Origin of the sequence: Gardnerella sp. DNF00109 (assembly GCF_049262845.1) — a bacterium.
Classification (GTDB): domain Bacteria; phylum Actinomycetota; class Actinomycetes; order Actinomycetales; family Bifidobacteriaceae; genus Bifidobacterium; species Bifidobacterium vaginale.
Window position 1 is genome coordinate 1,557,130 of record NZ_CP058406.1, and the last position, 115,343, is coordinate 1,672,472.

90 protein-coding genes, 3 tRNA genes and 3 pseudogenes (1 of these 96 running past the window's edge) are annotated in these 115,343 nt (G+C 41.6%); 26 read left to right on the forward strand and 70 right to left on the reverse strand.

Going from position 1 to position 115,343, the window contains the following annotated elements; genetic code table 11:
- Positions 1–213: 213 nt before the first annotated feature.
- On the reverse strand, positions 214–1,464 hold the full coding sequence (locus HXT20_RS06120; protein ID WP_174190921.1) for a Fic family protein: 1,251 nt from the start codon (positions 1,462–1,464) through the stop codon (positions 214–216).
- Between the two features lie 425 nt (positions 1,465–1,889).
- Between HXT20_RS06120 and HXT20_RS06125 the strand changes: the two are divergent.
- Positions 1,890–2,069 (forward strand): annotated as a pseudogene (locus tag HXT20_RS06125) (ATPase); the annotation flags it as partial.
- 255 nt (positions 2,070–2,324) lie between these two features.
- Here the strand turns inward: HXT20_RS06125 and HXT20_RS06130 are convergent.
- From HXT20_RS06130 to atpB, 9 genes are all read right to left on the reverse strand, one after another.
- Positions 2,325–3,095, reverse strand: a complete 771-nt coding sequence (locus HXT20_RS06130) for a hypothetical protein (protein WP_101891713.1) — start codon at positions 3,093–3,095, stop codon at positions 2,325–2,327.
- 621 nt (positions 3,096–3,716) lie between these two features.
- Complete coding sequence (locus HXT20_RS06135; RefSeq protein WP_004114210.1) at positions 3,717–4,031, reverse strand: F0F1 ATP synthase subunit epsilon; 315 nt, start codon at positions 4,029–4,031, stop codon at positions 3,717–3,719.
- A 2-nt stretch (positions 4,032–4,033) separates the two neighbouring features.
- A complete protein-coding gene (gene atpD / locus HXT20_RS06140; RefSeq protein WP_004120484.1) occupies positions 4,034–5,521 on the reverse strand; it encodes a F0F1 ATP synthase subunit beta in 1,488 nt (495 codons plus the stop codon).
- A 6-nt stretch (positions 5,522–5,527) separates the two neighbouring features.
- Entirely contained in the window at positions 5,528–6,532 is a 1,005-nt protein-coding gene (locus HXT20_RS06145; protein ID WP_004114205.1) for a F0F1 ATP synthase subunit gamma, read from the reverse strand.
- Between the two features lie 3 nt (positions 6,533–6,535).
- Positions 6,536–8,197 (reverse strand): F0F1 ATP synthase subunit alpha, encoded by a 1,662-nt coding sequence (gene atpA / locus HXT20_RS06150; RefSeq protein WP_014554306.1) that lies wholly within the window; start codon positions 8,195–8,197, stop codon positions 6,536–6,538.
- Positions 8,198–8,214: 17 nt separating this feature from the next.
- Positions 8,215–8,796, reverse strand: coding sequence for a F0F1 ATP synthase subunit delta (locus HXT20_RS06155; RefSeq protein WP_004114200.1), 582 nt, complete (start codon positions 8,794–8,796; stop codon positions 8,215–8,217).
- A gap of 75 nt (positions 8,797–8,871) precedes the next feature.
- Complete coding sequence (locus HXT20_RS06160) at positions 8,872–9,414, reverse strand: F0F1 ATP synthase subunit B (RefSeq protein ID WP_004120482.1); 543 nt, start codon at positions 9,412–9,414, stop codon at positions 8,872–8,874.
- Positions 9,415–9,478: 64 nt separating this feature from the next.
- Entirely contained in the window at positions 9,479–9,712 is a 234-nt protein-coding gene (gene atpE / locus HXT20_RS06165) for an ATP synthase F0 subunit C (protein WP_004114197.1), read from the reverse strand.
- Between the two features lie 75 nt (positions 9,713–9,787).
- A complete protein-coding gene (gene atpB, locus HXT20_RS06170; RefSeq protein ID WP_020760151.1) occupies positions 9,788–10,642 on the reverse strand; it encodes a F0F1 ATP synthase subunit A in 855 nt (284 codons plus the stop codon).
- A 430-nt stretch (positions 10,643–11,072) separates the two neighbouring features.
- Between atpB and HXT20_RS06175 the strand changes: the two genes are divergently transcribed.
- Positions 11,073–11,146, forward strand: a tRNA-Met gene (locus tag HXT20_RS06175).
- Between the two features lie 86 nt (positions 11,147–11,232).
- On the opposite strand, the gene HXT20_RS06180 is transcribed toward HXT20_RS06175, so the two are convergent.
- From HXT20_RS06180 to HXT20_RS06190, 3 genes are all read right to left on the reverse strand, one after another.
- Positions 11,233–12,264: a co-chaperone YbbN gene (locus HXT20_RS06180; protein WP_422114328.1), complete on the reverse strand. Its 1,032-nt coding sequence runs from the start codon at positions 12,262–12,264 to the stop codon at positions 11,233–11,235.
- Between the two features lie 66 nt (positions 12,265–12,330).
- Positions 12,331–13,356 carry a hypothetical protein gene (locus HXT20_RS06185; RefSeq protein ID WP_032834126.1) on the reverse strand — a complete coding sequence of 342 codons (1,026 nt, stop codon included), beginning with the start codon at positions 13,354–13,356 and terminating at the stop codon, positions 12,331–12,333.
- Positions 13,357–13,371: 15 nt separating this feature from the next.
- On the reverse strand, positions 13,372–15,177 hold the full coding sequence (locus HXT20_RS06190) for a hypothetical protein (protein ID WP_248898550.1): 1,806 nt from the start codon (positions 15,175–15,177) through the stop codon (positions 13,372–13,374).
- Positions 15,178–15,424: 247 nt separating this feature from the next.
- Between HXT20_RS06190 and HXT20_RS06195 the strand changes: the two genes are divergently transcribed.
- Positions 15,425–16,420: an FKBP-type peptidyl-prolyl cis-trans isomerase gene (locus HXT20_RS06195; RefSeq protein WP_004114189.1), complete on the forward strand. Its 996-nt coding sequence runs from the start codon at positions 15,425–15,427 to the stop codon at positions 16,418–16,420.
- A gap of 146 nt (positions 16,421–16,566) precedes the next feature.
- Here the strand turns inward: HXT20_RS06195 and nucS are convergent, their stop codons facing one another.
- The 31 genes from nucS to gatC form a co-directional block, all read right to left on the reverse strand.
- Positions 16,567–17,355 carry an endonuclease NucS gene (gene nucS / locus HXT20_RS06200; protein ID WP_004114187.1) on the reverse strand — a complete coding sequence of 263 codons (789 nt, stop codon included), beginning with the start codon at positions 17,353–17,355 and terminating at the stop codon, positions 16,567–16,569.
- Between the two features lie 42 nt (positions 17,356–17,397).
- Complete coding sequence (locus tag HXT20_RS06205) at positions 17,398–18,870, reverse strand: amino acid permease (RefSeq protein WP_004114185.1); 1,473 nt, start codon at positions 18,868–18,870, stop codon at positions 17,398–17,400.
- 78 nt (positions 18,871–18,948) lie between these two features.
- Complete coding sequence (locus tag HXT20_RS06210; protein WP_422114329.1) at positions 18,949–21,723, reverse strand: FtsX-like permease family protein; 2,775 nt, start codon at positions 21,721–21,723, stop codon at positions 18,949–18,951.
- Positions 21,724–21,744: 21 nt separating this feature from the next.
- Positions 21,745–22,446 carry an ABC transporter ATP-binding protein gene (locus tag HXT20_RS06215; protein WP_004114181.1) on the reverse strand — a complete coding sequence of 234 codons (702 nt, stop codon included), beginning with the start codon at positions 22,444–22,446 and terminating at the stop codon, positions 21,745–21,747.
- A gap of 79 nt (positions 22,447–22,525) precedes the next feature.
- Complete coding sequence (locus HXT20_RS06220) at positions 22,526–23,146, reverse strand: DUF5701 family protein (protein ID WP_004114180.1); 621 nt, start codon at positions 23,144–23,146, stop codon at positions 22,526–22,528.
- A gap of 51 nt (positions 23,147–23,197) precedes the next feature.
- Positions 23,198–24,265 carry an aspartate-semialdehyde dehydrogenase gene (locus HXT20_RS06225; RefSeq protein ID WP_422114330.1) on the reverse strand — a complete coding sequence of 356 codons (1,068 nt, stop codon included), beginning with the start codon at positions 24,263–24,265 and terminating at the stop codon, positions 23,198–23,200.
- A gap of 33 nt (positions 24,266–24,298) precedes the next feature.
- The gene (locus HXT20_RS06230; RefSeq protein WP_004114175.1) at positions 24,299–24,880 is read right to left on the reverse strand and encodes an ACT domain-containing protein; all 582 of its coding nucleotides are present in this window, start codon (positions 24,878–24,880) and stop codon (positions 24,299–24,301) included.
- 70 nt (positions 24,881–24,950) lie between these two features.
- Positions 24,951–25,715 carry an aspartate kinase gene (locus tag HXT20_RS06235; protein ID WP_004116323.1) on the reverse strand — a complete coding sequence of 255 codons (765 nt, stop codon included), beginning with the start codon at positions 25,713–25,715 and terminating at the stop codon, positions 24,951–24,953.
- 202 nt (positions 25,716–25,917) lie between these two features.
- Positions 25,918–26,526, reverse strand: a complete 609-nt coding sequence (gene recR / locus HXT20_RS06240; RefSeq protein ID WP_004573657.1) for a recombination mediator RecR — start codon at positions 26,524–26,526, stop codon at positions 25,918–25,920.
- A 6-nt stretch (positions 26,527–26,532) separates the two neighbouring features.
- Positions 26,533–28,848: a DNA polymerase III subunit gamma/tau gene (gene dnaX, locus HXT20_RS06245; RefSeq protein ID WP_422114331.1), complete on the reverse strand. Its 2,316-nt coding sequence runs from the start codon at positions 28,846–28,848 to the stop codon at positions 26,533–26,535.
- A 152-nt stretch (positions 28,849–29,000) separates the two neighbouring features.
- The gene (locus tag HXT20_RS06250; protein ID WP_102720856.1) at positions 29,001–29,411 is read right to left on the reverse strand and encodes an Rv3654c family TadE-like protein; all 411 of its coding nucleotides are present in this window, start codon (positions 29,409–29,411) and stop codon (positions 29,001–29,003) included.
- Positions 29,408–29,812 carry a TadE/TadG family type IV pilus assembly protein gene (locus HXT20_RS06255; RefSeq protein ID WP_004120449.1) on the reverse strand — a complete coding sequence of 135 codons (405 nt, stop codon included), beginning with the start codon at positions 29,810–29,812 and terminating at the stop codon, positions 29,408–29,410. Before HXT20_RS06255 ends, HXT20_RS06250 begins: the two co-directional genes overlap by 4 nt.
- 159 nt (positions 29,813–29,971) lie before the next feature.
- A complete protein-coding gene (locus HXT20_RS06260) occupies positions 29,972–30,247 on the reverse strand; it encodes a DUF4244 domain-containing protein (RefSeq protein WP_422114332.1) in 276 nt (91 codons plus the stop codon).
- A 99-nt stretch (positions 30,248–30,346) separates the two neighbouring features.
- Positions 30,347–30,964, reverse strand: coding sequence for a type II secretion system F family protein (locus HXT20_RS06265; RefSeq protein ID WP_102720857.1), 618 nt, complete (start codon positions 30,962–30,964; stop codon positions 30,347–30,349).
- A 30-nt stretch (positions 30,965–30,994) separates the two neighbouring features.
- Positions 30,995–31,633 carry a type II secretion system F family protein gene (locus tag HXT20_RS06270; protein WP_180964975.1) on the reverse strand — a complete coding sequence of 213 codons (639 nt, stop codon included), beginning with the start codon at positions 31,631–31,633 and terminating at the stop codon, positions 30,995–30,997.
- A gap of 30 nt (positions 31,634–31,663) precedes the next feature.
- Positions 31,664–32,722, reverse strand: a complete 1,059-nt coding sequence (locus HXT20_RS06275; RefSeq protein ID WP_180964976.1) for a CpaF family protein — start codon at positions 32,720–32,722, stop codon at positions 31,664–31,666.
- Positions 32,703–33,884, reverse strand: a complete 1,182-nt coding sequence (locus tag HXT20_RS06280) for a hypothetical protein (protein WP_102720860.1) — start codon at positions 33,882–33,884, stop codon at positions 32,703–32,705. Before HXT20_RS06280 ends, HXT20_RS06275 begins: the two co-directional genes overlap by 20 nt.
- 130 nt (positions 33,885–34,014) lie before the next feature.
- On the reverse strand, positions 34,015–35,373 hold the full coding sequence (locus tag HXT20_RS06285) for a ClC family H(+)/Cl(-) exchange transporter (RefSeq protein ID WP_102720861.1): 1,359 nt from the start codon (positions 35,371–35,373) through the stop codon (positions 34,015–34,017).
- Between the two features lie 132 nt (positions 35,374–35,505).
- On the reverse strand, positions 35,506–35,925 hold the full coding sequence (locus HXT20_RS06290) for a fluoride efflux transporter FluC (protein WP_285064516.1): 420 nt from the start codon (positions 35,923–35,925) through the stop codon (positions 35,506–35,508).
- Positions 35,922–36,479, reverse strand: coding sequence for a fluoride efflux transporter FluC (locus HXT20_RS06295; RefSeq protein ID WP_285064515.1), 558 nt, complete (start codon positions 36,477–36,479; stop codon positions 35,922–35,924). The genes HXT20_RS06290 and HXT20_RS06295 overlap by 4 nt, the downstream gene beginning before the upstream one ends.
- 37 nt (positions 36,480–36,516) lie before the next feature.
- Complete coding sequence (locus HXT20_RS06300; protein WP_285085043.1) at positions 36,517–37,818, reverse strand: adenylosuccinate synthase; 1,302 nt, start codon at positions 37,816–37,818, stop codon at positions 36,517–36,519.
- Positions 37,819–37,922: 104 nt separating this feature from the next.
- Positions 37,923–38,975, reverse strand: coding sequence for a class II fructose-bisphosphate aldolase (gene fbaA / locus HXT20_RS06305; RefSeq protein ID WP_004573641.1), 1,053 nt, complete (start codon positions 38,973–38,975; stop codon positions 37,923–37,925).
- Positions 38,976–39,073: 98 nt separating this feature from the next.
- Positions 39,074–39,433, reverse strand: coding sequence for a chorismate mutase (locus HXT20_RS06310; protein WP_004574836.1), 360 nt, complete (start codon positions 39,431–39,433; stop codon positions 39,074–39,076).
- 7 nt (positions 39,434–39,440) lie between these two features.
- Positions 39,441–39,938 carry an Lrp/AsnC family transcriptional regulator gene (locus HXT20_RS06315; protein WP_004114142.1) on the reverse strand — a complete coding sequence of 166 codons (498 nt, stop codon included), beginning with the start codon at positions 39,936–39,938 and terminating at the stop codon, positions 39,441–39,443.
- 432 nt (positions 39,939–40,370) lie between these two features.
- On the reverse strand, positions 40,371–42,365 hold the full coding sequence (gene rho / locus HXT20_RS06320) for a transcription termination factor Rho (protein WP_004116351.1): 1,995 nt from the start codon (positions 42,363–42,365) through the stop codon (positions 40,371–40,373).
- A gap of 179 nt (positions 42,366–42,544) precedes the next feature.
- Positions 42,545–44,161 carry an NAD(P)/FAD-dependent oxidoreductase gene (locus tag HXT20_RS06325; RefSeq protein ID WP_004114139.1) on the reverse strand — a complete coding sequence of 539 codons (1,617 nt, stop codon included), beginning with the start codon at positions 44,159–44,161 and terminating at the stop codon, positions 42,545–42,547.
- A gap of 103 nt (positions 44,162–44,264) precedes the next feature.
- Positions 44,265–44,579 carry a DUF2469 domain-containing protein gene (locus HXT20_RS06330; RefSeq protein WP_004105898.1) on the reverse strand — a complete coding sequence of 105 codons (315 nt, stop codon included), beginning with the start codon at positions 44,577–44,579 and terminating at the stop codon, positions 44,265–44,267.
- Complete coding sequence (locus HXT20_RS06335) at positions 44,576–45,499, reverse strand: GNAT family N-acetyltransferase (protein ID WP_004114137.1); 924 nt, start codon at positions 45,497–45,499, stop codon at positions 44,576–44,578. Before HXT20_RS06335 ends, HXT20_RS06330 begins: the two co-directional genes overlap by 4 nt.
- A gap of 221 nt (positions 45,500–45,720) precedes the next feature.
- Positions 45,721–47,220 (reverse strand): Asp-tRNA(Asn)/Glu-tRNA(Gln) amidotransferase subunit GatB, encoded by a 1,500-nt coding sequence (gene gatB, locus HXT20_RS06340; protein WP_004574822.1) that lies wholly within the window; start codon positions 47,218–47,220, stop codon positions 45,721–45,723.
- A gap of 32 nt (positions 47,221–47,252) precedes the next feature.
- Entirely contained in the window at positions 47,253–48,794 is a 1,542-nt protein-coding gene (gene gatA, locus HXT20_RS06345) for an Asp-tRNA(Asn)/Glu-tRNA(Gln) amidotransferase subunit GatA (RefSeq protein WP_004574820.1), read from the reverse strand.
- Positions 48,795–48,796: 2 nt separating this feature from the next.
- Positions 48,797–49,093, reverse strand: a complete 297-nt coding sequence (gatC, locus tag HXT20_RS06350) for an Asp-tRNA(Asn)/Glu-tRNA(Gln) amidotransferase subunit GatC (RefSeq protein ID WP_004114131.1) — start codon at positions 49,091–49,093, stop codon at positions 48,797–48,799.
- A 498-nt stretch (positions 49,094–49,591) separates the two neighbouring features.
- On the opposite strand from gatC, the gene vly reads away from it, so the two are divergent.
- On the forward strand, positions 49,592–51,142 hold the full coding sequence (gene vly / locus HXT20_RS06355) for a cholesterol-dependent cytolysin vaginolysin (RefSeq protein ID WP_004574832.1): 1,551 nt from the start codon (positions 49,592–49,594) through the stop codon (positions 51,140–51,142).
- A 142-nt stretch (positions 51,143–51,284) separates the two neighbouring features.
- Here the strand turns inward: vly and HXT20_RS06360 are convergent, their stop codons facing one another.
- From HXT20_RS06360 to clpB, 6 genes are all read right to left on the reverse strand, one after another.
- Positions 51,285–52,289 carry an ABC transporter permease subunit gene (locus tag HXT20_RS06360; RefSeq protein ID WP_004114129.1) on the reverse strand — a complete coding sequence of 335 codons (1,005 nt, stop codon included), beginning with the start codon at positions 52,287–52,289 and terminating at the stop codon, positions 51,285–51,287.
- Positions 52,286–53,290 carry an ATP-binding cassette domain-containing protein gene (locus HXT20_RS06365; RefSeq protein WP_004114128.1) on the reverse strand — a complete coding sequence of 335 codons (1,005 nt, stop codon included), beginning with the start codon at positions 53,288–53,290 and terminating at the stop codon, positions 52,286–52,288. Before HXT20_RS06365 ends, HXT20_RS06360 begins: the two co-directional genes overlap by 4 nt.
- Before the next feature lie 83 nt (positions 53,291–53,373).
- Positions 53,374–54,180: a TrmH family RNA methyltransferase gene (locus HXT20_RS06370; protein ID WP_004114127.1), complete on the reverse strand. Its 807-nt coding sequence runs from the start codon at positions 54,178–54,180 to the stop codon at positions 53,374–53,376.
- Between the two features lie 57 nt (positions 54,181–54,237).
- Entirely contained in the window at positions 54,238–55,086 is an 849-nt protein-coding gene (locus tag HXT20_RS06375) for a hypothetical protein (protein WP_004114126.1), read from the reverse strand.
- A gap of 58 nt (positions 55,087–55,144) precedes the next feature.
- Entirely contained in the window at positions 55,145–56,485 is a 1,341-nt protein-coding gene (locus HXT20_RS06380; RefSeq protein ID WP_004114125.1) for a DNA recombination protein RmuC, read from the reverse strand.
- 179 nt (positions 56,486–56,664) lie between these two features.
- Positions 56,665–59,262 (reverse strand): ATP-dependent chaperone ClpB, encoded by a 2,598-nt coding sequence (clpB, locus tag HXT20_RS06385; RefSeq protein WP_248902955.1) that lies wholly within the window; start codon positions 59,260–59,262, stop codon positions 56,665–56,667.
- Positions 59,263–59,480: 218 nt separating this feature from the next.
- Between clpB and HXT20_RS06390 the strand changes: the two genes are divergently transcribed.
- Entirely contained in the window at positions 59,481–60,296 is an 816-nt protein-coding gene (locus HXT20_RS06390; protein ID WP_004114123.1) for a fumarylacetoacetate hydrolase family protein, read from the forward strand.
- Between the two features lie 34 nt (positions 60,297–60,330).
- On the opposite strand, the gene HXT20_RS06395 is transcribed toward HXT20_RS06390, so the two are convergent.
- From HXT20_RS06395 to HXT20_RS06405, 3 genes are all read right to left on the reverse strand, one after another.
- On the reverse strand, positions 60,331–61,119 hold the full coding sequence (locus HXT20_RS06395; protein WP_004114122.1) for a YggS family pyridoxal phosphate-dependent enzyme: 789 nt from the start codon (positions 61,117–61,119) through the stop codon (positions 60,331–60,333).
- A gap of 34 nt (positions 61,120–61,153) precedes the next feature.
- The gene (locus HXT20_RS06400) at positions 61,154–62,203 is read right to left on the reverse strand and encodes a glutamyl-Q tRNA(Asp) synthetase (RefSeq protein WP_004114114.1); all 1,050 of its coding nucleotides are present in this window, start codon (positions 62,201–62,203) and stop codon (positions 61,154–61,156) included.
- 162 nt (positions 62,204–62,365) lie between these two features.
- Positions 62,366–63,097 carry an MIP/aquaporin family protein gene (locus HXT20_RS06405; protein WP_004114113.1) on the reverse strand — a complete coding sequence of 244 codons (732 nt, stop codon included), beginning with the start codon at positions 63,095–63,097 and terminating at the stop codon, positions 62,366–62,368.
- Between the two features lie 574 nt (positions 63,098–63,671).
- Here HXT20_RS06405 and HXT20_RS06410 point away from each other — a divergent pair.
- Positions 63,672–65,909 (forward strand): RNA degradosome polyphosphate kinase, encoded by a 2,238-nt coding sequence (locus HXT20_RS06410; RefSeq protein ID WP_004114108.1) that lies wholly within the window; start codon positions 63,672–63,674, stop codon positions 65,907–65,909.
- A gap of 89 nt (positions 65,910–65,998) precedes the next feature.
- Here HXT20_RS06410 and HXT20_RS06415 read toward each other — a convergent pair whose 3' ends face one another.
- A complete protein-coding gene (locus HXT20_RS06415) occupies positions 65,999–67,366 on the reverse strand; it encodes an ATP-binding protein (RefSeq protein ID WP_174190946.1) in 1,368 nt (455 codons plus the stop codon).
- Between the two features lie 375 nt (positions 67,367–67,741).
- Between HXT20_RS06415 and HXT20_RS06420 the strand changes: the two genes are divergently transcribed.
- From HXT20_RS06420 to upp, 5 genes are all read left to right on the forward strand, one after another.
- Positions 67,742–69,067, forward strand: a complete 1,326-nt coding sequence (locus HXT20_RS06420) for an AAA family ATPase (RefSeq protein ID WP_174190947.1) — start codon at positions 67,742–67,744, stop codon at positions 69,065–69,067.
- A gap of 55 nt (positions 69,068–69,122) precedes the next feature.
- Positions 69,123–69,845, forward strand: coding sequence for an RloB family protein (locus HXT20_RS06425; RefSeq protein ID WP_009994243.1), 723 nt, complete (start codon positions 69,123–69,125; stop codon positions 69,843–69,845).
- A 302-nt stretch (positions 69,846–70,147) separates the two neighbouring features.
- Positions 70,148–71,293: an NUDIX hydrolase gene (locus HXT20_RS06430; RefSeq protein ID WP_174190948.1), complete on the forward strand. Its 1,146-nt coding sequence runs from the start codon at positions 70,148–70,150 to the stop codon at positions 71,291–71,293.
- Between the two features lie 46 nt (positions 71,294–71,339).
- Positions 71,340–72,002 carry a thymidine phosphorylase gene (locus HXT20_RS06435; protein ID WP_101890214.1) on the forward strand — a complete coding sequence of 221 codons (663 nt, stop codon included), beginning with the start codon at positions 71,340–71,342 and terminating at the stop codon, positions 72,000–72,002.
- Positions 72,003–72,299: 297 nt separating this feature from the next.
- Positions 72,300–72,938: a uracil phosphoribosyltransferase gene (upp, locus tag HXT20_RS06440; protein WP_004120306.1), complete on the forward strand. Its 639-nt coding sequence runs from the start codon at positions 72,300–72,302 to the stop codon at positions 72,936–72,938.
- 146 nt (positions 72,939–73,084) lie between these two features.
- Here the strand turns inward: upp and HXT20_RS06445 are convergent, their stop codons facing one another.
- From HXT20_RS06445 to ftsY, 9 genes and pseudogenes are all read right to left on the reverse strand, one after another.
- Entirely contained in the window at positions 73,085–73,516 is a 432-nt protein-coding gene (locus HXT20_RS06445; RefSeq protein ID WP_230468323.1) for a hypothetical protein, read from the reverse strand.
- The gene (locus tag HXT20_RS06450) at positions 73,503–74,525 is read right to left on the reverse strand and encodes an amidase domain-containing protein (protein WP_101889973.1); all 1,023 of its coding nucleotides are present in this window, start codon (positions 74,523–74,525) and stop codon (positions 73,503–73,505) included. The genes HXT20_RS06445 and HXT20_RS06450 overlap by 14 nt, the downstream gene beginning before the upstream one ends.
- 201 nt (positions 74,526–74,726) lie before the next feature.
- Positions 74,727–75,145 (reverse strand): annotated as a pseudogene (locus tag HXT20_RS06455) (type II toxin-antitoxin system HicB family antitoxin).
- A 161-nt stretch (positions 75,146–75,306) separates the two neighbouring features.
- The gene (locus HXT20_RS06460) at positions 75,307–76,113 is read right to left on the reverse strand and encodes a type 1 glutamine amidotransferase (protein WP_020760014.1); all 807 of its coding nucleotides are present in this window, start codon (positions 76,111–76,113) and stop codon (positions 75,307–75,309) included.
- Between the two features lie 16 nt (positions 76,114–76,129).
- Complete coding sequence (locus tag HXT20_RS06465; protein WP_032841302.1) at positions 76,130–77,431, reverse strand: Mur ligase family protein; 1,302 nt, start codon at positions 77,429–77,431, stop codon at positions 76,130–76,132.
- Between the two features lie 92 nt (positions 77,432–77,523).
- Positions 77,524–78,999: a replicative DNA helicase gene (gene dnaB / locus HXT20_RS06470; protein ID WP_004116417.1), complete on the reverse strand. Its 1,476-nt coding sequence runs from the start codon at positions 78,997–78,999 to the stop codon at positions 77,524–77,526.
- Positions 79,000–79,110: 111 nt separating this feature from the next.
- Entirely contained in the window at positions 79,111–80,502 is a 1,392-nt protein-coding gene (locus HXT20_RS06475; protein WP_020760016.1) for an MATE family efflux transporter, read from the reverse strand.
- A 375-nt stretch (positions 80,503–80,877) separates the two neighbouring features.
- Complete coding sequence (locus HXT20_RS06480; protein ID WP_422114333.1) at positions 80,878–82,701, reverse strand: ammonium transporter; 1,824 nt, start codon at positions 82,699–82,701, stop codon at positions 80,878–80,880.
- Positions 82,702–82,815: 114 nt separating this feature from the next.
- Positions 82,816–83,937 (reverse strand): signal recognition particle-docking protein FtsY, encoded by a 1,122-nt coding sequence (ftsY, locus tag HXT20_RS06485; protein WP_020760895.1) that lies wholly within the window; start codon positions 83,935–83,937, stop codon positions 82,816–82,818.
- Between the two features lie 151 nt (positions 83,938–84,088).
- On the opposite strand from ftsY, the gene HXT20_RS06490 reads away from it, so the two are divergent.
- The gene (locus HXT20_RS06490) at positions 84,089–84,352 is read left to right on the forward strand and encodes a glutaredoxin domain-containing protein (RefSeq protein WP_004114090.1); all 264 of its coding nucleotides are present in this window, start codon (positions 84,089–84,091) and stop codon (positions 84,350–84,352) included.
- Positions 84,353–84,451: 99 nt separating this feature from the next.
- A tRNA-Lys gene (locus HXT20_RS06495) sits at positions 84,452–84,524 on the forward strand.
- A gap of 103 nt (positions 84,525–84,627) precedes the next feature.
- Here HXT20_RS06495 and HXT20_RS06500 read toward each other — a convergent pair.
- Positions 84,628–85,767: pseudogene (locus HXT20_RS06500) on the reverse strand (ROK family protein); the annotation flags it as partial.
- Between the two features lie 298 nt (positions 85,768–86,065).
- Between HXT20_RS06500 and HXT20_RS06505 the strand changes: the two are divergent.
- The 4 genes from HXT20_RS06505 (at position 86,066) to HXT20_RS06520 (ending at position 92,643) form a co-directional block, all read left to right on the forward strand.
- A complete protein-coding gene (locus HXT20_RS06505) occupies positions 86,066–87,385 on the forward strand; it encodes an ABC transporter substrate-binding protein (protein ID WP_004114086.1) in 1,320 nt (439 codons plus the stop codon).
- Positions 87,386–87,493: 108 nt separating this feature from the next.
- Positions 87,494–88,426 carry a carbohydrate ABC transporter permease gene (locus HXT20_RS06510; RefSeq protein WP_004120282.1) on the forward strand — a complete coding sequence of 311 codons (933 nt, stop codon included), beginning with the start codon at positions 87,494–87,496 and terminating at the stop codon, positions 88,424–88,426.
- A gap of 43 nt (positions 88,427–88,469) precedes the next feature.
- Complete coding sequence (locus tag HXT20_RS06515; protein ID WP_004114082.1) at positions 88,470–89,387, forward strand: carbohydrate ABC transporter permease; 918 nt, start codon at positions 88,470–88,472, stop codon at positions 89,385–89,387.
- A gap of 103 nt (positions 89,388–89,490) precedes the next feature.
- Positions 89,491–92,643 carry a glycoside hydrolase family 2 TIM barrel-domain containing protein gene (locus tag HXT20_RS06520; RefSeq protein ID WP_020759654.1) on the forward strand — a complete coding sequence of 1,051 codons (3,153 nt, stop codon included), beginning with the start codon at positions 89,491–89,493 and terminating at the stop codon, positions 92,641–92,643.
- 106 nt (positions 92,644–92,749) lie between these two features.
- Here the strand turns inward: HXT20_RS06520 and HXT20_RS06525 are convergent, their stop codons facing one another.
- The 5 genes from HXT20_RS06525 to HXT20_RS06545 all read right to left on the reverse strand — a co-directional run bounded on the left by HXT20_RS06525 (position 92,750) and on the right by HXT20_RS06545 (position 102,043).
- On the reverse strand, positions 92,750–94,177 hold the full coding sequence (locus tag HXT20_RS06525; RefSeq protein WP_020759655.1) for an alpha-L-fucosidase: 1,428 nt from the start codon (positions 94,175–94,177) through the stop codon (positions 92,750–92,752).
- Between the two features lie 230 nt (positions 94,178–94,407).
- Positions 94,408–98,289 carry a discoidin domain-containing protein gene (locus HXT20_RS06530; RefSeq protein ID WP_101886661.1) on the reverse strand — a complete coding sequence of 1,294 codons (3,882 nt, stop codon included), beginning with the start codon at positions 98,287–98,289 and terminating at the stop codon, positions 94,408–94,410.
- A gap of 412 nt (positions 98,290–98,701) precedes the next feature.
- Complete coding sequence (locus tag HXT20_RS06535; protein ID WP_004114069.1) at positions 98,702–99,148, reverse strand: RbsD/FucU family protein; 447 nt, start codon at positions 99,146–99,148, stop codon at positions 98,702–98,704.
- A 158-nt stretch (positions 99,149–99,306) separates the two neighbouring features.
- Positions 99,307–100,722: a DUF4032 domain-containing protein gene (locus HXT20_RS06540; protein WP_004114068.1), complete on the reverse strand. Its 1,416-nt coding sequence runs from the start codon at positions 100,720–100,722 to the stop codon at positions 99,307–99,309.
- A 193-nt stretch (positions 100,723–100,915) separates the two neighbouring features.
- Positions 100,916–102,043, reverse strand: a complete 1,128-nt coding sequence (locus HXT20_RS06545; protein WP_004114066.1) for an ABC transporter ATP-binding protein — start codon at positions 102,041–102,043, stop codon at positions 100,916–100,918.
- A 353-nt stretch (positions 102,044–102,396) separates the two neighbouring features.
- On the opposite strand from HXT20_RS06545, the gene HXT20_RS06550 reads away from it, so the two are divergent.
- The 6 genes from HXT20_RS06550 (at position 102,397) to HXT20_RS06575 (ending at position 108,949) form a co-directional block, all read left to right on the forward strand.
- The gene (locus tag HXT20_RS06550) at positions 102,397–104,118 is read left to right on the forward strand and encodes a serine/threonine-protein kinase (protein WP_421785969.1); all 1,722 of its coding nucleotides are present in this window, start codon (positions 102,397–102,399) and stop codon (positions 104,116–104,118) included.
- Positions 104,119–104,217: 99 nt separating this feature from the next.
- Complete coding sequence (locus HXT20_RS06555) at positions 104,218–105,159, forward strand: DsbA family protein (RefSeq protein WP_004114060.1); 942 nt, start codon at positions 104,218–104,220, stop codon at positions 105,157–105,159.
- A 106-nt stretch (positions 105,160–105,265) separates the two neighbouring features.
- Positions 105,266–105,339 (forward strand) — tRNA-Thr (locus tag HXT20_RS06560).
- Positions 105,340–105,763: 424 nt separating this feature from the next.
- Positions 105,764–107,290 (forward strand): G5 domain-containing protein, encoded by a 1,527-nt coding sequence (locus HXT20_RS06565; RefSeq protein WP_004114057.1) that lies wholly within the window; start codon positions 105,764–105,766, stop codon positions 107,288–107,290.
- 3 nt (positions 107,291–107,293) lie between these two features.
- Complete coding sequence (gene rsmA / locus HXT20_RS06570) at positions 107,294–108,184, forward strand: 16S rRNA (adenine(1518)-N(6)/adenine(1519)-N(6))-dimethyltransferase RsmA (RefSeq protein ID WP_422114334.1); 891 nt, start codon at positions 107,294–107,296, stop codon at positions 108,182–108,184.
- A gap of 141 nt (positions 108,185–108,325) precedes the next feature.
- On the forward strand, positions 108,326–108,949 hold the full coding sequence (locus HXT20_RS06575; RefSeq protein ID WP_162860814.1) for a LytR C-terminal domain-containing protein: 624 nt from the start codon (positions 108,326–108,328) through the stop codon (positions 108,947–108,949).
- 70 nt (positions 108,950–109,019) lie between these two features.
- Here HXT20_RS06575 and HXT20_RS06580 read toward each other — a convergent pair whose 3' ends face one another.
- Positions 109,020–110,489 (reverse strand): CCA tRNA nucleotidyltransferase, encoded by a 1,470-nt coding sequence (locus HXT20_RS06580; RefSeq protein WP_004114050.1) that lies wholly within the window; start codon positions 110,487–110,489, stop codon positions 109,020–109,022.
- Positions 110,490–110,531: 42 nt separating this feature from the next.
- Between HXT20_RS06580 and HXT20_RS06585 the strand changes: the two genes are divergently transcribed.
- The 3 genes in view from HXT20_RS06585 to murJ are tightly spaced (each overlapping or abutting the next) and all read left to right on the forward strand, a layout consistent with a single transcriptional unit that may run on beyond the window.
- Positions 110,532–111,296 carry an NUDIX domain-containing protein gene (locus HXT20_RS06585; protein WP_004114048.1) on the forward strand — a complete coding sequence of 255 codons (765 nt, stop codon included), beginning with the start codon at positions 110,532–110,534 and terminating at the stop codon, positions 111,294–111,296.
- The gene (locus HXT20_RS06590; RefSeq protein ID WP_004114046.1) at positions 111,289–113,712 is read left to right on the forward strand and encodes a DUF6049 family protein; all 2,424 of its coding nucleotides are present in this window, start codon (positions 111,289–111,291) and stop codon (positions 113,710–113,712) included. The genes HXT20_RS06585 and HXT20_RS06590 overlap by 8 nt, the downstream gene beginning before the upstream one ends.
- Positions 113,709–115,343, forward strand: partial view of a murein biosynthesis integral membrane protein MurJ gene (gene murJ / locus HXT20_RS06595; protein ID WP_020760296.1) — the 5' portion only. Its footprint extends 153 nt past the window's final position; only the first 1,635 of its 1,788 coding nucleotides appear in the window; its start codon is at positions 113,709–113,711; its stop codon lies beyond the right edge, outside the window. Before HXT20_RS06590 ends, murJ begins: the two co-directional genes overlap by 4 nt.

Below are 115,343 nucleotides of genomic sequence, written 5' to 3' on the forward strand. Positions count from 1 at the left end.
ACAATCCCAGACTTTTGGCTCAACCTTCAACGCGACTACGATATTCTGCGATTTGACGAATCCAGCATGGGTAACATCACGCCAATCGTTTCAGCGTAACATGATTTACGCGCTTTAATGCCAAGCAAATCTAATTTCGCAAAACAGAGCAAATCTAATTTCACAAATTTGAAAATTTTTTAATTTTGCGAAATGAAACAAACATCGCTTGCCTCACGCAAACATTTCATTCGCTTTTTTAGAAAGCTCATACCGAAGAGGGCGTTCGCCAATAGAATCAACCATTTCAAGCTCAATCAAACCGTTAAGCGCGCTCACAATCTTTCTCTCACCAATCTTCTCATCAATTGCATTACCAACGTATTCGCTTAGTTGCTTGCGAGTCATTGGAGTTGGATTATACGAAAAAAGCTTATTTTGCAACAAAATAGACAGAGCTTCACGCTGCACTTTAGAAATTTCTTCCTCTGGGAAAAGCTCACGCAGCTTACCCATACAGTAAATAATGTGCTTTAATTGCACACTAATATTCTCAAACACTTCGCTCTGTGCTTTTTTAATATATTCCAATATTGTGCAACAAAACATAGTTAAATCATTGCAATTAAACAGTTCTTGTGATTTAGAAAAAGCAGCATAGTATCCAAATTTTTCTGCGTAAATTATGGAGCTTAAGCTCAAAACCGTTGGCATTGAAAGCTGCTCATGCAATTGCAAAGCAAGCAAAAACCGCCCAGTTCTGCCGTTTCCATCATAAAATGGATGCACGCTCTCAAAAGCATAGTGGCACATGCACGCCTTGATAAGCGTTGGAACTTCGGCACTATTCATCAAATGCAATAACTCAGTTATATGCTTTTGAATTTCCGCTTCCGTTGCATCGCCATCGTGCACTACATTATTTGCACCATCACGAATACTTACTTTTCCACTCCTAAAAATCTCACCATCTGGAATATTATTTGCTTCTAATTCGCCCTGCATAATACTGTCGTAGATTTTTCGTATATCTTGCAAGGTTTGTGGAATCGAAGTGTCACATTCACTTGAATCCGCAAGCTCGAGAAAAAGCTTAGTAAATTCACTAAAACGAGTATGCTTATTCTGCTCGTTTGCGGCATCAAGTGCTTTGGAAAGCTCTTTTCTAGTGCTGTGAACACCTTCAATAATGTTGGTATTTTGCACTTCTTTTGCTATAAGTTGCATTAAATATTCGCGTTGAGCAAACCATGGCAAATCGTTCCACGCTTTTTCAATGATTTTTTCAGCGCGCATAATATCATCTATGTACGTTACAAGATCCGTTACACACATTGCAAAAATCTCATGGCCATCAAATACGATTCCAGAACGATACGTCACAGGATTATCAATGCGCAATCGATATTCTTCTTCCGCAATATCACAAGGTTTTGCATTACTTTTAGACATCGCAACTATTTTGCGTATTGTTTTGTAATCCATAATGCGACTCCATTTACGTTATTACGTTTACATTATTGCGTTTACTCTATTGAAGATTTTGTAGTAATGTCTTGCAATGTTTTGCTTGCGATATTTTTGTTTACAAGCAAATAATGCATTTATTACAAAATGATTGCATAGCTAACGTAAGAATCTATTCTATACCTACATTTTGCCAAAATGAAGGCATAGCGAGTAAAAAACATTCATTTATACCGACATTTTGGCAAAAACGCACTATAGAAACATCGACAGCGTCGGTAACATCAACATAACGCCACTCGTTTCGGCGCAGACAACACCAATGCTATGCACGCAAAAGTAAAGATTCGGGATTTTACGCAAACATACGCCCCCACTTTCAAAAGTGAAAAAATATTAAAGTGTTGAAAGTAAAAATACGTGTTTGCTTTCAAAAGTAAAAATACTACGAGCTTGAAGATAACATTAGCGACGACGCAACGTTAGAGCGCGAACTTTCGCCACTAAAAGCAATAAAAGACTCATACACTAAAATCCTACTTGCAAACACTCGCCACGATTCTTACGACATTGAAGGAATCCGCGTAATAGACATAGCACAATGGCTACTTGGCACAAAGTGAGTAAAACATAAAAAGGGTTTGTTAGAAGTAATCTAACAAACCCTTAAAACCAGAAGGAAGAATCCCGTCCCTAGCAGGAAACAACCAACCAGCAACAAGCATCAAGCACAATCAAACAGCAACCAAAACTCCACATGGTAAGAAAAGGAAATTTTCGGCAAACCACACGAAACCCAAGCCACTATTTGAAAGCTCGTGATACGCGTGAAGCAAAATCAACACGCGCATCACACGCTCAACGCAAGCCTTTTTAACTTAGTGACGCATCTTGCGAACAGCAGCACCCATGCCAGCAAGCATAGAAGCAGCCAAAGCAGTCAAAGCAACACCAACACCAGCATTACCAAGCTTCTCGCCAGACTTACCATTACCACCCTTAGCAGCAAGCTCACCCTTAGCAGCAGCCTTAGCCTTATCAGCAGCCTTCACATGAACGCCAGGAACAACAGGCTTTGCTTCAGGCTTGGATGGCTGTGAAGTTGTAGTCTTACCACCAACGAGTTTAGCAAGCTCTTCCTTCAAAGCCTTAAGATCAGCAACATCCTTAGTATAACCAGAATTATATGCCGCTACCTTTCCCTTGGCTTCATTAAACGCAGTCTTAGCCGTGTTATATGCAGTCTTCGCAGCCTCAAGTGCATCACTTAAGCCCTTACCGCTCTGATTCTTTTCAGTTCCGTAAGTCTTATCAGTATCATCTTTGTCGAAGTCGTCAGTCGTCTTATCCTTATTGACTTCCTTTGCTTTATACGCCTTAAATCCAGCGTCATAAGCAGCGTAAGCAGCAGTAAGAGCCTTATCAGTCTCTTCAAACTTAGTCTTAGCCTGATCATATTTGTTCAGAACTTCCTCAGATGGCTTAAGATTGTTATTCTTCATCTTTGCTTCAAGAAGAGCAATGGACGTCTTAAGATCTGCAATCTTAGCATCAGTATCAGCATCAGCCATTGCTGGGGTTGCCATTGCGAAGCCAGCAAGCAAAGTAGCGCCAGCAGCGAATGCGGCGATAGCCTTCTTATTCATCATTTTAATTTCCTTTCTTCTTCTCCTCTGCGTTAGGGGCGCAGAGAAAAATTTGCTCCACAATCCACAACATATGGATAGTGGTTTAAACACCAGCCAAAACTAGAAGCAGCTAGCGTTTGCTTATTAACATACCCCCCCCCCGTTTAAAAAAGTCAAGAGGCACCCACATAAAACAAACAGAAAAAAATAATGTTACACACAAACTAATCCACAATAAAAACTATTTTCACCATAATATTTGTGGATTAACACTAATAAAACCGTAAAAACACATTATTTCAAGGTTTTTAAAGAATTTTCCCAGACTTTTCTCAGGAAACTACTAAGCAAGAACACTAACACTATAAAACCATTGAAAAATCAACATTCCACACAACCCACACACGCAACACGCCGACACCACGCAGCGCCACACCAACGTCAAACCAACACCACACGAAATGCCACGCTACAATACAATCGCTCACAACTAGATTCCCGCATTTGTTCCCTTTTTAGCAAAATAGAAACAAACGCGGGCAAAAAGAAACAAAAAGCAGGAGCCGCGATAAATAATCGCAAACTCCTGCTTATCTAGCGTACCTTATTACAAAAGTCAGCCTTAGATTAACTTAGATCACATTAAATCACCTTAGCGTTAGGCAACACATTGCCGTCCTTATCAACGTTACAACTGTGCTCAACAGCAATAGTAATATTGTCTGAGTCAACAGAAAAGAATCCGTCAGTCACCTTAAAAACATGACGAACGCCATTCAAATCGTCAACCTTTACAAATCCGTGATCAATCAACGCAAGCACAGCCTCATGCCCAGGAAGAACACCCATTGCGCCATTCACAGAAGGAATAACCACAAACTTGGCATCGCCTTCCCAAACAGGATGTCTGGCTGCAACCACACTAACGTGCAGCGTTTTCACTTGCTTTTCTGCCATAATCACGCACCAAACTCTTGCTTCATATCGTGCCAACGACGCTCAAGATCGTCGATACCACCAATGCCAGAGAACGCCTGCTCAGGAATCTCATCGTAAGTACCATTGCAAATTCGCGTAAACGCCTCAATGGTCTCATCAGCTGGAACATAAGAACCTGGACGACCAGTGAACTTTTCAGCCACATAGAAGTTCTGACCAAGGAACTGCTCAATCTTACGAGCACGGCTCACAGTGGTCTTATCCTCCTCACCAAGCTCATCAATACCAATCAAAGCGATGATGTCCTGAAGCTCCTTATTACGCTGCAAAATAGCCTTCACACGATTAGCGCAATCGTAATGAGCCTGACCAACATAACGCGGATCAAGAATTCGCGAAGTAGAAGTCAAAGGATCCACAGCTGGATAAATACCCTTAGCCGCAATATCACGCGAAAGCTCAGTAGTAGCGTCCAAGTGCGTAAAGGTTGTTGCAGGTGCAGGATCGGTGTAATCATCTGCAGGCACGTAAATAGCCTGAAGCGACGTAATAGAATGACCGCGCGTAGAAGTAATGCGCTCCTGCAACGCACCCATTTCATCCGCCAAGTTTGGCTGATAACCAACTGCAGAAGGCATACGACCAAGCAACGTGGAAACCTCAGAACCTGCCTGAGTAAAGCGGAAGATGTTGTCGATAAACAGCAACACATCCTGATTCTGAACATCACGGAAATACTCAGCCATAGTCAAAGCAGTAAGAGGCACACGAAGACGAGTCCCAGGAGGCTCATCCATCTGACCAAAGACAAGCGCTGTTTTCTCCAAAACGCCAGCCTCAGCCATTTCGCCAATCAAATCGTTACCCTCACGAGTACGTTCGCCAACACCGGCAAACACAGACACACCACCGTGATTCTGTGCAACGCGCTGAATCATCTCCTGAATCAACACAGTTTTACCAACGCCTGCGCCGCCGAACAGACCAATCTTTCCGCCCTGAACGTAAGGCGTAAGCAAATCGATAACCTTAATGCCTGTTTCAAACATTTGAGTCTTAGACTCAAGCTGATCGAAAGCAGGTGGGTTGCGGTGGATTGGCCACCTTTCAGTAACCTCAATGTTCTCGCCTGGCTTAGCGTTCAAAATGTTACCAGTTACGTCAAAAACATGACCCTTAGTAATATCGCCAACAGGCACAGAAATTGGTCCACCAGTGTCTCTAACTAAAGCGCCACGGACCAAGCCATCCGTAGGCTTTAAAGCAACTGCACGCACAGTGGAATCACCAAGATGCTGCTCAACTTCCAATGTAATCTCGTGAACAGTATCTCCCTCCGTATTTCCAACGGTGTTGATATCCACTTTGAGAGCATTGTAAATATCTGGAAGATAGCCGACTGGGAATTCAACGTCAATCACGGAACCCTGAACACGGGTTACACGACCAGCCGTTGGATCGGCTTCCTTTGCATCTTCTGGAGGTGCTGTGGTCTGATCTTCAGCCATATGCTCCTATTCCTCCTCATTATTCAGCGCGTCAGCGCTGCCGATAATCTCGGTAAGTTCTTGTGTGATGGAAGCCTGGCGAGAAGCATTAAGCTTTCTTGTCAAATCCTCCACCAAATTGCGGGCGTTATCTGTAGCCGTATGCATAGCATTCTGTCTACTAGCTGTTTCGGAAGCAGCAGAAGTAAGCAAACATTCGTGTATACGCGATTGAATATACTTTGGCAAAACCGAATCCAACACTTCGTCTGGACTTGGCTCAAAGCAATATTCCACAGCGTCCGGATTACTGCGGCTAACAGCTTCTTCTCGAGCCGAAACCGCACCCGTAGACGAAAGCGAAGCCGAAGGGCCAGAAGCTGCCTCGTAATCTGGACGATGCATAGCAAACTCTTCGCCGTCCTTTAAAGGAACCAGCTCAACTGGAAGCATGCGCAGAGTACGAACCTTCTGCCTCACCATGTTTATAAACTCGGTGAATACAATGTAAAGCTCCGAAACTCCTCCATCTTCTTCTGGAGTCATATACGCATCCATTAAAGTATCGGAAATTCGCTCCGCAATAGTCACATCAGGATGATCAGTAGACCCTTCCCAAGTGCCTGCAACATCGCGATTACGATACTTGTAATAGGTTGCGCCACGGCGACCATACACGTACAGCTCAGCGTGCTTTCCTTCCGCATCCAACTTTGCGAGCAACGCCTCGGTTTCTCGAATAATCGAAGACGTAAACGCGCCAGCCATGCCACGGTCTGAAGTTAACGCCAACACGGCTACGCGATTACCCGAACGTTCTTTACCAAAAATAGGATGCTTAATATTCGCTTCATGATGAGCTACCAACGCCTGCACGGCATCGAAAATTGCGTCGCTATAAGGCTTAGCATTTAGAGCGATATCACGCGCTTTTGCTATATGAGAAGACGCAATCATTTCCTGAGCCTTAAAGATTTTACCTAAAGACTGTGTGGAAATAATTCTCGATTTCAATGCAAGTTGGGAGGACATACGCTACTTCCCCTCAGATTCACGATTATCCGACTTCGGCTTTGCAACAAGCTGCTCTTTTTCAACTGGAGCAGGGTTTTCAGCTGGAGGCAGAGAATCCTTAACAATCAAAGGCTTACCTGCAGAAGTCTTAAACATCCTACGGAAGTCGTCAATTGCAGCATCAAGCTTCGATTCTGTTTCTTTGGTGAAATCTTCAGTATCGCGAATCACTTGCAAAATGTCGGTTCCCTTATCGAGATAATCCAATAATTCGCTTTCAAAACGCAAAACATCTTTTACAGGAATGTCATCTAACTTTCCGTGTGTACCAGCCCACACAGAAACAACCTCTTGCTCCATGGAACGAGGCGAGAACTGCTTCTGCTTAAGCAACTCGGTTAAGCGAGCGCCACGAGTGAGCTGAGCCTTGGAAGCTGCATCCAAATCGGAAGCGAACATTGCAAAGGATTCCAAAGACTTGTATCGAGCCAAAGAAATCTTAAGCATGCCAGAGACCTTCTTCAAAGCCTTAGCCTGAGCAGCACCACCAACACGAGACACGGAAATACCAACATCGACTGCTGGACGCTGACCTGCGTTGAACAAATCGGACTGCAAGAAGATCTGACCATCAGTGATAGAAATCACGTTGGTTGGAATGTATGCAGAAACGTCATTTGCCTTGGTCTCAATAATTGGCAAGCCAGTCATTGAGCCGCCGCCCATATCGTCGGAAAGCTTTGCGCATCTTTCTAGCAGACGAGAGTGAAGATAGAACACATCGCCTGGATACGCTTCACGCCCAGGTGGGCGACGAAGAAGCAAAGAAATCGAACGATATGCTTCTGCTTGCTTAGACAAGTCGTCGAAAACAATCAAAACGTGCTTGCCGTTGTACATCCAATGCTGACCGATTGCAGAACCAGTGTATGGAGCAATGTACTTAAAACCTGCAGAATCCGAAGCTGGGCTTGCAACGATTGTTGTGTACTTCATAGCGCCTGCTTCTTCGAGGCTTTGACGTACAGATGCGATTGTTGAACCTTTTTGCCCGATTGCTACGTAAATGCAACGGACTTGCTTCTTTGGATCTCCACTTTCCCAGTTTGTGCGCTGGTTAATAATCGTATCGATTGCGATTGCTGTTTTACCAGTTTGACGGTCGCCAATAATCAACTGACGCTGACCGCGACCAATTGGCGTCATTGCGTCAATTGCCTTTAAACCAGTAGACAAAGGCTCGTCCACAGGGTGACGATGGATCACGTCTGGAGCCTGGGCTTCAAGAATACGACGCTCCTTGCACTCGATTGCACCTAGACCGTCGATTGGATTACCCAATGGGTCTACAGTACGACCAAGATAGGCGTCTCCCACTGGCACCGATAACACTTCGCCAGTGCGGTAAACTTCCTGCCCTTCTTCAATGCCCGTAAAATCGCCTAGAATAACCACGCCAATTTCGTGAGCATCAAGGTTAAACGCTAAGCCAAGGGTGTCGTTTTCGAAAGTGAGCAGCTCGTTTGCCATGCAGCCAGATAATCCAGCTACGTGCGCAATGCCGTCACCAGCCGTAACAACATAACCAACTTCTTGCGTTGGCATGTCTGCCGGCTTATACGAGTCAACGAACCCGTCAAGTGCCTTGCGTATAAGGGCGGGATCAATAGATAGTTCCGCCATAATTCTCCTTATTTAACTTATTTCACTGCCTGTGTCCAAGCACCATTTCGCGCAGAACGCTGCAACTGCTTAAGCTGCATCAACATTGTGCGGTCTGTTACTTGATCGCCAATACGTATACGCATTCCACCAAGCACGTTTGGATCCACAATTGGGTTTATGTAGGCACGATGACCCAACTTGTTGCTGTAAATCTCAATCAAACGCTTGATTTGCTTATCCGTAAGAGGCTGAGCGGTTGTAACCGTAACCAAAGTTTCGCCTGCTTCGCGCTCAAAACCAGACCATGCGCCTCCAAAGCTGCCCGTTTTACCGCTTTCGGCGCCGCCATGCCAAGTACCTACAAGATAGTGCATAATGCGCAGCACAACAGGATGCGCCTTACCTCCAATAAGCTCGTCAATCAGTCGTGACTTATCTTCCGAAGACCTATTTGGATCGGTAATAGCGTCAGAAAGCTCTGGATACTTTTCTAATGTATCCATCATTGTCGAAAGCTCATCAGATATGCGCTGAGCTTCGTCATGAGCATCTGAAATGGCTTGCGCAAGCGAAGAGCGTGATAAGTTTTCGCTTACTCGCGATGCCTTTTCTGGCATCCTTACCTCCTCATTCATGCAAAACTTAAGTAGTAATTAAGCAATACTAAAAAATCGTTTTAGCTACTCTTTTAACTACTTGTTTTGACCCGAACTCTTAACGTCTCCCACTTCATCAATAACATGATCAATGATTTTGGAGCCTACGGTATCGTCATCTAGCTTAGACGCAAGAATCTTTCCAGCTAATGCTGCAGCGAGTACCGATACCTCTCCTTGGAGGCTAGTCATGGCGTGCTTATGCTGAGCCTCAATGGAATGCTGAGCTTCGCTAATGATTTTCGCAGCGTCCTTTTCGGCACGCTGTCTTGCTTCATCAACAATCTTGGAAGCTTGTGCGCGAGCCTGTTCGCGAGTTTTTGCGGCATCTGCTTGAGCTTGTGCAAGTTCTTCTTCCATCTGGCTCTTTAACTCATCAGCTTCACGCTGCGCGTTTGCTGCTTTAGCCATTCCGCCTTCGATTTTTTCTGCACGCTCATCGAGAATTGCCTGGAATTTAGGCATAACGAACTTGTAGAAAAACGCTGCAAGAATTACCAAAACAACTAACGACCACACTACGTCGTAAGGCTCAGGCAAGAACAACGCCAAACCATTACTCTCAGATGAATGTGCCATGGCTTGTCCTTTCTATTCTTTCAACACTTTTATATTTGTGCTGGAACGAGTTGTTTCGTTCGGTTCATTTTCCCATAATGTAGGCAACGAATCCAAGCAAGCCCAGAACCTCGATGAATGCCAAGCCAACGAACATGAACAGCTGAATACGGTTTCCGACTTCTGGCTGACGGGCAGTGGACTCCATAGCTTTAGCAACAACGATTGCCATGCCAAGTGCAGGAGAGATTGTTGCCACAGCAAAGCCAAGAATGCTCAGGTTACCGATCAGTCCTGCTAGAGCGATGATGTTATTCATTGGTTTCCTTTCTGTTAAAACAGTAACCAGTATAAACCCATAAGATGTGTAAAATCTGAGAGTTAAGCTAATGCACTATGCAACAGCAACAGCAGATTTTTCTTCTTCCTCTGGGTAACTTTCCGAAATGTAGACGGATGCAAGCACGGTAAAGATAAATGCCTGCAATCCTGCTACCATAATTTCGAATAGGGTAAACAGAATGCCACCAAGCAGCCATAATGCACCGCCGAAGGCAAGGAGTTTATTGCTGGAATCCACCACAAAGAAGTTGGTGAATACTAAGCAAGTGGCCACCAGCAAATGGCCAGCAATCATATTCGCAAACAAACGGATTGTAAGCGAAAGTGGTCGCACAATTATTAATTCTATGAGCTGCAATGGCGAAAGAATAAAGTAAATCGGCCATGGCACGCCCGCTGGGAATAATGCTTCACGGAAGAATCGCAAAAAACCTTTTTCGCGTATGCCAGCAATAAGATATTGGCATACAACCCATAAAGCAAATACAAGCGGACCAGAAATGGTTGCGGTTGCAGCCATATTCAATCCTGGAATCACAGAACAAAGATTAAAGAAGAAAATTGTTATGAACAATGTAGACATCATTGGCACGTAGCGCTTGCCACGTTCTTCGCCAATCATCTCGTACACAATGTTGTATCGTACAAAGTCCATTAGGATTTCTAGCACGCTTTGGAATCTACCTGGAACAACCTTTGCGCGAGCAGCACCAATTCCAAAAACAATCATAACGATTACTGCCATAAGCACACGCACTAAAATAATGCGGTTCATTGCAAATGGTGTGCCTTGGAACAAAATCTCCGGAGGTAAAAACTCATCAATCTTAGGCAACTCTGGATTTTCTGAAGCTAGCAATACTGCCGAATTCACAGTGCCAGCTAAGACTCCGATAGCTCCACTCATCAGCTCCTCCTTATAAGGCGTCGTTTATATCGCTACTCACGTCTGGTTAATACCAATCCATCAAAAGCTAAGTTGTATAAACAGCAAATCCTGAAAATCTATTCGTTGGCGTGCGTACGAAACGAAAATACATCTCTAAAAAGCTGATTCTACTCTTGGTTCGTACATTTAAGTCATATCGTTGATTAATAACGAGTTTTGCACTTATAACAGAATTAGCAAGTCTATAGCCAATTGTTTATTGTACTCCACTTCTGTTTAGAATTAAACTATTTTTAGATTTATTTGTTGTATTTATTTTGCACAAAAATTACACAAATCTTCGGTTGCTGGCGACTAACAACACAAAAAAAAACAAATAGAAACACGCCGAGAACTTGACAAATAACAATTTGCACCTATCGTAGATAGAGCTGCTAAAAGTAGCCGACGCGGGGTGGAGCAGCTCGGTAGCTCGCTGGGCTCATAACCCAGAGGTCCATGGTTCAAATCCATGCCCCGCTACTAGAAAGCCAAGAATCGCATATTTCTCACGAATGCGAATCTTGGCTTTTCTTTTACTTTTATCCATCAGGTGCAATCATCCATAATCAATAAAGGAGAATTGCTAGGCGGCGACGCGCACGATTCAAACGCTCATCGCCAGCTGGAAGCATCGCAAAATACTCAAGCATACGGCTTTTAATCACATCTGCACTATCGCGATGACCAGCAAGAAAATCAAGAAGCCTACTAAAAGCATCTTCAATATGACCATCAATCATATCCACATCTGCTACAGCAAGCTGAGCGGAAGCATCACTAGGATTATCACCAGCAGCCTTGCGCACAGCCTCCACATTTGTGTTTGCATTTCTGCCAAGAAGCAATGCTTTAGCGCGTTCGCGAGATGCCAAAGAATCATTCGGGTTAGCCTGCAATACTTTTTCATACTCACTTGCAGCTAAAGCATAATCGCCATTCATAGCCGCCTCATGCGCAATTTTGTGTTCTGGTGGAACATCAGAAGAATCTACAGAATCCGCAGAATCCGCAGAATCCGCAGAATTATTGCCTACACCAGAATCACCTGCAGAATCACCTGAATCAACATAAGGAGCCATCCCAGCTACACCAGATTTTTCCGCAACTTTAACCAGCTGAGGCAGAATATCATTACAAATCTGCTGCAACTCATCTGCACTAGGCAATCCCTGACAAATAGGCATTGGTCTGCCTCCAACCAATCCATATACAGCTGGAAGCTGCTGTGCGCGTAAAGCTTGAGCAATTGATTGGCTTTCATCCGCATCAATACGAGCAAGCTGCATTCTGCCATCTAACGCAGTAATAGAATCCGCAAGTTTTTGTGCTAAGTCATAAGAAGTTTCATCGCTTTTTTGCCATACAAGCAAAATAATTGGAAAACTTACAGAAGTCTGAACCATTGCCTGAAAAGTTTGTTCATTAACATCAATCACATACCCACAAGCAGGAGGCATCTTAGACTGAGGTTTTCCTGACTTTTCAGCCGCTTCTCGTTTTGCAAGAGCTTCTGCTTTGCGCTTTACACCTTCCAAGTCCACTGCTCCAGCCAGAGAGAATCCGCCTGGGTTCATACCCATCGATTGTGAATCAACCATAATTTCCTCTTTTGCTTATATTGCTTACAACTTTGCTTACATTTCTTATATTGCTTATACAACTGCTTACAGGGCTTCTACCTTTATAGGCTGACGCTCCGCTCCCACAGGCACAATCTGCGCATTAGAGCCAGCTGGTGGAACAACCATTGCTACAACATTTACGTAAGTCACACGCATTGTAGAAGTAGCTTTAGCATTTCCAAACAAAGCTTTCTCCTCGTCAGACGCTGGTCTTGATTCTCGACCTTCTCCAGCTCTCCTAGTCCACACGGAGTCAATACGCGCAACTACTAAATCACTACCATCGCTTGCGCGCATAACGCTAATCTGATTTGGAACTGAAGCAAAAACCTGTTCTTGAGAACCTTTGTTTCGCTCCATTCCTGCTTGAACAGTCTTCGACAATTCTGCTAATTTTGCGCGCAAATAATCACTAGCAAAACTCTTTGCAAATTTACTAGATTCTCCTTGCTGCAGAACATCAGCATAAGCCGCTGCTGCCGCATGAGGAGTCATAACAAGACCAGAATCATTTGCTTTACCCATTGAAGCGCCGATTGAAGAAACAGGGAATTTTGGCAGACGCACACCAGGGAACAGTCTTGCAACTGCCCACAATTTATAGTTTGAGCGTGCCCTATCCTGACGGATCACCAACAATCGCTTAGACTGCTGGTCTTTTGTTGTAGTAGTAATCGTCATCAAATCACGAGGCCAGTTTGCATTCGTAGGCACAATAGTCTGAGCAACTTCACGAGGAATTGTTGTTTTTGGATCCAATTTTCCTGTTTTAGCTGCAATCGCAAGCTCACTAGTTCGCACAAGCATTGCAGGACCACTCATATAGCCATCAAGATTACTAGAATTCTTCTCTTCATTCGCGCGCTCTAGAGACCTCAAAACTCTTAAACGTATATCTTTTTCTCTAATAGACGTTACGTTTGGAAGCTCCTTTGTGCTATGCCCCTCAGCGGCTTTAGGAACTTGACCATCGCAAGCGCTAAGAGCAAAACACATAATTAGCGTCATTATTGTAGCGAATGTAAATCTTACATAATATTTGATTTTATGCGCATAAAACATGGTCATACTTACTTTCCACACTCACTTTTGCTCATTTCCACGCGCATTATTTTTACGCTTACGATTCTGGTTATAGTTTGAATTCGTGTTGCCACCAGCGTTTCTGTTATTTGCATTATTTTCGCCGCTATTTCTATTACGATTATCTAATTCGTTAGATCGACGATTTTTGCCATATTTTTGCCCGCGCTGACTATGCTGATTATTCTGACTATTCTTACGCTGGTCGCGATGATTACTCAAATCACGATTATTCCCTTGATTTCGCGACTTGCTGCGATTATTTGACTTTTCATTGCTTGAGTCGCAAGCCTCCGCTGATTTACTACGATTATCCCTATATTTGCGATTTTCTACATCTCTACTACTAGAACGACCATCTTGATTGTCATGCGAATCACGATTTCTTCTACCATATCTACTATTGCGATTGCCGCGATTGCTATGACTCGACTTTCTAGAATTATTATTGCTACTATTCCCTGAATATTCCTTTGAAGATTGCTTTTTATTAGAATCATCATTCAAAGAATCTTTGGAATCACGTATAGCATCTTCATCTTTAAAAGAATCATAGGAAGATTTATCAGAAGAAGCATCAGAAACTTCTAAAACAGTAGACGAATCGCTATCATTCTTGGAAACATCCGAGAATGATTCACTAGCAAAACGAGCAAAATAAGACTGCAAATCTTCTTTAGAAATCACAGCAGTTTCATCCAAAGATGGAGTTGGAGAAGAATTTAAACCAGACTTTACGTTTACAGACAAATCCACGGTTGCTTGCGACTTTGCAACACGAGTTTTTGAATGAGAACCATGACGAGCATGAGAAGCTGAAGAACCTTTATGCCTTGACTTCTTATCTTTAGCAAAACTGCCAAAAATACTAGCCATTGTGCCAGCAAAAGCATCTGAGAATTTAACTTCTTCGTCTCTGGAGACACTTTCTACAGTAATAAGACCACTTCTACTAGCCACCAAACGCTTATTACGCCTGCGATGTGGAGCCATAGCGAACACAGAAGCAGAAAGGACACAAAGCAGAGCAAACAGTGCTCCAACAAAATACAAAGGAGTTGCAAAATCTGGAAGATTGTGTCTACGCCAACGAAACTCTACGAATGCTTCAGGAGAATTTTTACCTAAGTCAATAATCAGCACGCGTCGAGAAATCCTTGCACGCAATGCGGATGAAACTTTTTGATGATTCGACTGGCTATTTTCTTGATTTGCTTGATTTGCTTGATTTACAGCATTGCCACTGCTCAAATCTCCAGGAACAATGTTCTCAGATTGTTCAAAATCTTCCGCATTAACAAACAATTTAGCCAAACCCATTTGGCAAGTAGCATTAGTCCACAAATCTGAATCTTTAAAATCTACATCTTTAGAAGCCTTAGAATCAGAGTTATTCGCGGAATCTACAGAATTTTTGTTATTCACATCTGACTTTGCAGAATCATCCGCCTTCATAGGGACAGTAGAAAGATTCTCCCAATCTTGCAAACCAGTTATTCTCTGTACAGAGTAGCCACGAGTCCACCCACGAACATCTTTAGCCAAACCAACTGCTACACAAATCGGCTTACGAGTATTAAGAGCCGCAACACTAATTTTTACGCGGTAATCCACAAGATTTAAAACACCTGGATCCGTAACAATGTATCTTGAACCATACACGTTTGTATGAGCCGAAACAATAGAGTTTGGCTTCCAAACTGTGGCATTAAGAACACCAAGAACAATACTAAGCACAGCAAGCAACCCAAAAATAGGTGCCACGATTCCTCGCATAAACTTAGCTCGTTTTGTAGGTCGTTGCATCAAACCTCTTTCTGCATCCTAATCAGCAATAAATCATGCATTATGCTTGTAATCAGAGCATGAATTCTTTTTGATATTCGCCTTAATAATCGTCATATCGTATTTGCTCCTATCTATTCTACAATCTTTCATAATCTTTTATAATTAATCGATTGTTATATTTATTAATCTTTTACAATTCTTCGTAATATTTAATATATTTGCTACTGAATAATTAAAATCAGACTCAAGCGATAGTCTTAAACCTATGAGAAAAACCAGATTATACACAATCAAATCTTTTGCAATACGCGCAATTAGCACAATTAGCGCTGCAGCCTTGTGTTTTACAATGGCATCTTGCAGCGGGAATAGCACGAATGATAACGGAATGGCAGACCCAGCCGCGAATGCTGCTGGAATGCAAGTTTTAGGCGGCGTTAAGGCTAGTGGAACTTTAGGCAAACAACCAAAGGTCGATATAACTACTCCTATAGACGTAAAGCCAAATTCTTACGCCATTTTGCAAAACGGAAACGGTGCTAAAATCCAAGAAAATAGTCGCGTATGCGCTAATGGCATTGTGTACAATGCTAAAAACGGCAAAGAGCTTATGAACACATGGAAACAAGGCAAACCAGATTGCTCAATCGTTGTTAAAAAAGGCGTTACGAGTAAACCTTATTATGCACTGTTTAAGGGAAGAAAAATTAATTCCACGATTGCATTTGGTGTGCCTGCAAATCCGCAAACTAAGCAAGATGCGTACGTAATGGTGTTAACTCTTGTTTCTTCAATGAAATCTCTTGAACGCGCAACAGGCAATAAAGTTAAGGATATCCCTGAAAATCTGCCGAAAGTAACTCTGAGTAAATCTGGAGAACCATCGTTAGATAAGAATAACTACGTGCCAGATGGAAAGTTGGTTTCTCAAACTTTGATTGAAGGAACTGGTAAAGAGGTGACCAAAGAAAGCACTGTAACCGCTCATTACACTGGCTGGACTATCGATAAAGACGGCAAATTGCATCAATTTGATTCGTCATGGAAGCGCGGCACGCCTGCAGACTTCTCTCTTGCAGGTCAAGTGATTCCAGGATGGACTAAAGGCTTAGCTGGGAAGAAAGTCGGATCTCAAGTTCTTTTGGTAATTCCTCCAGAAGATGGCTATGGCAAAGAAGATAAGAAGGATGCACAAGGAAATGTAACAATTCCTGCAAATTCAACGCTTTACTTTGTTGTAGATATTCTCTATGCTTCCTGATCTATTAATCTCTTAATGATTAATTCTCTTAGTGATTAATTACCAATCAAATCATGCCGCGCTTGAATAAATCTTGCGCGGCATTTTTATACGTAAATTTACGTAAATTTCGTAATAAATTACAGATAAAGCAAAAAATCGCTAAGCTAAAACAGGCGAAGATCGTTAGACTCAACACCGCGCATTTCATCGTAATCGAGGATTAAGCAAGTAAAGCCACGATCCTCAGCCAAAACTCGCGCTTGCGGGCTAATAGTCTGCGCAGCAAAAATACCTCGAACTGGTTTAAGCAACGGGTCTCGATTCAACAACTCACAGTAACGAGTAAGCTGCTCAACACCATCAATACCACCGTGTCGCTTAATCTCAATAGCAACATGAACACCGTTTGAATCCTGCGCCATAATATCCACGGGGCCAATAGCAGTAGGATATTCTCGGCGAACCAATGTAGCACCATCGCCAATACGCTCAATTTGCTCAGCTAAGTAGCGCTGCAAATGGTCTTCTACACCATCTTTAACAAGACCTGGGTCTGTGCCTAAATCATACGAAGAATCGCTATAAACGTGTTGCAGAACAATGCGAAGCAGGTCATTGCCCTTTTTTGCAGCAATTTTTAAAACAGTTCCATCGCCAAAAACGCGCGAAAAGTCGAAAGCCTCCGTGCTACAAGCGCCGACAGCACCATCTGAAGAAACAGAACTCGAATCGTCGTCTTCACAAGAACAATCGTTATCTTTAGAAACATTTCCATCAATAACGCGCATAGTACAAGGAGCAACCATCCAATTAAGTGGCTTATAGGACCCTAACTCTGAAAAAATCAGTACACTACCATCAGCCTTAATAAGCAACACGCGCTTAGCCACTGGAAGACTTGCATTAAGCCTACCCGTATATTCTGCACTACAATCCGCAACAATAATTCGCACACAAAAAGCGTAGCATAAATCGCGTAACTACTTGCACAAAAACTATCTGCCCAAAGCCGCCGCTAAATCGCGATTCTGCCAGCGCTGATGCAACGCGCAATAGCCTCCAAAAAGCAAGAGCCAAATAATGCCGCCAATTGCCGATCCGCGAGTGTCTTCGCTAATAAACAGCGTTATGTACACAAACACAAAGAATGCAATAGTAAGAGAATTAAGCAGCTTATAATGCGGCATAACAAAACCATCTGGCATAAAATCAGCAGAAGCGCGGTACTTTCTGTGCGTAACCATAATCAAAATGTAAATCATGATTATTACTGCCGAAGACGCAGAAGCAAACACAATAAACGCGCCATGCACTCCAGGAATTGAGTTAATAATCGGAGAGAACAGGATTAGCGCAGCAGAAAAAATGATTGCTCGTGCAGGAACTTTAGTGCGCGAAACTTTGCGCAAATGTGAAAGAACAGGAGAATTAGATTCTAGCGCAATTTGATACATATGCCTTCCTGCAGAATAAAGCAGCGAATTAAGCGCAGAAGATGCGGCTGTTATTACCACAAAGAACACAAGCGCCGAAGCCCAATGAAGCCCCGCATATTGGAAAACCATTATAAACGGAGACATATAAACGCCTTTAGAATCGGTAGCTTTAAATTGTTGCCAAGGAACAATTAGCATGATTGAAGCAAGCGCTCCAACGTAGAAAATCAAGATTCGCATAATAATCTCGTTGATTGCCTTTGGCAAAACTTGGCGAGGATTCTTAGTTTCCGAAACCGTAACGCCTACAAACTCAATAAGCTGGTATGCGTAGAACACCATTTGGAAACTCATCAAAAATGCCAACCATCCATTTGGCATAAGCGAGAAGTTGTTGAAAATATTGTCAAAGCCTGCGTGGCCTGCAGGATTTGCAACGCCGCTAATCTGTGTTGCAGGGTAATGGTAGCCAATAATAACCATAACTGCAGCAGTTGCAATAAGAGCCACAATCAACGTGATTTTAATCATTGAGAACCAAAACTCTGTTTCGCCAAATAGCTTAACAGCAACCAGATTTATGCACACTAAAGCAGCCAAAAACGCTATTTCTATAAGCCATTTCCAGCTGCTAACGTCTATGCCAAAAGTTTGGAAAAATGTAACACAATACGTACTTACAGCCGTAATCTCACTCATGCCAATAAGCACAAGCACTATCCAATACGACCATCCTGCAAAATCGCCCCAGCCTTTGCCCAAGTATTTAGTAATAAAACTAATAAATGTATGCTGGTTTGGATCCTTGTACATAAGTTCGCCAATGCCGCGCATAAGCAAAAACATGATTAAACCAACAATTATGTACACAAGCATAATGCTTGGACCCGTAAGACTAATGGATTTGCCAGAACCTAAGAATAGTCCCGTGCCGATTGTTCCGCCTATAGCAATGAATTGCACGTGTCTTTTTGTAAGGCTGCGCTCCATCTTGTTAGTGTGACCATTGTTAGTTTGGTCAATATCACTCATTGCTATAACTCCATTCTTTTAGGCGTGAGCTTTCAATTTTATAAGAACCCGTAAATATTTGAATTTCATTATTCAACTTTATTCAACACTTTTAAGCGAACTAACAGGGTCAATGCGGTCTAACGCGGGATTAGTTGACCATTGAACAATTAAAGCAAAAATCAGCGTTGCAAAGCCAGCAATAACATAGCTTAATGGAGACACTTCAACCTCAAAATACAGAGAAGGCATGCGCAAAGCATTTGTTAACAAGCCTGCAACCAATCTTCCAAGAGGCAAACCAACAAGAATACCAATTACAGTAAGAGTAAGCATCTCCTTATGCACGTAAGCATGAACTTCTCTACGATAAAAGCCAAGAACCTTTAAAGTTGCCATCTCTCGCGCACGTTCCGAAATATTAGTGCTTGACAATGTAAACAGCACAGCTAACGCCAAACCTGCTGCAAGAGTTACTATAAGCGCAACCACAGCATTCATTAAATCAAAGCTAAACGAATGTTTCATGCGCGTAATGTTCATAACAGCTAACACGCCATCCCTATCTGCCACATGGTCTGCGTAACGCATTCTTGCATCATCGTCTCCACGAAGACGCATAATTAGCGCATTATTCTTAACATTTTTTCCATTTTTAAAACCGAATATTCTTTCATAGCAGCGAGAAGTCATATAAATATTTGAACCAATAAGATTACGCACGACTGCACGCAACTTCACTTTTGCGCGCTTAAAACTGGAGTTTGTTATTGTAATATAGTTTCCGCTCGCAATTCCCAACGACGATGCTGCACTCTGTGAAAGAAGCGGACCATCATCATTAAGTGAAATATTTTGCAAATTATTGTTAACATCTTGTAGACGAACCATATTAGACAAAGCTGCGGCATCTTTAACAACTACGATTTGTACGCTTTCAGAATCTCCAACGATTTTATTATGCGAATTGTTATTGGAATTGCTATTAGATTTACCATTATCTGCATCGCTTTTTGCGATTTCTCCAGAGCTAATGTAGGCAGGCAAAATGGTATCAACAAGATTGCTGGATTTATCTTTTTGCACACTTTTCTTCATATTTTGAAATGCATCTGGAGTGGAAATAGAAATCATATCGTAGCGGTAAATGCCGTCATATTGGCGGATTCCAAGAGTGGCTACAGTATCGTTTAATGCTAAAGCACACACGATTAATGCCGTGCAACCAGCTACACCGCCAATCGTCATAAATAGTCTGCCTTTAAAACGAGCCAGATTCCTTATAGATACTTTGTTGAGGAAACTTAGACGATTCCAGATAAAAGGTAAATGTTCAAGAAGCACGCGAGCACCAGCTTTTGGAGATTTTGGACGCAATAATGCCGATGGTACTTGCCTTGTCTCCCTCCAGCTTACGATTATTGTGCATATTGCAACTGGTATTACAAACGCGAGTACACAAATCGAACCATAAAGCCAATCGTATCGTAAAACAACTCCTGGAACTGTGTACAATCCGCGCAAAATCTTAAGTAGTAAAGATGGAATTGCTAAGAATCCTAGAATATCGCCAATTCCGCCGCCTACTAGACAGGCAAAAATCGCAAAGAAAGCGTGCCTTGTTATTGCTGCGCAACGTCCATAACCTAAGCTTAAGTACGTTCCAATTAGTCCTCGTTCTTCTTCTACCATTCTTGCCATGGCTGTTAGGCTCATCATCATTGCCACTACAAGAAAAAGCACTGGGAAAGCGTATCCAAGAGATTGAATCGAGGCAACATCAGAACGCAAGCGAGTATAGCTCCCGTTTGATATGCGAGCAAAAATATGCCATCTTGCTTGAGGAACATGCTTTTGCACTTCTGTCTTAATTTTTGCGTAAATTTGTGCGCGAGCCTTAGCTAAAACCGAGTCGGGAGCGTTTTTAAGCATTGGCATATTGGCTATAGTTTGATCTACTTGTTGATCAGTCTGGTCTTTTACAACCTGATTTGTGCGCGCCTCTTGGCAATCACTCTGCACACTGTCTTTAATTTGGTTTGAAGCATTTGCCACAATTGCGCGATACTTTTGCGAAAAATCGTTAACGCGTCGAGCCTCATTTAGGCGCACATATATAGCTGTGTATGGAAGATTATTTGTGCTTTCAGTAATCGCAGAGGTAAAAATAGGGTAGCGTGATATTACGGAATTGCGGAAAGCTTTTGATTGATACCCGTTTGGATTATCCAAATCGTTTACGTCTAACACACTTCCTGTAATTAGAAGCTTATATTTTTGATTTTGAATCGGTTGATTAGACGAATTAGGCTGATTAGTGACTTGTTGCATACTCAAAAACAGTGTGCTACCAATTCGCAATCCGCTATCGTGCAAAAATCGTTCAGTTACCACAGCTTGACGATTGTTTGTTGGCATATCGCCACGCATCAAATGCAGACGATTCAGTTTTTTAACATTGTGATTATATTGCACAACGTTCATTGCATAAGACAAATTGGCATTATTCGAAGGATGAGCAGTAGCTTTAAACGACTTTCCCGCCTCTGCTTCACTAACAAATGGCAATTTTTTGATTGCTTTAACATCTTTGTCAGTCAAACCAAGCGTAGAAATAATTTGTAGGTCGTAAGCTTTGAGCTTAGAGTAAGTATCATTTGCTCCAAGAAGCATGTCGTTGCATCCTGCATAAATGCCAGTCATAACTGCAACGCCAAGCATTGCTATAACTGCTAGTATGCAAAAACGACGCCATTCGTGGAACCACATTCTAATAGCACTAATAAAAACCATTGGAAAAATAGAGCGTGAGCGCTTATTACGAATCGCATATTTACGCTTGATTTTCTTAGATTTTACAGTTTCGCTACTCACTACAAACCACCACTCTACAAATCACCATTCAATATCTGCAATTGCCGTAGGATTTTCTTGTACTGTTTCGCTCACGACTTTTCCAGAATGGAATCTCACAACTTTATGAGCCATAGGAGCAATAGCAGCATTATGAGTAATAATAAGAACCGTCATTCCTTCTTTTTGGCAAATATCTTGCAATAATTGCAAAACAGCTTTTCCGGTTTCATAATCTAGCGCACCCGTAGGCTCATCGCATAAAAGCAACTTAGGCTTTTTAGCAAGTGCGCGCGCAATAGAAACTCGCTGCTGTTCGCCTCCAGAAAGTTGTGCTGGGAAATTATTAAGTCTTTTTTCCAACCCTACGTCAATAAGTGTTTGAGCTGGATCAAAATGATCTGAGCAAATTTGTGAAGCAAGCTCCACGTTTTCTAACGCCGTCAAGTTTGGAACAAGATTATAGAATTGAAAAACAAAACCAATATCTTCTCTTCGATACTTTACAAGCCCACGACCATTTAGCTTTGTAATATTTAAATCACCAACAGTTACGCTACCGCTTGTTGCCGTATCCATACCGCCTAAAATATTCAATGCTGTAGTTTTACCTGCGCCCGAAGCCCCTAGTATTACGGTGAGCTTACCGCGCTCGGCTGTAAAACTAGCATCATCTAGAGCGCGCACAACACTTGATCCAGATGGATACTCTTTTACAACATGATCAAAAGTTATGTATGCCACAATACACCTTGCTTACTTACTACCTAATGACGCTTTTTCTATCAACTTCTTAATTTATTAGATTAATATTTAATACTCTTCATTGGAATAGAGATACACCACGACGTGCTGTACAATATGCGTTGCCAAGCCAAGTATGCCTTGAATTTGGCCATACAGCTCCAAGACGAGGAGCACCTTGACTCATCCAAATACTCGGCACTCTTCCATCGGAACTTTTAGACCCAAGAAGATTAAAACCATTTTTTATTTCAAGCCAGTCTGGATGCTGAGTAACAACCGCCAATCCTTCTTCTAAAGTCAAAGGAAGACGCTCGTCTGAATCTATAAGTTTTCTGGCAACATCTGGCTCACGATTCAAATACGATGTACCTGTATGAGGGTCTAATGCCAAGTAAAACGGACCTTCTGGAGGCTCAAAACCATCTTGTGGCAGGAAACTAGCTATATCTCTAGGCGGCATTGTTGTAAAACCAGCCATACGATCAATACTCGTCCTAGAAATTAAGGATTCTGGCGAAACTAGCTCACGAGTAGGCACAAGAAGAATATTAGTACCCAAATCGCTTTGATCAAGAGCGCGAATAAGCGGCAAAGCTAAAGCACGAAACGATGCAGCACTCATATCTGCAACATCTGGGTAGCCAAGAGCAACAATACGATCAAGCTGCTTTTGTATTTCTTGCGAAGCTATAGACATAATTACATTTTACGTAAAATTTTTTATAATAGCGAATTCGCGCAGGTCTAATCAATCCACAAAGTGTCGTTTTTTAGCTACGATTTCCGCCAATTGCACAGCATTAAGAGCAGCACCCTTACGAAGATTGTCATTTGTAATAAACATTGCCAATCCACGCTTTCCATCAACCGCTTGATCTTGGCGAATACGCCCAACATAGCTCGCGGATTTTCCTGCAGCAAGCTGAGGAGTAGGAATATCATCTAGCGCAACGCCAGCGGCCGATTTTAGCACTTCGCGAGCCATATCTGGAGTTACATCGCACTCAAATTCGGCATTAATGCTCATTCCGTGACCTGTAAAAACGCCCACGCGCACGCATGTGCAGCTTGCTGCGAGCTTTGGCAGATGGAGAATCTTACGACTTTCGTTGCGAAGCTTTTGCTCTTCGTCGGTTTCTTGCGATCCGTCCTCAACAATCGCGCCAATGAATGGCACAACGTTGAATGCGATTGTGCGCGCAACTTTGGTTGGCTGCGGAAAATCAATAGCATCTCCATCAAACACAAGCTTATCCGCGCCCTGATCTAAGGCAGCTTGCGCTTCGTTCATAAGCTGCAATGCTCCAGCTCTGCCAGCTCCAGAAACTGCCTGATAAGAAGATACAATAAGTCGCCTTAGACAAAAAGCGTCAGAAAGCGGTTTTAAAACAGGCATGCACGCCATTGTTGTGCAATTAGGATTTGCCACTATTCCACGCGGAATATCATTTAAATCTTCTGGGTTTACTTCTGCAACTACCAGCGGAACATCGTTATGCATACGCCATTGAGAAGAATTATCTATTACTATTGCACCCGCATCTGCAAATCGCGGTGCCCACACTTTGGATGTTCCGCCGCCTGCGGAGAAAATCGCAATGTCAATTCCACTTAAATCTGCTTTTTCTACATCTTCTACAACAACATCTTTACCTCGATAGTTCAAAACAGTTCCAGCGGAGTGCGCGGAAGCCAAAAATCGCAAGTTTTTAATTGGAAAATCGCGCTCATATAATACGCGACGCATAACCATTCCAACCTGACCCGTCGCACCTAAAACCGCAAGGTTTACGCCTGTATTGCTTATGATTGCCATTTTGTCTCCCTTATTTTGCGTGTTTTTGCGCGATCAGCGCCCGCTTCCTCCATAAACAACGGCTTCGACTTTGCTTGCGTCTAATCCGTAGGCTGTGTGAAGCGCACGAACCGCTTCGTCAAGCTGTTTTACTGGAACAATCGCTGCAATACGAATTTCTGATGTAGAAATCATCAGAATATTAATACCGTGATCGCTTAGCGCTGTAAAGAAGGTTGCTGCGAGACCAGAATAGGTTTTCATTCCAACGCCAACAACTGCGACTTTGCCAACAGAAGGGTCCACGTCCATAGACGTAAATTGCAATTCGCCGCGCGCGCCCTGCAAAACCTTGCAAACGGCGTCTAGGGACGAGCTTGGAGCCGTAAGCGATATGTCAGCCGTTTCGGTGGATGCGCTTGCCTGAGCAATCATGTCTATGTTAACGTCTGCAGCAGCAAGAGTTGTAAACACTTTTGCAGCGTTTCCAGGCTTATCGGGAACGCCTCGAAGAGTAATCATAGATTCGCTTCTATCGTGTGCAACGCCAGAAATCACAGGGGTCTCTGGGCCTAAGTCTGGGAATAAATCGCCCATTGTTGAGCGAATGTCTACATTTGTTATTTTATTTGCCATTTTTGCCGCCTTATGTCTATTGCCTATGCGTTCTGTCTGTTGTTATGCTTGTGTCTTCTTTAATAAATAATTAGCTTAAATTCGGCAAACTCTTTGGATTTACTCCACTCGGCACAATTAATGTTCCGTTTCTGTGCGAAAACGAGCTGCGAACATGAAGAGGCATACTGAATCTTTGTGCGTATTCAACGCATCTCAAAGCTAACACTCGAGATCCGCAAGATGACATCTCAAGCATTGAATCATAATCGATAACAGGAATTCGCTTTGCGGTTGGAACAATTCGAGGATCTGCCGTAAATACGCCATCAACATCTGTGTAAATCTCGCAAACATCTGCTCCAAGAGCAACAGCAAGCGCCACTGCCGAAGTGTCTGATCCGCCTCTACCAAGCGTTGTGTCGTCACCAATCTCGCTGATTCCTTGGAATCCTGCAACAATAGCAACACTGCCTTTTTTAAGCGCATGCTGAACACGATCTGGCTTAACAGCGCGAATATGAGCTGCTCCAAATTGCGCGTCTGTCATAAATCCAGCTTGAGAACCAGTAAAAGAGTATGCGTGCGAGCCTTGAGCATGAATAGCCATTGCTAGAAGACTCATGGAAATACGCTCTCCTGCAGTCATAAGCATATCCATCTCTCTAGCAGGAGGATGCGCATTTACACTCATTGCTTGGTCAATCAAGTCGTCTGTGGTATCTCCCATAGCGGAAACGACAACAGCAACATCGTTACCAGCAGCTTTTGTATCAAGAATCCTTTTGGCTACACGCTGAATTGCGTCCGTATCTTCTACGGACGATCCACCGTATTTCTGCACTATAAGAGCCACTGTAACCCCTTATGTTCAGCCGTCACTATTATCTAAAGCACGCTAATGCAATAAGAATTAATCCAAATAAGACTAATCTAAAATTAGACTACCAACTGTGCTCTATCTATTTTTAGTTTTAGAGATATTATGAGTGGCGTATATACAACAAGCGGTTTCTTGCGACTTATCAAACGCGTTTGCTTATGAATTCACAAATCTTCTATACTTCTTGTCTTCCTGCAAATGCGCGACCAAGAGTTATCTCGTCTGCATACTCTAAGTCTCCACCAACTGGCAATCCGCTTGCAAGTCGCGTAATACTTATGTCAAGCGGCTCAAGCAAACGTGCTAAATAAGTTACTGTAGCTTCTCCTTCAATATTTGGGTCAAGCGCTAAAATGACTTCTTTTACTTGCGCGTCTTTTAAGCGCTCAAGTAGTTGCGTTATTTTTAAGTCTGCAGGTCCAATGTTTGCCATTGGATTAATGGCACCGCCCAAAACGTGGTAAACGCCAGCGTATTCGTGAGTTCTCTCAATGCTCATAATGTCTTTGGGCTCTTCTACAACGCATATTTTTGTGTGATCTCTTCGCGGATCTTGGCAAATAACACAAGGGCTTTGCTCGCAAACATTTCCGCAAATTTCACAAAATCGCACATTCTCGCACAAGTCACTGATTGCGTCAATTAAATCCTGCGTTTGTACATCAGATGATGAAAGTATATAGAATGCAATTCGCTGCGCGCCTTTTGGTCCTATTCCTGGAAGCTTAGAGAACGCATCAATAACTCTGCCTATTGCACCGTCATACGATGACACGTTATGCACTTTTACTTACTCCTCTTGCTTTCGCTTATGCAATCCTGAATTTTTAGGATTTTTTGGATCACTTGCAGCGAATTCTTTTACAGATTTCACCTCAAACATCTTCTCTAAATCATCTATGCTCAAATTGGTTGCAGACTCTAACGATTCGTCCTGCATGGAGCATTCGTCTTCTTGAGCGCCGTTTACCCCATCAGAGATTCGTACTTTTGACTCATTATCTACCTGTGATTCTGAATTTGCGCGCTGAAGATTTTGCTGGCTTATCTTCGACTTTTGCCCCCATTGCTGCGCGTTAGATGCAGCGTTATCTGCATTTTCTGAATCGTTTACTACTTCAGCATTAAAATCTGCATTCTGCAATGCAGCAATCGCATCTCCCATTGGAGCAGATCCCATACCTGCCCATGCGTCATCTTTCTCAATATCTAAATCTAAAGCACTTTCTGAAATTGCAGAACCAGATAAATCGCTAGCCTCCGCACCAGCACTTGAATCGTCACTAGAGCCAGCATCATCGCTACTGGAATTCGAATTATTTGAATTTGAATCAGAACTTTTCTCGATTATTTTTCCGAATCCTTTTACGATTCCAGCTTTTCGCATAAGCAAGTCTCGCTTAACTTGTGCCAGTCGTTGCGGAGTCATTCTTGCAACAGACTCCACTTTTTCGCCGTTTGCAGCTACTAAATCTGGCGCTATTGCAACGTTTTTTCCAAATGCGTCTTTTACTTTGTTCATAACCACAACTGGCACTTTTTTACCATCGTAAGGTTCTGTTGTGCAAATCGCGAGCGCAAAAGCATGTTGGCTTATAGGCTGGTCAAAAGTTAATACAAGCCTTCTTTTTGATGCATTTCCATCGTCTAATCTAACTTTTGGAACGCGATCTCTCTCTACGTATTCACGAACATCGTCTGGCAGATTTTTAACCAGATTATCCCAAGTTTCGTCCACGTCAAGCTCTTGTGTTGTCTGTTTTTCAACGGTTGCAGTTGACCAATTCGCTTGCGTGTTATTGTTGATTTCAGATTTATCATCAAGAATTACCGAAGGATTTTCAGCAATTTTTACTGGATTTACTGGATTAACAGGATTAACTGAATTTACAGCAGAATTTGAACCAATAAAATGCCTTGCAGAAGATGCAGGATGCGAGGAGGACTTTGCAAGAGATTGATTAGTGGCTTTAGAAAATGGTTCCTGCGCAGTAGTACTAGATTGCATATCAGCAAGAAGTCTAGCCATAAGAATCTCAAGATTCATTCTAGGAGAAACCGCATTTGCCATTCCCGCAAAAGCATTATTGACGATTTCTGCCATTTTGGACAAGCTTCTCAAAGTTAGCTGACTTGATTGTCGTTGCAAATCTTGCATGTCTTCTGGCGATAAATCGCCTAACAAGTTTTTAGCACAATTTGGACCAGCAGAAACCAAAAGCAACAAATCACGCAATCGTCCGAGAAGATCTTCCACAAACTTACGAGTGTCAAATCCTCCGACTACCACTTTTTGTACAACTTCATATAATTTTGCACCGTCTTTTTCAATAAGGGCATCAATAACATCTGCAATAAGATTAGAAGGCGTAAAACCAAGCAAAGCAACTGCTGAATCTAACGAGATAACACCATCATCTGAGCCAATCATAAGCTGATCTAAAACAGATAATGTGTCTCGCATGGATCCGCCGCCAGCGCGCATAGCAAGCCGCAAAACGCCCTTTTGCGCTTGAATACCTTCCTTCTTGCAAATGTCTTCCAAATACGGTCCCATTACTTCTGGAGGAACAAGTCTAAACGGATAATGGTGGGTTCTAGAACGTATAGTTCCAATCACCTTATCTGGTTCAGTAGTGGCAAAAATAAACATAACATGCTCAGGCGGCTCTTCCACAATCTTCAGCAAAGCATTGAATCCTTGCGGAGTTACCATGTGCGCTTCATCAAGAATAAAAATCTTATATCGATCGCGCGCTGGAGCGAAACCTGCACGTTCGCGTAATTCTCTAGCATCGTCAACACCATTGTGGCTTGCAGCATCTATTTCTACAACGTCTATTGAACCTGATCCGCCTGTTGCAAGATCTTTACAGCTTTGGCATTTTCCGCATGGTTTAGAAGTAGGACCTTCTTTGCAGTTAATACAACGAGCAAGAATACGCGCAGAGCTTGTTTTTCCACAACCGCGTGGACCCGAAAATAGGTAGGCGTGCGTTATTTTGCCTTGATCTAGCGCTCTCATAAGAGGAACGGTAACTTGATTCTGTCCTATCACTCCTTCAAACGTGTCTGGACGATACCTTCGATACAATGCAAGTGCCATAACTATAACCTACCGTCGCCTGAATATTAGCTCAACTCTACTTGAGCAAAGTTTCTGTTCTATTCTAAACATTTAGACATTAACATGCTAATTGCCTATTAACATGCTACATTATGACCAATCGCACGAATCCATGATGTTTTCCACACTTATTAGTCACAATCTATTAAACCAGCTCTAGCTGTTACATTTATCTTATTAACCATAGGAATTCGTAAAGGCATACTTAGACTGATTAATACGTCATCATCTTTTTCAACACAAGATTCTATTTTCCCATTATTTGCCTTTGCTGTGCGCTCTGCAACTTGACATGCATCATCTTGCATATTTCTCATAGCAACTGCACCTGATATAGCCGATGCGTTTGCAAGAGCGTAGGCTCGGTGTTTTTGCACCAAAATTGACCCTAGAGTCGCACAAACAACAAGCATAGAGCAGATTACTATTACCAATCCCATGCCGAGCATAGTTCCAGAACCACAATCTGCTCTACGCAAATGTTTAAAACTGTAATATTGCGTATTTAAAATGCTTAATCGCTTACATATTTTTTGACTCATATTAAAACCTGGCTAATGCGAGCTTCTACAGACAATGGCAATACTTTTAAAGGGTCTGGCACAACTGGGCAGCTTACAACAATATCTGCCGTATTCCCAACATATTTGACTTTTACAGAACTATTAACTCCAGATACTTTAGATACTATATTTTGCGCATCTTTAGAATTGTGATGCGAAGCAACATAGTACGCTACTTGACCTGCTGCATCATGGCAATTCATTGTATTTACTACTGATTTACCAACAAAAAATAACGTTAAAGCAAGTACCACAACTGCAGGAAGAATAATCGCAAATTCTGCGGTAACAGCCCCAGAATCTTTTGAATTATTTATCTTATTACAATTATTCTTAGTCGTTCTCTTATCTAAAATGTTCAAAAATACATAATTCTCCATTTTGTCTCGTTTCTTTTCGCATTAGTTAAAATCCCACAAAAAATCACATAAACATCACGGTCAAAAAAACTTTATAAGTGTTTCATCTAATGTTTTTCAAAGTATGTTTTAAGTTTCACGCAATGCTTAACAGTTTTATAAATGACTATTTACTTAAAACTAGCTAACATGTAGAGCTTTTGTAACAAGATCACCGATAGCCGTACGAACAGCATCTGATTTGGCAATAGCAATAAGCGCTGTAGCAAAAGCTGTGGCAGCTATAAGAACAACAGCATATTCTGCCGTAACAGCCCCATCATCACACTGCTTTAAATCTTTGCTCAAACGATTCTGCATGCTATTACATGCTTGTTCAGCTTTAATTAGTCCTTCATTCATCCGCATTGAACACATGCAATACCATGTTGACAATGCAACAGTAATTGATCTCATAATCACTCACCGTTACCTTTCTTTTTGTTGTTTTTATTATTTTTCTTTTATTTATGTACCCAATATTGGGATACAAATTTTTTATTTTTTAGATTGTGATCAACACATAAATGCAGATACTGTCGGCAAAATTCCGACGAAAATAAACGCTGGCAGAAAACATAACCCAACCGGCAAAAGCAGGCGAACAGAAAGCCTAGAGCTTTCTTTTCTTGCCACGTTTCGCATAGATTGCTCATAATTTTGTAAAATTGCTATGAGTACAGGAACAGGAGAGCTTCCACAACTCCATGATTCTCTAAGTGACTGTCTAAGCCACATACTTAAAACAAAAGATGCAGATGGATTTTTGTCTTTTTTATCGAAGCACACATAAGGAGCACTCCAAGCTTCTATCCAAGTATCTCCAGAAAGTAGTGCTTTAGAAACATTCCTTAGCCAAATCCCTTTTCCTCCAGGAATAGATGACCCAACAGCGTCAAGCGCTCTAGTAATTGCGACTCCACTTTTTAAAGCAACTATCATCATTTGCAAACCCAAAATTGGATCTATATCTTCAACTTTGTTACACCTAAAATCGTAATTGTCTCTCATAGAAATCGCAGGTTTACAAGCGCGCTCATAGCACGGATTAAGAATCATCTGTCTAGTAAAAAATTTGCATAACGTAACTATATAAGCTACTAAAATAATCCAGACGATAATTGCCTTAAACATTTTCCACGATCCTTAATAACCATTAACTCATTAATCGACATTAGAAACAGCACTCAGCATTGCTTTTTTAGATGACTTCATGATCCATGTAACCCATAAAAGACCGATTACATAAAACAATAAGCCAATACCTAAGAGTGCGTATCCTCTAGAACTTGTAAAAATCATCAATATTGGATTTACACCCAACAATTGTCCAGTAAGAAGAGCCAAAAATGGTAGAGCAGTTAGCAATCTAATAGTTGCTTTAGGCATCGCAAAAACTTCTGAGCTTAAATCATTAACCCTCTTATTGGCATGATAAGAGTCAGAAACAGCTTGAACGCAATCAGTCATAGAGCATCCTATAGAACTGCTCAATTCGTATACAGACATAAGCGATTGTGCAACCTTGCGCATGTCTTTTCTAACTTTACTTCTTTGGCGAGCGCTAAGATTTTTAATCCTATTAGAACAGCGAGAATCAATCCATTTAAACACCGATTCAACGTTTATAACTTGGAAATAGCTTTTGCTGTTATTGCTGTTGTAATTGTTATTGTCATTATCGGTCTCTTCAATAAGTCCATTGCGATTCTCATTATTGCTGTCTCCTCTTATAATCGATTCAAAAGAAGCACCAGAACGCAAAGAAGCAATAAGAGCAGCTAGTGATTCTTCAATACCCATTTTCAAAAAATCCTTTACTGTCGGTATCAATTACAGAAACAACCCTGTATTCAACGGTAAATGCCATTTAACAGCAAAATTTTTCCAAGCAGACGTTGCCTCTATCTGAGCAGAAAAATTACTATCCTTAGAATTAACGCAATTTTTTAATCTTAAAATTGGCACACCTTCTAACGCGCCGGAATCCGTAGAACGCAATATTCCAAGTTCTTTTACAACTCGCATACCATTTACTCTTTCTACATGTATAACAACATCAAAAGCATCAGCGGCAAGAGCACATAGTGCAGAAGGTTCCAATCCTGCAAGAAGTCCTAAAGACATTAATCTGGCTGGCACCTTTTGGACTTTATCAGCATGCAAAGTTGTCATTCCACCTTTATGACCACATGTAAAAACGCGCAATAAATCAGCTATTTCTTGACCTCTGCACTCACCTAAAATAATTCTGTCTGGTCTCATCCTCAAAGTTGCCTTTACAAGATCCGACAAGCCAACGCTGCCTACTCCTTCAACGTTTGCTTCTCTTGTCGCTAAAGACACATGATCCTTAGATAATGAACCTAATTCTCTTGTTTCTTCAACAGTCACTATTCTGTCTTTTTCATCACAAGAAGCTAAAAGAGACTTCATTAACGTTGTTTTACCAGAGCCAGTGCTTCCCGTAATCAAAATATTCGCACGTTGAGTTACCAACAGATAAAGTATTCTAGATAATTCAATCGGAAACATTCCTCTACTGCTTAACTCTGTTAAACAATAGCGTTTTAAAGCAGGAAAACGAATCGAAATAGCAGCGCCACTTAAAACTATTGGAGCAATAAGAGCGTGAACTCGCACTCCTACTGAGCTAGAAGCATCTGCGATTGGGCATGAATCATCTAATCTTTTGCCCAATTGTGCACAAAGCCAAACTGCATATTCTCGCAAAATCATAGGATCATCAAATGGAATTCTTGGATTGTACTCTTGCAAACCAAAACCTTTATCTACCCAAACGTGACCTGTGTCAGTAACAACAATATCTGTTGTTTGAGGGTTATCTGCAAGTTCTTGCAGAATACCAAAATCAATATCTTCTAAAACCATGCTTACCCCTTGATATTTTTGAGAATCTTCCAGATTCATATGATTGTGGATTTGATTGTTTATATTGCTGCTCAGATTGTTTTCCAGATATCTTTAAAGACGAATTAGAGGAATCTCCAAGCAACCATGTTGTTATTTTTTCTATTGGAATTTTGGCGGATTTTGGAATATCTCTTATACCGTAACCAGATATTATATCTTCGTACATTTTAGGATCGTGACCAATTGGACCTTCTACATCGCAAAGCAAATAATCACAAGCTTCATTAACATTTACAGGGCAAAACCTTTTAGAAAGACCACGCGGATTTAATCCTGCAACAATAGAAGTTAGTTTTCTAGAATAATCTTTATGGTCAGATTCTAGACTTCGCCAATATGCGCGCAATCTGGCAAGACCAAGAACACTAAGCTCTGCAGCAAATATGGTTGGAACTTGCGCCAAAGTTGGAAGATTCTTTAAAAGTCTTCTTGCTGAAAATCCAGATCCAATATCAACAATTACTACATCACAAGCGTTGGAAAGACCTCTAATAGCAGCTTCAATAACCCATGGCTTAGGCTCTTCACTTTTCCAAGGAGCGTAAGCTAAAATATCAACGTTATTCCAGTGCAGAAGTTCACAACGCAGTACATATCCGTCTAATCGTCCTAAAGGAGCTTGAACCTCTTGCAATCTTCTACCCTCGTCTTGCTCTAATCCCAACAAAACATCTAATCCGCCGTTAGAAATATCTGCGTCGATTAGTGCAACAACATATTTTTTACTAGATATATGACTTGCCAGAAGAGCAAGAGTAGTGCTTAAACCAACTCCATCATTTGCCGATGAACCGATTACAACATTTTTTGGAAAAGGCTTTAGCGAATAGTTCAAGCTACCAATATTTTCTTGAACACTATGATTATCGAATGCATCAAAATCACTACGAACTGAAGTAGAAGATACACCAGTCGCGTAATCTACATGATTTGTGTAATCTAAATGATCCACATGATTCGCATGATTCAAAGATACGATAACAGTCGAATCTTCCAGCTTGTCACTATCAGATGTACTTTTGCGCATACTTTTTATCGCACTCGCCTGAGGCGGGTACGTTTCTATAATGCGCGGAACGCAAGAAGGAGCATCGTAATTATCAATAGTCATATTGTCCATGTGGCTATTGAATCGCATACTAAACCATTAGGCAATACTATTTAAACAATGTGGTTAAAGGATCAATAAACGTTGCAATTCCGCCAAAAAGTTATCCACATTGCTGTTTTTGTTGGCTGTTTTTGCTGCACTAACGTACGAGTTTTGGATTGGAAGCCATATATCTTTCAAGAAGTTCGCCATAGATTGGCTTTGTGCGCAAAATATCGGATACAAGAAGCGCAATAAAGGCAGATGCAGCAACTGGTAGAGTGTGAATCATTGTTCCCGACATTTCTACAGTTAGCAAAATCGAAGTAAGCGGAGCCTTTACAGAAGCCGAAAGCGTGCCAGCCATAACGCACACTGTAAAAATAGGCATTAGCTTTGCGTCAATGCCAAGAAATGGAACGCTTATTATTGCGCGAGAAGCAACGCCGCCTGCAAGCGCTCCAACAGCAAGAATTGGCATAAAAATTCCGCCAGGCGCGCCGCATCCAAAGCTTGTAGAAGTAAATAGCATTTTTGCAACAAACAGAATGCACAGAAGCGCTATGCTTACTTTTCCATATTCGGAAAGCTTAACAAGATTCGAGCCTCCACCTAGAACATCCGGCAAATACAAGCCAACAGGGATTGCGATTAAACATGCTACAGATACAGGAGCCCATTTTGGCAAATACTTATACAATGTTTGCAATCCAAGTAAGGATCTGTTCATTAGAGAGCCAATAAGTCCTGCAAAAATGCCAAGTGGAATCAACCAAAAATGAAGCGCCATTGACAAGTCTGGAATTCTTCCAAAGTCTAAAACAGGTCGAAGCCCAAAGCATGTTTGAGACACAAAATCAGCGCAAATAGATGCAGCAGCAGCTCCCATAAGAACCGTAGAAGACAATCCGTGTTGAACTTCTTCCATAGCAAACATAAGTCCAGAAAGTGGAGCGCTAAATGCTGCGGATAATCCAGCTGCAGCTCCAGCAGTTACAACATAATGCTCTTGAGTATCGTTTTTATTGCCTTTTCTAAAGATGCGAGACATCATTTGTGCGCCGCAAGCTCCGATTTGAATCGAAGGACCTTCGCGCCCAAGAGACAAGCCAAATAGCGACCCCAACAATCCGCCTACAAATCGAACGGGCAAAATAGTGTTCCAACACATTTTTAGCCCGCGCTGAACGTATCCAACAACTTGTGGAATGCCGCTTCCAGACGCCATGCTTTCTTTGCGACTCATCCAGCCAATAAAAAGACCAGCAGCAATTGCAAGAACCACGCAAGGCACAATCCAAAGCATGTTTTGCAATATTTGCGCATACATCCATAGCGCAAAATCAGTTCCATACTCAATTCCAAGTCTGTAAGTTGCTACAAGCGCGCCAGAAACAAGACCAACAACTACGCCAGCAAGAACCATCTTCCATCTAAGATGCTTAAGCGTTTTAAGAACGCGATCAGAAAAGTCGCGCAAAAAATCGCGTATAAAACCGCTTACGTTCTTCAAAGCCACAATAAACCTATTCTTAAATCAAATCGCAAACAAATACACAAAGCATTCTAACATTTTAATAACACAATAAACGTTAATTAATAAAATACGTTAATTAATAAATAAAATACGTCAATTAATAAAATTCAAAACTTAAGACTTTAGAAGTAAAAACATTACAAAACACGGTCCAGCGTATGCAATAAATGCGCATAAGAATGGCACTATTAGTTCGCTAACAAAAAGCCATAGTCCAAGCTTGATTTTCTTTAGCTTAAACAGGCTTACGACTTCTAAGATTGCGGTTGAAAACGTTGAAAATCCGCCTAAAAATCCCAATGCACACGTGTAAATAATAGTCGAAGCAAAAGTTAAATCGTATATAATCGAAGAACTTAAAAATACAACTAAGCCCATTATAAAAGACGCAAAAGCGTTGATTAGCAAAGTCGCGATTGGAAAATCATGGTTATAAACGCGCCCGATTGCGTCAGATATTGCACAACGAAGAACAGCACCAAGTCCAGCGAAAACAACAGGCAGCCAAAAAAGAACATATGCGTAAGACATCATTTTGCACCACCTTTGTTAGCGTCTATTTTATTGATGCCGTTTGCTTCGCCAGAATTGTTTACGCCGCCAAAGCCACTCAAAGCAGAAAATTTATCTCCGATTATGCTTCCAACAAGCACTGCTAAAACGCCAAGAACCATAGACAACGCCATAATGGCAATTACTTCTACAATGTTCATTGCAGTAAATGCGGAATGCGCGCCCTCAAAAGCAAAAGTAGACATTGTTGAAAGTCCGCCGCAAAATCCTGTGCAAAAACCGTATTTTATTAAGTCTTTGTTCTTGCTGCGCAATCTTTGTGCAACAAGCGAACTCACTAAAGCAAGAATAAAACATGCCAAGATGTTAGACAAAAGAGTTGCAAAAGTAAAGCGGCTAAAAAGCATAGAATATCCCGAGTCCCAATGCATGCCGTACGTAAAACCACCTATTTCACTACGCACAAAAGCGCCAAGCAATCCACCAATAAACACAACAAAATATGTTTTTGCACCAAGTGATTTACGCTTGAGCGCGTTATGTGAATTGTGGCGATTACTGCTTGGAATACTCATAGTTTTTAGCCGCCTTAAATCGCTATTTAAATAGCCACTAGTCAATCAGCGAATGAACGCTAATAATGTGGTCGCGCTGAGGACCAGTACCAATTGCCGAAATGCGGCACTTGGAAAGTTCTTCTAAGCGCTTTACGTAGCTTTGAGTATTTGCTGGCAATTCTTCAAACTTGTGAATTTGCGAAATATCCTCACTCCATCCTGGAAGCATCTCGTAAACTGGCTTAGCGCTAGAGAACAGAGACTGATCTACTGGCATTTCGTTCATTCTCTCAACGCTTCCGTCAGCCAAAGTTACATCGTAAGCTACGCAAACTGGAATTTCTTTTAAGCCAGTCAAAACATCTAACTTGGTAAGAACAATATCAGTTAAGCCATTTACGCGAGTGGCATAGCGACTTACAACGGAATCAAACCATCCGCATCGGCGAGGGCGGCCAGTAGTTACACCATATTCGTGACCCTGCTCGCGCAGCCAATCGCCACTTTCATCCAAAAGTTCCGTAGGGAATGGACCTTCACCAACACGAGTGATATAGGCTTTAGCAACTCCAATTACTCGCGTAATACGAGTTGGACCAACGCCAGTTCCCGTGCAAGCGCCTCCTGCAGTAGGATTTGAGGATGTTACAAATGGGTAAGTTCCATGATCGACATCCAGCATAGTTGCCTGACCGCCTTCAAAAAGCACGGTTTTGCCATTTTCCATAGCCTGATTCAGTATAAGCGAAGTATCTGCAACATAAGGCTTCAAACGCTTTCCAAGCTCCACAAGCTGTGCTGTAACATCATCAATATCTATTGGATGCTGGTTGTAAAGTTTAACTAACATTTGATTCTTTTGATGCAAGCTAGCTTCAACCTTATCCCTCAAATGCTCTGCATTAAATAAATCATGCACACGAATACCAACGCGATTAATCTTATCTGCATAAGTCGGGCCAATTCCGCGACCTGTTGTACCAATCTTGTGCTTGCCAAGGAACCTCTCCGTAACCTTGTCAATTACGCGATGATAAGGTGTAATCACATGCGCCGACTCGCTCACTTTCAAACGAGAGCAATCAACACCTCTAGATTCAAGTGCGTCAATCTCCTCAAACAGAACCTCTGGGTCTACAACAACACCATTACCAATAACAGGAGTTACATTAGGGCTGATTATACCGCTAGGAAGCAAATGCAAAGCGTAAGACTCGTTTCCCACAACAACAGTATGTCCAGCGTTATTACCGCCATTAAATCTTGCGACAATATCTACCTTAGAACCAATTAAATCAGTCGCTTTGCCTTTACCTTCGTCACCCCATTGAGCGCCAATAAGCACAATTCCAGGCATGCTGAACCTCCATTTTTGGGCTAACGTTGCCCAAATAAACACAATTCCTACGTGTTAAGACTAGCGCAAAGCCAATACCGAATTTAATTTGCAACTTGATGAACTTATAAGGCTTTACCGGCAGAGCCAAGCTGTACACAGGCTTCAACAACACGCTGAGCCATTGCTTTTTCTGCCTCTTTGCCCCAAGACCTTGGGTCGTAGAGTTTTTTGGCTCCAACTTCTCCGTCGATTTTAAGAACTGAGTCGTAGTTGTGGAACATGTGATCTGCTATCGCTCGAGTAAACGCATATTGTGTGTCTGTATCGATGTTCATTTTTACTACGCCGTAGCTTACAGCTTGCGCAATTTCTTCGGGAGTAGATCCAGAACCTCCATGGAATACCAATAAGAATGGTTTTGTTGGCACACCAAACTTGCGATTACATAAATCAAGCTTGTACTTGTTGTATACAGCGCTTTGAATGTTGTCTAGCAACTGTGGTCGCAGCTTGACAACACCAGGCTTGTATGCACCATGCACATTGCCGAACGTAAAAGCAGCCATATATCTTCCGCTCTCTGCCAAACCTAATCGTTCAACTACTCGCATAGCGTCCTGCGGCGTTGAGTATAGTTTTTCATCAATGTCTGCTCTATGACCGTCTTCTTCGCCTCCCACGGCCCCAATTTCAATCTCTAACACCGTATGAGCCTTCGCCGACGCCTCAAGCAATTCTTCCGCAACGTCTAAATTGTGTTCAAGCTTAACTGTGGATCCATCCCACATATGCGATTGAAATATCGGCTCTTTGCCGTGCGCAACTTGATCCGCCTCATAAGCCAAAAGTGGCTTAATCCAGTCATCTAAATAGCCTTCTGCGCAATGATCCGTATGTAAGGCAACGGTAATATTTGGATACTGCGCTGCTACTTGATGCGCGAATTGAGCAAACGCTAGCGAACCGACAACACGATTATTTACGCACTGTCCCGAAAAATACGCGGACCCCCCAACGGATACTTGAATAATTCCGTCGCTTTGCGCTTCTGCAAATCCTTGAAGTGCAGCGTTTAAGGTCTGCGTGCTAGTAACATTAATTGCAGGGTAGGCGTATCCACCTTTGCTGGCGGCATCAAGCATTTGCGCGTAACGTTCAACAGTTGCGATAGTCATATTTTTATTATGACTCTAAGCGCGCATATTTTTTTAGATTTTGCTAGATTTTTACTAAATTTGACTAGATTTTTGATTAGATTTGTGGCTATTTTTAACTATTTCTGGCTATCTTTTATTTCTTGATGGCGCTTTTTTGCGGCAGCTACAACAAAATGTAAATATTCGAGCGCGATTTCTTCTTTTAATCCAGATTCTTCAGCAATTTTTTTAAGTCGATTTGCTTGGCGATTTTCTCTAGATTTATCTTCCGCAGCAAGATTTGCGCGAGCTTTTATTTCTCCGACTTTTTCCGTAACTTTAAAGCGCTCTGCAAGAAGTGAAACAACTGCATTGTCAATATTGTCAATCGATTGACGCAACGCAAAAATCTCGCTTATTGAATCGTTGCAATCATTGCAACTCTGTTCAATCTGATGCTTGCGCGCGTCAACCGATTCTTTAGGAAATTCACACATATTACTTCTAATCGAAATAAGTCTGCAAAACCATAGTTGTTTCTGTGCTAACTGGCACAATCCTATGAATCGTGTTAATTAGCTCTTCTAGCTTGCTAGGTGTAGCAACACGAACTACGAGCATAAAACTTGGGCTTCCAGTGATAGAATAGCAGGCTTCAATACCTTCAATATCTTTCAACTTGGCTGGAACAGATGCTTCTTGCTCAAAGTCAAGAGGCGTTACAGCAACAAATGCGCTTACTGGCAAGCCTCTGCGCTCATAGTCAATCAACGCACGGTAACCAGTGATAATTCCTCTGCGCTCAAGCTTTTGTACTCTAGATTGTACGGCAGAAACCGATAATCCAGATGCTTTAGCTAGTCTGGTTAATGTTGCACGACCATCATGTTCAAGAATATCTACAATAATCGCATCTGTAGAATCTATAGGAGCAACTGTGCTCACATTAGCGTTCAAGCCAGAAGGAATATTATTTTCAATCTTATGAGAGTTTCCTGTCATACGACCTCCATCCTCATACAGCGCATCTTCCTGAATACTGTTGTAGATTTCAGATTGCGCTACCCTGCAGTCTCTTCAATCGTATCGTATTTTTTAACGAAAAAGAACAAAATTATATAAAAAATCACGGTTTTTCACATTAAATATCAAATGTTTATGGGAATAAACTTTTGACAAGTAATTATAATTATTTAATTTTCATTATTTACATATGCATAATCAATAGTAAAAATTACCAAGAATAGTGTATTTTATAAGAAATTAATTATATATAAACGTATATTTTTTTATTTTAAAACACAAAATAAGCTTGTAATAAAAACAGTATTAAAAAATAAACAATAAAAATTACCCCTCGATTGATCAAACCAAGGGGTAGTTAAAGTGTATTTTTTAAAGTTATATTTATAAAATTACACGAACATAACCTACTTAAGCAGCGGTTGCTGGCGACCCGCCATTTGTAGAGTTATTCGCTTGCTGCACAATCGCTGCGAGAAAATCGCGATTCGACGCAGTTTTCTTTAAGCGTGGCACCAAAGTCTGATAAGCCTGCTCTGGCTCAAGTCCGCCAAATAGTCGCCTCAAGCGATAAATAATAGGCAATTCTTGAGCAGGAGTAATCAACTCTTCGCGGCGCGTGCCAGAAGAATTAATATCCACTGCTGGGAACAAGCGCTTATCTGCCAAATCGCGACTTAAGCGAAGCTCCATGTTTCCAGTGCCCTTAAACTCTTCGAAAATAACTTCATCCATCTTTGAACCAGTTTCCACCAAAGCGGAAGAAATAATAGTCAAAGAACCGCCATTTTCAATGTTTCGCGCGGCACCAAAGAACTTCTTAGGAGGGTAAAGCGCCTGAGCATCCACGCCACCAGAAAGAATACGGCCAGATGCAGGAGCAGCAATATTGTATGCACGAGCAAGACGAGTCATAGAATCAAGAAGAACAACAACATCTTGGCCAAGCTCTACAAGCCTCTTAGCACGCTCAATCGCAAGCTCCGCAACAGTAGTGTGGTCTGATGCTGGACGGTCAAATGTAGAAGAAATAACCTCACCCTGAACAGTGCGCTCCATGTCGGTAACTTCTTCTGGACGCTCGTCTACAAGAACAACCATCAAATGCACTTCTGGATTATTAACAGCAATCGCGTTCGCAATATTTTGCAAAGTGATTGTTTTACCAGCCTTAGGAGGCGAAACAATCAAACCACGCTGACCCTTACCAATAGGAGCCACAAGGTCAATGATTCTGCCAAGCATACGATTTGGCGTAGTCTCCTGCTTTAAGCGCTCTTGCGGATACAAAGGCGTGAGCTTAGCGAATTGTGGACGATTCTGAGCATCTTCTACGCTCATGCCATTAATGCTGTCAACGCTTTGCAAAGGAACAAATTTTTGGCGCTGATTCCTACGATCACCTTCGCGAGGAGCACGAATAGAGCCTTGAACCGCATCTCCCTTGCGCAAACCATACTTTTTGATTTGGCTCATAGAAACGTAAACATCATTTGGACCAGGCAAATATCCAGAAGTGCGCACAAACGCATAAGATTCAAGCACATCTACAATACCAGCAACTGGAACAAGCTCTTCTTTTGGTTCCTCTCTACGAGAAGCTGATTCACGAGACTCGTGGTCTTCACGAATATCATTGCGATCAGAACGATCATTCCTCGTAGGTCGATCTTCACGCTCTAAATGATCAGAGCGATCCGAGCGGGAATCGTAATCATCTCTATCGCGTCCACGACCACGCATACGGCGTTGATACCTGTCATTCCTATCTGAATGCGTATCATAATCGTCATCGCCATTAGAACGCGAAGCTCCGCGTTGCCTGCGAGATTCAGAATCACGATTTGCATTAGAATCAGAAGACTTTTCACTTGGCAAAGTAGCAAGAATCTGATCTAAATCATCTTCCGTATCATCTGCATCATCCGAGTTATTTCCGCGATAATTATCTTTAAAATCAGACTGACGACGACGCTGAGATTGATTATCACGCGTAAACTCACGACGACGCCTAGACTTACCGCTTCTATTTGAATCAACAGAATCATCAGAATCAGAAGATTCAACAGAATCAGGCAAGCCGAGATTTTCTAACAAATCCTCATCGGCAGACTTGCGAGCAGACTCACCACTATCGTCATCAAAATTGCGACGCGACCTAAAAGATGAAGATGAATCGTATTTAGACTCATCCTCATCATTAAGTGACGAACGACTATCCCTAACAATGCTTTTAGGAACATGTACGCTAACTCCTGCTGGCGCATCCCCACCATTGCGCGCAGCGGTAAGCGTAGCGATCAAATCTGGCTTACGCATTGTAGACGTACCGCGCAGGCCCATTTGCTTCGCAAGATCCTTAAGCTCAGAAAGCTTCATATCATCAAGATTTTGGCTTGTTGCCACAGTTATACCTTTCCCTAACCCCAAGAAACAAACTACTTGGAGCTTTACATGGAAGATTTCGGAAAAATCCGTTGTGAATACAACGATAAGCACATAACAATGTGACTTAATCGCTGATAAATGTATGCTACTACACTCATGCGACTCACAACAACACGGCGTGGCAAAAAGAAAAAACGCTACTTCTTTTCGTGATATGACTTTTCTGTATTAACAGACCAAACATTATCTTTAGACTGTTTTCCACTGTTAATATTAGACACGGCTTCAATAGCAGTAGCCATAGAATGATCCTGGTTATTGTAACGATGCTGACCATTTCTACCAACACAATACAAGTTACCAAAACCATCCAAATACTTAACAAGCTCAGGCATCTGAGCATAAGTATCGAAGTAAGCTGGATAAGCCTTTGGAACACGCTCACGATGCGCATCCAAAACATCATCTTCGCCATCAATAACCTGCATACGAGTAAGCTCATCAATCGCAGATTTACGAGCCTCTTCGTCGCTCATATTCCAAAAATCATCGCCCTCATTGCAGAAGTATTCAAGACCAATCCACACAGTGTTGTCAACATCCTTAACGAGATATGGGCTCCAGTTGTTAAAGATTTGCAAACGACCAACTTTGTATCCTGGATCCTGCACATAAATCCAGCAATCAGGCACAATAGGAGGGTTACCTAACGTTGGAATATCAGTCGTATTACGCAAACGCATACGCTTAACAAGAAGTCCAACGGTTACGAAATCACGGTAAGGCAAGCCTTTAGCAACTCGTTGTAATTCGGCTGGAACCTGCACAGACTCATTTCCTTCGGCGCCATGCTCAATAGCTGCAACCAAATCTTTTATTGGCATAGAAGAAATAAACTGATCCGCATGAAGTTCTTGCTGCAAACCATCTTGATTTTCAACGACAACACTAGAAATTTTACCGTCGCACTGTTTAATAGCAACAACTTTTGCATCTGTTAAAACAGTAGCGCCATTTTCACGGCAACGACGTTCAACAGTCTCCCAAAGCTGACCAGGACCAAGCTTAGGATACCAGAATTCTTCAATCAGTGAAGTTTCAACTTCCTGATTTGCCTTCTTTTTCGGCATAAGCTTAGAGAAAGCATTCTTTAAAACTTCAACAATGCTCAAACCCTTAACTCGCTGAGCACCCCAATCTGCAGAAATCTGACTTGGATGCCTTCCCCAAAGCTTCTCGGTATAGCCCTCAAAGAACATAGAATACAGCTTTTTGCCAAAGCGATTAATGTAGAAGTTTTCGAGGTTTGTTTCTGGCAACTTGTGAATCATAGACCAAAGGTAGCTAAAACCAACCTTCATAGTAAGAACAAAGCCCATAGAGCGCAAAGTAGACGCAGAAAGAGAGATAGGGTAGTCGAAGAAATGATGATTCCAGAAGATTCTAGAAACGCGATGACGCTTAAGCATAACCTCATCTTCGACTTCTGGGTCTGGGCCGCCATTCTCTAAATCGTGGTGTCTGCCAAGTTTTTTGTCGTCGTAAGAAGGAGCGCCTTGAAGTGGCAGCATATCTCGCCACCATTGCATAATTCGATCATCTTTAGAGAAGAATCGGTGACCGCCAATATCCATGCGGTTTCCGTTGTATTTTACAGTGCGAGAAATTCCGCCAAACTCTTTAGATGCTTCAAGAACAGTTACATCGTAGCGGCTAGCTCCGCCATCTTTTACAAGCTCCCATGCAGCCGTCAACCCTGCCGGACCGCCACCAATAATCACTACAGATTGTTTCTGGGATTGTGTATCAGTCAATTTTCCTCCATACCTAAAAGACGCTTTATAAAGTCAAAATCGCAAAATTGCAAGCACGTATCTATATTAAAATCTAAACATAAGCTTTACTAGCATACTCTTATCATGCGATAGATTCTGGAATATCGATATCTGTTTTCTGCACTTCTTCCACATTTACGTCTTTAAACGTAACAATACGAACGTTTTTCACAAACCGCGAAGGGCGGTAAACGTCCCACACCCAAGCGTCTGTTAATTGCACGTCAAAATACACATCTTGACCTGCAGAACGCACGTTAAAATCCACCTTGTTTGCCAAATAGAATCGTCGCTCAGTTTCTACAACATACGTAAAAAGCTTAATAACGTCACGATACTCCTTGTACAACGCAAGCTCGGCGTCAGTTTCGTAATTGTCGAGATCTTCAGCGCTCATCGCTTCCCTTCCGCATTATTGCCATTAGTGTTACGCTTACGACCGCGTCCTATAATACGCCACCATGCGCGTTTAGAAGAATCTTCTTTGACTGTAGCCGCATTATACGGCCACGATTCGTCGGAATTATCTTTGCTAACAGGTATTGCAATTGAATGCTCATGCGCACTTAGCGCTTCACAAACACCAGGATTATCTTCAATAACGTGCAGACCAAAAGCGTCTAAAGAACGAATGGCATCATATTCATCTACGAGAGTGTCCATAACAACAAAATCTTGATATTTTTGATTTTGTGAATCCCACAAAGCATCTCTAGCTGTTCCAGTTTTTACAAAACCAAGAGACTGATAAACAGAAAGAGAACGCGTATTCGCTGCTGGAACACCAACCCAAATCCTATGCAATGCTAAACCAACTGTGTCTGGAGCAAAACCATACGTCATAACTCTAGGCATTGCATCTCTAGAATACCCACGACCCCTATAATCGCGTCCTAGAATCACCTGAATTCTAGCGGATTTAGACCAACCATCAATGTCGATCAAAAAAATCATTCCAATAATATCGCCATTGGTATTTTTAGCGTCATCAATAAGATCTGGCACAATTGACCATGCGATTGTTGGGCGTGATTGAGCATCTCCAACAACCCCAGCATAATCAGACATACTTTTATCATTATTGCCCAAAGACCACTGCACAGAACGCTCAACCCACGCATGAACCATAGCACGTTCAGATTGTGAATCCTTGCCAGTTATAACAGCCGCACCATCAAAAGCATGTAATGAATCCATCCTAGCTAAATCTTCGATGGTTGCTTGCCTAAGACGAGCCATCTCGCCGCGTATTGACGGAATTACAATACTTTCTGGTAACTCTCGAGAGTTTGTAGAGTCAGCATTGACTTCCTGCATATTCACCTGTTTCCTGTACCTAATTGACCTTGCGTTACAAAAAGTTCTACAAAAAGCATAAGCAAAATACAAATGCGTAAGCAACTACAATATAAGATTACACTTTTTGCACTCTACACAATGCTATAAAACACAAGGTTAAAACGCAAAGCATAAAATGCAAAAAGTGCATCTATAAACTATTCTTTTCTAGCTAAATTTTAATCTAACTAAAATTTAAATCAGCCTTTAATCTTTGCCATCACGATCTTAGTAACAGCCTTAGCATCAGCCTGACCTTTAGTCGCACGCATAACAGCGCCAATAATTGCGCCCATCGGCTTCATATTTCCAGCCTTAAGCTTTTCTGCAACTTCAGGATCAGCAGCAAGAGCAGCGTCAACAGCAGCTTCCAAAGCGCCGTCGTCGTTCATAACCTTGAATCCGTGCTTCTTAACAACTTCATCAGGCTTACCCTCGCCAGCCAAAACGCATGCAACAGTTTGCTTAGCGAGCTTATCGTTAAGATTGCCATATGCAATTAGCTTTTCAACTTGCGCCACATCTTGCGGAGTAATAGGCAATTCTTCCAAAGTTACGCCACGAGTGTTTGCTTCGCGAGCAAGCTCACCAAGCCACCACTTCTTAGCGCCAGCAGCACTTGCACCAGCTTTAACGGTTTCTTCAACCAAATCAAGAGCATCCGCGTTAAGAATATCTCGCATTTCAAGATCGCTAATGCCCCATTCGCTTTGCAAACGGTTACGGCGCTCGCGAGGCATTTCTGGCATTTGTGCCTTCATGCGCTCAATATGCTCCTTAGTGATGTGGAGCATAACCAAATCTGGGTCTGGGAAGTAGCGATAATCGTCGGCGTCCGACTTTACTCGGCCGCCAGCAGTAGTCTGAGTTGCCTCATCCCAGTGACGAGTCTCCTGCAAAATCTCGCCGCCTTCGCTCAAAATAGCAGCCTGGCGACGAATTTCGTATTGAAGCGTCTTTTCGATTCCGCGGAATGTGTTCACATTCTTAGTTTCCGAGCGCGTACCGAATGAATCGGTTGGCTTTCTGCGGAGCGAAACGTTTACGTCTGCGCGCATATTGCCCTGCTCCATACGAGCATGGGAGATGTTGAGAGCGCGAACAATATCGCGAATAGCGCGCATGTATGCGCCTGCGATTTCTGGAGCGCGGCTGCCAGCACCTTCGATTGGCTTAGTTACAATCTCGATTAAAGGAACGCCTGCGCGATTGTAATCAACCAAAGAATGATTTGCGCCTTCAATACGACCGTCAGCGCCGCCAACGTGAGTATTCTTACCAGCATCATCCTCAATGTGAGCGCGCTCAATCGGAACTCGGAACACAGTGCCATCTTCCAGCTCAACATCCAAGTAACCATTGCCATTAGTAGGCTTATCGTACTGGGAAATCTGATAATCGCGAGGCATATCTGGGTAGAAGTAGTTTTTACGAGCAAATTGGCTCCACTCAGCAATCTCGCAATGCAATGCCAAACCGAGCTTAATCGCGTAATCAACTGCAGTCTTGTTTACAACTGGCAAAGAGCCTGGCAAACCAAGGCTTACAGGAGTTAGCTGAGTATTTGGCTCGCCACCAAAAGATACTTCTGCTGGGCAAAACAGCTTTGTGCGCGTGCTAAGCTCAACGTGAGTTTCCAAGCCGAAAACTGGGTCAAACTGCTCCACAGCATCGGCGTATTTCATAAGTTTTTCAGCCATGAGAATCCTTCTTATTTAAGCTTTATTTCACTTTACTTAGCCAATGAATCGAGCCAACCAGCTTTAAGCGACTTCCAGATTGGGCCGCTCCACTTTTCTTCGAGCGCTGCTTCCAACGCTGCTGCAGGCTTGTACATCTTTTCATCATGGCATTGCGGAGCAATAATCTGAATGCCAACAGGCAAGCCATCATCGCTCAAGCCAGCTGGGAGGCTCAAAGCTGGAACGCCAGCCATGTTTGCAGGAATCGTAGCAATATCGTTCATGTACATAGAGAGTGGATCGTTCATCTTCTCACCAAACTTGAATGCCGTTGTAGGGCTTGTTGGGGAGACTAGAACATCTACCTTATTAAACGCTTCTTCAAAGTCGCGAATAATAAGCGTACGAACCTTTTGTGCAGAGCCATACCAAGCGTCGTAGTAGCCAGCGGAAAGTGCGTAAGTGCCAAGAATAATACGGCGCTTTACTTCGTCGCCAAAGCCAGCTTCGCGAGTTGCAGCCATCATGTTTGCAGCAGTTTGAGGCTTATCTGCTGGTGGCATTACGCGCAAACCGTAGCGCATGCCGTCGTAGCGAGCCAAATTAGAGCTAACTTCGGAAGGCATAATAATGTAGTAAGCAGCCAGCGAGTAAGGGAAGTGAGGGCAGGAAACTTCCGTAACCTCTGCACCCATATCCTTAAGCAGCTGCACAGCCTCATTAAAGCGAGCTTCAACGCCTGGCTGGAAGCCATCGCCACTAAGCTCCTTAACAAGACCAACTTTTACGCCCTTCAAATCTCGGCGAGCGCCCTCGCGCGCAGCCTGAGCCATTGGAGGAACAGGAGCTGGAATCGAAGTGGAATCGCGCCTATCGTTGCCGCCAATAATCTCTTGCAAAAGTGCAGAGTCAAGAACGGTACGAGAAACAGGTCCAATCTGATCCAAGGAACTTGCCATAGCGATTGCACCAAAACGGCTAACACCGCCATAAGTTGGCTTTGCGCCGACTGTACCAGTTAAAGCACCTGGCTGACGAATAGAGCCACCTGTATCTGTACCCAAAGCAATAGGAGCCTCGAATGCAGCAACAGCTGCAGCTGAACCGCCGCCGGAACCACCAGGAACACGCTCAGTATCCCAAGGATTGCAAGTAGTTTGATAAGCAGAATGTTCTGTAGAAGAACCTTGAGCAAACTCATCCAAATTAGTCTTGCCGAGAATTGGCATGCCAGCTGCTTTGAGCTTTTCAATAACAGTAGCATCGTAAGGCGGAACCCAGCCTTCAAGAATCTTAGATGCTGCAGTAGTAGGAATGCCCTTAGTAACAATCATGTCTTTAATGGCAATTGGAACGCCTGCAAGCTCAGGTAAGCCTTCGGCTTCGCCATTAGCGTTCTTTTTATCAAAAGCATCTGCTTGTTCAAGTGCAACATCTGCAGAAACATGCAAGAATGCTTTGATTTCTGGCTCGGCTGCTTCGATTACTGCCAAGTGAGCTTCAACAAGCTCGCGGCTAGAAACTTCTTTAGCTTTTACAGCTTTTGCCATATCGGCAGCAGAAAGCTTTACTAAATCTTGAGTATTAGTCATGTTTATTCCTCCCCCAAAATTCGAGGTGCTACAAACATGCCAGACTCACTTCTAGGAGCGCCAGAAAGCGCTTCTTCTTGAGTCAATGGCGTAGCAGGCTCGTCTGGGCGCAAATACGCTTCAAGAGGTACTGGATTTGCAGTAGGTGGCACATCTTCGCCAGCAACTTCCTGCACTTTGTTAATAGATTCTGCAATGACGTTTAATTCGCCTTGCAAGCGACTGATTTCTTCGTCGCTAAGCGCAATCTGGGATAGAACGCCCAGATGCTCAATTTCTTCGCGTGTGAATGTTGGCATAACCTCAACTATATGTGTGATGCGTGACCTTCTTATAGAAGAAAAAAGCAATATTGATAAAAGATTTACACACGTTACTGTAGAAATATTTTCCCAATTTTAGAACATGATTGTCGATCCATATTTTCTAGGGAAAATTATGTGTAATATTAAAAAAATTTTATTAGTGAGACAATAAGCGAAATAACAATTATTATCACATACAGTTTTCATAAAATTAACGAGTATAAAATAGTGAAGACGAGGGTCTATGCATGTCAACACGCCATGAAATGGAAATAATTCAATAAAAGAATGTTGGCATTCCAACCTTCTTCATACGTTTATTTGCAGAATAAAAAAATTTGTTTTATTTCACTATCCCAGAAATAAAAAAGCATGTAATAATTAAATGCTATGAGATATTAAGCTAATGCAGCGAAGCATTCCATGCATAGAAGCAAATAAGTTACGGTATCTCATAAAAAATAACATAAAATATAAAATTGAAGGACACATATGAATAACACAAAGTTCTACCGTAATGCAGCAATGTTGCTCCTCGCGGGCGCAACTATTATTCCACAATGCTTAGCAGCACCAGCAATGGCCGCTCCTGCAGCTAAGGATTCTGAGCCAACCGCATCTTGCGCAGCCAAGAAGGACTCGTTGAATAATTATTTGTGGGATTTGCAATACGATAAAACAAACATTCTCGCCCGTCATGGCGAAACCATTGACAACAAATTCTCTAGCGATAGCTTCAACAAGGGCGATGAATTCGTTGTTGTTGAGCATCAGAAGAAGAACATCACAAATACAACTTCAAACTTGTCGGTTACTTCCGCCAACGATGATCGCGTATACCCAGGTGCTCTTTTCCGCGCTGACCAGAATTTGATGGACAATATGCCAAGCCTGATTTCCGCAAACCGCGCTCCAATCACGTTGAGCGTTGATTTGCCAGGCTTCCACGGCGGCGAAAGTGCTGTAACTGTTCAGCGCCCAACCAAGAGCTCTGTAACTTCCACAGTGAACGGCTTAGTTTCCAAGTGGAATGCACAGTACGCTGCAAGCCATCATGTTGCAGCTCGCATGCAGTACGATTCTGCAAGCGCACAAAGCATGAACCAGCTCAAGGCAAAGTTTGGTGCTGATTTCGCCAAGATTGGCGTTCCGCTGAAGATTGATTTCGACGCTGTGCACAAGGGCGAAAAGCAGACTCAAATTGTGAACTTCAAGCAGACCTACTACACCGTAAGTGTTGATGCTCCAGATAGCCCAGCTGACTTCTTCGCACCATGCACTACGCCAGAAAGCTTGAAGAGCCGCGGAGTAGACAGCAAGCGTCCGCCAGTATATGTGTCCAACGTAGCTTACGGCCGTTCAATGTACGTAAAGTTCGACACCCGCAGCAAGAGCACCGATTTCCAGGCTGCTGTTGAAGCTGCAATCAAGGGTGTTGAAATCAAGCCAAATACCGAGTTCCACCGCATTTTGCAGAACACTTCTGTAACTGCTGTAATTCTCGGCGGCAGCGCAAACGGTGCAGCCAAGGTTATTACCGGCAACGTCGACACGTTGAAGGCTTTGATTCAAGAAGGCGCAAATTTGAGCACCTCCAGCCCAGCAGTTCCAATTGCTTACACCACTTCCTTCGTCAAGGATAACGAAGTAGCAACTTTGCAAACCAATAGCGATTACGTTGAAACCAAGGTTTCTTCCTACCGCGACGGCTACTTGACTTTGGATCACCGTGGAGCTTACGTAGCTCGCTACTACATCTACTGGGATGAGTACGGCACCGAGATTGACGGCACTCCTTACGTGCGTTCTCGCGCTTGGGAAGGCAATGGCAAGTATCGTACAGCTCACTTCAACACCACTATTCAGTTCAAGGGCAATGTGCGTAACCTCCGCATCAAGCTTGTTGAGAAGACCGGCTTGGCTTGGGAACCATGGCGTACAGTATATGACCGTTCCGATTTGCCACTGGTTCGCCAGCGCACAATCAAGAACTGGGGCACCACCTTGTGGCCACGAGTTGCTGAAACTGTGAAGAACGACTGATACTTATCACAATTTCAAAAAATAACTTAATAAAGATAATTTAATAAATAATAAATTAAATATAAGTGAATACAATTAAGGGCTTTATCTTGTAGTCGGTTACGAGATAAAGCCCTTGTTGTTTGCTAAATATTATTTGTAGTTAAATATCGCGATGTTTTTCAACAACGTGGCCAATTGCATACATGACTACGCCCCAAGCGAGAACCACCAAGCCTGATTGCCACCATGTAAAAACATATGCGTTTGGTGGAAGTTGCCGCCCAGAACTAGCGGAGACTCCTAAGAATTGGCTTGCAGCATTGCCTGGCAAAATCTGAATAAGTATTGAAGTCCACTTCGCAAAATTGCTTGCAAGCATAATAATGCTAACAATGGCCTGCAGAATCATCACGGCTCCAATAACGCACATAATTCCGCCAGCAGTTGACTTGCAAATCATGCCAAAACCGTAGGCCATTGCTGACACAACAACCATAATTGCAGGAGAGCCAAGGAACAGAGTAAGCGGCAATTTCCACACGTTGCTTCCCGATAATCCGGAAATGTTATCTCCCATAAAAGCTAATTCTGCAGCAGCTAAAGAAACTGCCATTGCAATAAGTTGGGCTACAAAAACATAGATTGCAACCGCAATAAACTTAGCCGTAAAGAACATACCCCTTTTAGGTACAGCCGTAAGAGAAGCCTGAATTGAAGTCGTAGAATGTTCCGCAGTTACAGCAAGCACTGCAAAAATCGCCAAAACAATCAAAGATATAGAAGCAAAGCTAACGACCAAGCGGAAAATGCTTTCTTGAGATGCAATAAGGTCACTTTTATCGCTCGGTCCAACAGTAATTGCAGCGCTTGATTTACTTTGATTTGCTCCATTCTTAATGTCAACTTTAGACATTGCTTTCTGCACAAGCGCGATTATAAAGCTGAAAATTACTGGCAAAACAATTGTTAATGCCATGCACCACCACGTAGACGCAAGTCCGCGCAGCTTAACAATTTCAGATTTAAGCGTGTGCATAAATGTAAGGCGTAAGTGCTGAGCGTTCATGCTACGGCCAGTCTTGTATGCGTTAGATTGATATGCATTAGATTGGTGTGCGTTAGATTCAGCCAATTGCACTTGCTGATTTGCTACTTGCTCACTCATTTTGCACTCCCCTGATTATTAAATTGAGCTACACTTTGCTCAGCAGGATTTAAGTTTCCGGAAGGAATAGTCCTAGTCACGTACTGCTCTTGGCCATGCGTAAGAGCCAAATATGCTTCCTCAAGCGATGCATGCTCTTGATTCAGCTGATAAACCATGATTTGATTATCTGCAATTTCGCGAGCAAGCTGATTAAGCTCGCATCCTGTTATTCTGAGGAGCTCGCCTTCTTGAACGTCTTGAGGAGTGCGAACATCTTGCAAAATCTTGCATTCAGGATGATTTTGAGCAAGCACAGACTTTAGCTTTTCGCCTTCTGGAGTCACAAGTCGCACAGCGTGCTGCGAATGTGCATTAACAAAATCTTGTACTGTTGTACGCTTCAAAATTTCGCCATGCGCAATAATCACAAGGTTATCTGCAGTAAGCGCAACTTCGCTCATTAAGTGCGAACTAAGTAGTATTGCTCGACCTTGGCTTGCGTAATACTTGCACAATTCGCGAACCCACTTAACGCCTTCTGGATCCAAACCGTTAATTGGCTCATCCAAAATGAGATTGTGCGGGTCTGCTAAAAGCGCTGCAGCAATCGAAAGACGCTGGCTCATGCCAAGCGAGAACGAACCTGCTTTGCGGGTTTTAACACTTGATAATCCAGTAATATCAATCACTTCGTCAACGCGCTTTTTTGATATTCCATGAGTTAAAGCCAATGAATACAAGTGATTGTAAGCGGAACGACCTCTGTGGGCAGACTTTGCATCAAGAACTGCTCCAACTTCCGTCATTGGGGATGCGATTTTTGCGTAAGGTTTTCCGTCAATAAGAGAAGTGCCACTATTGGCGTGAATAAGATTTAACGCGCAACGCATGGTAGTAGATTTACCAGCGCCATTAGGACCTAAAAAGCCCGTGACTCTACCGTCTTCGGCGACGAAAGAAACGTCGTTAAGCGTTGTTTTTGCGCCGAAACGCTTTGTAATATGTTGGAATTCTAACATAGCTTAACAGTATCACAAATAAAAAAAAATACACATTAAATGTAAGCGTTTATGAGTACAGACTGTTGAATTTTAATTAATATTTAGCAATTTGGTGCTGCATGTTGCGCAATCCACGCGTGCATGGAAACAGCCGCAGCAGCTCCTGCGTTTAGAGAGCGAACAGAGCCAAATTGCGAAATATAAACAACGTCATCCGCCATCTCTAGTGCTTTTTTAGAAAGACCTGGACCTTCCGCGCCAAAAAGCATAAGGCAACGTTTAGGGAACTTGTAGTTTTCCATAGCAACAGCGCCTGGAATAATGTCGAGCGCTATAACGCGCGCGTTTTTAGCGTCTTGTTCCTTAATATTTGCGATTTTTTCGGCTTCTTTATTGCCTTCTGCTTGTGCTTTAAGCAAAAGTTGATGCGCTTCTTCTGCTTCTTTAAGCATATTTTCGCGCCAATTAGTTACTAGAGTTTCAATAGTTGGGCAGCATTCAACGTATTGGTATAGCTCGGTCATTAACGAGCCTTTACGATTCCATTTATGAGGCCCTACGATATACACTTTTTTCGCAGTAAACGCGTTTGCAGTGCGAACCATAGAGCCTATATTAAAATCGTGAGTCCAATTTTCTACAGCTACTTCAAACTCATGACGGCCTTTAGAATCGAGATCCGCTTTTATGGCTTCTACTTTCCAGTACCGGTAACGGTCTAGGACGTTACGTTGGTCGCCTTCGTCTAGTAATTCAGTGCTAAACCGCGCATCATAATTTGGCGATTCTGGATTATCTGGACGAGGTTCACCTGGATGCTCGTCTTCCCATGGGCCAACTCCTATAGGTCGAAATTCTGGCTCATCGGAAGCTTTTGCAGCCAAAGTAATTGGATTCGGTTCGTGCATGTGTGAGTTTTGCTCCGTTTAATACTTTTTCTTAGTATTGGCAGCTAGTAATTGCAACTAATCTTGGCAGCCGTCAGTTGCGCAATCGCCTGTGCAACCTGACTTGCAATGACCGCCACAGCAATTGTCTTCACAGCAAGGCTCAGTGCAACCATCGTGAGCGCAATCACCAGTGCACTCTACTTTGCAATGACCACCGCAGCAGTTATCTTCACAGCATGGCTCAGTGCAACCATCATGCTTGCAATCACCAGTGCATTTAACCTCGCAATGACCGCCACAGCAGTTGTCGTTGCAGCAATCGTCGCGATCTGCATCTGCACGTAATTCTTCTTCATCGAAAGCTTGAACAAATGCCATTTTAGTACTCTCCTCACTTATTGGATTTACTAATTGAAGATGCCTTGTGCCTTGTTCGTCGGCGTCAACACCACCAATTAATGCAACTATAGCAAGAATTTGCGCGCCTTGCTGATTAACAATGCCAAAATCAAGACTTAATTCATTTCCGTGTCGTAAAGTCACAAGCGAAGAAGTTTGAACATACGATTTTTCAGAGAGCCAAGAGTCAAGTAACAATACTCGCTTGCCTTTAACAGACGGACCTTTTGTTGCAGGAAAAACAAAATCCATAACAAAGCCGTCGAGTGCAATTCCTTTACGTTCTGCAGCATGAATAAGTGCAAAAACCATTGGAACTGCAGCGGCAGTTAACGCACCAACAGCGTCAACATCGCGCTCTAACGAATACCCAGCTTTCTCAATTGAGTCAAAAAGAACATCACCAACTAGCTTAGAGCCGCGCTGAGCAAATGTAACAGAAAACAGTTCGCTAAATGGTTTCGCGCTCATATCTGCATAAAGCATGCGTTTAAGTTCCGCGCGTTCCTCTTGTAATTCTGTCATTTTTGCACTCCTTAGCGTTTAGAGTTCTTCAATTTTTTATGCTTTAATGTTTTTACGCTTAATGATCTTCTACTGATACTTCTGGAGCGCTCAGCTCTTTAACATCAGCTTTATCGGAATCTATAAGATCTATTGAAGCAATAACTTTACTTTGGTCTAACTTCTGAAGTTTACGCGCTGTTACCAACACTCTAGACTCAAGTGAGGAAGCAAACTTATTGTAAGCTGCGACTGTTCTTGCCAAAGATACGCCAAGCTTTGAAGCATTTTCTCCAAGAACCGCAAAGCGATCGTACAATTCTCGAGATAAATCGAAAAGTTCTTTTGCGTCATCTGTAAGACTTTGCTGCTGCCATGCGTATGCAACAGACTTAAGCACAGCCCACAAGGTAACTGGGGAAGTGAGGGCTACTTTTTGCGCAAAAGCATCATCCATAAGTGTTGGATCCGCCTCAAGGGCCGCCTGAAGCAATGCTTCGTTTGGAATAAATGCAACTACAAAGTCTGGTGCTGTTTCAAAAGCCTGCCAATATGCTTTAGCTCCTAATGCTCTAACGTGCTCTCGCAAAGCCTTAGCGTGCGCTTTTAGAAGCTCACTTCTTCTAGCTAATTCTTCGTCGCTTGCGTTATCTGGGATTTCGCAAGCGCGCTGATAATCCGCATATGGAACTTTTGCATCAACTGGAATTGTTTTGCCTCCTGGCAGATGCACAACCATATCTGGCCTCTGCTGTTCGCCATTTACTCCCGTTACAACAACCTGCGTATCAAAATCAACATGCTCAAGCAAACCTGCAGATTCCACAATATTCTTTAGTTGAGCCTCGCCCCAAGCTCCGCGAACCTTATTATTTCGCAATGCTGCAGAAAGCGAACTTGTTTCGCGGTCAAGCCTTGCTTGCTGCTCGCTTAAGCCTTTAAGCTGAGTGTTCAGCGCACCCATTTCTTGCTTACGCCCTTCTTCAATCTGCGAAACTTTATTCTTCAAAGCTTCGAGATTGTCTTTTACTGGAGCAAGCGCTTCCAAGACTTTGCCTTGCTCTTTCAAAGTTTTCTCACGATTTAACCGTTCGCGTTCTTCTCGCTCTGTTCGCAATTGCTCTTCGCGATTCACTCGCAATTGCTCTGCTTGCTGCGCTTTAGCAAGTTCTGCTTCAACAAACTTTAATCGCTCAGCAAGCTGCTCTGCTTGCGTGCGATATCGTATAGCCTGATTGCCATTTTCTTGCGCTTGCGCGCGCGCTTGTTCATACTGAGAGTGCAATTCGTTAAATTCGCGCTGGTTTACGCCATTAGCGCCTTGCGTTCCAGAGTTGTGCTTAACAATAGCCAGCACAACAATGGCGGTTATTACAACAGCAACCACCATTAAAACAAGCATCACAATATTATCGAACATACGTTCTATTAAACACTACTGGTTCGACTTTTGAAACATAATTAGACACGCGTATTATTGCATAGAAAAATAAGCGTTATGCAACAAAATAGCGCGCTGCATACTGGAAAATAATCCAATAAACAGCACGCTTTGTTTTATTTGACTACATTATTTGACTACATTAAAAAATGCAGGCACTACGCAATCTTTAGGGTCACATGGTCGCTAGTATTCTCACAATCCGCAACTATGCGAGCACCATCATGTACCTTTCCAGAAAGCAGCAATCGCGCAAGTTGATCGCCAATTTCCGTTTGAACTAATCTGCGCAACGGACGAGCACCATAAACTGGATCGTAGCCATGCTCTGCAAGCCAAGCGCGAGCAGAATCGCTCACATCCAAGCTAATGCGGCGGTCGCTCAAGCGTGCAGCCACTTGACGAACTTGAATATCCACAATTCCACCAAGCTCTTCGCGGCTCAACGGATGGAACATAACAAGCTCATCCAAACGGTTGATGAACTCTGGCTTAAACTCAGCATGAACAGCGTTCATAACAGCCTTGCGTTTAGCAGCATCGTCCAAGCCTTCTTGCACAAGGAATTGCGAACCCAAGTTTGATGTCATAATCAAAATCGTATTCGTAAAATCAACCGTTCTACCCTGACCGTCAGTCAAACGACCATCATCCAAAACCTGCAACAAAATGTCGAATACTTCTGGATGTGCCTTCTCAACTTCGTCAAAAAGCACTACAGAATACGGGCGTCTACGCACAGCTTCAGTAAGCTGACCGCCTTCCTCGTAGCCAATGTAGCCAGGAGCAGCACCGATTAGACGAGAAACGGAAGACTTTTCCATGTACTCGCTCATATCAATGCGAACCATTGCACGCTCGTCGTCAAACAAGAAGTCAGCAAGAGCCTTTGCAAGCTCCGTCTTACCAACGCCAGTAGGACCCAAGAATAGGAACGAACCAGTCGGGCGATTCGGGTCTGCAATTCCAGCACGGCTTCTGCGCACAGCATCCGCTATAGCCTGGATTGCTTCGCTTTGACCAACAACGCGCTTAGAAAGCTCCTTTTCCATGTTGAGCAGCTTCTCATTTTCGCCTTGCATCAAGCGGCCAACAGGAATACCCGTCCATTCGCTAACGACTCCAGCAATAGAATCAGCATCAACCTGGTCTGGAACCATCGGCTCTTTCGCTTCACTCTTAGCATTAGCAGCAGCCTGTGATTCCGCTTCTTCCAAAGCTTTTTGAATGCTTGGAATTTCGCCATACAAAATACGGCTTGCCTGCTCCAAGTTGCCTTCGCGCGTGAATTTGTCGGCTTCTACGCGTTTAGCGTCGAGTTGCGCTCGCAAATCGCCAACCTTGTTATGGCCAGCCTTTTCCGCATCCCAACGCGCCTTCAAACCAGCAAGCTTTTCGCGCGAGTTTGCTAATTCTTCTTGCAACTTTTCTAAGCGTTCGCGCGCAGCAGCATCTTCCGCCTTCTTTAATTGCATTTCTTCCATTTCAAGACGCGTAACTTTGCGCTGCAATTCATCAATCTCTTCTGGCGAAGAATCAAGCTCCATACGTAAGTGAGCTGCCGCTTCATCCACCAAATCAATCGCCTTATCTGGAAGCTGTCTGCCAGTAATATAGCGGTTTGAAAGCGTTGCTGCAGCTACGATTGCATCGTCACTAATAGTCACCTTGTGATGTGCTTCGTAACGTTGCTTAAGTCCGCGCAAAATCGTCACCGTATCTTCAACAGATGGCTCGCCAACAAACACTTGCTGGAATCTACGTTCAAGCGCCGAATCCTTTTCAATATGCTCGCGATACTCGTTAAGCGTAGTTGCGCCAACCAAGCGCAGCTCGCCGCGCGCAAGCATTGGCTTAAGCATATTGCCAGCATCCATTGAACCTTCTGCAGATCCTGCGCCAACAACAGTGTGAATTTCGTCAATAAACGTAATAATTTGACCGTCTGATTGTTGAATTTCCTTCAACACTGCCTTTAAGCGTTCCTCAAATTCGCCGCGATACTTCGAACCTGCAACCATCGAAGCCAAGTCGAGACTGATAAGACGCTTGTTTTGCAAAGTTGTAGGCACATCTCCTGCAACGATTCGCTGAGCCAATCCTTCTACAACTGCCGTTTTTCCAACGCCTGGCTCGCCAATTAGCACAGGATTATTCTTCGTGCGGCGAGAAAGAATCTGAATCACGCGACGAATTTCCTGGTCTCGTCCAATTACTGGATCGAGCTTTCCTTCGCGAGCGCGCGCAGTCATATCAACCGAATATTTTTCGAGCGCTTTGTAGTTGCCTTCCGCATCTGGGCTTGTAACTTTCGCGCCTCCGCGTACAGTTGGCACAGCCTTGCGCAACGCGTCTGCGGAAACGTTGTGCTTTTTGAAAATATCCGCAACTGCATTCGGCGCGCTTGCAACTATGCCAATAAGCATGTGCTCTGTAGAAACGTATTCGTCTCCCATTGTGCGCATTTCTTTTTCTGCCTGGCTTAGCGCAGCTAAAAGCTGACGGCTTGCGTCTGGCTTAGTTGTAGTTGAGCCAGTAGATGAAGGCAGTGCCACTAATGCGTTGCGAATTTCAGCGCCGATTTGTTGCGCATCTGCACCAGCCTGTGCAATAAGCGCGCGCACTACGCCTTGCTCTTGGCGAAGTAAAGCATCTGCCAAATGTAACGTATCAACTTGCGCATTGCCAGCTGCCGCCGCGCTTTGCACAGCATCACTTAATGCATCTTGCGCTAAGGTCGTAAATTTTTGTTCCATATTTACCCCCATTTGCACCGCTATCTAGCGGATTTTAGGTGATTTACGTGCACTTTTTGCGATTGCACTCAAACCACATTCTGTCAATTTCTAAAACTTGAGTCTACTACACTCAAGTTTTGTTTTCAAGATGTTTGTGGCGTTTTCTTATACAACGGTTGCTTGCGACTTTTCCTAAGTATTTTCCTAAGTATTAAATATGTCGTAATCTTAAAAATATGAGAATTGCACGTTTTTCGTATAATGAAGTTCCGCAGTACGCTTTCGTTCAAAAAGACGAAGCAGACGGTAAGGATTATTTAGTAGCGCTAGAAGGCCATCCACTAAGCCCTCAAGGAGTTAAACCAACAGGTAAGCGCTACGAGTTAGACACCGATGGCGTGCGCCTGCTTGCACCAGTAATTCCTTCAAAAGTCTACGGATTGGCAAAAAACTACGATACGCGTTCTGCTGAAGAGCGCGCATCTTCTGCTGTGTTGTCAAGTCACACGGCAGCAGACATGGTGATTTTTACAAAGCCGAGCACATCTGTAATAGGACCTGACGATCCGATTGTTATTCCGGCTTTTTCGAACGATATGAATTTTGAGCCAGAAGTGGCTGTTGTTATGGGCAAAATCGCCAAAAATGTGTCGGTAGATAAGGCAATGGACTACGTTTTTGGCTTTACATGTGTAAACGACGTGACTTTGCGTGATTGCGCAGGCAGCGATCCAATGTTTACGCGCGCAAAAGGATTCGACACGTCTTGCCCACTTGGTCCATGGATTACAACCGAGCTAAATTGGCGAGACGCGCATATCTCGTTTACGCTTAATGGCGAAAATGTTCCGGAAGCTGACGGCACTACAGCGCGATTGATTCACAGTATCCCAGAGCAAATTGCTGCGATTTCAAGCTTCTCAACGCTTCTTCCAGGAGATGTTATTTTGACTGGAACGCCGTATCCAGCAGGAACTTTGCACGCTGGCGACGAAGCGATTGTGCATGTAAATGGTATTGGTTCGCTGCGCAATGTGATTATGCATGCGTGAGAAATTATTGATTTGATTTAAGACTACACAAAGACTACACAAATGCGCGCGGGCCAAAGATTGCCGAACCGATTCTAACCATTGTTGAACCTTCGGCAATCGCCCACGCAAAATCGCCGGACATTCCCATTGAAAGCTCTAGTTTTGAAGAGTCTTGCGCGAGTTGTTTACTTACACAATCTCTAATTTCTCTCAATTTTGCGAAACCACTTCTCACTATTTTTTCATCATCCACGCGCGCTCCAAGCGTCATGAATCCGCGCAAATTAAGCGCCGGCAAGCTAGATATAGCGAGCGCTTCGTCAATCGCGCATTCTGGCGCGCATCCGGATTTCGTAACTTCTCCCGAAACGTTCACTTCCAGCATAACGTCTACGCGAAGTCCCAAATTTTGAGCGCGAGCAGATATTTTTTGCGCAAGATCAATGCTATCAACCGACTGAATCCCATTTGCAAGAGGCAAGACTTTGTTTATTTTATTGCTTTGCAACTGACCTATTAAGTAGAGCGGAATTTCGCCGTTTACACCAACGCTTAAATTCTCGCGCGCAGCTTCCTTGCGTAAAATTTCTGCTTTTGCAACAATTTCTTGCGGACGATTTTCCCCAATTACGCGCACTCCTGCTCTGAGCGCTGCCATGATTTCGCCAACATCTCGCGTTTTAGTTGCAGCAAGCAGCGTAACAGACCCAGCTTTGCGCCCGTAACGCGATTCGGCTTGAGCAATGGCGTCTTGCACGCTGTGCACGCCGTCGGCAATTTGACGCGCGCGAACACAATCTACCTCAGTATTCGCTAAATCTTTTTGCGTCATATATGCCATTTATTGCCCCAATCTATCATTCTAAATACATAGTTTAGTCGAGGAAGGGCACGGATTTGTCTGCTAAGTTTGCGCGAACAGAATTCCACGGCGTTTCGTCGCTTTCAAACAAAGCGAGCGCATCTGCAGCGCTCATATCTACTGGGCGAGTTTGCCCAGGATTTTTATATCCCAAAAGATACATGCAATAGCCAATCATGCGCTCGGCGCTCCAACCAGCTTCTCGAAGTGCGCCAACATCAAGCGAATGTTTACTTTTGGCAAGTCGCTCGCCTTGAGCGTTATCAATTAGTGGCAAGTGCGCAAATTGCGGACGCACATAGTGCACGCCGTTAGCCGCAAAAAATCCAGATTTTTCAAGCAATTCACCAATCCAAATTTGAAGCGCAGCAGAACGAAGCAAATCACGTCCGCGCACAATGTCGTTTACTCCCGAAAGCACATCGTCAACAACAACCGCAAGTTGATAAGAAAAAACGCCATCCGCGCGACGAATCACCATGTCTCCCAAGTCGCGATTAATGTTAAACGATTGCGCACCAAAAATCGCGTCTATAAAACTCACATTCGCTTGGTTTAAATCAGCAGTCGGTACAGCAAGCCGCAAAGAATGTTGTTGATTATTTTGCAAACGCTTTTCGATTTGCGCCAAGCCTTGCGCATTTTTGCGAAGATTTCTGCACGTACCGGGATAGCGTATAAAGCCGTCGCCTTCTTGCGGCGCTGCAATCGCGCGAATATCGGAACGCGAGCAAAAACACGGGTAAATCAGGGAATTCCCGTCTCCGTCTTGCAAAGATTCTAACGCATCAAGAGCTTCTTGGTAGAGTGCAGTGCGCTCATGCTGATAAGTCGGCTCACCAACCCAATCAAGCCCAGCCCACTTCAAATCGTCAATCACTCGCGCGCTTGCATCTTTTGGCATTCTAGCAATATCGAGATCTTCCAGACGCAAAATCATGCTTCCACCTTGCGACTTTGCAGAAAGCCAAGCAGCCAACATTGCTACCATATTGCCAATATGCATACGCCCAGAAGGAGTCGGCGCAAAACGACCAATTGCAATAGGTGACTTAGAAAACATGATTTCGTCTTTCTAATATCTTTCTTAAAATCTTTCTTAATAAGCACAAGTTTGCAAAACATAAACTTGCAAAATAAAAAGCGCGTAACGCATTCATACTAGCATCACGCGCTTCTTACAACCGCAATTAATCACAATCAATAACAGTTAAAAGCAACTGTTTTATGCAAATAGCGACTTAAACATAAGCACGCCCAAGATTGCGCCGGCAATAGGGGCTACGACTGGAATCCACGCCTCGCCCCAACGAGAAGAACCCTTGTGTGGAATAGGCAAAATGGTGTGGAGCAAACGCGGCATAAGGTCTCGAGCAGGATTCAAAGCAGGACCAGTCGGACCACCCATAGAAGTCACCAATCCCCAAACAACAAAGCCGACTACGATTGATGCTCCAGCCAAATTCTTCTCTCCCCAAGGAGAAGTAAGGCAGCAAAGCGCAGCCAAAACAAGCACGAGCGTGCCAAAGAATTCGTTTAGGAAGTAGTTAAGCTTGTTATTGTAAGCATCCGTAGTGCAGAACGTGCCAAGAATAGTCTCTGGCTCTTCGGTTTCGTTGTAATGTGGCAAATAAGTTACGTACACAATAAGCTGACCGACCAATGCACCCAAAAGCTGAGCCACAATATACGGAAGTACGTTTGCCCAAGGGAACATTCCGCAAACAGCTTGCGCAATTGTCATAGCAGGATTTATGTGCGCGCCAGAAATTCCACCGAACATTAGCACTGGGAACATAACGCCAAAACCATAGCCCATAGCAATGTTTAGCCAGCCTGCGTGATGACCTTTAGTGTTTTTAAGTTCAACATTGGCAACGGCTCCATTGCCAAAAATCATAAGAATGGCAGTGCCAATAAACTCAGCTGCCAACATTACTGTAAATGAGTGTTGCATGGTCCTTCGATCCTTCTTAATTGTTTTGCTGCTTTTGCTTTTGTACCACATCTCATTTTCAAAGAAGCTAAGAAAATGAATCCAGCAATTATTATTCCAACAATTATTCTTTGATAGTTTCCCCTATGAACACGACACTGCGAGTAAATATCAAATAGTCATATATCAAAAGAGGCCCGCCACACTGGCGAGCCTCTTACTTACAAAAACAATCTTCAGCGGTTCTATCTGCACAACATCCTCGTTGCAACGGTAAAGTCTTATGTATCCGTCCAACGTAATTGGAATCTAACATCCATACATTTTCTGTGGTCTACCGCTCTTTTAATTTGTTCTTGTGATTCTTATTATTACTGTTTTTTGTTCTTTAGTAAAGTACAAAATCATCTTTGTTCGCATATTGTAATTAGTGTTCATTCGCACATAAAAAATAGATGGTTTTGCATCATTTTGTGAATATGCAATGGTTGTCATGTTCAGATGCGTTCACATATTGCAATTATCGGCGTGTCGAGCCGCATAGCTGCCGACACTCAGTCGCGCACATCCCTTACAGTGCATACAATTACGGAGTATGGTACAAATTTTTGACGCTCCCTCAAAGGCGATTCTGCGCGGTCAAATTGCAGAGCACATCGCCGAAGACGAAAAGGCAGAAAAGCGTGAAGCTCGTGAGGGCGAGCTACCGTTGCCAAAAGATCGCTTCTTTGACCGAGAATTAAGCTGGTTAAAGTTCAATCGTCGCGTGCTTGAGTTAGCGCAAAATACCGATTTACCACTTCTTGAACGCGCTAATTTTGCAGCCATCTTTGCCTCCAACCTAGACGAGTTCTTTATGGTCCGAGTTGCAGGCTTAAAGCGCAGAATCGACTCAGGAATCGCAGTAACCGCTGCAAGTGGGCTTAGCCCGCGTCAGCAGTTGCGAGCAATTAGCGAGGTTACACATCGTCGTCAAGATGAGCATGCGCATTATGTTATTGACCACATTTTGCCAGAGCTTGCTAAGCAGCGCATTGTTATGCTCAGTTGGGACAAGCTTACGCAATCCGAAAAAGATAGACTTTCAGACTATTATCGCAAGCAGGTTTTCCCAGTATTAACGCCACTTGCAGTGGATCCTGCACACCCGTTCCCATATATTTCTGGCAAGTCTATTAACTTGGCTGTTATTGTAGAAAATCCAAATTCTGGAAAATCGCATTTTGCTCGCGTAAAGATTCCAGATAATTTGAATCGTCTTGTTCCAGTTGACGATTTAACCGACGAAGAGGGTCGCGAAGAGCGCTACGGCTTTATTCCTATGGAAAAGTTGATTGCAGCACATTTGGAATCGCTTTTCCCAGGCATGATTATTAAAGAAGCGCGATCTTTCCGCGTTACGCGTAACGAAGATATTGACGTTGAGGAAGACGATGCAGAAAACTTGCTCAACGCTATGGAAAAGGAGCTTTTGCGTCGTCGTTTTGGGCCGCCTATTCGTCTTGAGATTTCCGACGAAGCTAGCCCATTCTTGTCTCAGTTGCTGGCTAATCAGTTGCGAGTAAGCCCAGAAGAAGTATATCGTTTGCCTTCGCCGCTAGATATGACGGTTCTTTTTGAGTTGCAAGCGCTGGATCGCCCAGATTTGAAGTATCGTCCGTTTATTCCTACTACAAATCGCCAAATTGCAGAAGTTGAAACTAGCCATGCGCAAGATATTTTCGCTTCGATTCGCGAGCATGATATTTTGCTTCATCACCCATATGATTCGTTCTCTACTTCTGTTCAGGCGTTCTTGGCGCAAGCGGCGGCAGATCCAAAGGTGCTTGCAATTAAGCAAACGCTGTACCGCACGTCTAGCAATTCGCCAATTATTGACGCTCTTGTTGACGCAGCTCACGCTGGCAAGCAGGTTCTTGCGCTTGTTGAGATTAAAGCGAGATTCGACGAGGACGCCAACATTGCTTGGGCGCGTAAGCTTGAGCGCGCAGGCGTTCACGTTGTGTATGGCATTGTTGGATTGAAGACGCATTGCAAGCTTTCGCTTGTGGTTCGCCAAGAAGCCGAAGGATTGCGCCGCTATTGCCACGTTGGTACTGGCAACTATAACCCTAAGACGGCTCGCCTTTACACAGATTTGGGCTTGCTTACTTGCGATCCTGTAGTTGGTCAAGATTTGACTCGCTTGTTCAATCAGCTTTCAGGTTATGCTCCAAAGTCAAGCTTCCATCGCTTGCTTGTAGCTCCTCGCACAGTTCGAACGGGCATTATTGAGCGAATTCGCAGGGAAGAGGCAGCGGCTCTTGCTGGAAAAGAAGCGTGGATTAAGATTAAAGTCAATTCTGTTGTTGACGAAAAGACGATTGACGCTTTGTACCGCGCGGCTCAAGCTGGAGTAAAGATTGACATTGTTGAGCGTGGAATTTGCTCGCTAAAGCCTGGCATTGAAGGATTGAGCGAGAATATTCGAGTTCGCTCTATTCTTGGCAGATTCCTTGAGCACAGCCGAATCTATGCTTTTGCTAATTCTTGCGGTCCGCAAATTGGCGATGGTCCTGCAAGTGGCCCAGAAGTGTGGATTGGCTCGGCCGATTTGATGCATCGAAATCTTGATCGCCGCGTTGAAACACTGGTTCGCATAAGCGCTCCAGACCAGGTGGAAGCGTTGATTCAGTACATTGATTTGCAAATGGCTGATTCAACAGTTTCTTGGTGGATGGATGGAGATGGCACATACACGCTGCATTCTCGCGATTCCGAAGGTCGTCCTCTAGTCGACAGTCAGGAATATCTAATTCATACTCACACACGCAAACCTCGAGGTGTGAACTGATTGCGAGTAACTAATAAACAATAGGCAAAGAGCCAGATTCAGCAATATGATTCTGGCTCTTGTTGTATTTATTGCTCCCTTTAATCTGACTAAATCTCAAGCATTCCAGCAGCCAAATCGCTAGCCACGAACGTAATAAAATAAAATGGCATAGTCGCGATTTTCTGATTTGCATCATAGCCATAATTATTTTTAGAAACTTTTATTGCAAACTCAAACTTGTTGTGCATTGCAAACTTATTTAAAGAATTAAGAGTTCCTCTGCCTTTTTTAACATCAATCGGGAAAAGCTTGTTATTTGATTCAATTATAAATTCCAATTCTGAATCTGATTTTCCGCGCCAATAAAACAGTTTTAAACCATTTGCGCTAAGTTCGTTTGCAACGTAATTTTCGAAGAAAATACCAGATAGCGTATTGTCTCTTTCGTTTGAAATAAAAGATGCTGCATTAACTCCGCTTTGATACGAGAACATGCCAATATCGCACAAAAATAGTCGGAAATTACTTTCGTTTTCTTTCATAAGCGGCGTGGTTATATGCTCTTTGAGTTGGAATGACTGATTAACAATATGAGTCATAAGCAGCCACTGAATGGACGTCGCAAAATCTCTAGTTCTACTATCTTTTTTAATAAGACCAGCTGAAAAGTTTTTTGATTCCTTGTTAAGCTCTCTAAAAATATTCTCAAATAAAAGTCGAGATCTTAAAATCGATTCGCTACTTGCTTGATACAACTCCATATCTGCAAGATAATTGTCATAAAGCGAGCGCAAAATCTCACGCGATTCTAGTAAATCTTTACGTTCAATATATGCTTCTACTGCTTCTGGCATACCCCCAATCAGCAAATATTTATACACTTCATTTAACGCAAGATTGTGAATTTCTGTAGGCAGCGCTTGCTTAGAATCATAGGCTTCGCGCACCTTTGAATATAGAAGACTATTATTGTTTAGTAGGAACTCACCAAAAGTCATTGGATAGATTGTTATCTGGTCAATTTTGCCTACTGGAAAGAGGAATTGACCAACTGCTGATTTCGACGAATTTTGCTTGTGAGCTTCGCGATGCAATTTAATTCGCACCATTGAACCCGTTGCAATTACGTGAATTTTTCTAAAATCTTGGCAAAAATATTTAAGCGACGAAATAATATTTGGGCATTCTTGGATCTCGTCAAAAATCAGCAAAGTGCCTTCATCTATAGCCTTGGAAAATCGCAAAGACAAGTATTCTATAATCTTTTCTGCGTTTGCTGTGCTTTCGCAAAAGTTACGAACCTCATCTTCTTTTTTAAGATCGATGTAAATATAACTATTTTTATAATATTTTTCCGCAAAAAGTTCTTTTACTAGATACGTTTTGCCAACCTGGCGCGCACCCCATATTATTAGCGGCTTGCGATTCGGCTTGCTATTCCAGGCGATTAATTTTTGTAATGCTAGTCGTTCCATGGCTTACTCTTTTTAATGTTGATATTACAACGATTATAGCATTATTTGCCAGTTTTAGGAGGTTTTTTGAGCAATTATTTGCCAGTTTTGGGAGGTTTTTTACGCCATAATTTGCCAGTTTTTGTAAGTTTGGGAATTTAACGTCGATTACGTTTAGTATAAGTTACCTACCGCACACATACGAACAACAATCTTATTTTTTGAATTTTCAACTACTTTTATGTAAATTTCATACAAAAAACTGTTTGTAGATTGTAAATATGACATTTTAGGATATTATTATATTAAGGAATATCGCTGTAGATAGTAGATAATAATCAGAAAAATTTTGATGCTACTTGTAAACAAATAGCAAACTTAGCACTGGAGGCAACTATGTTGCTTAATTTTAGCGTAGAAAACGCACTAAGCTTTCGTCAATCGCAACAATTCAGCATGCAAAGAACCGTACATGCAAAAAACGGTTCGTGGCCTCATCCAGATGTATCAACTCTTGCAGCCATTTACGGAGGGAATGCCTCAGGGAAAACAAATCTGCTAAAATGCATAACATTTCTAAAAAATTTTGTGGAAGGAAGCTTCAAGGCCGGTAACTCAAATTCAAAAATAAATGCACTCCCTTTTCTTTTAAATAAAGAGTCTGAAAATGAACCGTCAACATTCTTTATAGAATTTATTGCAAAAGATAACAACAGATATAAATATTGGTTTACCTTCAATAATGATTACATTATTGAAGAGGCACTATGGCTTTTCCGCTCTACAACAAACAGAAAAACTGTGCTGTTTGAACGAGAGCATGGCAAGCCAATGCGATTTGGCTCAAATCTAAAAGCCATAGGAAAAACTGTAGAAAAAATTACAAGAGACAACGCATTATTTCTATCTGCAGCTGCAGCATCAGGTGTACAAGCATTGCAAGCTGCATACGAAGAAATAACTTCTACACAGCAATGCAGAACAGTTGACTTTGATAAGTATTCCAATAATTTGATAACAGTTTTACAAGAAAATCCAGATTTTGCATCCAACATTAGCACGTTGCTAAAATATGCAGATTTAGGATTAAAAGGTGTAACAGTCCAATCCGAACAGCTAGATGCTAAACAATCAGAAAAACTAGCGAGACTCGCAAATCTTCTTAATGAACTTGACGGAGACAACAATAAACTTACAAATAACACTTCTGAAAACACTGAAAAATTGCAAAAATTCAGTGTTTCACGTTTAATGTTTACACATTCTGGTCAAAAAGATTGCCAACTTCCTGAAGATTTTGAATCTTTAGGAACTAAAACAGCATTATTGCTATTTGCTTTCGTTATAGATGCATTATCAAAACATTCCATACTTCTAATCGATGAAATCGACACAAGTCTAAGCATGCAATTCGTGTCTGAAATACTCAAGCTTTACAGTAATCCAGAAACGAATCCTAACCAATCGCAATTAATTTTTACTACTCACGATTTAAGTCTTATTAGTAATTCTGGAACCGACAAAACTATTCTCGACAGAGATCAAATTTGGTTTATAGAGAAAAATACATTAGGCGAATCTTCACTACATCCACTTACGGAATGGGAAAACCGCAATGTAAACTTTGGTAAAAACTATCAACACAACATATACGCTTCAGCACCACAACCGTCTCTATATGATGTTTTTGCGGAAATACTTACAAATACTAACAGAAGCTAAAACACTACCAGTATTCAAAACTATATAAAACACTAGTATTCATGAGGAGCGGGCTATGGTTCATGTTCCATCACACGGCCGTTCGAAGAAACAGTCGAAACGAAATAAAAGATTCCTCATTGTTTGTGGCGGTGTAGTTACAGAGTTTGAGTATTTTAGCTATATAAAATCAGAAGTAAGTAAATATTGTGCTACATCATGGGATATTCATAAATCAATTAACATAGAAAAAGAGGGCGTAGATCCACTCACTTTAACAAATTATGCGATTAAACTTGAGAGATTAGACTGCAAAGAAGCGAAAAAAGAAAACTACAATCCGTTTACACTGGTATGGGTTGTAACAGACGTTGATGAATTTGGAGAAAAAATTCAACAAGCTCAATCTAAGTCGGATTCAACTTGTGGGAAGATAAAATTAGTAATTTCCAACCCTTGCTTCGAAGTATGGCTTATTGACCATATAAAAAGCTGTCCTCTTTCTTGCACAGAAACGCGAGATTGCCAAAAAGAAGCAAAAGAACTTGGGTTACTTCACAACACTACTGGGAATAAAAATAAGCATATCCAATTAGAAAAATTAACTGGAAACTATAAGAATGCTTTTAAAAACGCAAAGCAGCATATGCAAACCGAACAGATAGAAAATCGCAAAAATCACCCTTCAGTAACTCAAAAGTCAAACTACGCTCCTTGGACAGATGTTCCAGAAATAGTAGAAACAATATTAAATGAATGCAAGCGTGTATCAGGAATAGATTTGTCAGAAAAATTGTGAATTAATGATGTAACTACATATGTCTTCATTACTGTTATTAACAGCAATAATCTAGATGTGGGTGAGATGATGGCGCAATATTGATGAGTCATCACGTCTATGAGTGAATTATCACAGTCACGGAAGTTAAAATGACAGTCACAGCGCTTTTATCACTATCATGACTGTGATAAACGTAAGCAACGTAAATATGCGAAAACCAGCAACTAAATTGACTCTAACCAAATAAGCGAATAAACGAATCGTAATAAATAACCAGGCACAACTAAAAGTTGCGAAAGAAAACCGCTAAAATAGTGAATATGAGTGTAGTAACGACGCGATACGTTGAGGCTGCTGGCGGAATTATTTATCGCAAGCGAAATACAATAGACAGCTCAAACACAAGTGACTTGAAAAAAACAAGCAATCAAGCGAGCATGATAAGCGATGACGACTTTGAGCTTTGCCTTGTTTACCGACCAAAGTATGACGATTGGAGCTGGCCAAAAGGCAAGAATGAAGACAATGAGTCGCATCGCCATACAGCTGTGCGCGAAGTTGGGGAAGAAACAGGCTACGCAGTAACACTAGGACCTCACATTGCACAAATAGAATATCCGCTTGAAAACGAAGGCAAAAAATCAATCTCAAAAAGCGGTGCGAAAAACAGTTCACAAAACAACAATAAAACAGAAGTAGTTAAGCGAATCCACTACTGGATGATGCGCGAAATAGACGAGAATGCCGCAATGAAGCGACTACCAGCATTTGGTCCAATAAAACCAGCAAAACCTACTGAAATTGGCAATGTTATATGGCTTACTCCTTCTAAAGCTCGCAAAAAACTCACACACGATAGCGATAGAAAAGTTTTAGATGCTTTTCTTGAAAAGCTACACGATGGTCAAACTGAATATAAGACATTGATACTAGTACGACATGGAAAAGCTGAATCACGTAAATCATGGCAAGGCAGCGAAGCAACTCGTCCAATCACTCCTCTTGGATCTGCAGCATCCTACGCTCTAGGTCGTGAGCTTGCTTGCTATGCTCCAAATCGAATTGTCTCGTCACCTTGGAAACGTTGCGTGGAAACTGTTGCAACTTTTGCACACGATTCTTCTCTTTCTATAGAGCAGATTGCGGAACTTACTGAAGATCATCATGAGAATAAACCAAAATCTACATTATCTGTTCTTATAAGTGAAATACAAAATCTTGATTGCAACGCAAAAAACACAGAAGCAAATATTAACAATTCAACAGTTATGTGTTTGCATCGTCCTATTATCGGCACTTTCTTTGACTATTTGCGAGGAATCACAAAACCGCGGGCGCATAAACGTATACTTAGCCAAAAATCTCCATACATGCCTACTGGTAGCGCAATAGTTTTGCATATTAGCAATACTTCTAAAGGCGCTCGCATTATTGATATTGAAAAGGTGTTACCAATTGTCTACTAGCTTTAATTCACAATCGAGTTCTATTCATTCGAGCAGATCTGCTTTTATGCCAAGTCCAATAGGTGCAAGTCGCCCAAGCAGACCTGCACAAATGGATCCTGCAATGCTCGCGCAAATTGAAGGCGGCACAGATCCACAAATTGTAAACGAAATCAGCCACACTTCAGCAGCAGTTCTGCTTAACCGCGTGCATAAAACACAATCTCCAGAGATTGTGGAACGCGTACTGAATTTGGTTGAGAATGAGGGCATTGAGGTCATCGCAGACTTGTGGAGTCAAGCGCAACCTGATTCGCTCCCTGGAATGCTTTTTAGGCTATATTTGCTTCGGGGGTCTTTGCGTAAGCAGCGAGAAGCATATGCGGAGTATTGGAATCTTGGAGAACCTTCTACAACTAGCGCTTCCGCAATTACTGGAATTGACGAAGCTCCTACAGGAGAAGATATTGCGCGACTCGCGGATTCTATTCTTTCTGGTGCTTTTACGGGCGATTTTGCTGTTGCTCTATATCGAGCTTCTGCGTTTACTGCGATTATTTCGCGCGGAATGCGTTCTTACGCGAAAAAATTAACACAGAAGATGAATGATTCCAAAAGAGATGATTCACAGCTTATTGCTAGCGTTTTGCACAAATCTGCAAACGTGCATGCACTTTCCTTATGCTTCGCTAATGGAGCTAAATTATGGCGACTTGGCAAACTCGATTAGTTTATTTGTTATCACACTGCGTTTATTGGTTATACCATAGCGCGGCGCGCTGAAATCTAAAAGCATGTATACTCGGGAAGTGACGCTGGCTTGTGTTTAAGCCCCGGGCTCCATTTTTTGCCGCTGCGAGCGGCGTTTGCGCCGACAGGCGCTTTCGCAAGTCAGCGTTTTTAAGTATGTTTTAATTTTCCAGCAATTCACAAAATTCAACCTTCATTAACACTTGTTTATATTTTTTCTAAATAGTCACGGCACGCCGATAGCTTAACATGCCGCGCTTGCACTAATCTAGAAGGTATGGATCTTCATGTTTTACATCATCCGCTGGTGGACCACAAGCTCACCGTTTTGCGTGATAAGAATACACCTTCTAACATTTTCCGCGAGTTAGTTTCCGAATTGGTAACTCTCGAAGCATACGAAGCAACCCGCAATTTGGAAGTTAGCGATCGCGAGATTGAAACTCCTATTTGCAAGATGACTGGTAAGCATTTGAACCGCCCGCGTCCAATGGTTGTGCCAGTTTTACGCGCAGGCTTGGGTATGCTTGACGGCATGACTCGCCTTCTTCCAACTGCTGAAGTTGGATTCCTTGGTATGAAGCGCGACGAGCAGACGCTCGATATTGTCACTTATGCCAACCGTTTGCCAGAAGATTTGACTGGTCGTCAGTGCTTCTTGCTGGACCCAATGCTTGCTACTGGCGGCACTCTTATTGCCGCTACGCACTACTTGGCAGAGCGCGGCGCTAAAGATGTTACTGCTATTAACATTTTGGCAGCGCCAGAAGGCTTGGAGCGCATTGAGAAGGAGATTGATCCTTCTATTGACTTTAAGGTTGTTGTTTGCGCTGTAGATGAGCATTTGAACGACAAAGCTTATATTGTTCCAGGTCTTGGCGATGCTGGCGATCGCTTGTATGGCTTGATTGACTAATAATCACTAGCTAAATCAAACGAAAGCTAGAATATAGAAGCTAGAATCAAAAACTAGAATCTAAAACCACAAAAAGCCTGCTGATTGGCAACACTTTGCAACTTCAGCAGGCTTTTTGTATTTACATCTTTAATTATTTGCCAGTCTCATATTCGTTTAATTTTATTACTATTAAATTCCAGTTCGTGAATACTCCATAACACCATTGAGACAACTACGATAGATGCAGCTGCAACAGTAGCAACATTAACTTGCGGTCCACGATCCATTGTGTACTTGACCATTCCACGATTCAAAACATGTACAACAATAAATTGGCCAAAGAATATTTCAATAAAGCCAGCAAGTATTAATATGCTATCAATAATAATTAATATTTTCTTACGAATTAATCCTCTATTACACAACCCAACAATCATTTGAATTATTGGTGAAATAATTGAAACTAACACAACACCCAAAAGACTTAAATCAAAATCTGCTGGATACTTTCCTGGCATTTTAATAAGCAATAAAACTGCTAAAAATACAAAAGATAATGGTAAAAACCATTCTTTCCAATGTTTAACGACGAACACGATAATAAGCTCCTTCACCATTGAATGAATACCAATTCTTATCCCAATCTAAATAATTTTCAGTGTGTTGAGCTATACGCAATCTACCGTTGCTTTTTAGGAATACAAACCCTATGTGATCGACAGTACCATCATTACTTTCATCAACACCAATAAAATCTCCATCCCTAACATTATCTACTAACATTCCCCAATAACTTGTACTAAATCCATACCCCATATAATTTTTAAAAACATTGGCATTAATCCAAGAAACCGAACGATCTCCTTTAGCTTTCCACCACCACCCTTTAAATACATCATTATACTTATCCATACCAATACCACCAGCATATAGAATTTGCGAAGCGAAATTTGTGCAATCTGACGGAAATATTAACTTACTTTTTTCTTCACCATATTTTGGATTTATTTTCCGCGCCCATTCTCGCGCATATGCTCTGGCCGCTTCAAGATTTATGCCTGAATTTCTCTCAGTAAGTAAAGGTTTGCGAGGTGTAACCTCCTGCTTTGATGGAAGCCACAATTTTGCAATATTAATAGCTTCCTTTTGTGTTAGTTCATTTTTTAATACTTTTAACTCTAATTTATGCAATTCTGATAGAATCTGATTATTTTCATATTTATTCTCATATATATCTAGAAATTGCAATATTTTTGTTACATTATTGTTATCTTTATGCGAGGAATTAAAAAGAGAATTCTTGTAAATAGTAGCTGTTTCTTCACTAAGAGAAGGAAGCATAGCTTCGCTCTGTATTCTTTGTAATTCTGTAAAATATTTTGAAATATAGAACTTTTTTACTAACTCTGGATTTTCATAAGTATCTAGTAAAGAAAAATACATACTCTGAAATTTTGTCTTATGCTGCTTTTTGGGAAAATCTACATAAGTCTCTGATTTATAGTCAGATGATTCAGCTTGAGCAACATTAGTAAATGACAATATTAAAATAATAGAAAATAGCGCAGCTATAAATGTATAATGTAGAACAACTTTGTTTTTCATATATAACTCCATTATTATATAAAATCCCTTTTTACTATTTTATCACAATAAATACCAGTTGTCAAATATATACAGCGGCTATGTAATCATATACTCATCAGTTCTATATTTAAATAGACTGCTGATTTGCAACACTTTGCAACTTCAGCAGGCTTTTGCATTAATTGATTACGCAATATTGCGTCAAATCAGATAATATGACTACGCTTTATTCACAGCTCCTTTATCATATAAAGCCTCTAAAGCATCGCGCAAAGCCCCACTGTAGCTGATTCCAGCTTTTTGCGCCCAAGTGTCAAGCCAAGCTGGAACAGTAACATTTTTACGAACTGCCTGAGAACCGTATTTTGCAGCATAGGAATCCATATCAAGCGCAACCATAGATAACTTTGAATTAGGATTTTCTGTAACAATATCACTAATATCACTAGCTTCTGGAGCAGTATTGCCACTTTCGAGTTCTGTAAGAACCCATCCGCTTGCTGCATCTTCTGCCATAATCAGAGCCTCTGCAAGATTACTACCGCCAGTTACACACCCTGGCAAATCAGGAACTTCTGCAACAAACCCCCACTATTATCTTCGTATGGAGTAAGAATAACAGGATACGCTAATTTCATCATTTCACCTTTGTTTCACTAATTCCTGCCTGACGCCAGATTGACTTAACAACCGATGGGTTAATGCGTAGATTATACACACTATGCGCATAAAATAAAATAATCAATCAAATTTTTACTAAATCATGCATATGTCTATGTTCATTTAGTGAGAACAGATTTTACCGCGGACGAGTTACAGCAACTTCGCGAGCGCGATCTGCTAATTTGTCTAATTTTTCAAGCTCCGCGCGCTGAGCATTAGTCTGCTTTGGTGCAAATTCTCCGTAACGATTCTGCGCAGCTGTACGAATTAAAAAGTCAGACAAACGCGGATTTTTTGGCAAAACTGATCCGTGCATATAAGTGCCGATAACGTTGTATTTGCGCGCACCTTCCGTATGATCTTCGCCGTTATTTCCGCAATTTTCGCCATCAACCGAGCCGAGTGGCTGAGTATCACCCTCCAAGCTTGTGCGGCCAGAATGATTCTCGTAGCCCACAATATCGCCAAAATCGCGGCTATGCTCAACAAGGTTTCCAATCATGCGCACGTCTTGACCAACCGTATGCTCTCCGAGTACGCCAATGCCTTTAAGCTTTTGGCCTTCAATAGTCTCAAAGTACTCTCCAAAAAGCTGGTAAAGACCGCAAATCATAAGCATTGGAACGCCATTTTTTGCAAGCTCGCGAATCGCGTCCGCGCGCGCAAATAAATCATCCGTAACTCTACTTTGACCATGATCTTGACCGCCGCCACCAAGAACCATATCTACTCGCTTTGGCCAATCATCGCCAACGTTGTACTCGTGAAGCACAGGCTTGTAACCGTACAATTCCGCTCGACGCATAATCGTAAGTACATTGCCATAGTCACCGTAAATATTCATGTCTTTCGGGTACAGCGACACAATATCTAATACACGATTTTCGGCTTTATTAGTAGCATTCGCTTGACTAATATAATTAACATCACTCATATCATTCATGACGACTACTTTCTTGCTACTTTCCAACTCCAACGTCTTTAACGCTTGCGATTTGCCCCAACGTAGATCGCACGCGAAGCATAGCAGTGTATGTGCAATATATGCGCTTAGCATTTTTAGCATCACTACTAAAATCGCCATTTACAAAGGTTTTAACATCTTCTTCTAAATCAGTGTTCACATTTCTAGAGGCAACTTTGTCGTATTGTAAACGCAAAGCCATATCCCACGCGCGCGTGCCAGAAACACAAGTGACTCCAGTGCCACTAAAGCATGTAAAATCAACGTCCCACAGCCAGCTCATGTCTCGCCCATCCGCGTATTCGTCACAAATCGCAATCATTGTGTCATGATTTGCAGGCTTATCCGAAGCGAGCGCAAGTCTAAATCCAATAGGATTTTTCACTAGAACAAGCTCCACAGGAGCGCCGTTAACTTCGATTACTTCGCCTCGACCAAATGCTGGCGTTACGCGAGAAATAGATTCCATAAGCGCATCGTCGTCGAATTTTGCGAGTGTTGCATCTTTTTTAGCAGCATCTGCCAAAATAGCGCGCACAATCGTAGACGCAGCAGCCGCGTTAAAAACGTTATACACGCCTCGCAGCTTAACGCTAGTGGTTTTTCTATGCCCATCAATCAAAAAATCGGCTTTATTATCTGCAACTTTTGCCAAAACAACATCTGCATGCGGAAGATTACGCGAATCGCCATTAAAATCGCCACACAAATCACTATGCAAATCGTCGTCAGTTGGAAACATGCTTCTTAGCGATTCGTCCAAACCGAAATATTTTACCTTACAAGACGGCAAAACATCTTTAGAAAGCGCAAAAATTCGCGAATCTTCGCGATTTAACACAACTACTCGCTTAGTTGCGTGCGCAACATTGCTCAACAATTTAGCTGTAGTGTCAATCTCGCCAAATCTATCTAACTGATCTCGCATAACGTTTAGAAGAAGCGAATAGCGCGGCTTTATTTGATTTACAAAATGCACCGCATAAGCTTCATCAAGCTCTAAAACAGCTATATCCGCATCTAACTTTGTGCCAAAAACAGGCATTTCTTGCACCAATGCTGCTACAACTCCGCGTGTAAAATTCGATCCCGTAGGATTTGTAAACACGCGCAATCCAGCATCTCTAAGCATAGACGCAACCATGCGAGTTGTAGTGGTTTTACCGTTAGTTCCAGAAATTAACACAACACCATAAGGTAATTTTCCTAGCGTTCTAGCCAAAAACCCAGGGTCTAGTGTTTCCACAACTTTGCCTGGTAAAGCACTTCCTCCGTGGTTTGTCGCGCGCGAAATCATCCTAACCAATTTCCCTACAGCTGGCATTATGAATCCAAAACAACAGCGTTTTACCACTTTATTTTTGACGATCATCAATCCCCCTATTAACTCTACTGCTGATATGCCTGAGACTGATGCGAATCATAACCTTGAGCATCATTACCTTGCGAATATGATTGCGGCTGGTATCCTTGCGGCATATCTTTAAACTTAGACGTTGCTCCAAGAAAAGCTAGATTGAACGTTTCTGTAGGACCATTACGATGCTTTGCCATAATAATGTCTGCTTCGCCTGGACGATCTTCTTTGTTGTAAAAATCAGGTCTATGCACAAGAAACACAACGTCAGCATCCTGTTCAATAGATCCCGATTCGCGCAAATCTGAAAGCTGAGGCTTTTTATCGTTTCGCATTTCTGGTCCGCGGTTTAGCTGGCTTAGCGCAACAACTGGCACTTCTAGCTCTTTTGCTAAAAGCTTTAATGCACGCGAAAACTCCGAGACCTCTTGCTGCCTCGATTCGACTTTCTTTCCAGAAGTCATAAGTTGCAAATAGTCGATTACAACTAGCTTTAGATCGTTCGTTTGCTTTAGTCGTCTGCATTTTGCGCGAATTTCCATAAGACTCATATTTGGGCTATCGTCTATAAAAAGCGGAGCGTCTTTCATCTTTGACCAAAACGCATTTAGCTTAGTCCACCTATCTGTTGTAATGTCTTCCGAAGTTCCGCGATGCATTGCAGTCATTGGAATATCTGTTTCGGCTGCGATTATTCTTTGAGCAAGCTCCAACTTGTTCATTTCTAGCGAGAACACGATTGTTGTCATATTGTGATGCAACGCTGCAGAACGCGCAAAGTCGATTCCAAGAGTTGACTTTCCCATTGCAGGCCTACCAGCTACGACTACCATTTGCCCTGGTTGCAAGCCTTGCGTCATATCGTCAATATCTCTAAATCCTGTTGGAACGCCTTTTTCAATCTCGTTACTTTGCAACTTGTCTAATTGTTCGAGAGCATCTTGAACAACAGGACCAATAGCAGAATAATCCTGGTGAACTTTGCCAGAACTCATCTCGTAAACTTCGGATTGTGCAAGATTTACAACGTCTTCTGCTTGATCTCCCGTGGCAGAATACCCCATTTGCGCAATCTTTGTTCCAGCAGCAATCACATTTCGCAAAATCGCATTTTTGTGTACAATATCCGCGTAATATAACGCGTTTGCAGCTGTTGGAACTGATGCAACTAGACTATGCAGGTAGTCTGCTCCACCAATTTTCTCCAGGTTTTCGTCTTTTAGAAGCTCGTTTGCGACTAAAACAACATCTACTGGTTGTGAACCAGAAAATAAGCTTATGATCGCGTCGTAAATTGTTTGGTGTTTTGGCACATAAAAGTCTGCTGTTTCTAGGATTTGCGAAACTTCGCCAATGGCATCTTTGCTCATTAGCATTCCACCTAAAACGGCCATTTCCGCGTCTTCGTCGTGAGGCGGAACCTTGTCAAACAAAATACTGTTATATGATGCGTTGCCTGACTGGTTTGCGTCATTTCTACTTGACTTCCACATATCATTACCTGCCATAGAATCGAGTATAAACGCCCGCACGGAGCACACCAACAAAAGTTGATATAAACCAACACAAGTCGCAAGTTGAATATTTCACATATTTGAATATTTCACATATTTACATACTTACAGACTTGCAGACTTCATCCAATCATCTGTTTTAACCCTATGAGAATTTCCTAAAGCTCTTCCACCAATGTATACAAGGTTCAGAGCCACCCACAATGACACGGTTCTAATTATGTCAGTAGAGCAGAAAGCTATATTTACGAAGCACATTGCACTAATCGCAAGAAGGTACACAATAGCTGTAATCGAGCACGATTTGGCCAAATACTTGTGGTCTCCAGCTCCGATTAGCACTCCGTCTAAAGCCCACATAAATCCAGATAACGGCAAGAAAATTCCAAGAATCGTCATTCCTATTGAAACTAAAAGTTGTATTTCTACGTTTGGGCTAAATAACGGGGATAGTAGCCATCCTGCAAATATCATTAAAATTCCAACGATTACGCTACTTAATGCTCCTACTTGTGCGCATATTTTTGTGATCATGTTAGCGCGTTTTAATAATCCAGCTCCAAGCGCAGAGGCGACTATTGTTTGAGCTGCAATTCCTATAGCGTCTAATATGTTCATAACAAAATTCCAGCAAGAATTTGCAACTTGGTATGCAGCTAAAGTATTTGTTCCAAGACGAGCAGCCGCTGCAACAGTGGCAACCATGCACGCGCGCAACGCCAATGTGCGTATAAACAGCGGAATACCACTTCCAGCGCTTTTAAGTATGCTATGCGCTTGCGGACGCAAACGTGCTTTTTCACGAGCTGCCCAAAAAATCGCTGGAAGCGTTAAAACAATACCCATATACCATTGCGCTATCATTGTTGCTATTCCAGATCCAAAAATGCCAAGATTCATTCCAAACACAAATAGAATATCTAAAATAGCGTTTAGCACAGCTCCACTTATTGCAGCAAAAAGTGTGATTTTTACTTTGCTAAGTCCTCTGAATATGCCATTTGCCGCGTAAATTAGTAGCATCGCAGGCAATCCTGGCATAACAGTTTGAGTGTAAATAATCGCGTTTTTAAGCGTATCTCCACTTGCACCAAAGCTTTGACAAAGCGGACCTGCGAACACCATTAAAACAAGCGTTAAAACAACACCTAACCCAAGAGCCAGCCATAGACCGTCCATTCCAACGCTTAGTCCTTGACGATTTTTCCCAGCACCCAATAGTCTCGCGACTTGGCTTGTGGTGTTGTATGCCAAAAACAGGCATAGTCCCGTTGTTGTTAAAAGCACAGTTGATCCTATTGAAAGCCCTGCAAGTTGCGTTTTGCCTAAATGACCTACTATTGCGGTGTCTATTAAAACAAACGCTGGCTCTGCAATAAGCTGTCCAAATGTAGGAATAGCTAGAGAAAATATATGCTTCAGTAAATCTTTTTTGTTTATAGCAGATTCTTTATCTTCTTGTCTATTGGTAGCTGCGTTACTCTTGGCTATTGTCATAATGCACTATTGTACTGTCGAAAAAACTTATTAGATTAAGTATTTAATAAAACTATTATTTTTATTACTTTTATTATTTTTATTACTTATTACATTACTTTTCTAAATCTGATGTTCGGTAGCTTGCGACTTTTCCTTTTTATTTCGCTATCATAAATATTTTCCAATTGCAAATCAAAATTGTTTTTGGAAAAGTTATCCGCAGGATATCCACAATGTTATCCCCCATTTGTGTATAACTTTTTGAGATACACACAGCAACACGCCTAAAATGTGGATAACTCAAAGTTTTTATCCACATCACTTAGCCCGTGTGTGTCATAATCTTGAGATATTCACACCAATGGGGGATTACTTTACACAAACTTTGATATTTTATTGCTTCTTTTGAGATTTCTTAGAATTACTTCTAGATTTATCTGACTTATTTTCCACAGAACTAGAATCAGATTCTTCTGAATTTTCTGACTCTTTTCCATCATTTTCAGTTTCAATCTTCTCTTCGCCCAATTCAACTTCGTCTTGCGATTGAGCAGAAACATTATCATCAGAATGAGCTGAATTATCGCCAGCAACCGTTGAATCACCATCTTCATCTACAGAATCACCATCTGCGTCTACAACTGATTCATCAACAGAAATAGCTACTGGAGTAAGAACTGCCACTTGGGTTTTCCCTTCTTCAGAATCAGCAACTTCTACAACAGCTCCAGCTCTAGCTTGAGCAATACTCGAAAAGTCATATGCGCGCTCACCCTGATCTGCCAAATCAACACCCTTACGCTCTTTAGCTTCCGATATTCTCCAACCAAAAAGCTTCTCTAAACCAAATGCAACTAAAGCAGTAACTGCACCGGAATAAAGAACAGTGATTACAAGTAAACAAATCTGCGCGATAAGCTGATGCCAGTCACCAATGCAAAACAGTCCGCTACTATCAGCAAATAATCCCACTGCAAAAATACCGATAAGAGCAGCGATGCCATTCACGCTCACAACATGAAGCGCTCCATCATAACGCGCAAAAGTCTTAGAATGCGTTGCAAGGCATGTAACGACACCAACAATAACTCCTAATACCATTGCCCATAAAGGCGCAATCACATCTGCATCGGCAGAACTAGCGGCCAAACCCGCCATAATTCCAGACGCGGCGCCAACAGCAGTAAAACAACCTGAACGCAAACGCTCTGTAACACCCCAAGCAAGCATAGAAGCAGATGCTGTAATAGTGGATGAAACCCAAGCATATCCAGCAACTCCAGGAAGACCTACAGAAGATCCAATCATTAAGCCAAGCCAGCCAAACCAAATAATAAAAATTCCCAGAACAACAAACGGTACATTATGCGGATGGCGTTTTAGAACATTTACAGAATTATCAGCAACATCACTAACAGCTTCAACAGAACCATTAGAATCTTCTGCCTTAGAAGATGATGAACCCGTATTAGTCTCTAATTTACTAAATCTCGCAACGTCAGCCCACAATGCACGAACCAAATTTCCCTTATGCTCAAAATTATTACTACTGTTACCTTGAACAGTAGAGGATTTGGTATGAAGCACAAATCGCTTTAACGGGAAGTGCGCATGACCACCAATAATTAGCACGATTGCAAGCGCAGAAACTGCTGCAGTCAGGTGCAGCAACGATCCTCCAGCAAAATCATGTACTTGAATTCCTAAAGCTTGTGATATTGCGCCATTAGGAGAAAGCAATCCCCCTCCGCAAACCATATGCGCTAGAGGAGCAAATACTAAAGTGACCCATACCGCCACGAATATAAGCCAAATTGCGTATTTTACGCGTCCAGCCAACGCACCAGTAATAAGAGCAACCGCTACGACAGCGCACGCTAATCTAAAGGCTGCTGGAATACCTCCGCCCGACAAGCCTGTGTTTGCGTCCATAGAAGTAAAAATTCCATGATCTGCAACCATTGAATCACGTAGAAGCAAACCACTCACAGGATCACCCACAACGCCGCCAATCATGTCTTTACCAGCGAAAGCCATTGACCATCCCCATAGCGTCCAAACTATGGTTGTTACCGCAATAGCTCCAGCAGAAAGCATCATCATATTGACCATAGATGTTGCTCGTTCGCGACCGCCATAAAATAGAGCAATCCCTGGCGTAATTATAAACACTAAAGCAGCGGCCAATAATGCCCATTGCGGATCCATTGCGGTCATCTTTCACCTCACAATACACAACCCTCGGCGGTTATGTCTTCAATATTCTATTTTATATGTTCTTTTATATTCTACTCAACTGGCGCTGCGTGATTAATAACTAATTACGATAGATTAATCCAATATTCCATCCACAAAACTTTCTGGATCGAATGGAGCTAGATCGTCTGGACCTTCTCCCAATCCGACAAGCTTCACAGGAACGCCTAACTCTTTTTGAACAGAAACCACGATACCGCCTTTCGCGGAACCGTCTAACTTAGTTAAAACCACACCTGTAATTCCAATTGCCTCAGCAAAAACTTTTGCCTGGACCATGCCATTTTGACCAGTTGTAGCATCAAGAACCAAAAGGACTTCATCTACAGGAACAGTTTTTTCAATAACTCGGCGAATTTTGCCAAGCTCGTCCATAAGATTTGCCTTATTTTGCAGCCTTCCAGCCGTGTCTACAATCAAAACATCTGAATTGGATTCCTTAGCTTTGGCGGCACCGTCAAATGCTACAGAAGCTGGATCTGCACCGTCTTTTTCGGATCGAACGATTTTAACACCTACAGCATTTGCCCAAGTTTCAAGCTGGTCGGCAGCTGCAGCGCGGAAAGTATCTGCTGCAGCTAATATTACAGAACGATTTTTAGAAACCATTAGTCGCGCAAGCTTTCCAGCAGTAGTGGTTTTACCAGTGCCATTTACACCAACCATCATGATTACGCTTGGCTTATGAGCTTTAGAAGAATCCGCATTTAGGCTTCTATCTGTTTTGGCACCAACGATATCCAGCAATTTTGCACGAAGTATTTCACGTACATCTTGTGCGCTTGCTGTTCCAGAAATCCTAGCATCTTTTCTAAGTGATTCAACCAATTCATCACTTGCCTGTGCTCCAACATCTGCCATTAAAAGCGTATCTTCTACATCTTGCCAATCGTCTTCACTAAGATTATCTTTGCTCAATATATTGAACAGAGCACGACCAAAAGGATTCGCACTATTAGCAAGTTTAGAACGCAATCTTGTAACTCGAGAGGCAACGTTTTCAGGCGCAGATTGGTCAACATTACTATCACTTTTAGCTACGCTAGGCAGTGGATTATCTTTGCTAGTAGGTATTAAAGGACCTCGCGACTTACTGATAATTCTCAGCACAACTGCCGCAGTCACTAAAAGCACTGCTAAAACAACTGTGCCAACAGTGGACCATATAATCAAATCTAAATCCATAACTATATTCATATAATAAAGACTATGAAATTAAAGGGACAGTTGATTAGAATGTAACGAAGACTGTTGCTACAGTAAGCAAAAATCACGTAAATATTAGCATTTTAATACAATGCTTTTGTAAGTTAATTTTGTAATCAGAAATTGAATTGGGGTATTGCGTATGGAAAACTCGCCATTGATTGATGTTTATGGAGCAGATTGGTGTGGCGATTGCATCAGAGCTAAAGCTGCGCTTAATAAGTTTAATGCTGCTTTTACTTGGCATAACATTGAATCTGAAGAAGGCGCCGAACAAAAGGCTATTGATATTAGTGGGCAGAAGCATATTCCTGTCGTTACTTTTAGCGATGGAAGTTTTATGGTTGAGCCGACTGCAACTCAGATTAAAGAAAAACTTGAAGAATTAGGACAGATCAATTTGTGATTTTTGCCTGCAATTTTGCAGCAACTTGCCACAAAACACACGCTACATGTAGACATGAGTTGGATTAGTCTACAAAATGTAGTATACTTGGCATTTGTTGCCCCTTTAGCTCAATTGGCAGAGCAGAGTCCTTTTAAGTCTTGGGTTGTGGGTTCGAGTCCCACAGGGGGCACTTTTTTATACTCATTTGCATTTCGAAGCACTGCCTGCACAACAGCAATGCTCTCACCACGTAAAACTATGTCATCACCGCAAGAACATTGTTGCACACGAATAGAATGGTTTTGTAATGTTGAGGCGGCTTCGGCATTAATTGCATATTCAGTCGCACCTAAAAATATATCGTCAACAATATCTTTTGAACCGTATACAAAAACATCATCTAAATCAAGTAAGCTAACAGACGGAGCAAGCACATGTCCAAGTGAACGACCTGCTTCCTGTAGCATTGTCGTCCTGTCTAAAGGATTCTCATTAATTCTTCTTCGTAAGTTTGCTGCAGATATAAAAGTCTCTAAACAACCACGCTTACCACACGTGCATTGTGGACCATCTGGATCAACAACTACGTGACCGATTTCACCTGCAGCATGATGACTCCCCAAAACGAGCGAATCATCGATTAACAATGCTGCGCCTACGCCAACAGCGATTTGAACAAAAATGCCAGTTGCTCTGCCAGCTCCACAAAAACGTTCACCGATCAAAGCACTATTCGCATCATTATCTACCGTACAGAACTTACCAAAATGTTGTTGAAACATCTTGCGCAAAGGCACATTCTTCCACCCAAAATTCGCAGTTTCAACTACTACACCATCTTCATCAACAATACCTGGGACAGCAACACCAAAACCAAGTATATGTGAGGCACCATCAAGTAGTGACTCAGCCAAAGCAATTACAGTTTCAGGCGTAATAGCAGTAATTTTATCAAAGGATTTTTCAACTCTAGTTACAATTTCACCGCGTAAATTCATTACAGCAGCTTGCAACAAAAATGGCATTGATAAGTCCAGAACAACCACATTCCAATATTGATCATCTACACTTACTAAAGTTCCTTTTTTACCAGGTCGCGTTGGTTGTTCATATCCATTTTCCATCAGAAAGTGTTTATCTAACATGTCAGACACGACTTCGCACGCAGCAACTCGCGATAATCCAGTTTTCCTACCAATTTGTGCTCTAGACATAGGACATGATGAAAAAATTTGTCCAAAAACCATCATGCGATTATTGATTCGTACATCAGCGGGTTCATGTTTTTTAGTAACTGTCATAGAAGGTGATAGAAAGCAAGACAAGGCATTATCATCAGTTGTTCCAAACATGACACTCCTCAAGTATAGGGCTGTTGCAGCATACTGAAAGTAAGTACTACATCGTACCATCCCACCAATAGGCCAAATCATCAGGAAAAATGTTGTCAGCACATGTACTCACAACAAAATTTCACAATAAACTATATTGTACACTCTCAACCATTGTAGCCAGCTGTAACACATACGCGCTAGGCATAATTACCATAATTATTAACAATAATTTCATCCCAATATACACACAAGTATTTGTATATTTCTTGGACTTTACAACAAATAAATAATTTGTTAAGATAGTTAACATTGAATGTTCCTACGACATAGATGCCGCCGGCAATCAATACACAACTCGTCAAAGTCGACAAGTAAAGCTTCAAAGAAAGGAAGCGCCATGCATAGTGGAAAGAAAATTATTGGCATCATTGCAGCAGCGAGCGCCGCTCTACTATCGCTTGCTGGATGCGGTAACACCAATAACTCGAGTTCATCAGCGCAAGTTGATACTAAAACACCTGTTAACCTCACTGTGTGGACTGGTAATACAACACCAACAAAAGCAGCAGCAGCAATATTTGAAAAGAAATATCCAAACGTAAAAATTAAAGTAGAAACTGTAACAGACGCTTATCAGGCTCTGGATACAGCCATTCAAGCTGGATCGGGAATTCCAGACGTTATGGAATTTGAGTACTTGACGGTTCCTTATTTCGCAATTCAAAATAAACTTGTAGATTTAAGTACTCTTGGCGCAAATAATGATAAAGGCACATTTGTGAAAGGCGCATGGCAGGACATCAGCTTCAACAATAAGCCATACGCAATTCCAATGGATTACGGCCCAAGCGTCATGTTCTACAATAAGGCAATATTAGAAAAAGCAGGAGTAAGCAAAGTACCAGAAACTTGGGAAGAATATTACCAAGCAGCTAAGAAAGTAAAAGCACTCGGAGACAAGTACTACATAACAAATGACGCAAGCGATATCTTCACATTGCTATCCCTTGTATGGCAAGCTGGAGGGCATCCATTTAAGGTTAACGGAACCACTGCTCACATTAACGTAAAAGATCCAAAGATGCAGGAAGCTGTATCTTACTATCAGAAGATGATTCAGGAAGGCTTAATCGCAACTAATATCAAAACTTGGTCCGATGATTGGAACAGAGCTTTAAACGATGGAACTATTGCCACACAAATCATAGGAGGATGGTTCACCTCTAGCATTAAAGATCGCGCTCCAAAACAAGCTGGAAACTTCCGTGTTGCCCCTATGCCTCAATGGAAAGCGGGCGAACAGTTGAGCGCAGAAAACGGCGGCTCTGGCTTTGCTATTCCAGCGAAAGCAAAGAATCATCAATGGGCTTGGAAATTCTTGCACTTCCTTGCCTACGATAAGGAAGGCGTAAAAGCACGCGTTGATGCTGGAGTATTCCCTCCAAATGTTTCCGTACTTAAGAATAACGAATTCCTCTCTTCTACTGACCCTTACTTCGGAGACCAGAAGTACCGTGAGCCTATTGCCGATTCAGCTCAAAAAGTAGGAGAAGGATGGCAGTACCTTCCGTTCATGGAAAAAGTGCGTGATCTATATGGTGACAATATGGATTATGCAAAAGTAGCCAAAGGCGAATCACTGCAAACTCAGCTAGAAAACTGGGCTAAGCTGTGCATCGACTATGGAAACAAACAGGGCTTCACAGTAAGCAAATAATGTTTACTAATAATAGCAAATAAACTCATTACCATTTAAGGTGCTGTTGGTGCTACAACACCAACAGCACCTAATTTAACTGAAAAGTTTTTACATTGGGGGAAAGCAATGATATTGAACACTTCTAAAAATAAACGAGCAAATTTAACACGGCAACGCAATGGAATTAAACGCGAAGGAGCTGCTGGTTGGATGTTCGTGCTTCCATTTTTGCTTCTCTTTACCTTCGTGTTTATTATTCCACTTGTATACTCGATGTACATTAGTTTCTTCGGACACCAATTAATTGGCGGAACCGTGTTTGTCGGCGCAAAAAACTATCTCGAACTTTTGAAAGACCCATTATTGTGGCAGGGTATTGCACGCGTCCTCATATTTACAGCAATCCAAGTCCCTCTAATGTTAATAATTTCCATTTGCCTAGCGCTTGCTATCGATTCGAAACGTCTATATGGTACAAACTGGTGCAGAATCTCAATATTCATTCCATACGCTGTTCCTGGTGTTATCTCCACATTAATGTGGGGGTTCATCCTTGGAACTAGGTATGGTCTGTTTAAGAATTTTAATGAGATATCTCATACTGATATAAATCCATTTTCTCCTTCATTTATCATGATTTCTATCGGAGTAATGATTAGCTGGGCTGCTATTGGATATAACATGCTCATCTTCTATTCTTCATTAAAGGCTATTTCACCAGATCTTTACGAAGCTGCTGTAATTGACGGCGCAAGCTATCGCCAAATAGATCGTTATATCAAGCTTCCAGAGATTAGAGGCTCACTGGCTATAACTACTATCTTCTCAATAATAGGTAGTGTACAGCTTTTCAACGAGCCGCAAATTTTGTCAAAAATGGTTGGAGGCACTGGCATTACAACCAGTTGGACACCAAACTTATACATTTACAATCTAGCTTTTGGTGACTCTTCACAGGGATATGCTGCTGCAGCAGCATTGATTATGGCAATTATTGTCATTGTCGTTACATTTACGATTCAAATTCGCAATATGCGCAAAAATGTCACCGCTGATTAACCATAGACGAAATATGCAACGAAGCATCCAAAAGGAAGAACAAATGATTAATACAACAAAATCATCAAATAATCAGGCAGCGATGCCTCCACTCACGAGGTTCTACACTGTTGAACATCCAAAGAAGAGTCCAATGATGACATTCTGGGTGTATCTATATCTATTATACGCTCTCGTTCCATTTGTTTGGCTATTCATAAATGCTACAAAAACTAAGGCTGATTTTGCTTCTACATTCGGTCTATCATTTGGATCCTCATTCGCTCTATGGGACAACATAGTAGAGGTATTTACATATAACAATGGCATTTTCGCACGATGGATTCTAAATACGGTCCTATACACAATAATTGGCACTATCATTTCTGTATTGTTTGCAACTATGGGAGGATATGCTCTAGCAAAACTCAATTTTAAAGGCAAACACTTTATTTTGCTAACCATCTTAGGATCTATGGCAATTCCAGGAGTACTGCTTGTAGTTCCACAGTTCTTGATTTTCTCGCAACTTGGTTTAACAAACACTCCTTGGGCTGTAATAATTCCATCTCTACTAAACCCATTTGGTCTATATTTAATGTGGACATTTTCAGGGCAAAGTGTTCCAACTTCTCTTATAGAAGCAGCACGTATCGATGGTGCTGGAGAAGGACGCATTTTCTTCCAAGTTGCATTACCACTTATGAAACCATCATTGGTAACAGTGTCATTGTTCGCATTTGTTTCTATTTGGTACAATTACTTCCTTCCATTGATAATGCTGAAAGACTCTAAATGGTATCCATTGGCATTAGGTCTTGCACAGTGGAATGCTCAAGGCAATGAAGGTGGCAATATGCCTATTATTCCAAACCTAGTCATTACCGCATCTTTGCTAGTCGTATTCCCACTGATTCTGCTCTTCTTGGCATTGCAACGCTACTGGCAATCAGGCTTAGCAATTGGAGCTACAAAAGGGTAACCAGCTAAATCTGCTTTTATTGCTTCTGACAGTTTTATGCTGTCAGAAGCATAATTAATCTATACGTATTCTTAACTTTTACTAACACGATTTGGAGCATGTAATGGCTAGGCCATCTATTTATAATGACAATACTTGTTGGGATGAGCCAACATATACTTGCATATCTTCCAACTATGCAAAAACTGATTGGATAACAAATCCTCAGGTTTTTGCCGTTAACACTATTTCAGCGCATTCACATCATCATTACACAATAAATGACACCATACCAATACAGTCACTTAATGGAACGTGGGAAGTAAAGCTACTTTCTTCCCGTGTATTCAACCCTGAAAACTTAGATGAGGATATTAAAAATTACGAAGATTCTTCATATCAAACAATCTCAGTTCCATCTCACTTACAGATGAACGGTCTATTAAAACCGCAATACGTTAACGTTCAGTACCCTTGGGATGGTCATGAGGACGTTAAAGCACCAAATGTTCCTTCCTTAAATCATGTGGCAATTTATAAGAAACATTTTGTTTTACAAAATAATCTTAAACAGATTTTGAACGAAGAAGGTAAAGCTACTATTACCTTCCATGGAGCACAAACAGCTATTTATGTATGGATTAACGGAAAGTTTGTTGGATATAGTGAAGACTCTTTTACGCCGAGTGAATTTGATATTACTCAATTTTTAAAAGATTCTGAAAATAGTATTGTTGTAGCGTGCTACGAATTTTCTAGCGCATCATGGCTAGAGGATCAAGATTATTGGAGACTACACGGAATTTTCCGTTCCGTTGAACTGTGTGCACATCCTTCCACCCATGTATCAAATCTTCATGTTGATGCAGATTATAGCAATGATACAAATACTGGGAAACTCGCATTCAGAGCAAACATAGAAGGAGACAATTTAAAAGATATTACACTGCATACTTACATTACAAATCATAAATACAGCAACGATAAATTCACAAATAATAATGAGATTTTGTGGGACTGCACGCTACCTGCACAAACGATTACTGAACTAAAACAGACTACTATTACTAAAGCACTACCTTGGAGTGCTGAATACCCTGCGCTATACGACTTACATATTGATGTTGTAAGCAGAGAATCAAATATTATTGAACATGTAGTGCAGCCGATTGGTTTTAGACATTTTGATATTGAAAACGGCATAATGAGATTAAACGGAAAACGCATTATTTTCAAAGGCGTAAACCGTCATGAATTTAATTGCGACAGAGGCCGAGCAATCACATATGATGACATGGTTTCCGATGTGCTTTTTTGTAAGCAACACAATATAAACGCTGTACGAACTTCTCACTATCCTAATCAAGATGCTTGGTACGATTTATGCGACGAATATGGGCTATATATTATTGACGAGACTAATTTAGAGACACATGGAACGTGGTCAGATGGGCGCGGAAACATAACTCCAGAATGCGCTATTCCTGGCAGTAGAGATGAATGGCGTGCCGCGTGCGTAAATCGCGTCGATAACATGATTAAACGCGATTACAATCACCCATGTGTGCTGATTTGGTCTCTCGGAAACGAGTCCTTTGGTGGAGACGTATTTCGTTCTATGTATCATCATGCTCATGCTCTAGATGCACATCGCCCAGTGCATTACGAAGGGCAGACTATGGATAAGTCTTGGCGCGATACTAGCGACATTGAAACACGCATGTATGCTCACGCAGATGAAATAGAAAAATACGTGTCAAACAACCCAGATAAACCTTATATATCTTGCGAATACATGCATGCTATGGGGAATTCATTGGGAAACATGAACGAGTATGTTGCTCTTGAAAAGTATCCGCATTACCAAGGTGGTTTTATTTGGGATTTCATCGATCAGGCAATAAGACAAACCCTACCAGACGGAACCACGCATTTGGCATATGGTGGCGACTTTGATGATCGACCTACCGATTATGAATTCTGCGGCAACGGTCTATTATTCGCAGATAGAAAACCAAGTCCTAAGGCCATTGAGGCTAAACAACAATATGCAAATATAAGACTATATCCAAACGAAAATGGTGTTCGCATAGAAAATCATCAGCTTTTCATGAATACTGAAAATTACGTATTCTTGGCAAAATTACGCGTTGACGGCAAAATTATGTGGTCTCAACCATATACGTGTAATGTGGAACCTGAAAATGATTTTGAAATGCCCATAGAGTGGCCATTAGAACAGTATCAAAGCAGTGGGGAAGAAATTACTTTTGAAGTTTCGTGCACGCTTGCAAAATCTACACGTTGGGCACAAAAAGGATACGAATTATCGTTCGGACAATACACAATATTAACTAAAAATTCAGAATCACAAGCTAAGCAAATATCAAATGCACGATTACATAAAGATGGCACTGTTACTATTGGACGCTGGAACGCAGGAACACGTAACTCTTCGATCGAAACGCTTTTTTCATATTCACAATGCGGGCTTATTTCATACCGTCTTGACGAACGAGAATTTGTGATTAAACGTCCTTTGATCACTACATTCCGAGCACTAACAGACAATGACCGCGGTTGCAAGCATGGTTTTGAGCGTGCTCAATGGTCTGTAGCAGGTAAATATGCTAAATGCGTAGATCAAACAGCTGAGAAGCTCGACGACAATACGCTACAAATTGTATACAAATATGAACTTGCTAACGCAGATCATACAATAGTGAATTTAACATATGTGTCTAAAACATCAGGAGATTTACACATTGAACTAAATTATGTTCCTTCTGGAAAAGATTTACCTTCCATTCCAGCATTTGGATTGGAATGGATGCTACCAATAGAATACAGAAACCTTGAATTCTACGGTATTGGTCCTGTTGAAACATATGCAGACCGCACCAGTGCGGGACGTTTAGGGATTTGGAAAACAAATGCTTTTGACGATTTTATGCCATATCTTGTTCCACAAGAAACTGGCAATCATGAAAAAGTAAGATGGGCAAACGTAACAGACGATTCTGGGCATGGCATGCGTATTCAGCGGCATAATAGTACTAGCAACTTCTGCGTAAGTTTACTTCCATACAGCAGCACTATGATAGAGGAAGCACAACATATAAGTGATTTAGGTGACTCAAAACATATGTTCTTGCGAATTCTTGCAGCACAAATGGGAGTCGGCGGCGATGATTCGTGGGGCTCGCCTGTGCATCCCGAATATCATTTGCCTGCCAATAAACCATATTCTCTAAATGTGGATTTGCAATTATTCTAACCCTCCCTCCTATAACCAATACCGCTGATATAGTTACAAAAAAGTTTCTATGTCAGCGGTATTTTATTGCTATTGAAATAAATTTATATCAGAGTTTTCTTTTCTACTACTCGTCTTGTGCAACTAGTGGATAGCATGATTGAAGAGCTACATATTGACGAATACTAGTTATTCTCACAGTTAACGATACTGCACGAATCGCGTCAAAACGTAGAATTTTGCGATATCCTATGGCATGAACATCTGAAACATGATGATTTACTCCACATTCATCAACAACGTGAATTTCAGCTGTTTCAACGTGTTGTCCTTTACTAATATCTTCTTCAATAACTAAGCCATCAATATAAGTAGGTTCAGTAAATACCATACGAAAATCAATCGGCTTAGAAGATGACAATGCTGTACCCTGTTTTCTGTCAACCAAGTACTTTGGATTTCCTTCATATGTATTAGGACTTAAAACTTGTATTGATAATGCTTCATGATCTCGTAATTCGCGCCCATGGAATTTACGAATCTTATCGCCCAATTCTTTTAAAATTTTAACATCAGAATCTGCTAACAAACCATGACGTGTCGGTGGCACATTCAACAAAAGTGTTGAGTTACCCCCTACAGATTTACACCATATATCAAATAATTCATCAGAACTGCGAACATTATTATCCTCATTATCGTGATGGAACCAACCTTTGCGAATAGAGGTATCAACTTCTGCTGGATACCAAGCAAAATCGCCTTCGTAGTGTGCAAGCGCCTTACGAGACCCTAAATCTTCATCAGTAGACGCAAATTTGCGAGAGAACTTACCATCATCTGATTGTTGTGATTTTGAAGAGGTTAATTCAGCACTACGTAATTCTGTAGGTAATACGCTCCACTCATTAGAGCGCGTATGACCAGCTTCATTGCCGCACCAACGCACATCTGGACCGCAAACACTGATAACAGCATCTGGCTGCAGCGCCCGGACTGTATTATAGATTCGTTGCCAGTCATAAGTTTGCGTTTTACCATTCTCACCCTCGCCGCAAGCACCATCAAGCCATACGGAAAAAATAGGACCATAGTGCGTTAGCAATTCAACAAGTTGATTAATATAAAAATCGTTGTAAACTTTGCCAGTGCCATATGATGATTCTGTACGATCCCATGGTGAAAGGTATACGCCAAATTTCATATTATGTCGATAAGCTGATTCACTAACTTCGCGCACAATATCTCCTTTTCCATTTTTATATGGAGAGGACGCAATGGTATGCTTGGTGTACTTTGAAGGCCACAAGCAAAAACCATCATGATGCTTGCAAGTTAGAATCACGCCGGTCATACCTGCCGATTGTAGAGCATCAAGCCACTGGTCAACATCTAAATTATTTGGATTGAATATCTTCGGATCTTCGTGACCAAGCCCCCATTCACGATCTGTCATAGTATTCATTCCAAAATGAATAAAACCATACATTTCCATGCGCTGCCAAGAAATTTGACGTGCTGTAGGCCTTACATTTGCTAAATAATCCTCATTCATGCTGCCACCCTGCTTTAGCGATCAATGCAACTTCACATCGAACAATCAATTGTTTACTATATTAACAAAAAACAAGGATGTGCGCCAGTTAAATCATTATCCGCATATTCAAAAAGCAGTATTCTAAAGTCTTTCAGACATAAAAAATCCCCATGCACAAATAGGCATAAACACTAAATACACATGGGGATACACTAACAGAATAGACTAATTATATACACCTATAATGGCTATTTTTGTCGCACTTTCCTACTATGTCTAACAAGTAAATGAAAAGCAAAAAATGTTAACGAAAGCACCGAGACGCCAGTCACACTACTACCTCCAGCAACCAACATGCCACGAGAGCACTTCTCACGTTTTTGACACAAGCCATTCTTACGAATAGTAGGCTGCTTATTTTCGCTCATTCTCAGTCCACTGACATTCGAATCACTTGAACCATAAGAATTATCCGACTGTCTTGAATCAGTAGAAACACCACCTGAATCAAGAACAGACGGACCAGACATAGACTTATTCCGCTTAGCCTTTGACATACCATCATGATTATCACCAGACTCCAACGTCACACTTGGACCATAAGAATTATCCAACTGTCTTGAATCAGTAGAAACACCACCTGAATCAAGAACAGACGAACCATGCTTAGATTTTGGAGTCTTCTTTTGCTCAGTCTTAGAAATCACTTTAATTTCACTAATAGTTGGACTACCCGGATGCCCATTATACATATCAACATTCGGATATACCTCATCTATCTGCACACGCAATTCGCTAGCATATTGAGAATTCTCGAAATTGATATCACTGAGATCTTCCTTTGCAGCATTATCTTTTCCATATATTCTTTTCCATGAGCTCTCACTATACGCTGAACGATCACACTGATTTTTTGTCCATAAGGAGAATTTTTTAATGCGATGGTTCACGTTACCCTCAACAAATTCTTCAATTTGCACAGCATCGAACTTAGCATTGCACCCTAATGTGATATCAAGCGTCACTGGATAATTTGGATTATCTGGAGCTGCCCAACGCGTAGATATGTCACCGTCAGTTAAGGATTTAGCAGCATACTCCGGCTCAGTACGTGATTGACTTGCTATAACATTCTTATCTTTCGCAATGTTCTTTGGTTCTATATCCTCAATTTTTTTACGTTCATAAGCTGCGTTATTTTCCAACCAATACAGCAATCGAGCACGACCTCCGCCAACACGTTCTAGTTTTACATCCTGCTCATCATCACCATCTTTAAGCGGAACTGTCTTAGCTATGTATGTACGCGGATCAACCTGCATGAGTATTGCATTTCTAGAAGGTCTTTTTACAGTAAGCGTGATATCCTGTGCCGTTTCAGCATAAGAACCATTATCATTACGTGTTGATAAATAATATGATGGATAGCGAGTATCACCAGTTAAAGCATTAACTACCAACAATGCCTTTGGTGCATATTTACTTTCACCAAAAATCTTTTTACGAATTTCCTCATTAAGATCTTTTAGTGTTGAGAAATGACCGACAAGCACATCTCCAGGTTTTCCGTTATTAACAGTTCCGACATTCTTTACGGTAATCTTTTGCAACCCAAATTCTGCATTCGCTAGCTTTCCCTCCGTGCTGTCAAAAGCTCCCATACGGAATCCCTGAATATTCGGAGCAGATGCACGATCTGCATATACGCCAGATTTCAATCCTGCATACTCATTATTCATTGCAACCAAGTATTTCCCAAGGCCCTGCACATCTTTGAAAATGCTAGAAAACTCGTAGAAGCTTCGCGTTGGAGCTCCATCTTGGTCAATAATCGAACTGCGATCATAAGCATTATATTCCATACGGAATAGCCCAAACCATTTTTGGCCAGTAGCTAATCCTATCATAGGAACAATCGACTTTTGAGAAGCAGAAACATTAGCATCCCAGTTGTAATCTAAATATTGTCCAAATAGAACTGGCTGACTGCAATCACCTGTCAAACCCTCTAGGGCTGCTTGTCTCTGAGAAGTCCATAGCTTATTCTGCAACATGTTTGCCACAATTTTACTTGGCTTTGGACCTTGACCTGCACCATAATAATATGTATCCCACGAAACAAGATCAGGCTTTGCTGTTTTGACAAAATGACTCATATTGGAATGCGTTTCCCAACCAAGACCAAGAGCTTGATTAGAATGCACTATTGCCCCAGGATACCTATTCTTAGACCAACTGAACCATCGATTAAATTTCTGTACTTCACTTTCGCTATAACCTCCCTCATCACCATATTGAATATCAACAAGACTATTAGCATATGGCTTCATTTCTTCAGTCAAAAAATCTTTAGGTACACTATTTTCACCCATACTATTGCCACCCTTTGGAGCTTTAGCAAGTGACCAAGGCACACCTTTCCCTAATTGCCGCATCAATGGAGCATTAAATAAAGGCTTATCATAGAACATAGGGAACGATCCGCCAGTTAAACGGCGTTCTGCATCGTTATAAACTCCACGCCCATAGCCTTCAGAAGGTACCCAAGTTGGCAATAATACACCGTATTGCAATGCCAATGCTTGTGCACGATTCACACCATATTTATTTTCATTTGCATTAAAACTGGTATATTTAGGTTTTTCATCAGGTACTTTAATTTCTTTTGGATTCTGACCCTCAGGCAACCCCCACACTTCTACTTCTTCCAATCTCATCCCAGTGGCACCTATTCCGTTTTGCTGTGGATCGTGAATTTTGGGCTTGTTAAGCCACACACGTATATCTTGTGTTTTATGATAACCGTTCAAATCCCAATACCATAAGCCATCACTATCACGCGTAAGGCTTGCATTGGTGACAACCGTATTCCAATTGTCACCAGCTTTGACATCAATAGCAACAGAATGCCCTCCTTGCCACCCAGGGGAGCCAGCTGGCATGGTCGGCCAACCATAAGCTTGTATACGTCCTACATAACGAGGGCTATTTAAATGAATTGTAAAACCAGTTGATTTGTTAGACCATTCAGCGCTATCTTTCAAACTCGTAGTATTCCAAGAAGTGGCACGCATACCATCCGTAACAATTAGATTGTCATTATCATTTGCACCATTTATCTTCACAGTTGCATTAATTTTTTCATTGCCACGGAAATCTGTGTCAACCTTTGTCACATTTACAACATATGTACTTGCAGCATTACCAACAACAACTTTTGCAACTATAGCATTAACACCTTTTGTTAACGGAATGCCCGATACTCTTCCATCAGAATCCACCTTGCGGCCATTGATAGTAGCCGTAGCCCCAGTGGGCAACTTAACTCTGGCAGACACAGAGGTTGTATGATAGTATGCAGTAGATTCATAAGTATATTGCGATGGACTGAAAGTAACTGGCTTACCAGGAGCACCAAATGGCAATTGATCAATGAAGAAATCAATAGGCGCAGCTGTTGCATCACCCCGTCCTTGTTTCTTCATATGTTCAACTGGTAAACATGGAACAAGTTTGATGTCTGAAGCCGACATATCTTTTTTGCTACTATCAACTGCTTTAAAACCAACCAACGTCAATATTGGCTTATTGGTAGATTTAAACGAGATAATTTGCGGCTCATTGATACCTTTTAAACCACCAGTTGCAATCAATTCGCCATTATTAAATTTCGTTTGATGAACTTTAGAACGCCAATTAATATCTTTCTTATCAGATGGATTTCCTGGATCTTTATCGAATGCAAAAACACTATAAACACCTGGCGCATTCGAATTACCTTGCACTGATTCATACGATGGCCGCGCAGTATACTGAATTCCACAAACCTCTCTATTAGTATTATTTTTTATAGCGAGAATGTGTGGGAAATTATCGTATCCACCTTGCCATTTTGTTGTCCAAAACGTTTTAGCACTATCCACGCTCCCATCGCTATCAGTAAGCGCAGAAATGGTACCATTTGGCTTTTTCTCACCATTTTTTTCTTCAGAACTTGCCCACAGTATTGAGGGATGGAATGGATCAATTGAATCTTCCTGTGGCACTGAAGCTTGTGCAATCATCGGACTAGCCATACTGATCGACAAAGCAAATATTGCGCCGCCTTGCAACAATCGTCGAAACTTCATGGGATTCCTTTCTTCATTAAGCCAGCCATCCACATCTCTTCATCGAAATGTAAATATGTGTACCTCAAACAAAGATAAAATCGATAAAAACGCACACACATTTGTGCGGTTAATGCACAAATGACTGAATTACATACGGGCTGCCATCGCTGCCAGCCACAGTTATAAATAATCAAGAGCAACAATATGCATCGCATATACGTATTGTTTACACTCATTATAATAACCAGAATTAATTGTATACTAAGTTAACAAAAAACACCATACACTCAAAACCACAAGTTTTATCAATACACAACTAAAAACACTGCAGCGCAAAATAAGAAATTACAAAAATCTTATTTACAACAATGCAGTGTTAAAAAATACTCTAATCAGAATCTCTGGTGGGGTTTATTGGTATAAGGGTTATTTATTCTCCAGCGAAAACCACACCTTTTCGAAGCATAATATTCGCATATTGAGCACGTTCACCAGTAGCAACCACACAATACGCATTCTTCGCTTCATCATAAAATGCAAAACGCTCCAAGGTTCCTATGGTATTAGCGCCGCGCTTATCAAAACCAGAAATAATATCTTCATAGTCTTTCCAAATTGGAGTTTCACAAGAATCCCCTGGAACAACTTCCATAAGAGTAACTGGCTTAGATGTGTACTGGTCAAGAGGCATAAGCTTCAATATCGCTTTTAGCAATTCTGAAGTACCATGACCATCACAACGAACAACAATTGCATCTTTTCCTACCGATTCGGTTGGAAAATTTCCATCTGCCAAAACCAAAACGTCTCCATGTCCCATTTCGCAAAGTACTTTCAATAATTCTGGCGATATAATGGGATCAATGCCCTTTAACATAGAAATCTCCTTTGATTTACACAATAACTATTTCCGTTAGTTGACAATCATTGGCAACTAATAGGTTGAATAATATCACACGATATTAATAAAAAATTCCATAATTATAGCAAAATATTCTTTGCTGATTAAAGAAAAATATGAACTAACTAGTGAATTCAACTAGCCCAAACACTAGCGTCTTGGTCATCTTCATCAATATCGCGAGTCATAGGAGACGAAGTGGAATACGTGTACTCATCATCTACCACACCAGAATCAGCATCCGCATTAATCGCGGCCAAAACACGCTTGTCCATCTTATATTGCGGTAAAACGTTCTTAATATAGCTTGTTACAGCGTCTTGCATAGAAACATCATGCCCAACGCGTTCCGCCATAAACCAACGATGATCTAATACTTCATGGAAGAACTGTGCAGGTTGGATTTGCGATCTAAACTCAGCAGGAATCATGCGTACCGTAGGCTCAAACACCTCACGCATCCAATCAGTAGCAACAATCTCCAACTCTTCGCCCTGGCGCCACGTAGACGTACGATAAGCATCTAAATCATTAAGAAGCCTACGAGCCTGATTCTCCTGAACATCAAGACCAGTCAAACGAAGTAGCTTACGTGAAGCATAACCAGCATCCACAACTCGTGGACGAACCAACACTCTTCGCCCATCCACAGAAGTCTTCATTTCCAACTCGTCAACATAAAAACCAAGCTCATTAAGCCTATTGACTCGTCTTTCAATACGCCACATTTCGTCTGGGCTAAATTTGTCCACATCTGTAAGCGTGCTCCAAAGAGAATGATAACGGTCAACTAGCCTATCTCCAATGCTAATCTCATCAACCTCACCAGGCAAAAGTTGACCAGAACTTAAATCCATTAGTTCGCCAATTATGTTTGTGCGAGCTAAATCAATATCGTATTCACGCTGACCTTCTGTAAGGCTTCCATGCAAATCACCTGTTTCAGCATCAACTAGAAATGCTGTAAAAGCGTCCGCGTCTCTTAAAAATAGAACGTTAGAAAGAGAAACATCTCCCCAATAGAATCCCGAAAGATGCAGACGAACCATAAGCACAGCAAGCGCATCAATCAAACGCTCTGCAGTATCAGGTCTTAAGGTACGAGCAAACAGAGCGCGATATGGAAGAGAGAATTTAAGATGACGAGTTACCAGCATTGCCTCAAGCGGTTCACCGTTCTTATCTTTTCTACCAGCTACAACCGCTATAGGAGTAACGGTTGGAAGCTCCAATTTGCGCAAACGCCTTAAAAGCTCATATTCTCGTTCAGCAACTTGACGAGTAATTTCCTTCATTGCATACACTTCGTCACCTACGTGCACAAAGCGCACAACGTGCCTAGAGATACCGCGCGGCAAGTTTACAAAAAGATTCGTAGGCCATTGAGATAATGGAAGCTCCCACGGAAGCATAAACATTTGAGGATTAGAGCTTGCGGCAGTAATCTTCAAAGCTTGAGGCTCTGCAGAAGATACAGTTTCATCCTGCGCAGATACTGATGTTGCTTGCATAGCACGTGGATCCAATAAAGGAGTATCGTTCCATTCCATAAACTTTAATCTACCCGTTAAGTTCGAACGCCAATAATTGAATAATAAATCGCAATCAAATTATAACTAATCGCATTATAACTAATCGTAAATAATTCAAACGATGCGAAAACGGGGCTCGCGTAGCGAACCCCGCCATACCCTTATACAGAAATCTTGGGCACTTTAGACAAAGCACCCAAGAAAACAGCAATTAGTTCAAACGCAGCTCTGTAGAAGGTGCAAACAGGTGCATCTTGGATGGATCAATCTTGATCTTTACAGTGTCACCGACCTTTGGAAGCGCACGTGGGTTCACGCGAATCGTTGTGAGCTTGTTCTGGTCACTCATCATTGTAGACGCTTCTTCTGGAGAACCATCAGTGATGATGTTTCCGTAAATATAACCGTCAGAGCCAAGATCTTCCACGTTCACAACCTTCAAGGAGAAGGCATTTGGATCATCAGAAGTTGCCAAGCTTGCATCTTCTGGACGGAAGCCGACAATAATCTGACCCTTATCTTCTTCAGTAAGCTTATCAACAGCTTCTGCTGGAAGAGTGATGGAATCTTCGCCAATTTGAGCTTTGCCATCAACAACTGGATGCTGGTTGATGTTCATAGATGGGGAGCCAATGAAGCCTGCAACGAAGACGTTCGCTGGACGATCATAAAGCTCGGTAGGAGCACCAACCTGCTGCAAAACACCAAGCTTGATTACAGCAATACGATCACCCATTGTCAAAGCTTCAGTCTGATCGTGGGTCACGTAAAGGGTAGTGACGCCAAGCTGACGCTGCAATGCTGCAATCTGTGTACGAGTCTGTACACGAAGCTTTGCATCAAGGTTGGAAAGAGGCTCATCCATGAGGAAGACTTTTGGTTCACGAACAATTGCACGACCCATTGCCACGCGCTGACGCTGACCACCAGAAAGTGCCTTAGGCTTACGATCCAAGTACTCAGTCAAATCCAAAACCTCAGCAGCCTTTTCAACACGCTTGCGGATTTCTTCCTTACTTACGCCTGCAATCTTAAGAGCAAATCCCATATTGTCTGCAACAGTCATATGTGGATACAATGCGTAGTTCTGGAACACCATTGCAATATCGCGATCCTTTGGCTGCATTGTAGTAACATCTTGACCACCAATAAGAATGCGACCTTTGTTAACCTCTTCCAAACCAGCTAACATTCTCAATGTAGTTGACTTACCGCAACCAGATGGGCCAACGAGTACAAGGAACTCGCCATCCTTAATAGTCATGTTCAAATCATCAACCGATGGCTTGTCATTGCCAGGGTAAATACGGGTGACATGATCAAATACAACTTCTGCCATGATATTTTCCTTTCATCGGCAGGTACGTGCCGAACGATCCGTTGTGAAGGGTGTGCACTCAAGACCCCAAGTCCTACGTCGGCGGCGTCAATCGTCCACATTTACTTACATGGTTCATTGAAGGTTCTCTTCGTTGAGCCATGCTCTAATATATCATGTTTATTTAGTAAAAACAGCAAAATTACAGTATTTTCTAGCATTTCGGCGTGTCGAACAGATAAATCACATATAAACAATGTTTAACAAACACGCATTAATATGCATTAAATATATAAACATTTGTTTATAAAATTTTGTATAAATTTTCCACCAAAACGCATAATTGGCATACTCTCCCATTACCATAATGCATTATGGAAGATGTGAGCATATTTGATTTGCGTTCTGGTCAAAACATTGGCGGATACACGCTAATTGAACGCTTAGGCGGAGGCGCTATGGGGTCTGTCTGGCGCGTTCACGATGATGGTGGCCAACTTTACGCAATGAAAATTCTGCGCGCATCTATGTTAGAAGATCAAAGTGAAGATTTAGATTCATTAGAAAACACTAATCCTCAAGAACAAGCAAGACTTAGACTTAAACGAGAAGCTCTAGCTTTACAAAAAATTCATCACGAAGGCGTGTGCTCAATAGTAGATATGGAGCTTGATGCTTCCATAGCCTTTATAGTTACAGAGCTAATTGATGGGCACAATCTTAAAGAAGATGTCGCTATTAATGGTCCATATGTCGCAGACGATTTAGAACGACTCGCTCATAAGCTAATCGATGCAGTAAAAGCTGTTCATAACGCTGGAATAATACACAGAGACATTAAGCCTACAAACGTTATGATTTCTACAACAGGACCAGTTTTAGTTGATTTTGGTATATCTATGGGTCAGGGCGAATCACATGTAACACGCACTGGTTTAGTTATGGGCACCCCTGGTTTTATTGCTCCAGAAATCATTGAAGGATCAGACTCTGACGAGATTACGGATTGGTGGAGTGTTGCTGCAGTTCTTGCTTTTGCTGCAACAGGAAAGCCTGTTTTTGGAACAAAACCAATAATGGCGGTTTTGGAAAGGGCAGCTTCAGGAAACGCTAATCTTAATGGACTCCCTATAAATACTATGCATGCATTTAGATCTGCATTGAGTCCTAAAAGAAGCGAACGCTGTACTCCCGAACAACTTGAGCAAGCTATTTACCAAGATGCGTTAAATCCCCTGTCTTTACAGGAATCTAACTACCCTTTTGACTATACGGCTGATGGGTTAACCGTACCTAATCAGCTAACACAAACTCGGATTATGTCAGAAAATCCTAGAAAAATGTGGGTTTCTGAAGATACTAAAAGAAGTGATTTTACAACAACTGTTAATACAACACGTTTTAATACAGATTCTGATGACTCTACAAAAATTGTTGATAGACAAAATTTCAATCAACAAGATGTTGATGAGCAGAATAATGTTTATCAAGATGAACAGGAATACGAGAATAAGCAAGAATACGCAAAAAATTCTGAACAGTGTAACATACATCCTAAAATAAGCAAATACATGTTTCGCGGAACATTTTTTTTAATAATATTTGCAATACTTTCCTCATCTATTTCAGTATTCTCTATTATTGACGCACTGTCTGCAAACATTATTCTTATGCTTGTTACAGCCACAATAGGATACAATGTTTGCGCGCAATTACGCAGACAATCCGCAAATGATTCGACCGGTGGAAAAGATTGGCTAATAAGAATCGGGAGTATACCTTGGCATTTTGTACGAGCGTCTATTTACACGATACCTAGATTAGTCACAATGATAATTACAGGTGTTATTGGCGCATACATCTACCCACTTATGATTCATGCAACTCCACAATTAATTAAATTCAAAATATGGTTTATTACCATACATTTTCCAACTTACTCTCCAGAGGTTTTCTCTCAAACATCAATTGGATATCTTATTGGTTTTATAGCAGGATGGATTATTGCTTTTATTTTAGGGAAAACTAAGATCTTCAGAATCGGGGCAGGAGCAATTCTCGGAGCGGGAAAAATCTCAAACGAGCAAGAAATATAGACAGTTGATACCGTCAACTAGACTATTCTGCAGATATTTTTATTCCACGAGAACATCACCAAATTTGCTTGTACAGAAACCTGTGAAGAAAGGAACAACATGCCAAACATTAATCAAAACAGCATGCAGAATCACAATGGTAAGGATCTTAAAGACAAAAAGGCTAAAGAGTTACGCCAGCAAACTATTGTTGGAATCGTTGTTGTGGTTATTTTACTTGGCATGATTGCTGCGATTGGCATTACGGCTCTTAATGCAAACAATATGGAAAATCAAAAGAAAATTGAGCAGGCTCAACAAGCAAGACGCGCTGTTAAAAAACTTACGACTAACCAAAAGCCTAAGTACGCTAACAACGAGGGCGGAATTTTAATCAGCAAAAACGGCTATGGAACAACAGTTGAGAATGCTCCAACCATTGCAGTTTATGCTGATCCACTATGCCCTGGGTGCGGTAATTTTAATCGCGATTCCGATCAAATGCTTATTGCCATGATGAAGGCTGGTCAGATTAACCTTGAGATTCACCCAATGTCATTCTTAGATCGAATTTCTAGCGACCACTATTCAACACGTGTAACTGGCGCAATCGCATACATTTCGTCTAACGACGACAATCCTTTGCATTTGCTTCAATTTATTAACAACATTTTTGCTGAAGATTTCCAGCCAGAAGAAGGCGATGATTATAAACCTGTAAGCAATGAAAAGCTTATTGAACAGGCAGTTAAGGCTGGAGTTAGCAAAGAGGTAGCAAGTAAAGCGTTTGATAGGAATTATCTCGCTTGGCAAGACGCTATTAATTCCGATACTCCAAATCGTAAAGCTTTGTGGAATGTTAGCGGACAAAATAAGGGAGCTATGACAACTCCTACAACTACTATCAACGGGAAACTTCTTGATATGGTTGAAGTTAGCAAGAAGAAGCTTAGTACACCAGATGCAATTCTTAAGTCTATTGGGTTAGACAAATCTAAGGTTGGAGTTGAAGGTGTTATGCCAAAAATAACTGACAAAGATCAGCCAAATCCTATTGACTAGTTCTTGTTGATTAGTGTTTCAGCGCAAACAAGTTGCATTTTGGCATTGGGTGCTGGTACACTAATCAATGTTTTGCGCGCAAGCTAGTTATTGCACGCAGAGACGTGCCTCCTTAGCTCAGATGGCCAGAGCGGCCGCCTTGTAAGCGGCAGGTCGCCGGTTCGATCCCGGCAGGAGGCTCTGTTTTATTCTTCTACTTGTTAAAATACGATCGTTAATAGTGTTAAGTTGAAGGCTTTTGGCAATTTTAGTAAAATTTGCATTAAAGGGTTAGAATTAAAGCAAATACGTTTATAGATTTGTCGTATGATAATTTATAAAAAGTAAGACTTATTCATCATAAAACATAAAATAAAAACTTACAAAAGATTTGCATTGTAGACTTTGCTTGAGTAAGTTCTCGGAAATCTTCCCCCAACTCAGGATTTCCGAGTAAGAGGGTGGAGCGTCCCCCAACCAGCTCCTCCTCTACGGGGGCGGGAACAATCCCCTTCTCTCCCGCCCCCATTTTTATGATAGATTTCATCAACATTTAGAAGCTTTTAGCTCAGTTGCGAGCATTATATATAATTAAAGTTCAGTTTTACTTTGGAAGTGAGGTTGAATGGCACGCAGATGGACGCCTCAGAGGTTTGTTGTAATGAGAAGAATACGCATCCTTGTATGCGTTTTGGCTCTTATTATCTCAAGCACTGGGATTTTTACTCTTTCTGCGCGCAAATCTGTAGCTCTAATTGTCAATGGTAAAACAAGAATTGTAACAACCTATGCGTCTACTGCACAAAGACTTCTGCAGGAACAAAAAATACCCGTTAAAACGCATGATCAAGTTATTAGTACTTCGGGAGAAATTCTTGCAGATCACACAACTGTAACTGTTAGGAGCGCTTACCAAACTTCTGTAACAGTAGATGGCATAACAATACCATTTTGGACTGTTGCAACCAGCGTAGATCAACTAATTGGATTCTTCCAAGCAAATGCAGATCATGCTGCAAAAATCACAGTAAATTTGCAGAATATTTACGACAAACTCACTGGAGGATTGTCTATTAACAAAAAAGGACCTGTAGAGGTTATTTGCGATGGCAAATCTAGGATAGCGCCAGATGGAACACTTCCAGCAAGTTCTATTCTCGATTCTCTAGGAATCGTTTTGGGAAAAGAAGATAGAGTTACCGTAAGCGAAAATGGATCACAAACCGTATTACGCATTCTTCGCGTAACTCATGGAAAAGAATCTAGAAATGTCATCGTTCCTTTTAACACTAGAACGATAAATGATCCAAATTTGCCATCTGGAGTGAGAGTTGTTAGACAATCTGGAATAAATGGCGAGCGAACAGATTTATACAATGTGACTTATGTTGATGGTAAAGCAGAAAGCTCTGTATTAATAAAACAAAACGTGATTACTCCTACAACAGATCAGATTGTTGCTGTAGGTAGCAAACCTAATTATCAAGCCCCTAAGCAGAATAAGCAAAGTAGTAACAACACTAACGGAAAGACTTCACAAAAACCTTCTAGCAATACTAATTTGAATAAAACTAACACTAAACAAGAAATAAAACCACAAGAATCTAAAAAACCTTCTCAAAATAGTCAATCCCAACAAAGTGTGCAAAATTCTCAAAACCATAACAATAGTAATTCACAAAATCAGCATCAATCTAATGCGAATAATCAGCAAAATCCTTCTTCCTCTTCTCAAACACAAGCACCTGCAGCATCACAGCCAGCATCACAAACGCCAGCTCCCGCTCCTGCAGCCCCACCAGCACCTGCTCCACCAGCCAACAATCCCAATGGCATGGTTCACGCCACTCCTGAGCAAGCAAAGCTATATGCTCAAGCTGCATGTGCTCAAATTGGTTGGACTGGTGCAATGTGGGAAGATCTTGTTAATTTGTGGACAAGAGAATCTCACTGGCGTTGGAACGCAGAAAATAAAAGCTCTGGCGCATACGGAATACCACAATCTCTTCCAGCAAACAAAATGGCGAGCGCAGGAGCAAATTGGCACGAAGATGCATCAATACAAATAACGTGGGGAATTAATTACATTAAAAGCAAATACGGGAATCCTAGCGAAGCATGGAAGCATTCAGAAAAGTTTGGATGGTATTAAAGTTTGGATGGTATTAAATTGACACAAAATAATATTAGTGAGCAAGAAGGCTCTCTTCTTGGAGCCGCTGACATTCGTAGGATTGCAGCAGAAGAGGGTATTACTCCTACTAAAAAATTCGGTCAAAATTTCGTTATTGACCCTGGTACGGTTAAGAAAATCGTTACTGCGTCAAAAATTAATTCAAACGATTTTGTTATGGAAGTAGGCCCTGGTCTTGGCTCTCTTACACTTGCGATTCTTCAAGCTGGCGCAAATCTTACGGCTGTAGAAATAGATCCTCCGCTTGCTAAACGTTTGCCGAGTACCGTTAAAGAATTTATGCCTAACGCCTTAGAACGATTTAATGTGATTCTTAAAGACGCGCTCGAATTAAACGCTCAAGACGTTCCCAATTTAGCAAATGCACAACACTTTACTCTTGTTGCCAATCTTCCTTATAACGTTGCAACCCCTATTATTCTTACACTTCTTGAAAAGTTTAATAATCTTACAAGTTTCCTTGTAATGGTTCAAAAAGAGGTGGCAGATCGCCTCTGCGCTCAACCAGGCACAAAAACATATGGAACTCCAAGTGTAAAGTTGGCTTGGTATGGCGAATCTCAAAAAGCTGGTTTAATTGGTAGAAATGTATTCTGGCCTGCTCCAAATGTTGATTCTGCTCTCGTTTATTTTGAAAGAAATAACGAGATAAGAGAAGATGAGCAAGAGCGAGAAAAAGTGTTTAAAATTATTGATGCAGCGTTCCAACAGAGAAGAAAAACACTGCATTCTGCTCTTAAAGGCATTATTTCTAATGAATCGTACGATATTGCCGAAATAGACCCAACTAGGCGTGGAGAGACCCTTACATGCGCAGAATTCTTGGCTCTTTATAAAGCTTCGCAGATATGAATTATTTTTAAAAACACAGTCATACATAGTAAGTAAAATTGCTAGTATTGTTTTGTGTATAAAACATTATGATTTATGCATAATTGCAAGTCTCGTACAATAAGATACGCAACAGAAACATAGTACAGATCGGAAGTTAGCATGACGCAATTTTACGACGAGCGGCTGGCGCGCAGAGAGTTCATGTATCAAAAGAAACGATTTGTACTTACTACTGTTGGAATTTGTGTTGGAGCAGCGTTTCTTCTTGCTGTTCTAGTGCAATGCCATGTATTTGGTATTGCTGCCTCTAAAACTCCAGAAATCGACCCAAATTATGGAGTTCAAGCGCCTTGCCCTACAAAAAATAAAGATGAGAATAAGGCTACTTATATCGATAATCGTGCTGTTCCTATTCGAGTACTAAACGGAACAAAATTCCGTGGATTCGCAAGAGCGGTAGGAGAAGGACTACGAAACCGCGGTTTTAACCTGATTGAAGTTGGAAATAGCGAAAAAAGTGTAAAACGCACAACAATCTACTTTGGTAAGAAATCAATTAATGAAGCTTATACTTTAGCTGCTAACTTTAAAGACGCTATTTTGCGAATGGACGATAGACAAGATAAGCTAATTGACGTGGTTTTAGGCGTAACATTCAACAATCTTAAACCTAAGACTGATGTTCCTGCAGCAGGTGCAACAATAGTTGAAATAAAAGGATGCGCTGATTTTAACTCTATGAAAAATCTTCCAAAATCCGCAAATCATAATCCAGTTCAATAAGTTTTATTCAACAACATGATGTTAAATAAAGCAAAATAAAGTTAGAATAATAAAACTTTACTTATTTAAGCTACTTATTTAAGCTGGAATACCATTTCTTTAATTCCTCAACAGCAATATCGTGATCTACTGGACCGTTATCAAGGCGATAATCCAACATATGCTTATATGCTTTACCAACAATAGGACCAGGTTTCAAATCAAGCAATTGCATAATCTCATTGCCATCTAGGTCTGGACGAATCGCGTTAAAATCTTCCTGCTTTTTAAGCTCTTTAACTCGCTCTTCCATCTCATCCATAGCCTGCTCAAACATCAGCGATTTACGCTTGTTCTGTGTAGTTGCATCCGCGCGGGTTAGACGATTTAATCTCTCATACAAGTGTCCTGAATCCTTAACATATCTGCGTACAGCAGAATCAGTCCAAGGCTCGTCAACATATCCATGGAATCGCAAATGCAGATTCACAAGCTCGCTTACATCATCAATAATATGATGATCAAAATGAAGAGCTTTCATGCGTTTGCGAGTCATTTTAGCTCCAACAACATCATGATGGTGGAAACTTACTTTTCCGCCTTCTTCAAATTTTCTAGTACGAGGTTTGCCAATATCATGCAAAAGAGCAGCAAGTCTCAAAGTCAAATCGGGTCTAGGAACCGCGCCTTCGTTATCTGTTTCTAATGCTATTGCTCGTTCAAGAACCATCATTGTATGCTCAAAAACATCCTTATGCCTGTGATGTTCGTCAATTTCTAAGCGCAATGCAGGAATTTCTGGCAAAACCCTATCTGCAATACCAGACTCGACCATAGCTTCAATACCAGCACGAGGATTAGCAGAAAGCAGCATTTTTGTTATTTCATCGCGGACGCGCTCTGCAGAAACAATATCCAACCTAGAAACCATATCTAAAATAGCTTCTGCAGTATTTGCTTCAATAGTGAAACCAAGTTGAGCAACAAAACGAACAGCACGCATCATTCTTAAAGGATCATCGTCAAAAGATTGACGAGGATCTACTGGAGTACGCAGAATACCTTTTGCTAAATCATTCGCTCCACCGAATGGATCTACAAATTCCAAATCTGGAACACGCAAAGCCATTGCGTTCACAGTAAAATCACGCCTAGAAAGATCACCTTCCAAAGTATCGCCATATTTTACTTCTGGTTTCCTAGAATCTGGCTCATAGTCATCACATCGGTATGTTGTTATCTCGACTTTTACTTCTGTTCCGTCTTTTCTGCGACGCACAGCTCCAAGCGTGCCAAATTTTCGACCCATATCCCAAAAGCCATCGTGCCCCCAACTCCTAAGAATATGCTCAAATTCTTCTGGTTTGGCAGAAGTGCAAAAATCAAGATCGTGCGACGTTCTATGCAACAACATGTCTCGTACAGGACCGCCTACAAGAGCCAGCTCATAATTATGTTTAGCGAATAATCTACCCAACTCCATGGCTTCAGGCCAAACTTCAAAGTTCACAGACACGCTTGGAAACACCCTTTCAACAAAAATCAAACTATATTCCAGCATACCGTTACCCCAATGCACAGCGGATTGAGTAAGGTGGAGTGTATGGTTACCCCAGCAGACTTAAGACGCATGCTCGCCAGAGCCTCGGATAATCATGCCCAAAATACGCCAGATATTCGAGTTACACCACTTGATATCGCTAGAATGAAAAGCAAAATACAGCCTCAACAGGCAGAAGAAGACGAGTCAATTTTCGTTGATATTTCAAGCTTTTCGAGCGATTATCACGTTGAAAATATTCATGTTGATATAACGGAATCTCGCCAACAAATAACATCATTAGAGGCACCTTCTCCAGCTTTAATGCCTCAGAGAAGAGTTAACGACGGTCCTAAAACTTTTGCCTCTTTAGATGCTCAAGACTTACCTATTGTGAGAGAATATTCCGCTGGAGGACTAGTTTTTGACACCCTTGGGCGTGTCGCGATTATAGCTCGTCATTCAAGAAGTGGGCATATGGAATGGTGCTTGCCGAAGGGTCATATAGAAAAAGGCGAAACTCCTCAGCAAACAGCTGTTAGGGAAATTCATGAGGAAACTGGAATTCTTGGAGAAGTAGTGGATTCTATTGCTACTATTGACTACTGGTTTACTGGAACAAGTCAACGTGTGCATAAGCTAGTTCATCATTTTGCTTTGAAATATGTTAGTGGAGAACTATCTGTTCTTGGAGATCCAGACCATGAGGCAGAAGATGCAATTTGGGTGGATTTCAAAGAGCTTAATGATGTTTTAAGCTATCCTAATGAACGCAAGATAGCGTGGATGTACGCTAAAAAGGCAAATAGGCGGTCTAATCGTGATTAATGTGATTGATTTTGCAAACAACCAATTACGGGAGTTACAAAAAGTCACTAATAAAATCGCCCGTAAAATGTTTTATTTTAAAAATCCTACTCAATTTTGTTTTAAATTTAGTATTACTTTAATTCTTGTAGTACTTTTGCTTGCTATTACACCGCTTTATTGTGTTTCAAATACAGCTTTTGCTTACGAATCATCGCAGAATACAAGCCATTTATCTAACGTTAATCAAGCTTCTGTAAAATATTACGAATCTTATAATTCCAAGGATAAGGGTATTTCTTTACAAATAGTTAAATCAACTTCAATTCTTACAGACAAAAGCGGATACCATATAACCATTTTGGTTAAAAATACTGGTTCTCAAGATTTTCCAGATGGAAAAATTCAGGTTGCATTTAACCCTTGGTACACGTTTATGTCTAGGACTGATTTGCAAAAATGGAGTCAAGCCGAGTCCAGAATCCCTACTCCTCAGCTAATTGGCGAAGTTAGCGTTCCAGCTCTTGCTCGTGGCAAATCTTATAACGCGCAAATTGATGTTGACTCAAACAGCCCTAATCTTTCTAACATCCTTTATTGGGGACCAAAGCCTCTTTCTGTAACGTATTCTTCATCGGATTTTAAGCATTATTCTTCTGTAAAATCGTTTGTAACACGAGCAAATATTGGCGTTAAAAACATACAAACACCTCCGATTAATGTCACATTGCTTATTCCTATAGTCGCTAAAGCATCTGACTGGCGTTATGAAATTAACAAGCAGAATATTTCTCCTTCGATGAATATTCCACCTAGCGAATCTAATATTGTTTCTAAAGAGGAATCTAAAGCAGATACTAAAAAAGAAAATTCGGACAAAACTAACACAAAAACAGTTGCTGGCGACTCTTCCCAAGTAAGCAAAGATTTAAACCAATTTAAAGACAATAGAAAAATAAGGTTAAGCAAAAAGAGCATAAAGCATATTGCTTCTTTGATATCTCTTGCACAAAAGCATCCTCGATTACAAACGATAGCAGATTTAAATACTCTTAAATCTTCTGGAATTAGCTTCACTCCTTCTGCATTTATGCAAAATAACGGTTTTGACATAAGTAAATATGCTGAAACAAGTAATTCTTCTTACTACCAATCATCTGGGATTGACGCTGAGTCTTGGAGTGAAGAATCGTCAATTCCAAAAGATCATACAGGTAAAGCGCCAAAATTCGAGTCATACGCTTTTCAAACAGGCGGAAAATGGACCTTAAAGGCACTAGAACAGGCTAAAAGCAATGGTTATAAGACCGTTGTGGCAACAAACGGATTTGATGCTTTAGCGCACCGTTTTGCAGTTAAGAATGGCGTGTATGACGTTCAGACTTCTTTTGGAAACGTAAAAGTGCTTTCCTCGCAAGAAACTCTTAGTGATTTGGCAAACGAAAAACCAACAAGTAGTAGGTCAACTGGCGAAAACACTAATGCTGGAAAACTAAACAGGATTATTGCTCAAAGCGCGTTTTATCAGATGGAACAACCGTATTCTTCAAGACACTTGCTTATAACATTCCACCAAGATACGCCATCTTCTTATATCGATTCTGTTATAAGCAATTTGGAAAAATCTCCGTGGATTTCCCTGCTAGATTTAAGATCTTTATCTAACGCAAAATCTTTTTCTAAAGAATATCTTGGGTACAATCCAGTTCCTAAAGATAGTGCGATATCAAACGAATCTATAATCAATAGAAAGTCAATTCTAAATCAACTATCTTCAGATAGAGAAAACATTAAACAGTTCATAAGTGATATTCTTGACCACGGTGAATTAAATAATCATCACGTTAATGAGTCAGATGTTCAATCTCTTGCAAAACAAAACGCAAAACTGAAAATTAACCAGAACAGCAATATTTGGAGTAAGAATCTTCTTAAACTTTTTGATGCTATGGCTCAACGAGAAGTAAATGATAGTAGACCAAATAATGTTGATTCTAAAGGCACTCATAATCTATCCAAAATTTTAATTTCTGGAATACATATTATTCCTCCAAAAGATGTAACGCTTGTAAGCGAAACAGCAACAATGCCGATTACGATCAGCAATACTAATCCATACCCTGTTAGCGTATATCTTACTTCTTACACTAATTCAATGGAGATAGTAACTCCTAGAAAAACTCCAGTTAAGATTGCTGCAAATAGTGAAACACAAATTATTCTGCCACTTAGATCTACAACTTCTAGTAAAGCTAGAGCAATTTTCGGACTAGAAGATAGAAGCCATCGCGCTTTCTACAATCATAAAGAAACAATGATTACAAGCACGCTGCAAATCAGCGATAAAAGCGGTACGATTATTATAATATTTGCCTTCGCGCTTGGAATTTTAGGGCTTTGGAGGCAGTTCCACCGTAAAAAGGATCCAGACGAATGAATTCAGTAGGCCGCAACTCAATCATAATGGCAAGCGGCACGGCAGCTTCAAGAATAACTGGTCAGGTTAGAACTATATTACTTGCTGCAGCCCTTGGTACTACAGGTCTAGCAGCTAATGCATATCAGGCTGGGTCCATGATCCCTCAGCTTATTTACACTCTTGTGTCTGGTGGCATTTTCAATGCTGTTTTAGTCCCACAAATCGTTAAAACTCTGGAAAAACAAGATGCAAAAGATAGGTTAAATAAGCTTATAACCTTTGCGATTATTCTGCTTTTAGGCGTAACCGCTTTAATGGCAATTGCCACACCTGTTTTAACATGGCTCTATGTTGGATCAAACCAATCCATGATTGCTCTTACTAACGCTTTTACGTTATGGTGTATGCCTCAAATATTTTTCTATGGACTTTACACCGTGCTCGGTCAAGTTTTAGCCGCAAAAGGCAAGTTTGCAATGTATGCGTGGAGTTCCGTTGCAGCAAATATCGTCAGTTGCGTGGGCTTCGGCGTTTTTATTGCAATTTTTGGCAGAGCAAGCAGGCAGCCAGTGGGTTTTTGGAACAACACTACTATGCTTCTTACTGCAGGATTTTGGACTTTGGGTGTTGCAGCTCAGGCGCTTGTTTTATTTATTCCTCTTAGAAAAATCGGATTAAAATACAAACCAAGTTTCGGCATTAGCGGCATTGGTTTGCGTTCAATGGGCCCTGTTGCAGCATGGAGTTTTGCAATAGTGGCTGTTAGTCAGCTTTCTACAATGGCAACTACTCACATAACTACAAGCGCTCCTTCTGTAGCAGAAAAAACGTTGGGGTTAAGTCAATTTGATGTTGCTGGAAATGCTACTTTTCAAAACGCATACACAATGTTTATTCTTCCTTATTCGCTTATCGCTGTGTCGGTTGCTACCGCTGTTTTCCCTAAAATTTCTAGATCAATAACAAACCATGATTTATCAACAGTTCGTGCAGATTTAAGCTCTTGTCTTAGAAATGTAAGCATTTTAATGTGCTTCTTTAGTGTTGCTTTTATTGTGATTCCAATGCCTATATCTTTGGCTCTTTTACCTTCAATCAGCATAAAAGAAGCGTATCTTATGGCAAATCCGCTTATGATGCTTTCGCTTGGATTGCCTTTATCTAGCGCGTATTTGATTATTCAACGCACATTCTACGCTTTTGAAGATGGCAAACATCCGTTTATGTTTTGTGCAGCACAATTATTTGTGGAACTTATTATTGTATTTTCTTGCATACAATTCCTTCCGCCAAACTATTGGGTTACCGCTTTAGCTGCAGCCGCATCTTTTAGTTATATTCTCACTTTTCCTTCGCTTGTTAAAATGATTAGATCTCGTTTTAACAACGATTTAGACGATAAGCAGCTTGTTATTACGCATCTAAAGGTGCTTGCAGCTTCTATAGTATCTATTCTTGTTGGAATTTTGTTTAGAGAATTTATTTACAAATGGATTTCTTTAGATTCACCAAACCTCCATGGTGTTAGTCGTTGGTTGCTTGCGATTTTTGTTTGTGCAATTATCACCATTATTTTGGCGATTATTTACATATCTATCTTGTTACTTTTAAGAACGAGTGAACTGGCAGGTCTTATTAATCCAATTCTT

Excerpts from the sequence above, each read along its gene's own strand:
- HXT20_RS06120 (WP_174190921.1), bottom strand. The coding sequence starts at position 1,464 with ATGGATTACAAAACAATACGCAAAATAGTTGCGATGTCTAAAAGTAAT.
- dnaB (WP_004116417.1), bottom strand. The coding sequence starts at position 78,999 with ATGGCAGGTAATGATATGTGGAAGTCAAGTAGAAATGACGCAAACCAG.
- HXT20_RS06585 (WP_004114048.1), top strand. The coding sequence starts at position 110,532 with ATGGTTACCCCAGCAGACTTAAGACGCATGCTCGCCAGAGCCTCGGAT.
- HXT20_RS06540 (WP_004114068.1), bottom strand. The coding sequence starts at position 100,722 with ATGGAATGGAACGATACTCCTTTATTGGATCCACGTGCTATGCAAGCA.
- HXT20_RS06480 (WP_422114333.1), bottom strand. The coding sequence starts at position 82,701 with ATGACCGCAATGGATCCGCAATGGGCATTATTGGCCGCTGCTTTAGTG.
- HXT20_RS06230 (WP_004114175.1), bottom strand. The coding sequence starts at position 24,880 with ATGGCAAATAAAATAACAAATGTAGACATTCGCTCAACAATGGGCGAT.
- ftsY (WP_020760895.1), bottom strand. The coding sequence starts at position 83,937 with ATGAATATAGTTATGGATTTAGATTTGATTATATGGTCCACTGTTGGC.
- HXT20_RS06400 (WP_004114114.1), bottom strand. The coding sequence starts at position 62,203 with ATGTTTTCTAAGTCACCTATTGCAATTGGTCGTTTTGCGCCGACTCCT.
- HXT20_RS06370 (WP_004114127.1), bottom strand. The coding sequence starts at position 54,180 with ATGCACGAACCGAATCCAATTACTTTGGCTGCAAAAGCTTCCGATGAG.
- HXT20_RS06135 (WP_004114210.1), bottom strand. The coding sequence starts at position 4,031 with ATGGCAGAAAAGCAAGTGAAAACGCTGCACGTTAGTGTGGTTGCAGCC.
- HXT20_RS06490 (WP_004114090.1), top strand. The coding sequence starts at position 84,089 with ATGGAAAACTCGCCATTGATTGATGTTTATGGAGCAGATTGGTGTGGC.
- HXT20_RS06225 (WP_422114330.1), bottom strand. The coding sequence starts at position 24,265 with ATGGCAATCATAAGCAATACAGGCGTAAACCTTGCGGTTTTAGGTGCG.
- HXT20_RS06190 (WP_248898550.1), bottom strand. The coding sequence starts at position 15,177 with ATGCAACGACCTACAAAACGAGCTAAGTTTATGCGAGGAATCGTGGCA.
- atpE (WP_004114197.1), bottom strand. The coding sequence starts at position 9,712 with ATGAATAACATCATCGCTCTAGCAGGACTGATCGGTAACCTGAGCATT.
- gatB (WP_004574822.1), bottom strand. The coding sequence starts at position 47,220 with ATGGCTGAAAAACTTATGAAATACGCCGATGCTGTGGAGCAGTTTGAC.
- HXT20_RS06545 (WP_004114066.1), bottom strand. The coding sequence starts at position 102,043 with ATGGCAGAAGTTGTATTTGATCATGTCACCCGTATTTACCCTGGCAAT.
- HXT20_RS06310 (WP_004574836.1), bottom strand. The coding sequence starts at position 39,433 with ATGTGTGAATTTCCTAAAGAATCGGTTGACGCGCGCAAGCATCAGATT.
- HXT20_RS06550 (WP_421785969.1), top strand. The coding sequence starts at position 102,397 with ATGGAAGATGTGAGCATATTTGATTTGCGTTCTGGTCAAAACATTGGC.
- HXT20_RS06420 (WP_174190947.1), top strand. The coding sequence starts at position 67,742 with ATGTTGCTTAATTTTAGCGTAGAAAACGCACTAAGCTTTCGTCAATCG.
- HXT20_RS06255 (WP_004120449.1), bottom strand. The coding sequence starts at position 29,812 with ATGGAGAATTATGTATTTTTGAACATTTTAGATAAGAGAACGACTAAG.
- atpB (WP_020760151.1), bottom strand. The coding sequence starts at position 10,642 with ATGAGTGGAGCTATCGGAGTCTTAGCTGGCACTGTGAATTCGGCAGTA.
- HXT20_RS06430 (WP_174190948.1), top strand. The coding sequence starts at position 70,148 with ATGAGTGTAGTAACGACGCGATACGTTGAGGCTGCTGGCGGAATTATT.
- fbaA (WP_004573641.1), bottom strand. The coding sequence starts at position 38,975 with ATGACTATCGCAACTGTTGAACGTTACGCGCAAATGCTTGATGCCGCC.
- dnaX (WP_422114331.1), bottom strand. The coding sequence starts at position 28,848 with ATGGCACTTGCATTGTATCGAAGGTATCGTCCAGACACGTTTGAAGGA.
- HXT20_RS06290 (WP_285064516.1), bottom strand. The coding sequence starts at position 35,925 with ATGATGTCTTACGCATATGTTCTTTTTTGGCTGCCTGTTGTTTTCGCT.
- HXT20_RS06505 (WP_004114086.1), top strand. The coding sequence starts at position 86,066 with ATGCATAGTGGAAAGAAAATTATTGGCATCATTGCAGCAGCGAGCGCC.
- HXT20_RS06390 (WP_004114123.1), top strand. The coding sequence starts at position 59,481 with ATGAGAATTGCACGTTTTTCGTATAATGAAGTTCCGCAGTACGCTTTC.
- HXT20_RS06425 (WP_009994243.1), top strand. The coding sequence starts at position 69,123 with ATGGTTCATGTTCCATCACACGGCCGTTCGAAGAAACAGTCGAAACGA.
- HXT20_RS06530 (WP_101886661.1), bottom strand. The coding sequence starts at position 98,289 with ATGAAGTTTCGACGATTGTTGCAAGGCGGCGCAATATTTGCTTTGTCG.
- HXT20_RS06260 (WP_422114332.1), bottom strand. The coding sequence starts at position 30,247 with ATGAGATCAATTACTGTTGCATTGTCAACATGGTATTGCATGTGTTCA.
- clpB (WP_248902955.1), bottom strand. The coding sequence starts at position 59,262 with ATGGAACAAAAATTTACGACCTTAGCGCAAGATGCATTAAGTGATGCT.
- HXT20_RS06220 (WP_004114180.1), bottom strand. The coding sequence starts at position 23,146 with ATGTCTATAGCTTCGCAAGAAATACAAAAGCAGCTTGATCGTATTGTT.
- HXT20_RS06460 (WP_020760014.1), bottom strand. The coding sequence starts at position 76,113 with ATGAATGATATGAGTGATGTTAATTATATTAGTCAAGCGAATGCTACT.
- atpA (WP_014554306.1), bottom strand. The coding sequence starts at position 8,197 with ATGGCGGAACTATCTATTGATCCCGCCCTTATACGCAAGGCACTTGAC.
- HXT20_RS06515 (WP_004114082.1), top strand. The coding sequence starts at position 88,470 with ATGATTAATACAACAAAATCATCAAATAATCAGGCAGCGATGCCTCCA.
- HXT20_RS06365 (WP_004114128.1), bottom strand. The coding sequence starts at position 53,290 with ATGTTAGAATTCCAACATATTACAAAGCGTTTCGGCGCAAAAACAACG.
- HXT20_RS06575 (WP_162860814.1), top strand. The coding sequence starts at position 108,326 with ATGACGCAATTTTACGACGAGCGGCTGGCGCGCAGAGAGTTCATGTAT.
- HXT20_RS06525 (WP_020759655.1), bottom strand. The coding sequence starts at position 94,177 with ATGAATGAGGATTATTTAGCAAATGTAAGGCCTACAGCACGTCAAATT.
- HXT20_RS06565 (WP_004114057.1), top strand. The coding sequence starts at position 105,764 with ATGGCACGCAGATGGACGCCTCAGAGGTTTGTTGTAATGAGAAGAATA.
- HXT20_RS06180 (WP_422114328.1), bottom strand. The coding sequence starts at position 12,264 with ATGGTTGATTCACAATCGATGGGTATGAACCCAGGCGGATTCTCTCTG.
- HXT20_RS06520 (WP_020759654.1), top strand. The coding sequence starts at position 89,491 with ATGGCTAGGCCATCTATTTATAATGACAATACTTGTTGGGATGAGCCA.
- HXT20_RS06450 (WP_101889973.1), bottom strand. The coding sequence starts at position 74,525 with ATGAAAAACAAAGTTGTTCTACATTATACATTTATAGCTGCGCTATTT.
- HXT20_RS06160 (WP_004120482.1), bottom strand. The coding sequence starts at position 9,414 with ATGGCACATTCATCTGAGAGTAATGGTTTGGCGTTGTTCTTGCCTGAG.
- HXT20_RS06315 (WP_004114142.1), bottom strand. The coding sequence starts at position 39,938 with ATGACAGGAAACTCTCATAAGATTGAAAATAATATTCCTTCTGGCTTG.
- HXT20_RS06435 (WP_101890214.1), top strand. The coding sequence starts at position 71,340 with ATGCCAAGTCCAATAGGTGCAAGTCGCCCAAGCAGACCTGCACAAATG.
- upp (WP_004120306.1), top strand. The coding sequence starts at position 72,300 with ATGGATCTTCATGTTTTACATCATCCGCTGGTGGACCACAAGCTCACC.
- HXT20_RS06555 (WP_004114060.1), top strand. The coding sequence starts at position 104,218 with ATGCCAAACATTAATCAAAACAGCATGCAGAATCACAATGGTAAGGAT.
- HXT20_RS06535 (WP_004114069.1), bottom strand. The coding sequence starts at position 99,148 with ATGTTAAAGGGCATTGATCCCATTATATCGCCAGAATTATTGAAAGTA.
- HXT20_RS06475 (WP_020760016.1), bottom strand. The coding sequence starts at position 80,502 with ATGACAATAGCCAAGAGTAACGCAGCTACCAATAGACAAGAAGATAAA.
- HXT20_RS06195 (WP_004114189.1), top strand. The coding sequence starts at position 15,425 with ATGAGAAAAACCAGATTATACACAATCAAATCTTTTGCAATACGCGCA.
- HXT20_RS06265 (WP_102720857.1), bottom strand. The coding sequence starts at position 30,964 with ATGTTTAAGGCAATTATCGTCTGGATTATTTTAGTAGCTTATATAGTT.
- HXT20_RS06300 (WP_285085043.1), bottom strand. The coding sequence starts at position 37,818 with ATGCCTGGAATTGTGCTTATTGGCGCTCAATGGGGTGACGAAGGTAAA.
- HXT20_RS06395 (WP_004114122.1), bottom strand. The coding sequence starts at position 61,119 with ATGGCATATATGACGCAAAAAGATTTAGCGAATACTGAGGTAGATTGT.
- HXT20_RS06185 (WP_032834126.1), bottom strand. The coding sequence starts at position 13,356 with ATGACCATGTTTTATGCGCATAAAATCAAATATTATGTAAGATTTACA.
- HXT20_RS06410 (WP_004114108.1), top strand. The coding sequence starts at position 63,672 with ATGGTACAAATTTTTGACGCTCCCTCAAAGGCGATTCTGCGCGGTCAA.
- HXT20_RS06145 (WP_004114205.1), bottom strand. The coding sequence starts at position 6,532 with ATGTCCTCCCAACTTGCATTGAAATCGAGAATTATTTCCACACAGTCT.
- HXT20_RS06580 (WP_004114050.1), bottom strand. The coding sequence starts at position 110,489 with ATGCTGGAATATAGTTTGATTTTTGTTGAAAGGGTGTTTCCAAGCGTG.
- gatC (WP_004114131.1), bottom strand. The coding sequence starts at position 49,093 with ATGCCAACATTCACACGCGAAGAAATTGAGCATCTGGGCGTTCTATCC.
- HXT20_RS06465 (WP_032841302.1), bottom strand. The coding sequence starts at position 77,431 with ATGATTTCGCGCGCGACAAACCACGGAGGAAGTGCTTTACCAGGCAAA.
- HXT20_RS06155 (WP_004114200.1), bottom strand. The coding sequence starts at position 8,796 with ATGCCAGAAAAGGCATCGCGAGTAAGCGAAAACTTATCACGCTCTTCG.
- HXT20_RS06275 (WP_180964976.1), bottom strand. The coding sequence starts at position 32,722 with ATGGTTTTAGAAGATATTGATTTTGGTATTCTGCAAGAACTTGCAGAT.
- atpD (WP_004120484.1), bottom strand. The coding sequence starts at position 5,521 with ATGGCTGAAGATCAGACCACAGCACCTCCAGAAGATGCAAAGGAAGCC.
- HXT20_RS06360 (WP_004114129.1), bottom strand. The coding sequence starts at position 52,289 with ATGAGTGAGCAAGTAGCAAATCAGCAAGTGCAATTGGCTGAATCTAAC.
- vly (WP_004574832.1), top strand. The coding sequence starts at position 49,592 with ATGAATAACACAAAGTTCTACCGTAATGCAGCAATGTTGCTCCTCGCG.
- HXT20_RS06130 (WP_101891713.1), bottom strand. The coding sequence starts at position 3,095 with ATGATGAATAAGAAGGCTATCGCCGCATTCGCTGCTGGCGCTACTTTG.
- HXT20_RS06380 (WP_004114125.1), bottom strand. The coding sequence starts at position 56,485 with ATGTTCGATAATATTGTGATGCTTGTTTTAATGGTGGTTGCTGTTGTA.
- HXT20_RS06205 (WP_004114185.1), bottom strand. The coding sequence starts at position 18,870 with ATGAGTGATATTGACCAAACTAACAATGGTCACACTAACAAGATGGAG.
- HXT20_RS06280 (WP_102720860.1), bottom strand. The coding sequence starts at position 33,884 with ATGGACAATATGACTATTGATAATTACGATGCTCCTTCTTGCGTTCCG.
- HXT20_RS06270 (WP_180964975.1), bottom strand. The coding sequence starts at position 31,633 with ATGGGTATTGAAGAATCACTAGCTGCTCTTATTGCTTCTTTGCGTTCT.
- HXT20_RS06250 (WP_102720856.1), bottom strand. The coding sequence starts at position 29,411 with ATGAGTCAAAAAATATGTAAGCGATTAAGCATTTTAAATACGCAATAT.
- HXT20_RS06330 (WP_004105898.1), bottom strand. The coding sequence starts at position 44,579 with ATGAGCGCTGAAGATCTCGACAATTACGAAACTGACGCCGAGCTTGCG.
- HXT20_RS06510 (WP_004120282.1), top strand. The coding sequence starts at position 87,494 with ATGATATTGAACACTTCTAAAAATAAACGAGCAAATTTAACACGGCAA.
- HXT20_RS06415 (WP_174190946.1), bottom strand. The coding sequence starts at position 67,366 with ATGGAACGACTAGCATTACAAAAATTAATCGCCTGGAATAGCAAGCCG.
- HXT20_RS06405 (WP_004114113.1), bottom strand. The coding sequence starts at position 63,097 with ATGCAACACTCATTTACAGTAATGTTGGCAGCTGAGTTTATTGGCACT.
- HXT20_RS06335 (WP_004114137.1), bottom strand. The coding sequence starts at position 45,499 with ATGCAGGAAGTCAATGCTGACTCTACAAACTCTCGAGAGTTACCAGAA.
- HXT20_RS06295 (WP_285064515.1), bottom strand. The coding sequence starts at position 36,479 with ATGAGTATTCCAAGCAGTAATCGCCACAATTCACATAACGCGCTCAAG.
- HXT20_RS06375 (WP_004114126.1), bottom strand. The coding sequence starts at position 55,086 with ATGACAGAATTACAAGAGGAACGCGCGGAACTTAAACGCATGCTTTAT.
- gatA (WP_004574820.1), bottom strand. The coding sequence starts at position 48,794 with ATGACTAATACTCAAGATTTAGTAAAGCTTTCTGCTGCCGATATGGCA.